100 protein-coding genes, 3 tRNA genes, 1 other RNA gene, 1 pseudogene and 1 riboswitch (2 of these 106 running past the window's edge) are annotated in these 112,457 nt (G+C 64.5%); of the genes and pseudogenes, 59 read left to right on the top strand and 46 right to left on the bottom strand.

All coding sequences use genetic code 11. The features are described 5' to 3' along the window. The 4 genes from pflB to ssrA form a co-directional block, all read right to left on the bottom strand. Nucleotides 1–553 carry the start of a formate C-acetyltransferase gene (gene pflB / locus DVT68_RS01490; RefSeq protein ID WP_114823296.1) on the bottom strand. The gene continues 1,703 nt to the left of window position 1, outside the view, so the window shows 553 of its 2,256 coding nt (coding positions 1–553); its start codon is at nt 551–553; its stop codon lies off the left edge, out of view. Nucleotides 554–967: 414 nt separating this feature from the next. Then, nucleotides 968–1,105: a hypothetical protein gene (locus DVT68_RS20385; RefSeq protein ID WP_158543437.1), complete on the bottom strand. Its 138-nt coding sequence runs from the start codon at nt 1,103–1,105 to the stop codon at nt 968–970. A 3-nt stretch (nt 1,106–1,108) separates the two neighbouring features. Further along, nucleotides 1,109–1,594, bottom strand: a complete 486-nt coding sequence (locus DVT68_RS01485) for a helix-turn-helix domain-containing protein (protein WP_114823295.1) — start codon at nt 1,592–1,594, stop codon at nt 1,109–1,111. Nucleotides 1,595–1,625: 31 nt separating this feature from the next. Further along, nucleotides 1,626–1,978: a transfer-messenger RNA gene (ssrA, locus tag DVT68_RS01480) on the bottom strand. Nucleotides 1,979–2,085: 107 nt separating this feature from the next. Between ssrA and DVT68_RS01475 the strand changes: the two genes are divergently transcribed. Further along, the gene (locus DVT68_RS01475; RefSeq protein ID WP_114823294.1) at nt 2,086–2,598 is read left to right on the top strand and encodes a GNAT family N-acetyltransferase; all 513 of its coding nucleotides are present in this window, start codon (nt 2,086–2,088) and stop codon (nt 2,596–2,598) included. Here DVT68_RS01475 and smpB read toward each other — a convergent pair. Then, nucleotides 2,590–3,078, bottom strand: a complete 489-nt coding sequence (gene smpB, locus DVT68_RS01470) for an SsrA-binding protein SmpB (RefSeq protein ID WP_114823293.1) — start codon at nt 3,076–3,078, stop codon at nt 2,590–2,592. The genes DVT68_RS01475 and smpB overlap by 9 nt on opposite strands. A gap of 80 nt (nt 3,079–3,158) precedes the next feature. On the opposite strand from smpB, the gene DVT68_RS01465 reads away from it, so the two are divergent. Both DVT68_RS01465 and DVT68_RS01460 read left to right on the top strand, forming a co-directional pair. Next, a complete protein-coding gene (locus DVT68_RS01465) occupies nt 3,159–3,590 on the top strand; it encodes a type II toxin-antitoxin system RatA family toxin (RefSeq protein ID WP_114823292.1) in 432 nt (143 codons plus the stop codon). Continuing rightward, entirely contained in the window at nt 3,583–3,864 is a 282-nt protein-coding gene (locus DVT68_RS01460) for an RnfH family protein (protein ID WP_114823291.1), read from the top strand. The genes DVT68_RS01465 and DVT68_RS01460 overlap by 8 nt, the downstream gene beginning before the upstream one ends. Nucleotides 3,865–3,880: 16 nt before the next feature. Here the strand turns inward: DVT68_RS01460 and DVT68_RS01455 are convergent, their stop codons facing one another. Next, complete coding sequence (locus DVT68_RS01455; RefSeq protein ID WP_114823290.1) at nt 3,881–4,339, bottom strand: outer membrane protein assembly factor BamE; 459 nt, start codon at nt 4,337–4,339, stop codon at nt 3,881–3,883. A 76-nt stretch (nt 4,340–4,415) separates the two neighbouring features. On the opposite strand from DVT68_RS01455, the gene fur reads away from it, so the two are divergent. Next, the gene (gene fur, locus DVT68_RS01450; RefSeq protein WP_114823289.1) at nt 4,416–4,832 is read left to right on the top strand and encodes a ferric iron uptake transcriptional regulator; all 417 of its coding nucleotides are present in this window, start codon (nt 4,416–4,418) and stop codon (nt 4,830–4,832) included. 627 nt (nt 4,833–5,459) lie between these two features. Here fur and DVT68_RS01445 read toward each other — a convergent pair. After that, entirely contained in the window at nt 5,460–7,055 is a 1,596-nt protein-coding gene (locus DVT68_RS01445) for an MASE1 domain-containing sensor histidine kinase (RefSeq protein ID WP_114824332.1), read from the bottom strand. A gap of 75 nt (nt 7,056–7,130) precedes the next feature. Between DVT68_RS01445 and DVT68_RS01440 the strand changes: the two genes are divergently transcribed. Beyond that, entirely contained in the window at nt 7,131–7,766 is a 636-nt protein-coding gene (locus DVT68_RS01440; protein ID WP_114823288.1) for a response regulator transcription factor, read from the top strand. A gap of 189 nt (nt 7,767–7,955) precedes the next feature. Here the strand turns inward: DVT68_RS01440 and recN are convergent, their stop codons facing one another. Beyond that, a complete protein-coding gene (gene recN, locus DVT68_RS01435; protein ID WP_114823287.1) occupies nt 7,956–9,626 on the bottom strand; it encodes a DNA repair protein RecN in 1,671 nt (556 codons plus the stop codon). A 182-nt stretch (nt 9,627–9,808) separates the two neighbouring features. Between recN and hrcA the strand changes: the two genes are divergently transcribed. The 6 genes from hrcA (at nt 9,809) to DVT68_RS01405 (ending at nt 17,092) form a co-directional block, all read left to right on the top strand. Beyond that, nucleotides 9,809–10,861, top strand: coding sequence for a heat-inducible transcriptional repressor HrcA (hrcA, locus tag DVT68_RS01430; RefSeq protein ID WP_114823286.1), 1,053 nt, complete (start codon nt 9,809–9,811; stop codon nt 10,859–10,861). Between the two features lie 85 nt (nt 10,862–10,946). Then, the gene (grpE, locus tag DVT68_RS01425) at nt 10,947–11,480 is read left to right on the top strand and encodes a nucleotide exchange factor GrpE (protein ID WP_114823285.1); all 534 of its coding nucleotides are present in this window, start codon (nt 10,947–10,949) and stop codon (nt 11,478–11,480) included. Nucleotides 11,481–11,639: 159 nt separating this feature from the next. After that, on the top strand, nt 11,640–13,568 hold the full coding sequence (dnaK, locus tag DVT68_RS01420; protein WP_114823284.1) for a molecular chaperone DnaK: 1,929 nt from the start codon (nt 11,640–11,642) through the stop codon (nt 13,566–13,568). A 133-nt stretch (nt 13,569–13,701) separates the two neighbouring features. Continuing rightward, entirely contained in the window at nt 13,702–14,826 is a 1,125-nt protein-coding gene (gene dnaJ, locus DVT68_RS01415) for a molecular chaperone DnaJ (protein ID WP_114823283.1), read from the top strand. 121 nt (nt 14,827–14,947) lie between these two features. Next, the gene (dapB, locus tag DVT68_RS01410; protein WP_114823282.1) at nt 14,948–15,751 is read left to right on the top strand and encodes a 4-hydroxy-tetrahydrodipicolinate reductase; all 804 of its coding nucleotides are present in this window, start codon (nt 14,948–14,950) and stop codon (nt 15,749–15,751) included. A 100-nt stretch (nt 15,752–15,851) separates the two neighbouring features. Then, nucleotides 15,852–16,018: riboswitch (yybP-ykoY riboswitch) on the top strand. Nucleotides 16,019–16,084: 66 nt separating this feature from the next. After that, the gene (locus DVT68_RS01405; RefSeq protein ID WP_114823281.1) at nt 16,085–17,092 is read left to right on the top strand and encodes a sodium:calcium antiporter; all 1,008 of its coding nucleotides are present in this window, start codon (nt 16,085–16,087) and stop codon (nt 17,090–17,092) included. A gap of 11 nt (nt 17,093–17,103) precedes the next feature. Here DVT68_RS01405 and DVT68_RS01400 read toward each other — a convergent pair whose 3' ends face one another. Continuing rightward, nucleotides 17,104–17,799 (bottom strand): 2OG-Fe(II) oxygenase, encoded by a 696-nt coding sequence (locus DVT68_RS01400; RefSeq protein ID WP_114823280.1) that lies wholly within the window; start codon nt 17,797–17,799, stop codon nt 17,104–17,106. Between the two features lie 214 nt (nt 17,800–18,013). Here DVT68_RS01400 and carA point away from each other — a divergent pair, with 214 nt between their 5' ends. The 3 genes from carA to greA are packed head-to-tail and all read left to right on the top strand — an operon-like array spanning nt 18,014 to nt 22,846. Next, the gene (gene carA, locus DVT68_RS01395) at nt 18,014–19,150 is read left to right on the top strand and encodes a glutamine-hydrolyzing carbamoyl-phosphate synthase small subunit (protein ID WP_114823279.1); all 1,137 of its coding nucleotides are present in this window, start codon (nt 18,014–18,016) and stop codon (nt 19,148–19,150) included. Then, the gene (gene carB, locus DVT68_RS01390; RefSeq protein WP_114823278.1) at nt 19,143–22,370 is read left to right on the top strand and encodes a carbamoyl-phosphate synthase large subunit; all 3,228 of its coding nucleotides are present in this window, start codon (nt 19,143–19,145) and stop codon (nt 22,368–22,370) included. Before carA ends, carB begins: the two co-directional genes overlap by 8 nt. Beyond that, a complete protein-coding gene (gene greA / locus DVT68_RS01385) occupies nt 22,367–22,846 on the top strand; it encodes a transcription elongation factor GreA (RefSeq protein ID WP_114823277.1) in 480 nt (159 codons plus the stop codon). Before carB ends, greA begins: the two co-directional genes overlap by 4 nt. A 224-nt stretch (nt 22,847–23,070) precedes the next feature. Here the strand turns inward: greA and ykgO are convergent, their stop codons facing one another. The 4 genes from ykgO to DVT68_RS01365 form a co-directional block, all read right to left on the bottom strand. After that, nucleotides 23,071–23,196: a type B 50S ribosomal protein L36 gene (gene ykgO / locus DVT68_RS01380; protein ID WP_010342887.1), complete on the bottom strand. Its 126-nt coding sequence runs from the start codon at nt 23,194–23,196 to the stop codon at nt 23,071–23,073. 126 nt (nt 23,197–23,322) lie between these two features. Further along, complete coding sequence (locus tag DVT68_RS01375; protein WP_114823276.1) at nt 23,323–24,219, bottom strand: LysR family transcriptional regulator; 897 nt, start codon at nt 24,217–24,219, stop codon at nt 23,323–23,325. A 365-nt stretch (nt 24,220–24,584) separates the two neighbouring features. Beyond that, nucleotides 24,585–26,603, bottom strand: coding sequence for an NADPH-dependent 2,4-dienoyl-CoA reductase (locus DVT68_RS01370; RefSeq protein ID WP_114823275.1), 2,019 nt, complete (start codon nt 26,601–26,603; stop codon nt 24,585–24,587). Nucleotides 26,604–26,938: 335 nt separating this feature from the next. Further along, a complete protein-coding gene (locus tag DVT68_RS01365) occupies nt 26,939–27,196 on the bottom strand; it encodes an acyl-CoA-binding protein (RefSeq protein WP_114823274.1) in 258 nt (85 codons plus the stop codon). A 117-nt stretch (nt 27,197–27,313) separates the two neighbouring features. Between DVT68_RS01365 and cmk the strand changes: the two genes are divergently transcribed. The 10 genes from cmk (at nt 27,314) to DVT68_RS01315 (ending at nt 37,463) form a co-directional block, all read left to right on the top strand. Beyond that, nucleotides 27,314–27,997 carry a (d)CMP kinase gene (gene cmk, locus DVT68_RS01360; RefSeq protein ID WP_199535939.1) on the top strand — a complete coding sequence of 228 codons (684 nt, stop codon included), beginning with the start codon at nt 27,314–27,316 and terminating at the stop codon, nt 27,995–27,997. Between the two features lie 167 nt (nt 27,998–28,164). Further along, nucleotides 28,165–29,838, top strand: coding sequence for a 30S ribosomal protein S1 (rpsA, locus tag DVT68_RS01355; protein ID WP_111983471.1), 1,674 nt, complete (start codon nt 28,165–28,167; stop codon nt 29,836–29,838). A gap of 73 nt (nt 29,839–29,911) precedes the next feature. Then, nucleotides 29,912–30,199 carry an integration host factor subunit beta gene (locus tag DVT68_RS01350; protein WP_114823273.1) on the top strand — a complete coding sequence of 96 codons (288 nt, stop codon included), beginning with the start codon at nt 29,912–29,914 and terminating at the stop codon, nt 30,197–30,199. Nucleotides 30,200–30,371: 172 nt separating this feature from the next. Next, nucleotides 30,372–30,641: a LapA family protein gene (locus DVT68_RS01345; RefSeq protein WP_114823272.1), complete on the top strand. Its 270-nt coding sequence runs from the start codon at nt 30,372–30,374 to the stop codon at nt 30,639–30,641. Continuing rightward, nucleotides 30,638–31,813 carry a lipopolysaccharide assembly protein LapB gene (gene lapB, locus DVT68_RS01340; RefSeq protein WP_114823271.1) on the top strand — a complete coding sequence of 392 codons (1,176 nt, stop codon included), beginning with the start codon at nt 30,638–30,640 and terminating at the stop codon, nt 31,811–31,813. Before DVT68_RS01345 ends, lapB begins: the two co-directional genes overlap by 4 nt. A 7-nt stretch (nt 31,814–31,820) precedes the next feature. After that, complete coding sequence (locus tag DVT68_RS01335) at nt 31,821–32,852, top strand: MraY family glycosyltransferase (RefSeq protein ID WP_114823270.1); 1,032 nt, start codon at nt 31,821–31,823, stop codon at nt 32,850–32,852. Beyond that, a complete protein-coding gene (locus DVT68_RS01330) occupies nt 32,839–34,734 on the top strand; it encodes a polysaccharide biosynthesis protein (RefSeq protein ID WP_114823269.1) in 1,896 nt (631 codons plus the stop codon). The genes DVT68_RS01335 and DVT68_RS01330 overlap by 14 nt, the downstream gene beginning before the upstream one ends. Further along, nucleotides 34,735–35,607, top strand: coding sequence for a UTP--glucose-1-phosphate uridylyltransferase GalU (galU, locus tag DVT68_RS01325; RefSeq protein ID WP_114823268.1), 873 nt, complete (start codon nt 34,735–34,737; stop codon nt 35,605–35,607). A 228-nt stretch (nt 35,608–35,835) separates the two neighbouring features. After that, a complete protein-coding gene (locus DVT68_RS01320) occupies nt 35,836–37,125 on the top strand; it encodes an NAD(P)/FAD-dependent oxidoreductase (RefSeq protein WP_114824330.1) in 1,290 nt (429 codons plus the stop codon). Further along, complete coding sequence (locus tag DVT68_RS01315; RefSeq protein ID WP_114823267.1) at nt 37,122–37,463, top strand: tRNA-binding protein; 342 nt, start codon at nt 37,122–37,124, stop codon at nt 37,461–37,463. The genes DVT68_RS01320 and DVT68_RS01315 overlap by 4 nt, the downstream gene beginning before the upstream one ends. On the opposite strand, the gene DVT68_RS01310 is transcribed toward DVT68_RS01315, so the two are convergent. After that, on the bottom strand, nt 37,464–38,744 hold the full coding sequence (locus DVT68_RS01310) for an MFS transporter (RefSeq protein ID WP_114824329.1): 1,281 nt from the start codon (nt 38,742–38,744) through the stop codon (nt 37,464–37,466). It lies immediately after the preceding gene. 72 nt (nt 38,745–38,816) lie between these two features. Here DVT68_RS01310 and DVT68_RS01305 point away from each other — a divergent pair, with 72 nt between their 5' ends. Continuing rightward, a complete protein-coding gene (locus DVT68_RS01305; RefSeq protein ID WP_114823266.1) occupies nt 38,817–39,428 on the top strand; it encodes a TetR/AcrR family transcriptional regulator in 612 nt (203 codons plus the stop codon). A gap of 7 nt (nt 39,429–39,435) precedes the next feature. Here DVT68_RS01305 and DVT68_RS01300 read toward each other — a convergent pair whose 3' ends face one another. Together DVT68_RS01300 and DVT68_RS01295 are read right to left on the bottom strand one after the other, a co-directional pair. Further along, nucleotides 39,436–40,383 (bottom strand): MBL fold metallo-hydrolase, encoded by a 948-nt coding sequence (locus tag DVT68_RS01300; protein WP_114823265.1) that lies wholly within the window; start codon nt 40,381–40,383, stop codon nt 39,436–39,438. A 117-nt stretch (nt 40,384–40,500) separates the two neighbouring features. After that, nucleotides 40,501–41,202, bottom strand: coding sequence for a pirin family protein (locus tag DVT68_RS01295; protein WP_114823264.1), 702 nt, complete (start codon nt 41,200–41,202; stop codon nt 40,501–40,503). A 255-nt stretch (nt 41,203–41,457) separates the two neighbouring features. Between DVT68_RS01295 and DVT68_RS01290 the strand changes: the two genes are divergently transcribed. The 4 genes from DVT68_RS01290 to DVT68_RS01275 all read left to right on the top strand — a co-directional run bounded on the left by DVT68_RS01290 (nt 41,458) and on the right by DVT68_RS01275 (nt 43,293). Continuing rightward, a tRNA-Gly gene (locus tag DVT68_RS01290) sits at nt 41,458–41,533 on the top strand. An 83-nt stretch (nt 41,534–41,616) separates the two neighbouring features. Further along, a tRNA-Cys gene (locus tag DVT68_RS01285) sits at nt 41,617–41,690 on the top strand. A 114-nt stretch (nt 41,691–41,804) separates the two neighbouring features. Then, nucleotides 41,805–41,891 (top strand) — tRNA-Leu (locus tag DVT68_RS01280). 184 nt (nt 41,892–42,075) lie between these two features. Further along, nucleotides 42,076–43,293, top strand: a complete 1,218-nt coding sequence (locus tag DVT68_RS01275; protein ID WP_114823263.1) for a tyrosine-type recombinase/integrase — start codon at nt 42,076–42,078, stop codon at nt 43,291–43,293. A gap of 663 nt (nt 43,294–43,956) precedes the next feature. Here the strand turns inward: DVT68_RS01275 and DVT68_RS20850 are convergent. Continuing rightward, a pseudogene (locus DVT68_RS20850) lies at nt 43,957–44,163 on the bottom strand (surface-adhesin E family protein); the annotation flags it as partial. A gap of 546 nt (nt 44,164–44,709) precedes the next feature. On the opposite strand from DVT68_RS20850, the gene DVT68_RS01270 reads away from it, so the two are divergent. After that, the gene (locus DVT68_RS01270) at nt 44,710–44,919 is read left to right on the top strand and encodes a helix-turn-helix transcriptional regulator (RefSeq protein WP_114823262.1); all 210 of its coding nucleotides are present in this window, start codon (nt 44,710–44,712) and stop codon (nt 44,917–44,919) included. A gap of 329 nt (nt 44,920–45,248) precedes the next feature. Next, nucleotides 45,249–45,674, top strand: coding sequence for a hypothetical protein (locus DVT68_RS01265; RefSeq protein ID WP_147281654.1), 426 nt, complete (start codon nt 45,249–45,251; stop codon nt 45,672–45,674). Nucleotides 45,675–46,307: 633 nt separating this feature from the next. Here DVT68_RS01265 and DVT68_RS01260 read toward each other — a convergent pair. After that, on the bottom strand, nt 46,308–46,709 hold the full coding sequence (locus DVT68_RS01260; RefSeq protein WP_114823260.1) for a hypothetical protein: 402 nt from the start codon (nt 46,707–46,709) through the stop codon (nt 46,308–46,310). On the opposite strand from DVT68_RS01260, the gene DVT68_RS01255 reads away from it, so the two are divergent. Next, nucleotides 46,708–47,928, top strand: coding sequence for an acyltransferase family protein (locus tag DVT68_RS01255; protein WP_114823259.1), 1,221 nt, complete (start codon nt 46,708–46,710; stop codon nt 47,926–47,928). The two genes, DVT68_RS01260 and DVT68_RS01255, sit on opposite strands and share 2 nt — an antisense overlap. On the opposite strand, the gene DVT68_RS01250 is transcribed toward DVT68_RS01255, so the two are convergent. Both DVT68_RS01250 and DVT68_RS01245 read right to left on the bottom strand, forming a co-directional pair. Next, nucleotides 47,925–48,206: a hypothetical protein gene (locus tag DVT68_RS01250; RefSeq protein WP_114823258.1), complete on the bottom strand. Its 282-nt coding sequence runs from the start codon at nt 48,204–48,206 to the stop codon at nt 47,925–47,927. The genes DVT68_RS01255 and DVT68_RS01250 overlap by 4 nt on opposite strands. A 73-nt stretch (nt 48,207–48,279) precedes the next feature. Further along, nucleotides 48,280–49,134: a methyltransferase domain-containing protein gene (locus DVT68_RS01245; RefSeq protein WP_114823257.1), complete on the bottom strand. Its 855-nt coding sequence runs from the start codon at nt 49,132–49,134 to the stop codon at nt 48,280–48,282. Between the two features lie 425 nt (nt 49,135–49,559). Here DVT68_RS01245 and DVT68_RS01240 point away from each other — a divergent pair, with 425 nt between their 5' ends. Continuing rightward, the gene (locus tag DVT68_RS01240; RefSeq protein WP_147281653.1) at nt 49,560–51,749 is read left to right on the top strand and encodes a hypothetical protein; all 2,190 of its coding nucleotides are present in this window, start codon (nt 49,560–49,562) and stop codon (nt 51,747–51,749) included. A gap of 319 nt (nt 51,750–52,068) precedes the next feature. On the opposite strand, the gene DVT68_RS01235 is transcribed toward DVT68_RS01240, so the two are convergent. Then, nucleotides 52,069–54,321, bottom strand: coding sequence for a GtrA family protein (locus DVT68_RS01235; protein WP_158543436.1), 2,253 nt, complete (start codon nt 54,319–54,321; stop codon nt 52,069–52,071). Between the two features lie 572 nt (nt 54,322–54,893). On the opposite strand from DVT68_RS01235, the gene DVT68_RS01230 reads away from it, so the two are divergent. Beyond that, nucleotides 54,894–55,139, top strand: a complete 246-nt coding sequence (locus tag DVT68_RS01230; protein WP_147281652.1) for a hypothetical protein — start codon at nt 54,894–54,896, stop codon at nt 55,137–55,139. Between the two features lie 151 nt (nt 55,140–55,290). After that, the gene (locus DVT68_RS01225) at nt 55,291–55,944 is read left to right on the top strand and encodes a response regulator (RefSeq protein ID WP_114823253.1); all 654 of its coding nucleotides are present in this window, start codon (nt 55,291–55,293) and stop codon (nt 55,942–55,944) included. An 81-nt stretch (nt 55,945–56,025) separates the two neighbouring features. On the opposite strand, the gene DVT68_RS01220 is transcribed toward DVT68_RS01225, so the two are convergent. Continuing rightward, complete coding sequence (locus DVT68_RS01220) at nt 56,026–59,169, bottom strand: Rne/Rng family ribonuclease (RefSeq protein ID WP_114823252.1); 3,144 nt, start codon at nt 59,167–59,169, stop codon at nt 56,026–56,028. 341 nt (nt 59,170–59,510) lie between these two features. On the opposite strand from DVT68_RS01220, the gene DVT68_RS01215 reads away from it, so the two are divergent. Next, the gene (locus DVT68_RS01215) at nt 59,511–60,524 is read left to right on the top strand and encodes an RluA family pseudouridine synthase (RefSeq protein WP_114823251.1); all 1,014 of its coding nucleotides are present in this window, start codon (nt 59,511–59,513) and stop codon (nt 60,522–60,524) included. Here DVT68_RS01215 and DVT68_RS01210 read toward each other — a convergent pair. Next, nucleotides 60,492–62,018, bottom strand: coding sequence for a CPBP family glutamic-type intramembrane protease (locus tag DVT68_RS01210; protein WP_114823250.1), 1,527 nt, complete (start codon nt 62,016–62,018; stop codon nt 60,492–60,494). The genes DVT68_RS01215 and DVT68_RS01210 overlap by 33 nt on opposite strands. Next, on the bottom strand, nt 62,015–62,356 hold the full coding sequence (locus DVT68_RS01205; protein WP_114823249.1) for a 4a-hydroxytetrahydrobiopterin dehydratase: 342 nt from the start codon (nt 62,354–62,356) through the stop codon (nt 62,015–62,017). Before DVT68_RS01205 ends, DVT68_RS01210 begins: the two co-directional genes overlap by 4 nt. A 136-nt stretch (nt 62,357–62,492) precedes the next feature. On the opposite strand from DVT68_RS01205, the gene DVT68_RS01200 reads away from it, so the two are divergent. Next, nucleotides 62,493–63,101: an NfuA family Fe-S biogenesis protein gene (locus tag DVT68_RS01200; RefSeq protein ID WP_114823248.1), complete on the top strand. Its 609-nt coding sequence runs from the start codon at nt 62,493–62,495 to the stop codon at nt 63,099–63,101. A gap of 79 nt (nt 63,102–63,180) precedes the next feature. On the opposite strand, the gene DVT68_RS01195 is transcribed toward DVT68_RS01200, so the two are convergent. After that, a complete protein-coding gene (locus tag DVT68_RS01195) occupies nt 63,181–63,534 on the bottom strand; it encodes a c-type cytochrome (protein ID WP_114823247.1) in 354 nt (117 codons plus the stop codon). An 18-nt stretch (nt 63,535–63,552) separates the two neighbouring features. Next, a complete protein-coding gene (locus DVT68_RS01190; protein ID WP_114824328.1) occupies nt 63,553–63,876 on the bottom strand; it encodes a c-type cytochrome in 324 nt (107 codons plus the stop codon). 179 nt (nt 63,877–64,055) lie between these two features. On the opposite strand from DVT68_RS01190, the gene DVT68_RS01185 reads away from it, so the two are divergent. Next, nucleotides 64,056–65,204, top strand: a complete 1,149-nt coding sequence (locus DVT68_RS01185; protein WP_114823246.1) for a glycoside hydrolase family 18 protein — start codon at nt 64,056–64,058, stop codon at nt 65,202–65,204. Nucleotides 65,205–65,429: 225 nt separating this feature from the next. Here DVT68_RS01185 and DVT68_RS01180 read toward each other — a convergent pair whose 3' ends face one another. The 4 genes from DVT68_RS01180 to DVT68_RS01165 form a co-directional block, all read right to left on the bottom strand. After that, nucleotides 65,430–66,662 (bottom strand): TraB/GumN family protein, encoded by a 1,233-nt coding sequence (locus DVT68_RS01180; RefSeq protein WP_114823245.1) that lies wholly within the window; start codon nt 66,660–66,662, stop codon nt 65,430–65,432. 88 nt (nt 66,663–66,750) lie between these two features. Continuing rightward, the gene (locus DVT68_RS01175; protein WP_114823244.1) at nt 66,751–67,641 is read right to left on the bottom strand and encodes a carbon-nitrogen hydrolase; all 891 of its coding nucleotides are present in this window, start codon (nt 67,639–67,641) and stop codon (nt 66,751–66,753) included. 135 nt (nt 67,642–67,776) lie between these two features. Further along, nucleotides 67,777–68,811 (bottom strand): agmatine deiminase family protein, encoded by a 1,035-nt coding sequence (locus tag DVT68_RS01170; protein WP_114823243.1) that lies wholly within the window; start codon nt 68,809–68,811, stop codon nt 67,777–67,779. A gap of 150 nt (nt 68,812–68,961) precedes the next feature. Continuing rightward, entirely contained in the window at nt 68,962–69,297 is a 336-nt protein-coding gene (locus DVT68_RS01165) for a hypothetical protein (protein ID WP_114824327.1), read from the bottom strand. Nucleotides 69,298–69,514: 217 nt separating this feature from the next. Here DVT68_RS01165 and abc-f point away from each other — a divergent pair, with 217 nt between their 5' ends. Genes abc-f through recJ form a run of 3 tightly spaced genes read left to right on the top strand, consistent with a single transcriptional unit; the run spans nt 69,515 to nt 74,053 of the window. Next, nucleotides 69,515–71,413: a ribosomal protection-like ABC-F family protein gene (gene abc-f, locus DVT68_RS01160; RefSeq protein WP_114823242.1), complete on the top strand. Its 1,899-nt coding sequence runs from the start codon at nt 69,515–69,517 to the stop codon at nt 71,411–71,413. Between the two features lie 7 nt (nt 71,414–71,420). After that, nucleotides 71,421–72,341 (top strand): phosphoglycerate mutase, encoded by a 921-nt coding sequence (locus tag DVT68_RS01155; RefSeq protein ID WP_114823241.1) that lies wholly within the window; start codon nt 71,421–71,423, stop codon nt 72,339–72,341. Next, on the top strand, nt 72,338–74,053 hold the full coding sequence (recJ, locus tag DVT68_RS01150) for a single-stranded-DNA-specific exonuclease RecJ (protein WP_114823240.1): 1,716 nt from the start codon (nt 72,338–72,340) through the stop codon (nt 74,051–74,053). The genes DVT68_RS01155 and recJ overlap by 4 nt, the downstream gene beginning before the upstream one ends. Nucleotides 74,054–74,077: 24 nt before the next feature. Here recJ and DVT68_RS01145 read toward each other — a convergent pair whose 3' ends face one another. After that, nucleotides 74,078–74,923 (bottom strand): hypothetical protein, encoded by an 846-nt coding sequence (locus DVT68_RS01145; protein WP_114823239.1) that lies wholly within the window; start codon nt 74,921–74,923, stop codon nt 74,078–74,080. 234 nt (nt 74,924–75,157) lie between these two features. Between DVT68_RS01145 and DVT68_RS01140 the strand changes: the two genes are divergently transcribed. After that, entirely contained in the window at nt 75,158–76,714 is a 1,557-nt protein-coding gene (locus tag DVT68_RS01140) for a DUF3300 domain-containing protein (protein WP_233523311.1), read from the top strand. 11 nt (nt 76,715–76,725) lie between these two features. Further along, a complete protein-coding gene (locus tag DVT68_RS01135; protein ID WP_114823238.1) occupies nt 76,726–77,631 on the top strand; it encodes a DUF2950 domain-containing protein in 906 nt (301 codons plus the stop codon). Nucleotides 77,632–77,868: 237 nt separating this feature from the next. On the opposite strand, the gene DVT68_RS01130 is transcribed toward DVT68_RS01135, so the two are convergent. The 3 genes from DVT68_RS01130 to DVT68_RS01120 all read right to left on the bottom strand — a co-directional run bounded on the left by DVT68_RS01130 (nt 77,869) and on the right by DVT68_RS01120 (nt 79,732). Beyond that, the gene (locus DVT68_RS01130; RefSeq protein WP_114823237.1) at nt 77,869–78,327 is read right to left on the bottom strand and encodes a glycine zipper domain-containing protein; all 459 of its coding nucleotides are present in this window, start codon (nt 78,325–78,327) and stop codon (nt 77,869–77,871) included. A gap of 74 nt (nt 78,328–78,401) precedes the next feature. Further along, nucleotides 78,402–78,980, bottom strand: a complete 579-nt coding sequence (locus DVT68_RS01125) for a DUF4136 domain-containing protein (RefSeq protein WP_114823236.1) — start codon at nt 78,978–78,980, stop codon at nt 78,402–78,404. Continuing rightward, nucleotides 78,977–79,732: a response regulator gene (locus DVT68_RS01120; RefSeq protein ID WP_114823235.1), complete on the bottom strand. Its 756-nt coding sequence runs from the start codon at nt 79,730–79,732 to the stop codon at nt 78,977–78,979. The genes DVT68_RS01125 and DVT68_RS01120 overlap by 4 nt, the downstream gene beginning before the upstream one ends. Nucleotides 79,733–80,293: 561 nt before the next feature. On the opposite strand from DVT68_RS01120, the gene DVT68_RS01115 reads away from it, so the two are divergent. The 3 genes from DVT68_RS01115 to DVT68_RS01105 all read left to right on the top strand — a co-directional run bounded on the left by DVT68_RS01115 (nt 80,294) and on the right by DVT68_RS01105 (nt 83,074). After that, nucleotides 80,294–81,889, top strand: coding sequence for a sensor histidine kinase (locus tag DVT68_RS01115; RefSeq protein WP_114823234.1), 1,596 nt, complete (start codon nt 80,294–80,296; stop codon nt 81,887–81,889). Then, on the top strand, nt 81,838–82,488 hold the full coding sequence (locus tag DVT68_RS01110) for a response regulator (RefSeq protein ID WP_114823233.1): 651 nt from the start codon (nt 81,838–81,840) through the stop codon (nt 82,486–82,488). Before DVT68_RS01115 ends, DVT68_RS01110 begins: the two co-directional genes overlap by 52 nt. Before the next feature lie 151 nt (nt 82,489–82,639). Beyond that, on the top strand, nt 82,640–83,074 hold the full coding sequence (locus DVT68_RS01105) for a response regulator (RefSeq protein WP_158543435.1): 435 nt from the start codon (nt 82,640–82,642) through the stop codon (nt 83,072–83,074). Here DVT68_RS01105 and ligD read toward each other — a convergent pair. Together ligD and DVT68_RS01095 are read right to left on the bottom strand one after the other, a co-directional pair. After that, nucleotides 83,071–83,967 (bottom strand): non-homologous end-joining DNA ligase, encoded by an 897-nt coding sequence (gene ligD, locus DVT68_RS01100; RefSeq protein WP_114823231.1) that lies wholly within the window; start codon nt 83,965–83,967, stop codon nt 83,071–83,073. The two genes, DVT68_RS01105 and ligD, sit on opposite strands and share 4 nt — an antisense overlap. Nucleotides 83,968–84,052: 85 nt before the next feature. Then, a complete protein-coding gene (locus DVT68_RS01095; protein WP_114823230.1) occupies nt 84,053–84,289 on the bottom strand; it encodes a hypothetical protein in 237 nt (78 codons plus the stop codon). A gap of 684 nt (nt 84,290–84,973) precedes the next feature. Here DVT68_RS01095 and DVT68_RS01085 point away from each other — a divergent pair. Beyond that, a complete protein-coding gene (locus tag DVT68_RS01085; protein WP_114823228.1) occupies nt 84,974–86,650 on the top strand; it encodes an amidohydrolase in 1,677 nt (558 codons plus the stop codon). Nucleotides 86,651–86,696: 46 nt separating this feature from the next. On the opposite strand, the gene DVT68_RS01080 is transcribed toward DVT68_RS01085, so the two are convergent. Further along, nucleotides 86,697–87,281, bottom strand: a complete 585-nt coding sequence (locus DVT68_RS01080; protein ID WP_114823227.1) for an FMN-dependent NADH-azoreductase — start codon at nt 87,279–87,281, stop codon at nt 86,697–86,699. Nucleotides 87,282–87,396: 115 nt separating this feature from the next. On the opposite strand from DVT68_RS01080, the gene DVT68_RS01075 reads away from it, so the two are divergent. The 3 genes from DVT68_RS01075 to DVT68_RS01065 are packed head-to-tail and all read left to right on the top strand — an operon-like array spanning nt 87,397 to nt 90,344. Next, nucleotides 87,397–88,350: a LysR substrate-binding domain-containing protein gene (locus DVT68_RS01075; RefSeq protein WP_114823226.1), complete on the top strand. Its 954-nt coding sequence runs from the start codon at nt 87,397–87,399 to the stop codon at nt 88,348–88,350. 60 nt (nt 88,351–88,410) lie between these two features. Continuing rightward, nucleotides 88,411–89,556 carry a pyridoxal phosphate-dependent aminotransferase gene (locus DVT68_RS01070; RefSeq protein WP_114823225.1) on the top strand — a complete coding sequence of 382 codons (1,146 nt, stop codon included), beginning with the start codon at nt 88,411–88,413 and terminating at the stop codon, nt 89,554–89,556. Next, complete coding sequence (locus DVT68_RS01065) at nt 89,544–90,344, top strand: amidohydrolase (protein WP_114823224.1); 801 nt, start codon at nt 89,544–89,546, stop codon at nt 90,342–90,344. Before DVT68_RS01070 ends, DVT68_RS01065 begins: the two co-directional genes overlap by 13 nt. Nucleotides 90,345–90,567: 223 nt before the next feature. Here the strand turns inward: DVT68_RS01065 and arsC are convergent, their stop codons facing one another. Genes arsC through DVT68_RS01045 form a run of 4 tightly spaced genes read right to left on the bottom strand, consistent with a single transcriptional unit; the run spans nt 90,568 to nt 94,195 of the window. Then, a complete protein-coding gene (gene arsC, locus DVT68_RS01060; protein ID WP_114823223.1) occupies nt 90,568–90,912 on the bottom strand; it encodes an arsenate reductase (glutaredoxin) in 345 nt (114 codons plus the stop codon). Nucleotides 90,913–90,914: 2 nt separating this feature from the next. Continuing rightward, nucleotides 90,915–92,381, bottom strand: coding sequence for a pseudouridine synthase (locus DVT68_RS01055; RefSeq protein WP_114823222.1), 1,467 nt, complete (start codon nt 92,379–92,381; stop codon nt 90,915–90,917). Next, nucleotides 92,378–93,235 (bottom strand): SMC-Scp complex subunit ScpB, encoded by an 858-nt coding sequence (gene scpB / locus DVT68_RS01050; RefSeq protein WP_114823221.1) that lies wholly within the window; start codon nt 93,233–93,235, stop codon nt 92,378–92,380. Before scpB ends, DVT68_RS01055 begins: the two co-directional genes overlap by 4 nt. Nucleotides 93,236–93,286: 51 nt before the next feature. Further along, a complete protein-coding gene (locus tag DVT68_RS01045) occupies nt 93,287–94,195 on the bottom strand; it encodes a segregation and condensation protein A (RefSeq protein ID WP_114823220.1) in 909 nt (302 codons plus the stop codon). A 471-nt stretch (nt 94,196–94,666) separates the two neighbouring features. On the opposite strand from DVT68_RS01045, the gene DVT68_RS01040 reads away from it, so the two are divergent. Both DVT68_RS01040 and DVT68_RS01035 read left to right on the top strand, forming a co-directional pair. Further along, nucleotides 94,667–95,842, top strand: coding sequence for a DNA polymerase IV (locus tag DVT68_RS01040; RefSeq protein WP_114823219.1), 1,176 nt, complete (start codon nt 94,667–94,669; stop codon nt 95,840–95,842). 103 nt (nt 95,843–95,945) lie between these two features. Next, nucleotides 95,946–96,314: a PilZ domain-containing protein gene (locus DVT68_RS01035; protein WP_114823218.1), complete on the top strand. Its 369-nt coding sequence runs from the start codon at nt 95,946–95,948 to the stop codon at nt 96,312–96,314. Between the two features lie 165 nt (nt 96,315–96,479). On the opposite strand, the gene DVT68_RS01030 is transcribed toward DVT68_RS01035, so the two are convergent. Next, nucleotides 96,480–98,162, bottom strand: coding sequence for a long-chain-fatty-acid--CoA ligase (locus DVT68_RS01030; protein WP_114823217.1), 1,683 nt, complete (start codon nt 98,160–98,162; stop codon nt 96,480–96,482). Nucleotides 98,163–98,312: 150 nt separating this feature from the next. Here DVT68_RS01030 and DVT68_RS01025 point away from each other — a divergent pair, with 150 nt between their 5' ends. Then, nucleotides 98,313–98,738 carry a nuclear transport factor 2 family protein gene (locus tag DVT68_RS01025; RefSeq protein ID WP_233523310.1) on the top strand — a complete coding sequence of 142 codons (426 nt, stop codon included), beginning with the start codon at nt 98,313–98,315 and terminating at the stop codon, nt 98,736–98,738. Nucleotides 98,739–98,919: 181 nt separating this feature from the next. Here the strand turns inward: DVT68_RS01025 and acnA are convergent, their stop codons facing one another. Beyond that, nucleotides 98,920–101,670 (bottom strand): aconitate hydratase AcnA, encoded by a 2,751-nt coding sequence (gene acnA, locus DVT68_RS01020; RefSeq protein WP_114823215.1) that lies wholly within the window; start codon nt 101,668–101,670, stop codon nt 98,920–98,922. A gap of 454 nt (nt 101,671–102,124) precedes the next feature. Here acnA and DVT68_RS01015 point away from each other — a divergent pair, with 454 nt between their 5' ends. Further along, complete coding sequence (locus tag DVT68_RS01015; RefSeq protein WP_114823214.1) at nt 102,125–104,716, top strand: bifunctional aconitate hydratase 2/2-methylisocitrate dehydratase; 2,592 nt, start codon at nt 102,125–102,127, stop codon at nt 104,714–104,716. A gap of 221 nt (nt 104,717–104,937) precedes the next feature. Beyond that, the gene (locus DVT68_RS01010) at nt 104,938–105,849 is read left to right on the top strand and encodes a LysR family transcriptional regulator (protein WP_114823213.1); all 912 of its coding nucleotides are present in this window, start codon (nt 104,938–104,940) and stop codon (nt 105,847–105,849) included. Nucleotides 105,850–106,067: 218 nt separating this feature from the next. On the opposite strand, the gene DVT68_RS01005 is transcribed toward DVT68_RS01010, so the two are convergent. Continuing rightward, nucleotides 106,068–106,754, bottom strand: a complete 687-nt coding sequence (locus DVT68_RS01005) for a DUF2461 domain-containing protein (RefSeq protein WP_114823212.1) — start codon at nt 106,752–106,754, stop codon at nt 106,068–106,070. A 7-nt stretch (nt 106,755–106,761) separates the two neighbouring features. Next, a complete protein-coding gene (gene sbcB, locus DVT68_RS01000) occupies nt 106,762–108,210 on the bottom strand; it encodes an exodeoxyribonuclease I (protein WP_114823211.1) in 1,449 nt (482 codons plus the stop codon). Nucleotides 108,211–108,314: 104 nt separating this feature from the next. Here sbcB and orn point away from each other — a divergent pair, with 104 nt between their 5' ends. The 4 genes from orn (at nt 108,315) to DVT68_RS00980 (ending at nt 112,259) form a co-directional block, all read left to right on the top strand. Further along, complete coding sequence (gene orn / locus DVT68_RS00995; protein ID WP_114823210.1) at nt 108,315–108,875, top strand: oligoribonuclease; 561 nt, start codon at nt 108,315–108,317, stop codon at nt 108,873–108,875. Nucleotides 108,876–108,899: 24 nt separating this feature from the next. Further along, nucleotides 108,900–109,808 (top strand): dihydropteroate synthase, encoded by a 909-nt coding sequence (folP, locus tag DVT68_RS00990; protein WP_114823209.1) that lies wholly within the window; start codon nt 108,900–108,902, stop codon nt 109,806–109,808. A 58-nt stretch (nt 109,809–109,866) separates the two neighbouring features. Next, nucleotides 109,867–111,219: a phosphoglucosamine mutase gene (gene glmM, locus DVT68_RS00985; protein ID WP_114823208.1), complete on the top strand. Its 1,353-nt coding sequence runs from the start codon at nt 109,867–109,869 to the stop codon at nt 111,217–111,219. Between the two features lie 104 nt (nt 111,220–111,323). Next, the gene (locus tag DVT68_RS00980) at nt 111,324–112,259 is read left to right on the top strand and encodes an isopenicillin N synthase family dioxygenase (RefSeq protein WP_114823207.1); all 936 of its coding nucleotides are present in this window, start codon (nt 111,324–111,326) and stop codon (nt 112,257–112,259) included. A gap of 89 nt (nt 112,260–112,348) precedes the next feature. Here DVT68_RS00980 and DVT68_RS00975 read toward each other — a convergent pair whose 3' ends face one another. Beyond that, on the bottom strand, nt 112,349–112,457 hold the 3' end of the coding sequence (locus DVT68_RS00975) for an SDR family NAD(P)-dependent oxidoreductase (protein ID WP_114823206.1). The gene runs 707 nt beyond the window's last position; 109 of the gene's 816 nt are visible here — the last part of the coding sequence; its start codon lies off the right edge, out of view; its stop codon occupies nt 112,349–112,351.

The following is a 112,457-nucleotide window of genomic DNA, read 5'->3' as shown; positions in this document are numbered from 1 at the left end:
GGTAGTCGCCGATGATGCGGCCGCGGCCATAGGCGTCCGGCAGACCGGTCACGACGCCGGACGAACGCGCCTTGCGAATATCCGGGGTATAGGCGTCGAACACACCGTCGTTGTGCGTCTTTCGATACTTGGTGAAGATTTCGCCGAGCGCGGGGTCCGGCGTGCGCCCGTACGACTCCAGGCTCGCCGCCACCACGCGCCAACCGCCGAACGGCATGATGGCGCGCTTCAGCGGTTCATCGGTCTGCAGGCCAACGATGATCTCGTTGGCCTTGTCGATGTAACCGGGAGCGTGCGCGAGGATGCCGGAGGGTATCTGCGAGACATCGAGAATGCCCTTGGCGCGTTCTTCCGCGAGCAGTGGTTGCAGCGTCTTCCAGATGCCGCCCGTACGTTCGGTGGCGCCCTGGAGGAAGGCGGCGTCGCCTTCGTAGGGTGTGTAATTGCGTTGAATGAATTCGCGGACATTGACGCGCTCCTGCCAGGAGCCCGGAGCAAAGCCGCGCCAGGCGCCGCTTTTGCGCTCGCCCTGTACGTACGCTGCGGTGGCCATATGAATCCCTTTGGGAATGTGCCTTGAGGGCTCGAAGTCTCCCCGGAGTGGCGCCATGACTGGCGTCTGCGTTGCGCGGCCCGAGATCTGCATCCTTTCAGCCAGCGCACGATTGTTCGGCAGGAAACATGTCCAGATACTGCTGCGCGCCATGCCAGTGGCGATCTCTGGCATTGACCAGACCCGCGGACGCCACTCGCGTACGGGGCCGCGACCGGAGCCGTGCGATCAACGCATTCTCCGGCGACACGCACGCGCGGGCGCGGCTCATCGCCAACTCCCAAAGCTGCGCCAGTGTTCCTAAAGGGGCTGTGAAAGATGGAGCGTGTTGGATCGTCAGCGGCTTGCCGCGGTTACGCCGTAATCATTCTGTAGCCGACCCCTGGATACCCCACTGGCGCTGGCCGGGGGTAATTAGCGGGTGCTGGCTGCCGCTGGCGTGTCGGCTTGCGGCGTCACTCTCGGATGCCTGGATTTCTCAAAGACGGTCAGGACGATTGCCGTGAGAATCAAGGCGCACAGGATACCGATGACGATGATTCGCGTTTTCATGGGTTACTCCGTGGCGTGCGCGGCAAGCTGCTCCAATGCGTACTTCACCAGGTGCGGCGCCGGGCGTGAGGGGTCACCCGACGCGCGGTCAGAGCGTATCGTGCAGGATGTGACGCCGATGGCATTGGCCGCTTGCGCTTGGGTGAGGCCTGTCCGGTCGAAAATCGGGCGCAGGTAGACCGGGTCAGGCTGATGCTTCCTGGTGTCCGGTCCGTGGGATCCCGGTCGCCGCATGCGTTTTCCAGGCAACAGGAGCCGCATGCCAAGCGGCACGCCCTTGCCGTTGATACATCCCTGGCGGACGGGCCTCAGGACCACGGTCGGGGCCAGTCGGCCCGGGGCGCCCTCGCCGACGCGAATCAGGTTCGCACGCCTGATGTCGCCGCCGTGCCAGCCAGCGGCGTTGGATGCTTGTTCCAGCAACGGAAGAGGGCAGGCCTGAAACTGGCCAGACGGCGACCAAGCCGACCACCCAATAAAAAAAGCCATCCAAGCAAATCAATTGCTTGGATGGCTGGATTGGTGGAGGTGGCGGGAGTCGAACCCGCGTCCGAAGGCGTTTGACGCCCGGTACTACATGCTTAGCTCGCCGTTAGATCTCGTCCCGCGACAGCACAGCGTGCAAAGCGCATCGAAGGACCAGCCTGCTTGATTTAACCCTTGCCGACAGGCGGCAGCTTCGGGCGATCTCGTGATAATGACCCTACATCCACGAGCACGAGCACAAGTGGGTTCGGGGCTAGGCCTTAAGCGGCCAGAGCGTAGTTGTCGTCGTTGGCAACTATGAGTTTTGCCGCTGGATTAACGAGGAAAGCTGCCCCCTCGGCATGCACCAAGCCATCTCACTACCCCCGTCGAAGCCATGACACCCCCGGGGAAAACGATTGCTGGCCGTCCAGTATATGTAGGCGGCCGGGCTTCCATCAAGGCGGCATAGCAAGGCTATCGTGTGCGGCGTCAACCACCGGAAGGGAAGGGCCATGATGCGGATTCGTCAGGCTGGGCTGTCCGATGCGGGTGTGCTGACCCAATTGCGCTGTGCATTTCTGGAGCAGGAGCTCCATCAGGAGCTGCCGGCGGGTTTCGCCGACGAGTTGCACGGCTGGATCGAGGAGGCCATCCCGGATGGCCGCCTGCTGTACTGGCTGGCCGAGCTGGATGGCCGGATAGCCGGGTGCGTCGCGGTCCATCCGTACACGCATATGCCGTCCGCTTATTTCCGGCATGGCGTGGGCTGGTATGTGCTCAACATGTACGTGAAGCCGGCCCATCGGCGGCAGGGCGTCGCCAATGCGCTGCTCGCCGCCGTCGGCGCCGCGGCGAGGGAGCAGGAGGTGGACTCCATGACCCTGCATTCCACCTCCGAAGCCCATCGGATGTACGAGCGCTTCGGCTTCGGCACCTCGGTGGATGCCATGAACATGACTTTGCACGAGGACGTGGTGGGGCTCTCCGAAGGCGAGCCCGGACTGCGCTGGGGAAAGTCAGGCTGAGCGGTTGTGGGCGCGCATGGTGCGCTGCTTCTCGCGCTGCCAGTCGCGTTCCTTTTCCGTCTCGCGCTTGTCGTGCGCCTGCTTGCCCTTGGCCAGGCCGATTTCCACCTTCACCTTGTTGCCCTTCCAGTACATCGCCATCGGGATGAGGGTGTAGCCCTTGCGCTCGACCGCGCCGATCAGCGTGTCGATCTCCGCGCGGTGCAGCAGCAGCTTGCGCGTGCGCCGATCGTTGGCCACCACGTGGGTGGAGGCGCTGATCAGCGGCGGAATCGACGTGCCCACCAGCTGGATTTCGTTGGCGATGACCATGGCGTAGCTGTCGCCGAAATTGATGCGGCCGGCGCGCAGCGACTTCACTTCCCAGCCCTGCAGCTCGATGCCGGCCTCGAAGCGCTGGTCGATGTGGTACTCGTGGCGGGCGCGCTTGTTGAGCGCGATGGTGCCGCCTTGCTTGTCTTTGTCCTTAGGCTTGGCCATGTCCGTTAAACTTCGGGCTGTTTGCCCTGATGCGGATCCGGTGCATGGCCGGATCCAGATGATTCCGAAAAGAGGCTGATGTGATCGAGATCCGCCGCAGCGCCCTGGTGCGATATTCACCGGCCCAGATGTTCGACCTGGTCAATGAGGTCGAAGCATACCCAAAGCGTTTCCCCTGGTGTGTTGGCTCGCAGGTCCTCGAGCGTGGCGATGATGTGCTGGTCGCGAGGCTGGATCTCAAGTACGCCGGCTTCCGCCAGAGTTTCACCACCCGCAACACCACGGCGCGTCCGCAACGCCTGCACATGAGCCTGGTCGATGGTCCGTTCCGCAGCCTCGACGGCGTGTGGGACTTCATTGCGCTGGGAGATGCTGGCTGCAAGATCTCTTTCGCGCTGGATTTCGACTATGCCGGCAAGCTGGGTGGCACGGCCTTGAAGCTTGGTTTCCAGGGCCTTGCCGGTCGCATGGTGGACGACTTCTGCCGTGAGGCCGAGCGAGCCTATGGCTGAGCTCGTCAACATCGAGGTCGTCTATGCCGAGGCTTCGCGCCAAGTCGTGCGTCGCGTTGCCGTGCCGGCCGGCAGCACGGTGATGCAGGCGATCGAAGCGTCAGGTCTGGCCCGGGACGTGCCCGGGCTGATCGTCGATCCGTCGCGGCTGGGCATCTTTTCCCGCAAGGCGACGCCGGACCAGGTGGTGGGCGAGGGCGACCGCGTGGAAATCTACCGGCCGCTCACGCTCGATCCGAAGGAAGCACGCCGGCGCCGCGCCCACGAGGGCTGACGCCGGCCAAGGGAACTCAGTGGCCTTCGCTGCCGCCGCTGTTGTCGCCACCCTTGTCGCTACCGCCGCCACCGCCGGCGTTCTTGTCGCCCTTGGTTTCATCGACCGGGTAATTGGCGTGGTACTTCTTCTGGTCATCGACCAGCTTCTGCGCGTCCTCGGCGAAGAAGTCGCCGTCAGTGCGCACGAGCGAGTCGTTGTTGAAGGTCAGGGTCAGGGTGTGAATCTTGATGTCGCCGCCGCGGTGCTGCTGGGTGGAGACGTAGTTCCACTGGTTCTGGGCGAACGGCGAGTCCACCGAGGGCGAGCCGAGCAGCACCAGAACCTGGCGCTTGGTCATGCCGGGCTGCAGCTGATCCACGTTCTTCTTGTCGAGCAGGTTGCCCTGCTGCACGTCGGGGGTATAAATCAGGCGGCAGCTGGCCAGGGAAAGGGCCAACATGGCGAAACCCAGCGTGCGAATCAGCTTATGCATGCGTGTTGCGTCCGGATCGTAAAGGTGTCGGATGATACACTAACGGCCTCGTGCCGCCGTGTGCGTGGAGCTTGTTATGGAACAGGAAACCAAAGAACTGCGCAAAGCCGGGCTGAAGGTCACCCACCCCCGGATGCGGATCTTGCAAATCTTCGAGGACGAGGAGGCTCACCACCTCACCGCCGAAGATGTCTACAAACGGCTGCTGGCCCACCAGGAAGACATCGGCCTGGCCACCGTCTACCGCGTGCTGACCCAGTTCGAGGCCGCCGGCATCGTGGTCAAGCACAACTTCGAAGGCGGCCAGGCCGTCTACGAGCTGGACCGCGGCAAGCATCATGACCACATGATCGATGTGGACAGCGGAAAGGTCATCGAGTTCGTCAGCGAGGAGATCGAGCGTCTCCAGCACGAAATCGCGGCCCGCCATGGCTACGTCATCGAGGACCACAGCCTGGTGCTGTACGTGCGGCCCAAGAAATCCCACAAGTAAATCCGGGCGGGCCCGAAAGCAGCTAGGCCGGTGGCGGTGACGCCATCGGCCTTTGTTTTGGCGGGGATGGTTCGGGCGAGCGCGGGAAAATCGCTGGGTGACTCGCTTTGGTGGCCCAGTCGGGCAGCAAAGCAGGCATTCTGCGCATTGCGCGATAGCTCAGCGTCCACTCGGGTGGCAGCAAGTTGAGACGCGCTACCTCAGAGAGATTTGGAGGGCCCAATGGGAGAACTCAGCCGGTCTCGGAAAGAAGAGGGGCGGTTTCACCCGTCATCCCAGCGAAAGCTGGGATCCAGCGCCTTTACGAAGGTCACAAGCAATGCGGGTGGGTGACGTCGCCAGTGGCGTCATTGGCTCAAAAAGCGCCCATAAAAAAAGCCGCGGGAGGACTCCTGTCCGCCCAGCGGCTGATCCGTTACCGGATGGCTCCAGAGGAAGGCGAGTTGCTCGCTCAACCCGGTTTTGCCACCGATTCCGGCGGAACGGCATCCTGCCGCTCTTCTTGCCCACCGTCCCCACGGTTGGCAAGGCTCACCATCTTGCGATGGTGGCTCCCCCACATCGATGAATCCAGACTAACGAAGCCTTCACACGCCGGGTATCAGAAAATTTCCTATGTAACGGAACTTATACCCGGGCCGGTTCGACGGCGTTCGTGCTGCTGCGCAGCAAAATGCGCAGATGCACGCCCTGCGACTCGGGGCGGACGCGGAAAAGCCCGCCCAGGGAGGTGACCCGGTCGCGCATGCCCTGCATGCCGCGGCCGCCGCGGGGCACCCGTGCCGGCAGGCCTATGCCGTTGTCGCGGATATCCAGCAGGGCCAGCGCTACGCCCTGCCGCTCGCCGATGCGCAGGCGTAGCTGGAAAACGTCTGCGTGGGCGTGCTTGACCGCATTGGTCGCACTTTCCTGAACAAGACGATAGATGACCGTGCGGGTGTCGTCGTCGAGCAGGCGGGGATCACCGTGCAGGTCGGTACGGTAGGCGACCCCGGCGGCGTTGAGCAGGTCGCGGATGGGGCCTTCGTCCAGGGCGCGCAGCAGGCCGAATTCGTCCAGCACCGCTGGGCGCAGGTCGTCCAGCAGCCGGCGCAGGGCGCGACGCATATGACCAAGAATGGCGTTGATCGACACCCCGATGTCATCCATCCCCGCCTGGGTCAGGCGTGACTGGGCCAGTTTCAGGTGGGTCTGGATGGCGGTGAGGTTCTGTCCCAGCTCATCGTGCAGCTCGGCGGCCATGTGGCGCCGTTGGTTTTCCTCGGTCTGCAGGTTGCCGCGCGCGGCGTCCCTCAGCTGGCGGGCGAGGTGATCCAGCCTGCGGTTGACCGCGGCCAGGTAGACGTTCTGCTCAGCCACGCGCTCGCTGCTCCGGCGCAGGGCGTCGGTGGCCGAACCCAGCATCAGCGCGCCAGTGCCGGCCACGGCCAGGAACAGCACGCCGGCCGCGCCCGGGGCGCCATGGCCGGAATAATGGTCGACCAGTGTCATGCCCAGGCTGGAGATCAGCATGGACAGGCTGGCGCCGCGCCAACCATGGCGGAAGGCGAAGAACAGCACCGGGGCCAGCGATAGCACGCGGGCGAACTGCGGCTGCGGCGCCTCGTGCGAGGACAGCACCAGCAGAATCGCCAGCGCGGGCATCAACACCAGCAGGCCGTCCATCAGCAGCCGCCCCAGCGCGCGCCGGTTCAGGCGCGCCCGCACCAGCATGATGAGCAGGGGCACCACCAGCAGCACGCCCACGTAGTTGCCCAGTAGGTCCTGGCCGAGGGCCTGCACCAGCATGCCGGAGCCGGGGCTGGCGTGGATCAGGGCGAGCAGGACCGCGTCGGTGGCGGTGGTCGCCGCGACCGTAAAGGCCGCCGAGAGCAGCAGGCGGGCCACGTCTTCCGGGTCGCGCAGGCCGGCGTGCAGGTTCGCCCGGCGCATCAGCCAGAGGCAGATGGCCACCACGGTCGGTTCCGGCAGGTCGCCCAGCAGGAAGCTCATCCACCCCATCGGCTGGTGGTGGACCAGGGTGATGAGTCCACTGGCGGCGAATTCGGCGCCCAGCAGCCACGGCCACATGCGCCCGGGAGCGAGCAGCAACGCGCCGAAGCGCAGACCGTAGGGAAGCATCCAGTAGGGTTGCTCTGTAGGCCATAGCAGCAGCCAGAGCAGCAGGTAGGCCACGCCAAGAAGTAAGTTCGATCCGGGGATCGCAGAAGATTTCGATGACATGCGGCCGATGTTACCTGTCATGAACAGTGGCTGAGGGGATAGGCGACCACCTTCCGTACTGCTATACATGCAGCCATGTACAGCATTGTCCTGGTCGATGACCATGCCATCGTACGCGAGGGGTTCAAACGACTGATCGAAATGGAGCCGGATCTGGAGGTGGTTGCGGAGTGCCGCAGCGCCGACGATGCGGTCGAAGCGGTCGGTACGCGCAAGCCTGATCTCGTGGCGCTCGATCTCTCGCTGCCGGATGGCAGCGGGCTGCCGTTGATCGAGCACTTGCGCAGCGTGGCCGCCGACAGCCGCATCGTCGTGCTGAGCATGCACGACGGCGAGCCGTACGTTTCCGAGGCTCTGCGCCGGGGCGCCAGTGGCTACGTGACCAAGGGTGTGGCGCCCGAGGAGCTGGTGGCCGGCCTGCGCGCGGTGATGCAGGGCGAGTGCTTCCTCAGCTCCGACCTGCGCAAGCGCCGGGCGGAGCGTCCGAACGAGGCCCGCGACCCGATCAACCGGCTCACCGCCCGCGAGCGCGAGGTGTTCCTGCTGCTGGCGGCCGGTCGCGCGCCCAAGCAGGTCGCCGGCGAGCTGGGCATCGGCCAGAAGACGGTCTACATCCACCGCGCCAGCCTGATGGGCAAGTTGGGCGCCGGTTCGGAACTGGACCTCTACCGCATGGCGGCCGAACGCGGGTTGCTGCCGCGGAAGAACTGATTTCTTCCCTGGCGTCGAATGCTCGCCAGGCCGGCGAAGCCGGTCATTCCCCTCACCGTCATTCCGGCGAAAGCCGGAATCCAGCGACTTTCTTCATAGCCGCACTTAAGGGCAGAGCAAAGACCCTGGATTCCGGCTTTCGCCGGAATGACGGGCAGGGGGCGTTTCGGCCAAATGGCGCGCGTCATTTCAAACCTGCGCCCGCTCCAACATCTGCTTCGCATGCGCCCGGGTTTCGCGGGTGATTTCCACGCCGCCCAGCATGCGCGCCAGCTCGTCGCGACGGCCGTTGGCGTCGAGCGTCTCGATCCGCGTGCGGGTCGACTCGCCGTCACTGGCCTTGCTGACGCGAAGGTGCGCATGGCCCTGAGCGGCGACCTGCGGCAGGTGGGTCACGCACAGCACCTGTCGCTGACCACCCAGGGCGCGCAACTTCTGGCCGACCACTTCGGCCACGGCGCCACCGATGCCGGTGTCAACTTCGTCGAACACCATGGTGCCCACCGTGTCCTTGCCCAGCGTGGCGACCTCGATGGCCAGGCTGATGCGGGCCAGTTCGCCGCCCGATGCGACCTTGCGCAGCGCACGCGGCGGCTGGCCGGGGTTGGCGCTCACCAGCAGCTCGCAGCGCTCGCGACCCTGGACGTCCGGGTCCCCCTCGGCCGTGGCTTCCAGCTCGATCACCAGGCGGCCGCCGCTCATGCCGAGCTCGGCCATCAGCGCGCTCACTTCCTCGCCCAGGCGCTGGCTGGCGGTTTCGCGCGCGTGGCTGAGCTTGCCGGCGACCTCGTCGTAACTCTGCTGGAGGCGCTGGCGCTGCAGGGCCAGTTTTTCCAGGGCGTCGCCGGCGCCCTCCAGTTCGCCGAGCTCATCACGCAGGGTCTGGGCCTTGTCGTGGAGTTCGGTGGTGGCCACGCGATGGCGGCGGGACAGTTCGTGCAGCCTGGTGAGATGGGTGTCCACCTCGGTGAAGCGTTCGGGATCCAGGTCCACGTCGAGGGCGTAGCGACCCAGGCCGTCAGCGGCCTCGGTCAACTGGATCGAGGCGTTGTCGAGCAACTCCAGCAGCGGGGCGAGCTTGTCGTCCAGCGCGGCCAGCTTGGTCATCTCCAGCTGGGCGCGCCCGAGCGCACGTCGCAGCGCAAATTCGCTGTCGCCGTCGAGCAGCTCGACCACGCCGCCGGCGCCCTCGGCGAGGCGGCCGGCATTGGCTAGCCGCTTGTGGCTGGCTTCCAGTTCGGTGAGTTCGGTGGGCGGCAGCGCCCATTTCTCCAGTTCGCCCAGCTCATGGCGCAACAGTTCGATGCGCTGCTCGCGGTCGTCGCCGCCGCTGAGCTTGCGGATGCGCTGGCCCAGTTCGCGCCATTGCTGCGCCAGCTCGCGGACCTGCGCCACCAGCGCCTCGTTGCCAGCGTAGGCGTCCAGCAACTCGAGCTGGTGGGCGCGCGACAGCAGGGCCTGGTGCTCGTGCTGGCCGTGGATCTCCACCAGTAGGGTGGCCAGCTCGCCCAGCTGGCTGGCGTTGGCCGGACGGCCATTGATCCAGGCTCGCGAGCTGCCCTCGGCGCGGATCACCCGTCGCAGCTGGCAGCTGTCTTCCTCGTCCAGCTCCTCCCGGCGCAGCCACTCGCGCGCCTCCGGCAGGTCGGTCAGGTCGAACTCGGCGGTGAGTTCGGCGCGGTCGCTGCCGGCGCGCACCATGCCGCTGTCGGCACGGGCGCCGGCCAGCAACATCAGTGCATCCACCAGCAGGGACTTGCCCGCGCCGGTTTCGCCGCTGACCACGGTAAGACCCGGGCCGAAGGCGATCTCGGCTTCTTCGACGACGGCGAAATGACGAACGTAGAGCGAGGTGAGCATGGGCGAGGGTATGTTGGAGTCGGTGGATTGTAAGCGGCGGGGGATGGGGGACGGATAGAGGGGCTGCGCGATGCACCCCCGGCGCCTTGGCCGAGCGTCACCCGATGCCCCTGGACCCACCCCTTTCTTGCAAACTTTTTCCCGAGACCTTATTTCTTTTACGTCTCACGGATTGCTACAGCATGCCTGCCTCCGAACTCGATGCCCGCGCACGCCGCCTGTTGCGCACATTGATCGCCCAGTACCTCGCCGACGGCGAGCCTGTGGGATCGCGCACGCTTTCGCGTTCGTCAGGGCTGGACGTGAGCCCAGCCACCATCCGCAACATCATGGCGGACCTGGAAGAAGCCGGCCTGGTCGCCTCGCCGCATACCTCGGCCGGTCGCATCCCCACCCCGCGTGGCCTGCGCCTGTTCGTGGACAGCCTGATCGAGCTGCAGCCCTTGCCGCAGGACGAGATGGCGCGCCTGCGCCGCGAGCTGCCGCCGGGGCCGACCACCACCCGCGACCTGCTCGGCAACGCCTCGGCCCTGCTGTCGGCGATGACCCGCTTCGCCGGTGTGGTGACCGTGCCGCGCCAGGTCGACTTCCCGCTGCGGCATATCGATTTTGTCCCGCTGCCCGACGCGCGCGTACTGGTGATCCTGGTGTTCTCGGACAATCAGGTGCAGAACCGCATCGTGCAACTGGCCCGGCCGCTGGACGGCCGAGAGCTGGAGCAGGCGGCCAACTATCTCAACAGCCAGTTCGCCGGCCTGCGTCTGGACGACATCCGCGCCCACCTGCTGCGCGAACTGCGCGAGACCAGCGGCGAGCTCAACCGCCTGATGTCCAGCGCGGTCGAGCTGGCGGCGGCCTCGTTCGCACCGCAGGCCGAGAGCGACGATGTGCTGGTCAGCGGCCAGACCAACCTGATGGGTTATTCGGAGCTGGCCAACCTGGAGCGCTTGCGCGAGCTGTTCGAGGCCTTCCAGAAGAAGAACGAGCTGCTGCAGCTGATGGAGGTCTGCGCCAAGGCCCCCGGCGTGCGGCTGTTCATCGGTGAAGAGTCGGGTTTTGCCGCGCTGGATGGCTGCAGCGTGGTCACCGCCAGCTACGGCGCCCAGGGCCGCGTGCTGGGGGCGGTCGGCGTGATCGGCCCCACCCGCATGGCCTACGAGCGGGTGATCCCGGTAGTGCAGGCCACGGCCGGTTTGCTCAGCGACGCCTTGAATCGCGTCGCGACGACCTTATAACGCGCCCGGGAGGCGGGGTTACCCGCAGGTTTTTGACGGTTGGCGCCAGGTGGCGCCGGCCACGGATAAGGCTTGGAGTTATTCAATGCAAAGCAACGATCCAACGACGCCCGGTGAGGCGCAGGCCTCCGGCGGGCAGGGCGGTTCGGCCCAGGCTGAACTGGAAGCGCTGAAGGCGCGCATCGCCGAGCTGGAAGCCAGCAACGGCGAGCTGCGCGATACCGTGCTGCGCGAGAAGGCGGAAATCGAGAACCAGCGCCGACGCCTGCACCGCGACGTGGAGCAGGCTCGCCGCTTCGCCAACGAGAAGCTGCTCAACGAGCTGCTGCCGGTCTACGACGGTCTGGAAAGCGGCCTTCAGGTGGAAGGCGGTGATGTCGCCAGCATGCGCGAAGGCATCGCGCTCACCCTGAAGTCGCTGCTGAAGGTCGCCGAGAACAATGGCCTGGTGCAGGTCGATCCGGTGGGCCAGCCGCTGGATCCGGAGAAGCACCATGCCGTGAGCATGGTGGATGCGCCGGGCGCGGCACCCAACACGGTGGTCAACGTGCTGCAGAAGGGCTACGTGCTGAACGACCGGCTGTTGCGCCCGGCGTTGGTGGCGGTCGCCAAGGACTAACGCCCTCGACGGCGGACGAGGACGCCTGAACAGCGTCCCCTGCCGGGATCGAAGGCGAGGCATCGGGGGTCTTTGCGGCATTGAGATGCCAGGCGCGGAACCCCATCTGGAAACCAGTTGCGGCCGAGGGGTCGCTTAAAGAATTCGGGAGTAGACAATATGGGCAAGATCATTGGTATCGACCTGGGCACGACCAACTCGTGCGTCGCCGTGATGGACGGCACCACCGCCAAGGTCATCGAGAACTCGGAAGGCGATCGCACCACGCCGTCGATCGTCGCTTTCACCAAGGACAACGAAGTCCTCGTCGGTGCGCCGGCCAAGCGCCAGAGCGTGACCAACCCCAAGAACACCTTCTACGCGGTGAAGCGCCTCATCGGCCGCAAGTTCACCGACGCGGAAGTGCAGAAAGACCTGCACATCGTGCCCTACGGCATCGTTGCCCATGAAAACGGCGACGCCTGGGTGCAGACGGCCGACGGCAAGAAGATGGCTCCGCAGGAGATCTCGGCCAAGGTCCTCATGAAGATGAAGAAGACCGCCGAGGATTATCTCGGCGAGACCGTCACCGAAGCGGTGATCACGGTGCCGGCCTATTTCAACGACAGCCAGCGCCAGGCGACCAAGGACGCCGGCCGCATCGCGGGCCTGGACGTCAAGCGCATCATCAACGAGCCGACCGCGGCCGCGCTGGCCTACGGTCTGGACAAGAAGGGCGGTGACCGCAAGATCGCCGTGTACGACCTCGGCGGCGGCACCTTCGACGTGTCGATCATCGAGATCGCCGAAGTCGACGGCGAGAAGCAGTTCGAAGTGCTGGCCACCAACGGCGACACCTTCCTCGGTGGCGAAGACTTCGACATGCGCGTCATCGACTACCTCGTCGAGGAATTCAAGAAAGACCAGGGCATGGACCTGCGCAAGGATCCGCTGGCGCTGCAGCGTCTGAAGGACGCCGCCGAGCGCGCGAAGATCGAGCTGTCGTCCAGCCACCAGACCGAAGTGAACCTGCCGTACATCACGGCTGACGCCTCCGGTCCGAAGCATCTCAACATCAAGCTGACCCGCGCCAAGCTTGAGGCGCTGGTGGAAGATCTGGTCAAGCGCACCATCGAACCGTGCCGCACCGCGTTGAATGACGCCGGCCTGCGCGTGTCCGACATCAACGAGGTGATCCTCGTCGGTGGCCAGACCCGCATGCCCAAGGTGCAGGAGTCGGTGAAGGACTTCTTCGGCAAGGAACCGCGCAAGGACGTCAACCCGGACGAGGCCGTTGCTGTCGGCGCCGCGATCCAGGGCGGCGTGCTGGGTGGTTCGGTCAAGGACGTGCTGCTGCTCGACGTCACCCCGCTGTCGCTCGGCATCGAGACGATGGGCGGCGTGATGACCAAGCTGATCGAGAAGAACACCACCGTGCCGACCAAGGCCTCGCAGGTGTTCTCCACCGCCGACGACAACCAGACCGCGGTGACCGTGCACGTGCTGCAGGGTGAGCGCGAGCGCGCCAGCGCCAACAAGTCGCTGGGCAAGTTCGACCTGCAGGGCATCGATGCCGCGCCGCGTGGCATGCCGCAGATCGAGGTCACCTTCGACATCGACGCCAACGGCATCCTGCACGTGTCGGCCAAGGACAAGAAGACCGGCAAGGAACAGAAGATCGAGATCAAGGCAGGCTCGGGCCTGTCCGAGGAAGAGATCAACCGCATGGTGGCCGACGCCGAGGCCAACAAGGAAGAAGACAAGAAGTTCCACGAGCTCGTCGGCGCCCGCAACAAGGCCGACCAGCTGGTGCACGCCACCCGCAGCGCGCTCAAGGAGCACGGCGGCAAGGTGCCGGGCGACCAGCTGAGCTCGATCGAGGGCGCCCTCTCGGATCTGGAGAAGGTCAAGGACGGCGACGACAAGGCAGCCATCGAGGCGAAGGTTGAGAAGCTCGAGCAGGTCGCCCAGGCGCTCTACGCCGCCGCTCAGGGCGGCGCCCAGGCGGACGCCGGGGCGCATGCCGGCGCCGGCGCCCACCAGGGCTCGGCCGCCCAGGACGACGTGGTGGACGCCGAGTTCACTGAAGTCAAGGACGACAAGAAGTAAGATACGCGGGTCGGCGCTGCCGATCTGATGCAGCCCGCGCCCGGGACTCGAATCCTAGGCGCGGGCTGTTTGTTAGTTAGACATGGATCGGCCGATTCATGTGGCAAGAGAACGATCCATGTCGGATGCAACAATGAGCAAGCGCGATTACTACGAAGTCCTGGGCGTTGAACGGTCCGTCACCGAGGCGGACCTGAAGAAGTCCTTCCGTCGGCTGGCGATGAAGTACCACCCGGACCGTTGCCCGGACGATCCGCATGCACAGGAGAAGTTCAAGGAGGCCAAGGAGGCCTACGAAGTGCTGTCGGACGCGCAGAAGCGCGCGATGTACGACCAGCATGGCCACGCCGCGTTCGAGCACGGCATGGGCGGTCGCGGTGGCGCCGGGTTCGGCGACATGGGCGACATCTTCGGCGACATCTTTGGTGACATTTTCGGCATGGGCGGCGGCCGCGGGCGTCAGCGCCGTGGCTCTGACCTGCGCTACATCATGGAGCTCGATCTCGAGGAAGCCGTGTTCGGCGTCGAGAAGAAGATCGAGATTCCCACCCAGGTCAATTGTCACCACTGCAATGGCAGCGGCTCCGATGACGGCAAGACGGTGACCTGCAAGACCTGCCACGGCCATGGCCGCGTGCGCATGCAGAACGGCATCTTCTCCATCCAGCAGGCCTGCCCGCATTGCGGTGGCAGCGGCCAGACCATCGAGAAGCCCTGCAAGGAGTGCGATGGCGAGGGCCTGCTGCAGGAAACGCGCACGCTGTCGGTGAACATTCCCGCCGGCGTGGACAATGGGGATCGCATCCGCCTCGCGGGGCAGGGTGAAGCCGGTCCGCAAGGCGCGGAAGCGGGTGATCTCTACGTGGAAGTGCGCGTGCGCGAGCACGCCATCTTCCAGCGCGACGGCAACGACCTGCATTGCGAGCTGCCGATCCGCTTCTCGCAGGCGGCCCTGGGCGCCGAGCTGTCCGTGCCGACGCTGGAAGGCGAGGTGCCGATCAATATCCCGCCGGAAACCCAGACGGGCCAGCTGTTCCGCCTGCGCGGCCGCGGCGTGAAGTCGGTGCGCAGCAGCCGCACCGGCGACCTGATCTGCCGTGTCGTGGTTGAAACGCCGGTGCGCCTGACCAAGCAGCAGCGCGAACTGTTCGAGCAGTTGGAAGCCACTTTCGCGGGCGGCGAGGCCGAGAAGCACACGCCGCGCGCCAAGACCTGGGTCGACGGCGTCAAGCAGTTCTGGTCGCGGGTCACGTCGTAATTCCCTGCGCCGGCGCGTTTCGCCGTCGGTGTTTTCGCGAGCAAGGTCCATATACGCCCGTCGCGGCGGGCGCTAGCATCGCGTCTCCGTGCCCGCTGCTCTTTCGGAAGGAGTCCTTTGCATGAGCCAGCCCGTTCGCCTCGCCATCAATGGCGCCACCGGCCGCATGGGCCAGGCCTTGCTGGCCCTGGAAAAGAAAGATCCCCGTTTCGTGCTCGCCGCCGCGGTGACTTCGCCCGGCTCACGAGAGCTCGGCCAGCCGGTTCACCAGGGTGACGAGGCCCCGCTCTACAGCCACGGCTGGCCCGAGGAGGAAACCATCGACGTGGTGGTGGATTTCAGTGGGCCGGCCGGACTGGCCGAAGCGCTCACCTATTGCGAATCTCGCGGCGTTGCGTTGGTCACCGGCACCACCGGCCTGGACGCCACCTTCGCACAGCGACTCAATGCCTCCGCGCAACGGATTGCCCTGTTGCGCGCCGCCAACTTCAGCCTGGGCGTCGCGGTGCTCACGCGCCTGCTGCGGCAGGCCGCCGCCGCGCTTCCGGGTTGGGACCTGGACATCGTCGAGGCCCATCACAACCGCAAGGAAGACGCGCCGTCCGGCACCGCGCTGGCGCTTGGCGAAGCCGCCGCCGCGGCGCGCAACACCACGCTGCGCGAGAGCGCGGTCTATGCGCGGCAGGGCCGGACCGGCGCCCGCGAGCACGGCACGATTGGCTTTGCGGTGGTGCGCGGGGGAGACATCGTCGGCGAGCACGAGGCCTTGTTGATGGGGCAGGGCGAGCGGCTGGAGCTGGTGCATCGCGCCACCGACCGCTCGATCTTCGCGCGCGGCGCGCTGGAGGCCGCGTACTGGCTGAGTGGCCGCGCCCCGGGCGACTACGACCTCGACGCCATGTTGGCTGACCGCACCTCGCACTAAGGCCGCCGATGGCCGGACCATCGCGCCGAACGCCCGGGGCGATGGGGTTGCGCGGCAGCCGTCTTCACTTGTCCGACGGAAGGGCGCTCGCTAAAATTCGCGCATTGTCATTGGGGAGTAGCCATCCTCACCCCACCGCCCGTCGATCCGACCGGCGATATCTGAGGAATCCACGTCAACAGACTTGAGGCTTGCGCCTCATGGCGTGGATGGCCCAGGGCGCTTTCGGCGCCCGTGGCCCGGCGAGACCTTTGGCCGCGACGCGCTCACCTTTGCCGGGCGAGCTCGCGTCGTCGAGCCAATGGTTTCTGCTCGCCCGGCCATGGATGAAACATGCTCATCGCGTTGCTGTTCCTGCTATCGGCTGGCGCCATCTATGTCGCCTGCGAATATTTCGTCAACGGCGTGGAGTGGTTCGGGCAGAAGCTCAACCTGGGCGCCACGGCGACGGGCACGGTCCTGGCCGCATTCGGAACGGCCCTGCCGGAGAGCGCGGTCACCTTCGTTGCGGTGATCCTCGGGCGCACGCCGGAACAGCGGGACATCGGTGTCGGCGCGGCGCTCGGCGGCCCGCTGGCGTTGGCGACCATTGCCTATGCCGTGGTCGGCCTGGCGCTGTGGATGAACCGCCGCCGCCTGCAGCGGGCCGATCACGTGGTGCGCGTCGAACATGGGCGCCTCGCACGCGACCAGTCCTGGTTTCTTGCGATCTTCGTGGTGAAGTGCGGCCTCGGTCTGGTGGCGTTTGCCTTCAAGCCCTGGCTCGGCGTGCTGTTCCTCGTTGCCTATGCGCTCTACGTATGGGGCGAGCTCAAGCGTGTCGACACCGCGCCCGAGGATGAGGTGCTCGAGCCGCTGAAACTGCGTCCCGGCGCAGCCGATCCCTCGTTGGGATGGGTGCTCCTGCAGACGATCTTGGCGCTGGCAGTGATTGCCTTTGCCTCACACGTCTTCGTGAAACAGATCGAAGCGATCGGCATCGCGCTGCAGTTGTCACCGCACCTGGTGGCGCTGGTGCTGAGCCCTGTGGCGACCGAGCTGCCGGAAACGATGAATGCGCTGATCTGGGTGCGCCAGGGCAAGGAACGGCTGGCGCTGGCCAACATTTCGGGGGCCATGATGATCCAGGCGACCATCCCCAGTTCTCTGGCCATTTTCGCCACGCCCTGGCTGTTCGATGCGCCGCTGATGGTGGCCGGCGTGCTGACCGGTGTGGCGGTGATCTACCTTTGGTGGATGTTCCAGCGCGGTCGGGTGGACGCGCGCTGGATCGCCCCAGTGGGCCTGCTGTACGGCGTGTTCGCCGCGTACATCGCCTGGTATTACATGGTCCGGGCCTGAGTCGCGCCGACTTAGTCCCGGTGCGCGGCGTTGCGGTCGCGGCCTGCGCCCAGCTTGCGGTCCAGCGAACCGAACAGCTTCTTGAAAGCACGCGAGAATTTGCCGCGCTTCGTCTTGCGCAGCTTTTCCTTCTCGCTGGTGAGCCAGGCGACCTGGATCACGCGGCGCTCGCCCTCATAGGGCAGATGGCCGTGGAACGAATTGTCGCAGCGCTTGAACACCGCGAATTCCCCGTACAGCGGCTTGAGTTCCGGCGCGACCATGTTGTCGATGTTGTCGATGCTGCCGAGGAAACGCAGGCAGCCGTCGCTGGTGTCCGGCCACAGGTTGTTGAGATAGAGCAGGGCCGTGGCCACCTTGGAGCGGCTGTCGGTATGGATGGTCCCGTGGCGCTTGTTCAGTGAACGGCACAGCGTGATCAGGGTGGGGTACTGCCCCAGGTTGGTGATGCCCAGGCGCGTGCCGATGGCGCTGGCGAAGTCGGCCGAGCTCAATCGCTGCACCAGGGCGTTGATCGAGGGGCCGCAGTCCGTGGCGTCGTACGGGAAGAAGCCGGCGCTGGCATAGCGGGGGAAATCCCGTTCCAGGTCCGCGCGCGCCTCGTCCGGCAGCTGCCCATGTGCGATCAGGAAGGGGAAAGGCTCACTCCGCACGTCCGTATCGGGTCGGTCCAGGCGAGTGGGATCGAGCAGCGCGGCTGAGTTCATGAATGTCCTTTCAGCAACTAGGCGAGGCTAGTGTAGCGCCCGCCGCTGCTGGCGTTAGGCCTTTTTGGGGAGCGGATATTCAGCTGTTTCGGGTGGACAGCAAGGGGCCTTGCACCTATCATTGCCACCCGCCCAGAAACGTTCCTCGACCAAGGTCCACAAGCTGCTTTCGCAGCGGCTTGCGGACTTTGCTGCACCTAAAGGCGGCCCTCCCATGCCTATTTCTGCTCTGCTTGCCCTCGAAGACGGCAGCGTATTCCACGGCCACGCCGTGGGTGCGACTGGTGAAACCGTCGGCGAGGTGGTTTTCAACACCGCCATGACCGGCTACCAGGAGATCCTCACCGATCCCTCGTACGCCAAACAGATCGTTACCCTTACTTATCCGCACATCGGCAACACCGGCGTGAACGTCGAGGACGAAGAGTCCGCGTCCGTCCACGCGGCCGGCCTGATCGTGCGCGACGTGCCGCGTCGCCCCAGTAACTGGCGCAGCACCGAAAGCCTGCCCGATTACCTCAAGCGCCACGGCATCGTGGCCATTGCCGGCATCGATACCCGTCGCCTGACGCGCATCCTGCGCGACAAGGGCGCGCTCAACGGCTGCATCGTCGCCGGCGAGTCCATCGACGCCGACGCCGCGCTCGCCAAGGCGCGCGCCTTCCCCGGCCTCAACGGCATGGACCTGGCCAAGGAAGTGAGCGTCGGCGAGTCGTACCAGTGGAAAGAGGGCGTCTACGACCTCGACAACACGCGGTTCAACCAGCCGGCCAAGCGCTTCAAGGTCGTGGCCTATGACTTCGGCGTGAAGTACAACATCCTGCGCCTGCTGGCCGAGCAGGGCTGCGACATCACCGTCGTGCCCGCGCAGACGCGGGCCGCCGACGTGCTGGCGATGAAGCCCGATGGCGTGTTCCTCTCCAACGGCCCCGGCGATCCGGCGGCCTGCGATTACGCGGTCGCTGCGACGCGCGAATTCCTCGACGCGAAGATCCCGCTGTTCGGCATCTGCCTGGGCCACCAGATCATGGGCCTGGCGCTCGGCGCCAAGACGCTGAAGATGAAGTTCGGCCACCACGGCGCGAACCATCCGGTGAAGGATCTGGACGACGGCCGCGTGCTGATCACGTCGCAGAACCACGGCTTCGCGGTGGACCCGGCCACGCTGCCGGCCAACGTGCGCGTCACCCACTCCTCGCTGTTCGATGGCTCGCTGCAGGGCTTCGCGCTCACCGACCGTCCGGCGTTCTGCTTCCAGGGTCATCCGGAAGCGAGCCCGGGGCCGCACGACATCGGCTACCTGTTTGATCGTTTTGCCGCACTGATGCAGGAGGCCCGCACGAATGGCTAAGCGCACCGATATCAAGAGCATCCTCATCATCGGCGCCGGCCCGATCGTCATCGGTCAGGCCTGCGAGTTCGACTACTCCGGCGCCCAGGCCTGCAAGGCGCTGAAGGAAGAGGGTTACCGCGTCATCCTGGTGAACTCCAACCCCGCCACGATCATGACCGATCCGGAGACGGCCGATGCCGTCTACATCGAGCCGATCAACTGGCAGACGGTGGAGCGCATCATCGCCAAGGAGCGCCCGGACGCCGTGCTGCCCACCATGGGCGGTCAGACCGGCCTCAACTGCGCGCTCGACCTCGCCGACCACGGCGTGCTCGAGAAGTACAACGTCGAGCTGATCGGCGCCTCGCGCGAAGCCATCCGCATGGCCGAGGACCGCGAGCTGTTCCGCGTGGCCATGGCCGAGATCGGCCTGGAGTGCCCGAAGGCGGAAGTCGTGCGTACTTTCGAACAGGCGCTCGTCACTCAGGCGAAGGTGGGCTATCCGACCATCATCCGTCCGAGCTTCACGCTCGGCGGTTCCGGCGGCGGCATCGCCTACAACCGCGAAGAGTTCGAAGAAATCGTCAAGCGCGGCCTCGAGCTCTCGCCAGTGGGCGAGGTGCTGGTCGAGGAATCCGTGCTCGGCTGGAAGGAATTCGAGATGGAAGTGGTCCGCGACAAGGCGGACAACTGCATCATCGTGTGCTCGATCGAAAACCTCGATCCGATGGGCGTGCACACTGGCGACTCGATCACCGTCGCGCCGGCGCAGACGCTCACCGACAAGGAATACCAGCGCCTGCGCGATGCCTCCATCGCGGTGCTGCGCAAGATCGGCGTGGACACCGGCGGCTCCAACGTGCAGTTCGGCATCAACGCCGAGAACGGCCGCGTGGTCGTCATCGAGATGAATCCGCGCGTGTCGCGTTCCTCGGCGCTGGCCTCCAAGGCCACCGGCTTCCCGATCGCCAAGATCGCCGCCAAGCTGGCCGTGGGCTACACGCTCGATGAGCTGAAGAACGACATCACCGGTGGCCTGACCCCCGCGTCGTTCGAGCCGACCATCGACTACGTGGTCACCAAGATCCCGCGCTTCGCGTTCGAGAAGTTCCCGTCGGCTGACGCGCGCCTCACCACGCAGATGAAGTCGGTGGGCGAGGTGATGGCGATGGGCCGCACCTTCCACGAGTCGCTGCAGAAGGCGCTGCGTGGCCTGGAAATCGGCAAGACCGGTCTCAACCCCACGGGCCTGGACCTCACTTCCGACGAATGCGTCAACGCGCTCAAGCGCGAGCTGCGCGAGCCGCGTCCGGATCGCGTGTTCCATCTCGCCGATGCCTTCCGCGCTGGCCTGACCCTGGACGAGGTGTACAGCCTCAGCCGCGTCGACCCCTGGTTCCTGGCGGCCTTTGAAGACATCGTGCTGACCGAGAAGGAAGTGCAGGCGCAGGGCGTGACCGCGCTCGATGCAGCGCGCATGCGCGAGCTCAAGCGCATGGGCTTCTCCGATGCGCGCCTGGCCGAACTGCTGGACACCAACGAAGCCGCCATGCGCCACTTGCGTCGTACGCTGGGCGTGCGCCCGGTGTACAAGCGCGTGGACTCCTGCGCGGCCGAGTTCGCCACCACCACGGCCTACATGTACTCGACCTACGAGGAAGAGTGCGAAGCCAACCCGACCGACCGCGAGAAGATCATCGTGCTCGGCGGCGGTCCGAACCGCATTGGCCAGGGCATCGAGTTCGACTACTGCTGCGTGCACGCGGCGCTCGCCCTGCGCGAGGATGGTTTCGAGACCATCATGGTCAACTGCAACCCGGAAACCGTATCGACCGACTACGACACCTCCGATCGCCTGTACTTCGAGCCGCTGACGCTGGAAGACGTGCTGGAGATCATCGATCTCGAGAAGCCCAAGGGCGTGATCGTGCAGTACGGTGGCCAGACGCCGCTGAAGCTGGCCCGTGCGCTTGAAGCTGCCGGCGCGCCGGTAATTGGCACCTCGCCGGATTCGATCGACCTCGCCGAGGACCGCGAGCGCTTCCAGCAGATGATCGAGAAGATCGGCCTGAAGCAGCCGCCGAACCGCACGGCGCGTACGCCCGAAGAGGCGCTGGCGTCGGCGCGAGAGATCGGCTATCCGCTGGTGGTGCGCCCGAGTTACGTGCTCGGTGGCCGTGCGATGGAAATCGTCTACGGCGACGCCGACCTCTCGCGCTACATCCGCGAGGCGGTGCAGGTGTCGAACGATTCGCCGGTGCTGCTGGACCGCTTCCTCGACCACGCGGTCGAGGTGGACGTGGACATCATCGCCGACGCCGAAGGCAACGTGCTGGTCGGCGGCATCATGGAGCATATCGAGGAAGCCGGCGTCCATTCGGGCGACTCCTCCTGCTCGCTGCCGCCGTACTCGCTCACTGCTGAAGTGCAGGATGAGATGCGACGCCAGGTGACGGCGATGGCGAAGGAGCTGAAGGTCATCGGCCTGATGAACACCCAGTTCGCCATCCAGGGCGACACCGTGTTCATCCTCGAAGTGAACCCCCGCGCTTCGCGCACGGTGCCGTTCGTGTCCAAGGCCACCGGCGTGCCGCTGGCCAAGATCGCGGCGCGCGCCATGGCCGGCCGTTCGCTCAAGGCGCAGGGCGCGACCACGGAAGTGATCCCCGAGTACTACTCGGTGAAGGAAGCGATCTTCCCGTTCCTGAAGTTCCAGAACGTGGACCCGATCCTCGGCCCCGAAATGCGCTCCACCGGCGAGGTGATGGGCGTGGGCCGCAGCTTCGGCGCCGCCTTCGCCCGTGGCCACGACGCCGCCGGCATCAAGACGCCGCCGAAGGGCAAGGTGTTCGTGTCGGTGCGTGATGCCGACAAGGATCGCCTGCTGCCGGTCGCGCGCGAAGTGCTGGAAAAGGGTTTCAGCCTGGTCGCCACCGAAGGCACGGCCAAGTACCTGGCCGAGCACGGCGTGACCTGCGAGCGCATCAACAAGGTGATCGAAGGCCGCCCGCACATCGTCGACCTGATCAAGAACGGCGAAATTGTGTACATCGTCAACACGACTGAGGGCAAGCAGGCGATCGCCGACTCGTTCTCGATCCGACGTGAAGCCCTGCAGCAGCGCGTCACGTACTCCACCACGGTGGCGGGCGCCCGTGCGCTGGTGCATTCGCTGGACTACCACGGTGACGGCCAGGTGCACAGCCTGCAGGAACTGCACAAGGAACTGAAGGCATGAGTCGTGCGCCCATTACCAAGGCTGGTTCGGAGCGTCTGCGCAGTGAACTGGAAAGGCTGAAGTCCAGCGACCGGCCGAACATCATCGCGGCCATCGCCGAGGCGCGTGCGCACGGCGATCTCAAGGAGAACGCGGAGTACCACGCCGCGCGCGAACAGCAGAGCTTCATCGAGGGGCGTATCGCCGCCCTGGAGGGGCTGCTGTCCACGGCGGAGGTGATCGACGTGAGCCGCCTCGGCGCGGGCAACCGCGTGGTGTTTGGCGCGACGGTGGATTTGGAAGACGAGGACAGCGGCGAAGCCGTGACTTACCAGATCGTGGGTGACCTTGAAGCCGACATCAAGCTGCGCCTGATTGCCGTGTCCTCGCCGATTGCGCGTGCGCTGATCGGCAAGAGCGAAGGTGACAGCTTCGAGTTCACCGCACCGAACGGCGTGAAGCACTACGAGATCACGGGTGTGCGTTACGTCGCGTAAGCGCATTCCGCTTGATGTATGAAAAGGAAAAGGGCCGCGCAAGCGGCCCTTTTTTCGTTACGCATGTAGGAGCGCACCCAGTGCACGACCGCAGAACATCGCCGTCACGGCGCCGTCAGGTGATCGCGCACTGGGTGCGCTCCTACAAAAAATCCTGTACTTCGCACCCAACAAAAAAGGGCCGCTCGCGCGGCCCTTTTTCGTCGACTCATCGCAGCTAGGAATTAGCGCTGACGAGCCTTGAAACGCGGGTTGCTCTTGCAGATCACGAACACCTTGCCGCGACGACGCACAACCTTGCAGTCACGGTGCCGCGCCTTGGCGGACTTCAAAGAGGAAAGCACCTTCACGGCCAGCTCCTGAAACTAACGAAAGAGAAAAGACAAGACGTCAACTATAAACAGTTTGTTGACTTCGTACAAGTCCTTGGATCGCTTGCGCAAATGCCTGTTCATGCCGCCGTGAGATGCGGAGGATCACTCCGGCTCGGTCATGGCGCTCAGGAAGCGGCGCACCACCGGGTTGGGGTCATCGAGGCGGCTGGCCAGAGCGAGCAGCATGTAGGCGTCGGGGTCCTCCAGCTTCAGGTACTTCACGCCAGGCAGGTTCACGGACCGCATGGATGCCGGAACCAGCGCCAGGCCCATTCCGGCAGCAACCAGCACCAGCAGGCCATTGATCTGCTGGGCGTGCTGGCGGATCAGCGGGTGGAAATTGGCCTTGGCCGCGATCTGGGCCAGGCGGTCGTACAGGGTGGCCGCCAGTTCACGCGGCTGCACCACGAAGGCTTCCATCGCCACTTCGCGCAGCCAGATGCTGTCGCGGTCCGTCAGGGGGTGGTTGGCGGGCAGGGCGAGCAGCAGGGGTTCGCGGTCGATCACGTCCAGACGCAGGTTGCGGGCCATCCCTGGATGCTCCGGCTCGTCGCGCACGAAGCCGACGTCCAACTCGCCCGAGAGGAGGGCGGCGTACTGCTGCTCGGTGTACATCTCGCTGAGAATCAGCCGCACCTGCGGCGCAAAGCTGCGGTAGCGAAGCAGGGTTTGAGGCAGCGCAGGGTGAAAGGTCACCGACACGGTGTAGGCGAGGCGCAGCTTGCCGCTGAACCCGGTGGCGGCGTCTGCCATCTGGGCGCGGGCTTCCTCGGCCTTGTCGAGGATGTGGCGGGCCTGTTCGAGGAACAGCCGTCCCGGCTCGGTCAGGGAGACGTTGCGCTTGTTGCGCTCGAGCAGGCGCACCCCAAGGTCGTTCTCAAGTGCCTGGATCTGCTGGGAAAGCGGTGGCTGAGAGATGTAGAGCCGCTGGGCAGCGCGGGTGAAGCTGAGCTCCTCGGCGACCGTTACAAAGTAACGAAGCTGACGGAAGTCGAACATGGGAGGACTTTAATATGGATTTCGAATAAGTATGGGACAAAATATATATTTGTTTCTATAACCCCCCGGTCATATTATTCCTTCCGTCCCGCCACCGTCCCCTCCCCCCAGGTGGCGGCGACCCTCGCCCCGCTGCGACGCTACCCCCGCGATATCTGGTCTTCCTCCCCCCTGACCCATATCGACGCGTCGCCCAGCGGGGCGCTTTCTTTTCCGCACAACGCCCGGCCCTTGGCCGGGCGTTGTCGTTTCATAACAGCTAATTAGCAGACGTAGTTAACGTAAAAGCGCACCGTGTGTGCGATCGGGCTCAGTGGCGCTGTGTTGCCCGCCCGATCGCGCACAGGGTGCGCTCCTGCAGAGGGTCAGAGCGTCGCAGCCAGGCGCGTGCCCTGATCGATGGCCCGCTTGGCGTCGAGCTCCGCGGCCACGTCGGCGCCGCCAATCACGTGGGTTTTCACGCCGGCGGCGAGCAGCGCGTCGGCGAGGCCGCGATTCGGCTCCTGGCCGGCGCAGATGATCACATTGTCGACCGGCAGCACCTGCGGCTGGCCGTCCACCGTGATGTGCAGGCCACTGTCGTCGAAGCGCTCGTAGGTGACGCCGCCGAGCATGCTCACGCTCTTCGCCTTGAGCGTGGCGCGGTGCACCCAGCCCGTGGTCTTGTTCAGGCGGGCGCCGGGACGCCCCTCACTGCGTTGCAGGAGCCACACCTGCCGCGATGGCGCCTCGGGCTTGGCCGGGGCCAGACCGCCGCGGGCGTTGAGCTGCATGTCCACGCCCCATTCGCGGGTCCAGCGGGTGACGTCCAGACTGGGTGAGGGCTGATGTTCGACCAGGAACTCCGCCACATCGAAGCCGATGCCGCCAGCGCCGATGATCGCCACCTTGGAGCCGACCGGCCTGTTGTGGGCAAGCACGTCCAGATAGCTCAGCACGCGCGGATCGTCGCTGCCAGGGAAGCTCACCGCGCGTGGCGTAATGCCGGTGGCGACCACCACTTCGTCGTAGCCTGCCGTCGCCAACGTTGCCGCGTCCGCGCGCCGGCCGAGTTGCAGGTCGACGCCGGTGTCGTCCAGGCGATGGCGGAAGTAGCGCAGCGTTTCGTGGAACTCTTCCTTGCCCGGAATGCGTTTGGCGTAGTTGAACTGCCCGCCGATCTCCGTTGATTGATCGATCAGGGTCACTGCGTGTCCACGCTCGGCGAGCGTGCTTGCGCAGGCCAGGCCGGCGGGGCCTGCGCCAACCACGGCCAGTCGTTTGCGCGCGGTCGTGGCCACGATCGGCAGTTCGGTTTCATGGCAGGCGCGCGGGTTGAGCAGGCAGCTGGCGCGCCGGTTCTGGAATACGTGATCGAGGCAGGCCTGGTTGCAGGCGATGCAGGTGTTGATGCGCTCGCTGCGGCCCGCCTTGGCCTTGCTTGGCCATTCGGGGTCGGCCAGCAGTGGTCGCGCCATCGACACCATGTCGGCCTCGCCATCGGCGAGGATGCGTTCGGCCACCTCGGGCATGTTGATCCGGTTTGTGGTGATCAGCGGGATCGCCACCTCGCCCTTGAGCTTCCTGGTGACCCACGCGAAACCCGCGCGCGGCACGCTGGTGACGATGGTGGGTACGCGCGCCTCGTGCCAACCGATGCCGGTGTTGATGATGCTGGCGCCGGCCGCCTCTATGGCTTTCGCCAGAGTCACGATCTCCGGCCAATCCTGGCTGTTGTCCACCAGATCGAGCATCGACAGGCGGTAAATGATGATGAAGTTGCGGCCCACCGCCTCGCGCGTGCGGCGCACGATTTCCACCGGGAAACGCGTGCGCTGCTCGGCGCTGCCGCCCCAGGCGTCGGTGCGCTGGTTGGTGCGGGCGGCTAGGAACTGGTTGATCAGGTAGCCCTCCGATCCCATCACCTCGACGCCGTCGTAGCCCGCGTCCTGCGCCAGCTTCGCGCAGCGCACGAAGTCGCGGATCGTGCGCTCGACGCCGCGCGACGACAGCGCGCGTGGGGTAAACGGAGTGATCGGCGACTTCAGCCGGGAAGGCGCCACCGACAGCGGGTGATAGCCATAGCGACCGGCATGCAGGATCTGCATGCACAGCTTGCCGCCCTCCGCTTGTACCGCGTGGGTCAGCTTGCGGTGGCGAGCCACGTGCCAGGGCATGGTCAGCCGGCCACCGAAGGGTTTGAGCCACCCCTCGATGCTGGGCGCGATGCCACCGGTGACCATCAACCCCACGCCGCCGCGGGCGCGCTCTGCGAAATACGCCGCCAACTTGTCGTAGTCGCTGGCCTTGTCCTCCAGGCCCGTATGCATCGAGCCCATCAGGATGCGGTTGGGCAGCGTGGTGTGCCCGAGGTCGAGCGGGGAGAACAGGCGCGGAAAGTTCATACGGTCCGTCGATGAAGTTCAAACGATCGTATGAATGTGCCTGCTGGAGGCGTTTGAAAGCAAGGGGCGGCGGTTAGGAGGGCGTAGCCCGTCTTGATGTCATCCGGGTGAACCCTGGAAAGAGGGCGTGATCCCGTCGCGCGAGAAGTGCCCGAAACGCCCGCCGGGCGACCCCGGAAGGAGGCGGGCGCCGCAAGTCATCGACGACTTTCCTTGCTCGCTACAGGCGAAAGACACTGGATCCCGGCCTTCGCCGGGATGACAAACAGGTAGATTTTGGTTCCGTCCGTGTTCGGGCCATCAAGGCCAGCGAACCTGGGAGGCCGGGAGCAATCTCAGCTCAACAGCTCTTGCACGAGGTCGATGTAGCGGCGCATCGCCTCATCTCCGGAAAGACCGCGAAGCTTTGCCCAGGCCTCGTACTTGGCCGTGCCCACGAAGTCGAAAAAGCCCGGCTGGTCGCCCCGCACGTCGCCTTCCGACCCCTGCTTGTACAAGGCATAAAGCTTGAGCAGGGTGTCGTTGTCCGGCCGGTGCCCAAGTCGCTGGATGTCTTCGGCGGCTTGTTCGAATTCGTGGCGCAGATCGGTCATGGTGTGGACGGGCATGGTTCTGACGGACTTGAGGAAGGGCAACTGGACAACCCGCGTTCCGTGCGAGGACCAACGCGATAGCATATGCGTTTTCTTTCGCCGCCGTCAGGAGTCCCCATGAGTCCCACCGCCACGTCCGCCCCCGTGCTCACCATCGACGGGCCGTCCGGATCGGGCAAGGGCACCATCAGTAGGCGCGTCGCCGAGACGCTGGGCTGGCGGCTGCTCGATTCGGGGGCGCTATACCGGGCGGTGGGTTACGCGGCCGGCGCCGAGGGGTTGGACCTGTCCGACGTCGAGGCAGTGACACGGTGCGCGCAGGAGACCCGGATCCGCTTCCACGCGGCCGTCGATGGCAGCGATACCCGGGTGGTGGTCAACGGTCATGACGCCACCGACGAGTTGCGTACCGAAACAGCCGGTGCGGCGGCGTCCGCCATCGCCTCGATTCCCTCGGTGCGTCAGGCACTTGTCGACATGCAGCTGGCCTTCCGCAAGGCCCCGGGGCTGGTCGCAGACGGCCGTGACATGGGGACGGTGATCTTCCCTGACGCACCGTTCAAGGTATTCCTGACCGCAAGCGCGGCCGAACGTGCGAAAAGACGCTATAAGCAGTTGAAGGAAAAGGGTCTGAGCGTTACACTTGCCACCCTACAGCGCGAGATCGAAGCGCGTGACGCCCGCGATGCCTCGCGGACGGTTGCGCCGCTCAAGCCGGCCGTGGATGCGGTTTTCATCGACACCACCGGTATGGGCATCGAAGACGTCGTGGCGAAAGTATTGGCTGTCGTGCGGTCCTGAAGGGGCTGCCGACGGCTTTTGGTGCCCCTGCCTTGGCGGGGGATATTGGTCAACGGTGCCAAGGGAGCGATCCCACGACACCCATAACCGGTGGGCCGACCGTCCGTGCGCCGTTCATACCAGGTGCGCACAAGGACCTAAGGCCTTTTCTCATTTCTGGAATCAACATGACTGAAAGTTTTGCCGAACTGTTTGAACAGAGCCAACAGGCTATCTCCAAGCTGAAGCCGGGCGCGATCGTCACGGGTATCGTTGTGGAAATCCGCAACGACGTCGTCGTGATCAACGCTGGCCTGAAGAGCGAAGGCATCGTCCCGATCGAGCAGTTCAAGGACGAGGGCGGTGAGCTGGAAGTGCAGGTAGGCGACGAGGTGAAGGTTGCCCTCGACGCCCTGGAAGACGGTTTCGGCGAGACCAAGCTCTCCCGTGAGAAGGCCAAGCGTTCCATGGTGTGGGACGACCTCGAGGCGGCCTTCGACAAGGAAGAGACCATCACCGGCAAGATTTCCGGCAAGGTCAAGGGCGGCTTCACCGTCGACATCAAGGACGTCCGCGCATTCCTGCCGGGCTCGCTGGTCGACGTCCGTCCGGTCCGCGATCCGGTCTACCTGGAAGGCAAGGACCTCGAGTTCAAGATCATCAAGCTCGACCGCAAGCGCAACAACGTTGTGGTCAGCCGCCGCGCCGTCGTCGAGACCGAGTTCTCCGAGGAGCGCGAGAAGCTGCTTGAGCGCCTGACCGAAGGCGCGGTGGTCAAGGGCACGGTCAAGAACCTCACCGACTACGGCGCGTTCGTGGACCTGGGCGGTATCGACGGCCTGCTGCACATCACCGACATGGCGTGGAAGCGCGTGCGTCATCCGTCCGAAGTCGTCAACGTCGGCGACGAGCTGGACGTCCGCGTGCTGAAGTACGACCGCGAGCGCAACCGCGTGTCGCTGGGCCTCAAGCAGCTGGGTGACGATCCGTGGGTCGCCATCGCCCGCCGCTACCCGGTCGGCAGCCGCCTGTTCGGCAAGGTCTCCAACGTCACCGATTACGGCTGCTTCGTCGAGATCGAGCCGGGCGTGGAAGGCCTGGTCCACGTGTCCGAGATGGACTGGACCAACAAGAACGTCAACCCGGCCAAGGTCGTGCAGGTTGGTGACGAGACCGAAGTGATGGTGCTGGACGTGGATGAAGAGCGTCGCCGCATCTCGCTGGGTATCAAGCAGACCCGCTCGAACCCGTGGGAAGCCTTCGCCGCCATGCACAAGAAGGGCGACAAGGTGTCCGGTCAGATCAAGTCGATCACCGACTTCGGCATCTTCATCGGCCTGGACGGCGGTATCGACGGCCTGGTCCACCTGTCCGACATCTCCTGGCAGGCTTCCGGCGAAGACCTCGTGCGCAACTTCAAGAAGGGCGACGAGATCGAGGCCGTGGTGCTGGCCGTGGATCCGGAGCGCGAGCGCATCTCCCTCGGCATCAAGCAGATGGAGCAGGATCCGTTTGGTCAGTTCATGGCCACCAACCCGCGCGGCACCATCGTCAATGGCACCGTGAAGGAAGTGGACGCCAAGGGCGCCGTGATCGACCTGGGCGAGGGCGTCGAGGGTTACCTGCGCGCCAACGACATCGCCAAGGAGCGCATCGACGACGCCACCCAGCACTTGAAGGTGGGCGACAAGGTCGAAGCCAAGTTCACTGGCATGGACCGTAAGGGCCGTCAGCTGCAGCTGTCGATCCGCGCGAAGGACGAAGAAGAACTGCACGACGCCATGGCCGAGTACTCGAACGCCTCCGGCGGCACGACGAAGCTCGGTGCGCTGCTCAAGGAGCAGCTCAACAAGGCTGACTAAGCTGTAGTAGAAGGAAGGGCAGGGCGGCCACGTGGCCGCCCTGCTTGGTTCACGTCACGGACATTGGGGACCCATGACCAAATCCGAATTGATCGAGGCGCTGGCACGGCGTCAGACCCATCTTGCGTTCCAGGATGTGGAGCTGGCCGTCAAGAGCGTGATCGAACAGATGAGCCACGCCCTGTCCAATGGCGAGCGCATCGAGGTCCGCGGTTTCGGCAGCTTCGCGCTGCACTACCGCCCGCCGCGTATGGGCCGCAATCCCAAGACGGGCGAAGCAGTGGCGCTGCCGGGCAAGCATGTCCCGCACTTCAAGCCGGGCAAGGAACTGCGCGAACGCGTCAACCTGCTGGTGGACTGACCTCCCGGTCAGGGATGTCACCACATGATCTTGCGAAGGCAGGCGGCGATGAGCCGTTCCTGCCTTCTTTTTTGCACGTATGAAGGACCCGGGCAGACGGCCGCCACATTTTCTGAACGGAGGGGCCGGCCAGCGCCTGTGACGACCAACGTGTATCGGTTAAAGTCGCCGCATGCGACTGATCGTGACGCTGATCCTTCTCCTTTTCATTGCCGCCGGCATCGCGCTGGGGGCGCTCAATGCTGACTTGGTCGGTTATGACCTGGGATTTGCCCGACTTGAGCTGCCCAAGGGGGCGGCCTTGTTGCTGGCGTTGGTGATTGGTTGGCTACTGGGCGGCTTGACCGCCTGGCTGGGCGTCAGTACGCGCCATCGGCGCCAGCGCCGCCAGGTCGCCGCGGAGGCGCGAGGCAAGGCCAAGACGTCCGCGGCTGGTGCATGAGCGCGCTTCAGTACGTCCTCATCCTGCTGGTACCCGCAGCGTTCGCGAGTGGTTGGTGGACTGCCCGCAAGGCCGGCGTGCGGCGATCGGGCGCCCAGGTCAGCGAGCTGTCCTCCGACTACTTCCGCGGCCTGAACTACCTGCTGAATGAAGAGCAGGACAAGGCCATTGAGGTGTTCCTCAAGCTGGCCGAATACAACCGGGACACGGTGGAAACGCACTTAGCGTTAGGCAACCTGTTTCGTCGGAGGGGTGAGGTGGATCGGGCCATCCGCTTGCATCAGCATCTGGTTTCGCGGCCGGGTCTCTCGGACGCCATGAAGACCGTTGCCCTGCTTGAGCTGGGCGAGGACTACATGCGCGCCGGCCTGCTGGACCGCGCCGAAACGCTGTTCTCCGATCTGGTGGCGATGGATGCGCATGCACCGTCGGCGCTGCGCCACCTGATTGCGATCTACCAGCATGAGCGCGACTGGCACAAGGCGATCGAGCACGCGCGTCGGCTGGAGGCGATGACCGGCGAGGACGAGGCCGGCATGATCGCGCAGTTCTATTGCGAGTTGGCCGAGCAGTCGCGCCAGCATGGCGCCCGCCAGGAAGCGCGCGAATACCTGCGCCAGGCCTTTGCCTGCCAGGCCGATTGCGTACGCGCCTTCATGCTGACCGGCCGCCTGTATGCCGAGGAAGGCCAGCATGCCGAAGCTGCCCGCGCCTACGAGCAAGCCGTGGAAGCAGACATCGCCTTCGTGCCGGAAATCCTGCCGCCGCTGCTCAACAGCTATGCGCGGTCGCAGCAGATGGAGCACGCCGAACACTTCCTTCGCGACATCCTCGATCGCTACCACGGCATCTCGCCGGTGCTGGCGCTGACGCGCCTGTATCAGCAGCGCGACGGTGAGCGCACCGCCATCGAGTTCCTCACTTCGCAGCTGCGCCAGCGCCCCTCGGTGCGCGGCCTGATGGCGCTGATCGACGCCACCATGGACAAGATCGAAGGCGAGGCGCGCGAGAACTTCCTGATCCTTCGCGACCTGACCAAGAAGTTGCTCGAGGGGCAGGCGATGTACCGCTGCAGCCGCTGCGGTTTCGGCGCCAAGGCGCACCACTGGCAATGCCCCAGCTGCAAGAGCTGGAGCACGATTCGCCCGATCCATGGCGTGGCCAACGAATGAGGCACGGATGAGTCCTGCTTGGCTGGCGTTAGGGATGGTGCTGGCTTCGTGGTTGGTTGCCGTGGCCGTGGTGCGAGGTGCGATCGGCTACGCCCATCAGCGCGGCATGATGGACCTGCCAGGGCAGCGGCGTTCGCACACCATTCCCACTCCCCGTGGCGGCGGCATCGGCATCGTCGTGGCGGTGCTGCTCACGCTGCCGGCCAGCCTGTGCATGCTGCCGCAGCCGTGGCCGCTGGCGGTCGCCGCGGCGGTCGCGGTAGCCACGGTGCTGGTCGCTGCGGTCGGTTGGTGGGACGACCATCGTTCCCTGCCGGTGCTGCCTCGCCTGGGTATTCAGTTGCTGTCGGCGACCCTGTTTGCGGTTGCCCTCACTGTCACCGGCATGGCCTGGTGGTGGCTGCCGCTGCTGGTGCTGGCAGGCGCCTGGAGCATCAACCTGCACAACTTCATGGACGGCATCGATGGCCTGCTGGCGCAGCAGGTGATGTTCGTCGGCGCCGGGCTGGGCCTGCTGGCCTGGGTCGTCGCCCAGCCCGCGCTGGCTGCCGCCGGTATCTGCCTTGCCGCAGCGGCCGCGGGTTTCTGGCTGTACAACCGGCCGCGAGCACGCATCTTCATGGGCGACGTGGGCAGCGGCGCCATGGGGCTGCTGCTGTTCGTGCTTACCGCCCTGTTGTGGCGGGTGGATTGGCGCCTGTTGTGGCCGGCGCTGATCCTCAGTTCATCTTTTGTAGCAGACGCCAGTCTTACCCTCCTTGGGCGAATGGCCGGTGGTCGTCGTTGGTACACTGCGCACCGCGAACACCTATACCAGTGGTTGGTTCGCAGTGGTTTCACGCACGCAACCGGGGGAGCGTGCTATCTGGTCTGGAATCTGTTGGTGGCAGCCCCGTTGGCTGCGCTCGCATGGACCAGGCCGGCATGGTCGATACCGTTGTTCTTCGGTACCTACCTGATAGCGACCGCCGTATGGATACTGATGAAGCGCCGTTGCATCTGGCGCGTAAAGCACAAGGGCCGTCATGTCGCTTCGTAAATTGATCGGTGTCATCCATCCGCGCACGGCCGTGGTATTGCACGACCTGTCGATGGCGGCGCTGGCCTGGTGGGTGGCCAAGGCCTTGCGTTACGCCTTGATCGACAATGCCTCGATCAACTTCCACACCCTGGAATTCCCGCTGGTGCTGCTGGTGCAGGGCGCGGTGCTCAGCTGGACCGGCCTCTACAAGGGCGTGTGGCGTTTCGCCAGCCTGCCGGACCTTTGGAACATCCTTCGCGCAGCGGTGCTTGGCGCACTGGCCATCGCCGCGGCCCTGATGCTCTACAACCGCCTGGAGGACGTGCCACGTTCGGTGCTGCTGCTGTACCCCGTGGTGCTGGCCGTACTGCTCGGCGCGCCACGCCTGGCCTACCGTTTCTGGAAGGACAGCCGGCTGGACCTGTTCCAGGCCAAGCCGATGCAGCGCGTCTTGATCGTCGGCGCCGACCGCGCTGGCGAGGCACTATCGCGAGATCTGAATCGCGACAATGGCTACACCGTGGTGGGCTTTGTCGACGACAAGGAGAGCCTGCGCGGCGCCAGCATCAATGGGCGTCCCGTGATTGGCCGCATCGAGCAGATCCCTGAGCTGTCCCGCGAAGTGGCCGCGCAGATGCTGCTGATCGCCATGCCCGGCGCCTCCACCCAGGAGATGCGCCGCGTGGTGGAGCTGTGCGACCAGAGCGGTCTGCCTTACCGCACCGTGCCGAAGCTCGAGGACGTGGTTTCCGGCCGCGCCCAGTTCAACGAGATCAAGGAAGTGGCGATCGAAGACCTGCTCGGTCGCGACACGGTGGAACTGGACTGGACGGCTATTCGTGTGACCCTCACCGGGCGCCGCGTGCTGGTCACCGGTGGCGGTGGTTCGATCGGCTCGGAGCTGTGCCGCCAGGTGGCGCGCCTGGGCGCGCAGGCGCTGTGCGTGGTCGACAATTGCGAGTTCAATCTGTATCGGATTTCCCAGGAGCTGCGCGCGGAGTATCCGGAGCTGATCTACGAGGCCATCCTCGCCGACTGCGGCGACCCGGCGGCGATGCGCAAGCTGTTCGGCGAGTACAAACCGCAGGTGGTGTTCCACGCCGCCGCCTACAAGCACGTGCCGATGCTGCAAGGGCAACTGCGGGCTGCCTTCCGCAACAATGTGCTGGCCACGCGCAACGTCGCGGACCTGGCCGATCGCCATGGGGTGGAGGGCTTCGTGCTCATCTCCACCGACAAGGCGGTCAACCCCACCAGCGTGATGGGCGCCTGCAAGCGCATCGCTGAGATCTGGTGCCAGAACCTCAACGAGCGTTCGAGCACGCACTTCATCACGGTGCGGTTCGGCAACGTGCTCGATTCGGCTGGCTCGGTGGTGCCTTTGTTCCGCCAGCAGATCCGCAACGGCGGCCCGGTGACCATCACGCACCCGGAAATCTCCCGTTACTTCATGACCATTCCCGAGGCTTGCCAGCTGATCCTGCAGGCTGCGAGCATCGGCAGGGGCGGCGAGATTTTCGCGCTGGACATGGGTGAGCCGGTGAAGATCCGCGACTTGGCCGAGCAGATGATCCGCCTGGCCGGACGCAAGCCGGGCACCGAGATTCCCATCGTGTACACCGGCTTGCGCCCCGGCGAAAAGTTGTTCGAAGAGCTGTTCCACCCGCTGGAGAACTACATCGAAACGACGCACGCGAAGATCTTCCTCGCGCAGTATCGTCCGGTGAAGTGGGATCAGCTTAATGCGCAGTTGGCAAAAGCGGCGGACGCCGTGGTCGCCTATGACGAGGATGCGTTGCGGCAGTGCGTGTCCCATCTGTTGCCCTCGTTCCGTTGGACCGAGACGCCGCAGCCGGGCAACGTGGTGGCGTTGCGCCGCAGTGAATCAGGAGAGAAGTAAGTGAGCAAGCCGTTGCGCAAAGTGGTATTCCCCGTGGCCGGCCTGGGCACGCGCTTTCTGCCGGCCACCAAGGTGGTCGCCAAGGAGATGCTGCCGGTGCTGGATCGTCCGTTGATTCAGTACGCCGTCGACGAGGCGGTGGACGCGGGCGCCGACACGCTGGTGTTCGTGACCAACCGTTACAAGCACGCCATCGCCGACTATTTCGACAAGGCCTACGAGCTGGAAGCCAAGCTGCACGAAAAGGGCAAGGACGAGCTCCTGGCACTGGTGCAGGGCACTCTGCCCAAGCATGTGCGCGCGATCTTCGTGACGCAGCCCGAGGCGCTGGGCTTGGGCCATGCAGTACTGTGCGCCAAGCCGGTGGTGGGCGACGAGCCGTTCGGTGTGGTGCTGCCGGACGACCTGATCTGGAACCAGGGCAAGGGCGCCTTGCGCCAGATGGCCGAGCTGGGTCAGGTGCAGGACGCCGGCGTGATCGCCGTGGAGGAAGTGCCGCAGAACGAGACCGACAAGTACGGCATCGTGGACGCGACTCCGGTCGACGATCGCAGCGCGCGGATCCGCCACATGGTGGAGAAGCCCAAGCCGGCCGATGCGCCCTCCAACCTTGCCGTGGTGGGCCGCTACGTGCTGCCCGGCCGCATCTTCGAACTGCTGGAGAAGACCACGCCGGGCGCCGGTGGCGAAATCCAGCTGACCGACGCCATCGAAGCTTTGCTCAAGGAGCAGGGCAAGGTGCTGGCGTACCGCTTCGAGGGCACCCGCTTCGACTGCGGCAACAAGGCTGGCCTGGTGCGCGCCACCATGCACATGGCCATGCAAGACCCCAAGCTCGCGCCGGTGGTGCGCGAGTTCGTCACGGCGCTCTGACGTCGTGCGTGGTCACCGGCCCTTGAGGGCCGGTGAGCATTGCCCGCTAACAAAGGCCGCTACGCCAGCCAGCATCCGGCGCCATGCCCGAGCTGACGGCCCGCCAGGAATCGGGTGGCCTCCAAGTCGCGCAAGGGTGACGGGCGTGACGTCCCGGCAGCAGACACCATCTGGAAAATGACTTAGCGTTGCAGGTTCCTGTTGCTGATCACGGGCCTGTGCTGCGCCATGCGTCCACCGAACCACAGCTCCTATTACCGCGCCACGGCCACGCCTTATGCGCCGTACGCGCCGCTGCAGGAGCGCATCCACGCCAAGGTCGCCATCATCGGTGGCGGCTTCGCCGGACTGAACACAGCCTTGGGGCTGGCCGAGCGGGGCGTTCGTGATGTCGTCTTGCTGGAAAAGGAACAGATCGGCTTTGGCGCCTCCGGTCGCAATGGCGGCTTCGTGTTTGGCGGCTATTCGCTGGGTGAGCAGTCGTTGCTCGACCAGCGTGGCGAGGCCAACGCACGCACGTTGTTCGGCTACACCACTGATGCGGTGGAGCGTATTCGCCACCGGGCATCGCGTTACGCCATCCCCTGCGATGTCGTCGACGAGGGCGTGATCTGGGCCAACTGGTTCCGTGACCCGGCCGTGCTGCGCCAACGGCAGGAGCTGTTGTCGAGCCGGTATGGCGTGTCCTGGGAGTGGATGCCGCGGGATCAGCTACGCGAACGCATTCACACCACGCGCTATTACGACGGCTTGTACGAACGCAATGCGCTGCACCTGCACCCGCTCAACTTCGCCATCGGCCTGGCGGGCGCTGCCGCTGAACAGGGCGTACGGATCCATGAGAACACCGACGCGTGGCAGCTACGCCGCGATGGCGCGCAATGGCGCGTGGAAACCGCGCAGGGCGCGGTCACTGCGGAACAGGTGGTGCTGGCCTGCGGCGGTTACCTGGCGGGACTGCGCCGTCAGGTGGATCGGGCGATCCTGCCCATCGCGACCTACGTCATGGTCACCGAGCCTCTCGGCGACCGCCTGGTCGACTGCCTGGAAACGCGCTCGGCGGTGTATGACTCGCGCTTTGCGTTCGATTACTACCGGCCGCTGTCGGACACCCGCCTGCTGTGGGGTGGCCGCATCTCGGTGCGCAATCGCTCTCCCGCAGCGGTGCAGCGCGTACTCATGCAAGACCTGATGAAGGTGTTTCCCCAGCTCAAGGGCGTGCGCGTGGATTACGCCTGGTCTGGCCTGATGAGCTACGCACGCCACCAAATGCCGCAGATCGGCAGCAGCGGCGACGGCCTGTGGTGGGCACAGGCGTTTGGCGGACACGGCCTGGCGCCAACCTGCGCCGCGGGTGAGTTGTTGGCGTCTGCGCTGGCCGAAGGGGACGATCGCTGGAAGCAGTTTGCCGACTACGGCCTGAGCCGCACCTGGCGGCCGTTCGGCTACCTCGGCGCGCAGTCGAGCTACTGGTGGCAGCAGGGCAAGGACTGGTTCAAGACGAGGTTGGAAGGATGAGCGAGAGCAGCGAGATCAGCTGGGCCGATTTCGAGAAGGTGTTGATCGTGGCGGGCACGGTGACGCGGGTGGAGGCGTTTCCCGAAGCACGCAAGCCGGCCTGGAAGGTGTGGGCGGACTTCGGTCCCTACGGCGAGAAGAAGACCAGCGCACAGGTCGTTCACTTGTACAGCGCGGAGGATCTGCTCGGGCGCCAGATTGTCGGCGTGATCAACTTTCCGGAGAAGCAGATCGGGCCGTTCCGCTCGCAGTTCCTGCTCACCGGGTTCCCGACGGAAGAGGGCGTCGTGCTCACCGCCATCGAGCGCCGGGTGCCGAACGGTACGCGGCTGGCCTGATCACGCGGTGGCGAGCGCCGGCTGCGATGGCGTGCGCGTGTGGCGGCGGATCATCAAGGCCAGCGCGCCGGCGATCAGCCCGCTGGCGCCAGCCACGACAAACGGCTGCAGATAGCTGCCACCCTGCGTACGTAGCGCGCCGGCCATGAAGGCCGCGCTTGCGGCGCCGATCTGGTGACCTGCCGCCACCCAGCCGAACACCACGGGGGCATCGCGATCTCCGAATGCCTCCGCCGCCAGCCGCAGCGTGGGCGGCACGGTCGCAATCCAGTCCAGCCCGTAGAACACCCCGAACAGGGACAAGCTGGCAAATGAGAAATCTGAGTAGGGCAGCCAGATGAGCGAGAGTCCGCGCAGGCTGTAGTAGACGAACAAGAGCTTGCGCGGATCGTAGCGGTCGGTCAGCCATCCCGACAGCGTGGTGCCCACCAGATCGAACGCGCCCATCATCGCCAGCAGGCTGGCGGCGCGCACCTCGGGAATGCCGTGATCGCCGCACATCGCGATGAAGTGGGTGCCGATCAGGCCATTGGTGGTGAAGCCGCAGATGAAGAACGTGGCGAACAGGAACCAGAACGTGCGCTGCCGGCTGGCGGTCGCAAGCGTGCCCAGCGCAATGGCGATGAGGTTGCGCCGTGGCGCGTCGATGGCCACGTCCTCGGTGGCGCCGTAGGGACGCAGCCCGATGTCGGCCGGGCGCTCGGGCAACAACCACCAGACGAGCGGTATGAGAACCGCGCATGCCGTGGCCACGGTCCACACCACCGGTCGCCAGCCGCCGTGCTCGGCGATGGCGGCCAGCGCCGGAAGGAAAGCCAGCGTTCCCGTGGCAGTGCTGGCGGTCAGAAGGCCCATCATCAGGCCACGGTGAGCGACGAACCAGCGGTTGACCACTGTCGCCCCCAGCACGATCGCCACGCAGCCCGAGCCTATCCCCGAGAACACCCCCCAACTGAGCATCAGTTGCCAGGGCTGGGTCATCCACGCGCTGGAGGCGATCGAGGCGGCCATGAGGGCCAGCGCCCCGATCAGCGTGCGTCGGATGCCTACGGCTTGCATCAGCGCAGCGGCGAACGGACCGACCATGCCGTACAGGAAGATGCCAAGCGCGGCGGACAACGAGATGGTGTCGCGGCTCCAGCCGAACGCCTTGCCCAGCGGGAGGATCAGCACGCCTGGCGCGGCGCGCACGCCGGCGGCGGCGAGCAGCGCGAGGAAGATCACGCCGGCAACGACAAAGGCGTACTTCTGGCCGAATGGGCGGGTGCGCGATATAGTCATGTTACCGATCGGTACGGTTGGCGGGCTGATCATACGTACCGATCGGTAACATCGTCAACTGCCAATCTCGACATGCCGAGCAAACGCCCATCGCCGTCTCCCGCGCCCGACGCCACCGAGGACAAGCCCCGGGCGGCCGAGCGTATCCGCCGTACTGCGCGCGAGCTGTTCTACCGCGAGGGCATTCGCGCGATCGGCGTGGAGGAAATCGTCAGCCAGGCAGGGGTGACCAAACCCAGTCTCTACCGCAGCTACGCGTCGAAGGACGAATTGGCGGCGGAGTACCTGCGCGACTACGAAGCGGCGTTCTGGGAGGTGTTCGAGGCTGGCGCGCAGGTTCATCCCGGCGATGCGCGCGCACAGCTGATGGCCTACTTCGAAGGCTTGGCCCAGCGCGCCACCCAGTCCGGCTATCGCGGCTGCGGCCTGACCAATGCGGTGGTCGAGTATCCAGGTGACGAGCATCCTGCGCGCCGGGTGGCGCTCACGCACAAGCGCAAGCTGCGAGCGCGTCTGGTGGACCTGTCGGCTGCGATGGGAGCGAGGCAACCTGCGCAACTCGCTGACGGTTTGTTGCTGCTGCTCGAAGGCGCCTACGCCTCGGGCCAACTCTTCGGGCGCGGTGGCCCGGCTGCATCGCTGGTCACCGTGGCCGAACAGCTCATCGACGCCTCCCTGCGCTGAGCCGGCTTCAGGACGCGCGCTTGCGCGCGCCGTCCAGCCACACGCCCAACCCTTGCGCGTTGAGTTCGATATCCATGCCCAGCAGCGCCAGCGACTCTGAATCGCTTCCTTGCCAACCATGCGCGCGGGCGCGCGAGGCATAGAGCTCGGTGAGGGAGCGCTTCATCGATTCATGGCGCGCGTCGCGGTCGTCATGCGCCTGATCGGCTGATTGCGCGATCGCCACCATGGCGTCGATCTGCACGTGCAAGTCGCCGGCGAGGCGCTCGACCTCGGTCACGTGGTCGAAGTGGGTCACATAAATCGCGGTGGGCTTCAGGGCCACAAGGCGGTCGATCGAGGCATGCAGCGCGGCCGGATCGAACTGCACGGGCGACGTGGTCGGCAGGATGAAGGCGCCCTGCGCCGTGTCGAACTCGCGATAGGAGAGGCCGAAGGTATCGCCGGTAAAGCACACCTGCGCGCGTGCGTCGTAAATGCTCATGTGGTGGCGCGCGTGTCCCGGCGTGTCGATGCAACGCAATGGCCGTCCAGCCAGATCCACCACATGGCCGTCTGCCGCTTCGATCACACGTTCGGCCGGAATCGGGCGCAATCGGCCATAGGTGCTTTCCATCACGGCCTCGCCATACACGGCCGATGCGCCCGCCCACAGCTGGCTGGGATCGATCATGTGGCGCGCGCCGCGTGGGTGCACGACGAGGCGCGCGTTCGGCAACTGCGCGATCAATTCACCAGCGCCACCGGCGTGGTCCAGATGCACATGCGTGAGGATCAGCCAGTCGACATCGGCCGGTGACAGTCCAGCGTCGCGAAGCGCGTCGAGCATGCGAGGCGCGGCGAAATTCGTGCCGCAGTCGATGAACGCGCCGCGACCCTGTTCAACCAGCAGGTAGGCCGCGTCAAAGCGTGGCCGCACGAATCCCGTATCGATGGTGTGGATGCCGTGACTCATCGCCCAACCTGTGCCGGATGCATTCGTTGAGGTTAGCAAGGCGCTCGTTAAGGGGCATCCCCACCTTGGTCGAGTGCCGAGCGATCGTGCGCTGCTCGACACTCATGGCGACATTGCTCAGGGCGAGGCGTCGACCAGCACGAGCTCGGCATCCTCGAGCGCCGTCACGCTGATGCTGGACTCATTGCGGATGGCCGCGCCGTCGCGTTCGTCCAGGGTCATGCCGTTTACCGCCACCTTTCCCTTGGACGGCACCAGGTAGGCGAAGCGATGCTCACCGAAGCTGTACTCGGCCGTCTCACCCTTCTTCAGGGTGGCGCCAAGGACGCGTGCATCGGTGCGCAGCGGCAGCGCATCGGTGTCGTCCTTGAACCCGCTGGCCAGCGCCACAAAGCGGCCAGAACGGTCGCCCACCGGAAACGGCTTGGTGCCCCAGGACGGCGGGTTGCCCTGCTGGTTGGGGATGATCCAGATCTGGAAGATGCGCGTCGTGCCCGGCTCGAGGTTGTACTCCGCGTGCGTGATGCCGGTGCCCGCGCTCATCACCTGCACATCGCCCGCGACCGTGCGGCCCTTGTTGCCCAGGTTGTCCTGGTGGGTGATGGCTCCCTCACGGACGTACGTAATGATCTCCATGTCACCGTGGGGATGCGGCGGAAAGCCCGTCTGGGACGCAATGGTGTCGTCGTTCCACACGCGCAGGGCGCCCCAACCCATGCGCGCGCCGTCGTAGTAGTTGGCGAATGAGAAATGATGCTTGGCATCGAGCCAGCCGTGGTTGGCGCCGCCAAGCGAATCGAAGGGTCGACGTTCGATCATGCTGCTCTCCTGGAAAGTGACTGGACGCCAAGATGAGGCCGGCGCACTGGTGGCGCCAGTCGTCGCACCGCGAACGGATTGTTGCCGTAGGCTTACCTTGCGAGGGTTCGCCGGGGCCTGCGACGGCCGCGTGAACCCTGCCGGTCTGAGACCGGTGAAGGCGCGGCCATCGGCATCGGCGCATCCGACAGGTGAAAAATTTCGTCCCGGGCTCTTCACAAATCCTGATGTTCTGTTACTATTTCTGACTCCGATGCGGGAATAGCTCAGTTGGTAGAGCACGACCTTGCCAAGGTCGGGGTCGCGAGTTCGAGTCTCGTTTCCCGCTCCAGTTTCCAGCAAAACCTCGGTACCCCGGGGTTTTGTTTTTTCAGCGGATCGCAGCTGCATTTAGGGTTACGATCTTCGCGCAATGGCCTGGTGGCAGAGTGGTCATGCAGCGGCCTGCAAAGCCGTGTACGCCGGTTCGATTCCGACCCAGGCCTCCATTGCGCAAATTAAAACGACCCGCCGCTGGCGGGTTTTTTTTATGGAGGCGCCTGGAGCCTGCGCGCAAGGGGCAGGGTGGCGTGCGTGCTAGCATGCAGAACCTTCCGCAATGCGCCCGGATGGCGAAACTGGTAGACGCAAGGGACTTAAAATCCCTCAGCCGCAAGGCTATGCGGGTTCGATCCCCGCTCCGGGCACCATATGGGCATCCCGCCCCCTCGCAAGGCCTCCCCTCCGTACAACGCAAAGCCCCTAATTCAGGGTATTTCGGGCGATCCTTCGTCTCGTGACGTCCCGCGACGACCCAAGGCAGCGCATCAAACATGTGAGTAACTTTGGGAGTAACATATGCCCACGGTCTAACACGCCAGGGGAGTTACTCACATGCTCACCGATGCCAAACTTCGGGCCTTGAAGCCGCGTGCTGCGCTCTATCGAGTGGCGGACAGTGACGGTCTAGCCGTCGAAGTGCCCGTGTCTGGAGCCCTCCGCTGGCGCTACCGCTATCGCTTCGCAGGGAAGGCTAAGATGCTCAGTCTTGGCACGTATCCAACAGTCACCTTGGCCCAAGCACGCCTTCGTCGTGATGCGGCGCGTGCGCAGCTGGCGCAAGGCATCGATCCGAGCGCTCACAAGCAGGCAGCCAAAGAGTCTCAGGTAAGAGCGCAAATGCCTGTGCGGACCTTCCGGCAAGTTGCCAATGTCTGGCTGAGCCGCCAGCACGTTGCGGAGGTCACCGCGAATAAGGCTCGGTGGATTTTCGATAGATTCCTGTTTCCCGACCTGGGCGAGCGCCCCGTCAATGACATTGGTTCCCGGGAGCTACTGGATACCCTCCGCAAGACGGAAGAAAGGGGACTGCTGGACTCCGCTAATCGGGCGAAGATCAAGGCGGGTCAGGTCTTTCGATTCGCCATGCTTGAGGGCTGGGCCGAAGGTGACCCGACCGCGAGCCTGCGGGGAGCCCTGAAGACCCCCAAGGTCAAACACAATGCCGCCATCGTGGACCCGTTGAAGGTTGGCGAGCTGCTTCGGGCTATCGAGGGATTCTCGGGCCAGTTCGTCACCCTGTGTGCCCTGAAGCTGGCCCCGCTGGTGTTTGTGCGGCCTGGTGAGCTTAGGCAAGCCCAATGGTCAGAGTTCGACCTGGAAGGGGCTATTTGGCGCATACCAGCCACCCGCATGAAGATGAAGGCGGCTCACCTCGTGCCCCTGTCGGAGCAGGCAGTGGCCATCCTGAGCGAACTACATGCCATGACGGGGCAGGGTGATTTCGTATTCCCTGGGCTACGTTCGGCTAGCCGTCCCATGTCGGAGAACACTGTCAACGCCGCCTTGCGTCGCCTGGGCTACAGCAGCGATGAGATGACCGGCCACGGCTTCCGCAGTCTGGCAGCAACCCGGCTCAACGAGATGGGTTGGAACGCAGACGCCATCGAGCGCCAGCTTGCTCACGCGGAATCAAACAAGGTCCGGGAGGCATACACCCATGCCGCGCAGTATCTGGATGAGCGCAAGCGGATGATGCAGGCGTGGGCAGACTATCTGGACGGACTGAGATCAGGGGCGAAAGTCATCGCCATCCATCGCAAGGAAGCCTAGTTGCGTGATGCAGCGGGGGACTGGGAATCGGGTTCGTGGGCGCACTTCGGCACCGTACCGAGAGCAATTCCGGCGCTGAACGCCCTGTTGGTGTTGGCCGGCGGACTCGTGCTCTGCCGTAGGCTGATGCCGTGCATGCGTATTGGAAAAGGAGGGTATGATGAAAAGGTCGATCTTTCCACTCTTTGTCGGATCCCTGTTGCTCTGTGCTAGCGCGACGGCTGCTCCATTTTGCGCAGTCTTTGCTACCGGAAAGCAGTGCTATTACTACACCTATGAAGCCTGTCTCCAAGCAGTAGGGGCGCAGGGGGCTTGCGTTCCAAACCAAGAGCAGTCGTCTGTTTCGGGCAATGCACCATTCTGTGTCGTTGGTTCAGCCGGCACGCAGTGCTTCTATTACGACGCGCAGTCCTGTCGCCAGGCCGCGTCCGCTTCGGGTGGAATGTGCGCCGTTAATCAAAATGGTGGATAGGCTCGACGTTGGATTCGGGGCGTCGGAGCGAATGTGCTGGCGCTGGTTGACGCCCGCAGCATTGGGACGGCCTCAGGGAAGCTGAAGGTTGGGGCGTGAGTAACGAAGGCTGTAGAGCGATTGAGACGCCAAAAGATCGAGCTCACGAAGGAGAGGTGGCCTGTGGAGCTCTCTATCGCCAAGCCCCCGGCTTAGCTCAGGTGTGTGCAGGCATATATCCGCATTTGCTCGGCGACTGTTCCGGGACTGCGCGGCAAGTTCAAATGCAATTTAGTCGACTTCCGAAGTAGCTTCCCCGATGCTTGCGGCCCTGTGTAGTACAAGATGCTATCGATCACCGCATCATCGACATAGCAATGGTAAGTGATATGAAACACCATTGATTGCACACTATCGCCGTTTGGATACGTACGGCCATCCGAATGCCGGGCACCTTCCCCGGCTGGCGCGGCAGTCTAGATGGCCAGATCTCATCAGATTCTTCCCATACTGTCCCCTGCCGTCGCATGCTTTGCTACGTGGCTGCCAATGCGGCAAAACCACTTTACATCGCAAAGCACCGGTATCAGCATTCGCGCTGTGGGACACCTTGGGGCGCAATTGGCGACTTCGGGTGTCCTTCTATCGTGCGGGATCGCCGATAGAGGTAACCCCTGCCTAGTAGGAAATACCTGGGCACGAAGCGTGGCGGCTCGTAACTGGGGTTGCAATGACATTGGCAACGCGAGCGGGGCTGTAACTCCGATCTAAGTAACATTCGTCTTTGGGTCACTGGGAGGTTGACTCATTGGCGGCTCCGCAAGCTTGCCCTCGCCAAGAGAGCAACGGACCAACATGACCTCCCACAATTTGGCTTCTTCACCGCTTGCGAGCGGAAATCGTGCCGACCTGCACGATCGATTGGTTTTGTCTCAAGAATTCTCATTTCGCGATGGAGATGAGCAATGACCCGGCCCTCCGACTTCCGTTTTGTTCGTCTTGCAGAAGTCTGTCGCACTGCAGGGCTGTCACGTTCGCAGATTTATCGGCTAGAGGCTGCTGGGCAGTTTCCCAAGCGCGTGAAGCTTGGGCAGTCCGCGTCGGCCTGGATCGAATCTGAAGTTCTCCAATGGTGTGCTGATCGCATCGCTGCCTCCCGCGAGGTGGCGGCATGAGCACGCTCAAACTGACTGGCTGCCGCTGTCAGTGCTGCGCCTGCGGTGAGTACTTCGGAAACGTCGTGGTCTTCGACCGCCACAGGGTAGGGCAACACGGCATTGACCGCCGTTGTCTGTCCCGGCTGGAGATGTCGGCTCTTGGGTGGGTTCAGAACAACCGAGGGTTCTGGATCAGAAGGGCTCTGGAAGGTGGTCCCGCTGAGCTAGACGCTGGCTCGAATCGTGCCCCCGCTACCACCCTACAGGGGGCATGAGCGATGGCCTCAACTCTTCAGCGGGCCAAGGGCCGGAAGGAGACCGGGACATTCCTCCCGGTTCCTACTGACGTGCTCAAGAGTCCGAACTTCCTCGGTCTGTCGACCAAAGCGAAGGCGCTCATTCTAGATCTAGGAGCCCGATTCACCGGCTTCAACAACGGTGATCTTGCTGCCCCCTGGTCGTGGATGCAGGAGCGAGGCTGGCGCTCGAAGGACACTCTGCACAGAGCGATCAAGGAACTGCTGCATGCAGGCATGATCGAGCAAACCCGGCAAGGTGGTCTGCATGGACCCAGCCTCTATGCCTTCACCTGGCGGCCAGTTGACGAGTGCAAAGCGCATCCGGAGATCGCGCCTACCAAAGTTGCCTCCGGCAAATGGAGGCAGTCGGCTGAGATCATCCAGGTAGATGCAAAAACGCAATCGCCACCCCGCTCATCGGGCAAGTCTGCCCCGATAGTTGGGCAAGACCAGCTTAAGAGGGTCGCAAAATGAGCCTCTACCGCCCCGATAATCGGGTAAGTCTACCCCGCTCATTGGGCACCTCTAAGATATATACCAAGGGGTGTTCTCTTGGCTCTCGCTCTTCTGCTCCTGGAAGTGCTCTTTTCCTGCCTCGGCACCTCGGCGGCCATTTTGCCTGTATGGGTGACCCGCAATGAGCCGCCATCACGCACTGCCGGTAGAGGTAACCGCTGCGCTGACTGCTGCTGACCGCAAGCCCGGTTGGAACAACCGCCCACGCGAGGTGAAGCACTTCCGCTTGGGTTCCTGCCAGCTCTATGTCGTCCCATACCGTTGCTGGGCGTATCGTCGCCAAGAACTGCTGGCGGCGGAATGGCACCGAACGCGGGAGCAGGGTTGACCCGTGGGCGACGGTGGGCAGACCGTTGACCAGTGGCACTTGGTTGACCAAGCAGCCCGCGTCTAGAGGCTGCGGGCGTGGGTCACGCGTGATCGCATAGTGCGATGGAGTGCCATCCGGGCAGGGCGCAGGTCCGAATTTTTGGACATAGTAAAAGGCGACAGTCGGCCCGCCAGCTCGCCCTTTGTGAATTTTCTGACGCTATAAAAAGGAACGTAAGCGTCAGTCCCTCCGGACACCGCCTAATTAAATATCGAGAAAAATCAGGCCAAGTGAGCTTGTAGGTCGTCTAAAACAGAGGTAAGTAGGCGAAGATGTTTAGCATCTCTAAACAAGTGATGGGCATCCAACCTACGGTTGGCCTTCCGCAGAGAACGGTGGATAACGGGCGTAGCCATCTCTCTCTCACCGGGGGAGAGGCGGATTGACGGCTCTGAAGGCGGATGAGCAAGAATTTTACGGGTCTCCAGGCTGCTGACCTCGAAGCTGCTTACCTGTGACGAAATGCCGGACGGATACCAGATGACCCGCCACGCGCCGCCCTCGTGGATGACGGTGGCGAAGTGGCCAGTCGTGATGGGCTCGACCAGACGCGCGAGGTAGTGGTTGACCAGGACGCCACCCACGCTGATCTGCTCCCACTCGATGACGATGTGATCACTCATGCCGCCAGTGTACGGCGGCGGTGTCTCAGGGAATGACAAGCAGCAGGCACAAGAAGGGTATCAAAACGGTAATATCGCCACCTCAGCCACGGGCTCGACAGCCGCGCCAACAGGGATCAGGGGAATGCAAGGAACCATTCAGCCGTACTCGTACAAGTCTGTTCAGACCCTGCGAGCTGTAGCCGCCATGTCCGTAGCCCTCATGCATATCCTGTTTTTCTACGGCGACTCGATGAAGTACATCGGCGGTCCTGACCCGTGGATGTTCCACTTCTTCAACTTCAAGGGCTTCGGCGGCGTCGGTATACAGATCTTCTTCGTCATCAGCGGCTTCATCATGGCGTACCTCAATGCCATCGCGGAGACGCGTACCTTCGGCGCCTTCATGGGCCGGCGCCTCACCCGCATCGTTCCGCTCTATTGGGTGTGCACCCTGGTCTGGTCATGCATTCTGGCCGACCCGTCGTTCTACGGCGCCAGGAAGATCATCGAATCGCTGCTCTTCATTCCCAACCCAGACAACACCGCCGTGCTCGGCCCAGGCTGGTCGCTGAACTTCGAGATGATGTTCTACGCCCTTTTCGCCTTCGTCATGCTGGTTATGCGGCGCTCGGCGATCTGGATCGGCGTGGCCTTCCTGGTGATGCACATCATAGGCGAGATCACCGGGTTCTTCGTGTTCAGGCTTTTCAGCGATGCGGTGGTGACCAACTTCCTCGCCGGCATCGCCATCTTCCATATCCACCGATTGGATTGGGTCAAAAAGGAGGCCACGGCCATCTTCGTGGCCGGCGTAGCTCTTCTCCTGTCCTCCATCTACTGGCACATGCCTGACGCCTCGTTCGGAGCCAGGCAGTTCGTGCCGTGGGGTATCCCTAGCATGCTGATTGTGCTGGGGGCGGTGTCCATGGACGTCGCGAACAAGCACATGTGGCTATTCAGGAATCGGATGATGCTTGCCCTCGGCAATGCTTCCTATGCCCTGTACCTGGTGCACTCCATGTGCTTCATCGGCATCAGCATGCTGCTCCTGTACACGCTGGCCATCCAGAAGTACGTCGGTCCCGATGGCGCATGCCTGATCTATCTGGTGGTCTGCTGTGTGGTGGGGTTGGTCGTGCACCACCTGGTCGAGAAGCCGCTCAACAAGCTCGTGCGAAAGGTCACCGCAGCCATATCGGCCAAGGTGTCGCCTTCTGCGCAACCTGTGGCCGCTTAAGACAGCGCCTTGTCGCAGTGGTCCTTCTGGAACCAGTTGAGGATCTTGCACAACACGCAGCCCCAGCGGCGCCCTGCATTCCTTGCGCGCGCCGCACGGGCTGAAATGGTCGTGTTCTCTTTCCCGTTCGCGCTGACGTTGCCGAGTTCATCCACCTGGTAGGCGATCGTCCAGGCCTTAGTGGTATCGACGAACGCGAACCAGAGGTAGACCCCCAGCGCGTACAGGAAGCCGAACAGCAGGACCGGAAGCAGCGCGATCAGGGCAAGGTTCTTCATGGTCAGCCACGGTTGTCCGTGGGGTGGCTTGAACGTGTGCCGACTTCATCGTCCGCTCATTGCATGATGGCATTCATGCGGGGCGCAAATAAACAATTGTCTGGAATCCATCCTGAAGCATGGCGTCCGTGCCGACTACCGACCACTGTGGCCACATCCGCTCCATATACTCAAGTGAGATCGAGGCGTCACCGTACACGGGTTGACCATCAATCGAGATTTTTCCATCGCTGCTGAAGGCATACCCGGCCATTTGATGCCGCTGTTGAAGTTCGGCCGCATCGACTTTGCGTGGTCGTACTTCGTTATGAAAGTCCCAGTAGCTTCGTGGTCGGACTGTAATGGCCATCAGTCCGTCGTGGGCAATGTATCTTCGGCAAGCGCTCATTGCTGCATGGGCAGCTTGTTCCGAGAGATGCGTGAAGACAGAGAAGGCATATATGAGATCAAACTTGACCTCAGGGAACGGGAGTGCCGTTGGCAGGTACTCTGATTGTTCAATGGTTCCGAGAAGGGCCGCTTCCTTGCACAAGGCAATAGATTTGTCCCAAGGGTCGCACCCGTAAATTTTGTCCGGAGCAGTGAACTTGTACATCAGGCGAATGAGCCGACCCCAACCACAGCCGTAGTCGAGAATCCGCGTGTCATCAATGGAACGACCTGTGTAACGAAAGAAGTTGGATTCCAGATTGCGAACGAATGCGCAGCTCTGCATAAGCAGAGGGTAGCCCGAAGACCCTGTCCAAGCTTCCTGAACGTCGGAACTAGCCATGGCCGGAAGGTGCGCGCGTACTTCCGGATATTCCGGAGGTACGTAGTGAAGGGCGTCGCCAACTACATCTATGGGAAGTGAGCGAAGCGTCGCAAACAAGGTCTCTCTGGATTGGGCCGAGGCTTGCAACTTGGCGTAGATTTGGTCGCGATCCATATGGCCTCTATGAAGTGCAGATATCGGTGGTTATCTTGCTGCAGACTAACCAGCACCCTGGTCGAGCTAACCGATCGCGGTCGTGTGGCCCAAGACTGCCGAATAAATATCAAGAATTTCAGGCAATTCTCGTCGATCGAGTTTCTAATGTAGAGGGAAAGAGAAAAGGCGGGGGCTGACCGGCATCACTAAAGTGGTGATGGACAGCCACGGAACGGCGGGGCCGGGTACTGCGAACAATGGGTAACAATGACTCGTTGAAGGCTTCGATAGCCGCGGCTGCCCCATACGAATCGTTGGCGAGTGGGCCGAGGCGATAGCTTGATTCGCATTTTTGAGGGATGGTGCGGGGATCCCTGGCTAAACAAATCTAGCATCTGGATCAATCTGCTCAGGTCAGCGAGCCGGACACGAGTGCAACGAAATTGAATACAACAAACCGCACCTTTCTCGCTCTGATCGCGCTGACGATTGGGGTTTTCGTTTTCGGCCAAGGCACGTTCTCGGCCCCCATCCCACTCGTTGGGGCAACTGGTTGGCAGGAATCCGGTAAGTTCCCCCCGGTTGAGGGCAAACCCGAGAGTCTTCAAGTTCCCGATGCCATGTCGGGTAATCCTTCCTTTCGTATGTTCCGGACGTGGACGTCTGCCGGCCCATTGAAGGGAAAGATCACGAGCCCCCCGTTCGTGCCAACGCCTTACATGGCTTTTCCATTTCAGCGTGGTGGCCTAAGAGGCAATCCAAACACGGACCTTCTGTATCTGAAGTGCCTCAAATCCGGAAACACCTACCTGATCAGCAGTGCGCAGACTTTTGACGAATGGAACGTTGCCTATCGTCACGTTCCGCGGTCCTTTTGCTCTGGGGATGTCATCCTGGTCGGCACGTCCAATGCCGCCAGTGCAGAGTCGTATCTCGGTGTGGCGACGCCCTTCAAAGTGTCTCGCGCCACTTTTCTTGCCCACACGGACATCGGCGCAAGGGCGGCGGTCCTTATTCTGGCGTGGACTGCGTTTGTATTGATTGGGCTTGCGTCTGCGATCCTGCTGTCGCTACACAGTCTTGACGCGCTGCCCAGTGCCATTATCGGCATTGGCGTCAGCGGAGTGATCGTCTTTGCCACCGGCCTCCTGAATTTTCACCTTTCATCCTATGCTGCCATTACGTTGGTGGCCATTTCAGCTCTCACGTTGCTCTCAAATCGGCGTAGGCGGATATGGAGCGAACTTCGCATGCCGATGCTTTTATGGCTCGCGATCGGCATGGTCGCCTTTCTGTTCGTCGCTGGCATTGACAACGGAGGCGGTCGATGGGCCGCAAACGCAATGTTCTCTCCGTTGAGCTGGTCAGTCGATAACCAGAATCCAGTGCTATTTGCCTACCGCTTCGCGCATGCCACGAAGGGCGAAGCGCTTGTTGCTGGGCCGTGGTACTTCGACGACCGTACGCCGTTGCTTACGGTTCTCATGATTGTCCCGCAGACGCTTTTCATAGAGCCATTGTCGAGGCTGGTGGGTACCGATTTTATCTATACGGCAGACAGCGCCATTGGCGTACTGCTACTCGCCCTGTGGGCGCCGGTGCTTCTGTGGTTCTCATTCCGGGCCAAAGTGCGTCACCGGATGCTGTTCATCGCGATCGTGGCGATCTCGCCATTTATGTTGTTCAACACTGTCTACACTTGGGGAAAAATGCTTGGCGCCGCCTACATACTGCTTGCCGTGGGCCTCACTTTGTTGCCCGAGCGCCGCAACCTCGGCTTGATCCCGACAGCACTGGTGCTGTGTTATCTCTCGCATTCGGGTAACGCGATTGCGGGAGCGGCATTTCTTATTGTATTTGCCAATGCGCTTCGATGGGGTGATGTAAAAACGCTTACCTACGGAGCATTCGTGGCGCTCGTCGTCATGGCGCCCTGGGTGTACTGGATAAAGGTTGTTCAGCCATTCGGAAATGCTTTGGTGAGATATCAGCTTGCAAACGATACCGGCTTCGATCATCGATCCAGCTCCATACTTGCCAGCGTTTTGCAGTGCTGGAAAGGCCTTGGTCTTGAAGAATGGCTGGCGATGAAACTGCATTCATTCCATATGCTTGTCGATGTGCCGCTATCGATAGGGTTTGGTGGGGCTTTAGATAACCGAACGTCCAGTTTTGCGGAAAATCAGCGTGCGGGCGATTTTGTCGTACTTGCCAGAACCATTGGCATTGCCTCGGTCGGAGCGATTCTGGCCATTTTTCGCGGCTCGGCTTTCCAGAAGAAGTTGATCCTCTGTGGTGTCGTGGGGGTTGTTTCCATGACCCTCCTCATTGTCCGGCATGGCTACGTCCCTCATCAGGCGTACGGTTCAATCGTCCTTATCGCGGCGGCTGGAGCCATGTATCTGGCGGATCAACACTCCAGGATTCCGACGATCCTTTTCGGTACTTGGCTGGCGTACTTCGCTGCAGTATGGATCGTAAGTCCGATTGTCAACGCAGACCATCTTCATTTCGGGGCACTCATCATGGCGGTGCTTTGGTTGTGTGGCGCGGTAATAATTGTTGCGTCTAGTTCTCGTGCCCTTCCGGCGTGGCGCTCGGCTGGCTTGGATATCCAAAATAGGGCCGGGTAGACAAGGGGTTAGTCGCACTGACTGTCCCGGTGGTGTTGGGTGGCAGCGAAGAGGGCGCATTGGGAATAATAGATAGCAGGGGCGGGCGGATGCTTCCACTCAGCTTGACTGGAAATAAAGCGATTCAAAGGTGTGCCATTACGATCGTTGCCGCGAAGGCGAAGTTGGTCACCGGAGTTTGGTGACCGAAGTGTCGCTCTGAAACGCAGCAAGACGGTCGGAACGGACTCTAGTCGCGTGGGAATGCGCATCACGGCTAGGTTGTGTGTGGAACGGCTAGACAAGCAAAGATGATGAGCCATCCCTAGCTCTGCTGAAGTTAGCCGCCTCCATCGTGGCATCGCTCAAATACCGCAATCTCCAATCTCGGATCGAGCAACCACCCCGAAATGGGGTAACTGGCGAGCTTGACCTCACCGCCCTGATGGGGTCGCACACAGGTGCCGAGAGCATTAGTGCGGTGATCTAGCCCAATCACGTAACTCGCCGTCGGCATGGAAAATCTGCCCGGACCATAAAATTGTTGGTTGTAGCGATTCCTTACCTCCGTATTGGTTACATATAGATTCCATCCGGTAACCGCAAACCCGCCCTCAATATCTGCCGGTGTAACGTGCTTTCGCTCCATGAGATCCGAAATGGCACTCCACCTTGTGCGATTCCAAGCCAGGTAGTCATGTGTTCCGCCCACGGCAACTACACCATAAATCATGAGGATCGAGAGGGACACTGTACGACTCAGCAACACCTGCCTTGCGTTACTTTGCGAATATTCATTAGATAAAAGTAAACCGCCCGCCGCGGTCAGAAGAATTCCAAACATCGGTACCAGTGGAATCACATACCTATCAAATACATTGAACAGGGCAAAAGGAATCAATGTACTTATGAGCGCCACGAGCGAGAATGCCGCACTTCGAACATAAGAATTTTCTTTGGGGTCGGGTCGCAATAATGCGACGGTCGCTCCGGCCGAAAGGAGGCCAAAGGTAACCGTGACAATTAAAGCAAATATCGAGTTCCAAGCGAAATCGGGTAGCCACGATGCCGGGTTGATTCGCGGGTAAATCAGGCCGCAGTTTGCCCCCATATCGCAGGGCCCAAGCACCATCGTCGAATATAGATTATTTCCTAGGAATCGGAGGCAATTGTCGTTGATGCTAAGGGAAACAAGAAACGTCACGGCTAGGAGAGTTATCGGACCGAGCGTTTTCCTCATGGATCTTTCGCGCGCGGTCTTTAAACAACGTACGCAAACGGCCGACGAGATTACGATAGTTAATGGGAGTAGGGAGACGCTCAGATAGACGAATACGATGTATATCTTCACAAGCATCTGGTGCACGAATTCTGTGTACCCTAGCTTGGATACATAAAAAGACATCTGCCGCTGTTTGGCATCAGCGAGCGGCAACTCGATACCAAGCTTGATGATAAAGAGATTGTATGCCGTCAAAAGAATCTGTACCCCGGCCGCTGGCCAGAAAGCACGTACAAGATTTTGCCAGGAAAGCTTGGTCCTCCACAGAACAACCAACCCATACGCAAGTGCTATCGGCAGGGTGATTTGGCGAATTAAGCTGGCGGCACCAAGGAAAAGGAACCCGATCAGTTCATCCCTGCATGCTCTGGTCGCGAATGCCCTGGCAAAAAACAGGCAGGCAAACGTCGCCAGCACCGAGTACGGAACATCCGTCATGAAGTTGAATGAGTTCTGAAAGTAGATGGGGTTCAGCATCAAAGCTGCTGCTCCGTACGCAGCCCAATCCCTGCGCCCGGCCACCTGCTTCAGTAAAAAGTACAGCCCGATAATGCCAAAGCCGCCCATCACAATGGTCGATACGCGAAGTGCGGAAAAGCTAAAGCCTGTCGGCAGACAGAAGAGTGCGCCAAGAAGCGCCTGAAAATAGAATGTGGCTGTTGTCCAGCCATCCATATAGACACGATGTTGCTCAAGCAGCACCTGAACACTGCGTGCGTAGGACCAATCGTCATTCAGGGCAAAATTGCCTAGTGGATGAACAACAGAAGCGAGAATGGTCCAGGTGCAGACTAGTGCTGCGGCAACAAGCAGATCTACATTTAATGGCCGCTTGGTCGGCTTCAACAAATCACTTGAGTCTGGTGTCTTGGCGAAATTCGAGAACGTAAAATTCTTATGTAGAAAGAAGCTGGTGATCGCCAATGTCGACAAAGCAAAGGCATGAGCTAGTGTTTCGTTCAATTGCAGCGGCAGATGAGTAACCGCACTGAAAAGTCTGGAAAGCACATTGCTTAGTACCAAGGTCTGTATCAAGCCGATGATGTTCACCACAAAGAAGCGGGCTAATTGAATGTGGCTAGCCCTGCCTTGTGCACTGAATACAAATATCCTATTGAACACAAACGCCAATAGCGTGCTAAAGACATACGCTAATGCAACGGATGGGTTGTAAGCCATGGAGCGGCTCAGTTCAATTCTCAGAAGAATATTGACAATCGCCGAGGCTCCGCTTGCTGTCAGGAATCGAAGATATCGAGAAGTGAGCAGCTCGGCGCGCAAGAGGCTGGACACTTTCGAGTGAATCAACATCACTGTTATCCCTGTGCTGTAATCAAAAACTGGCGCGCGATTGTGCGAATTCAAATCGGAAGGGCGCCGCTGTTGGTTGAAGCCTCGTGTGCGGCTTGAAGGGTACGATAGCCCATTGGGGGCGCGACCAGACAGGGAGGTTCTTGACGTAGTTGATGCCACTTGTGGAGCACGGAGAGCTTGTGCTGACGGCGTCGCTGATGACGGACTGATAGGGAGTGGACGGGGCGTGTTTGGCTTCATCGGGCTCTTTGGCGGCTCGATCGTTCGGCCAAAGCGGGGGGCGAAGGAACAAGCCGCTGGATTCTTAACGCAACCACGTGTGGAAACGGGGTAGAACTACTGCACGCTTTGTGTATGGTGTTTCATTTCTGGGCCATGAGTTGATTGGGGCCCCTTTGGGATAGGCGACCGAGCTACAACTGGGTACGGGCCAATGTGGTGAGTAACTTTGGGAGTAACTTTTGACCCGACCCTCCGGAGCTAGTAATTTTCCTCGGGTTTCGATCCCCGCTCCGGCACCACGGAACGACAAGGCGTGCGAGCGCACTTGCAGCATCCGGGGGGCAGTCATGAGTGCGATGAAATTCCTGGGACCTTATGCCGACCGCGTCGCGGCTGAATTGGCCGAGGGTTACGTGGTGGGCACGTGTGTCGGCGACTGTGTGATCGAGCACGGAACCATGATCCGTGGCGTGATCAGGCGTACCGGCGAACAGCAGTGGTCGGATGGCGATGGCCACGACCTGACCGTGATGGTGGAGGACTTCGATCTCGATGAGGCGGGCCTGCGTAACTGGGCAACCGCTGTCGAGTAATTGACTGCCCGCGATTACGGAGAGGCCGTGTAGGGCAATGGCGGATGCTTCAGTAGGCCTGCGTGGATGATGCAGTTCTGGCCTGTTGAAGCTGCTTGCATTAAGCCATACCGAGGCCTATGTTCGCTCAATAAACCCAAGGAGGGCGGCAGTGATCAAGGTGGTTCTGATTGACGATCACGAGCTGGTGCGTACGGGATTCAGGATGATCCTGCAGCAGCAGCCAGACATACAGATCAGCGGCGAGGCAGGCACGGCCGAGGAGGGGTTGCGGCTCATCCGTTCACGTGCACCGGACATCGCCCTGGTCGACGTGCACATGCCGGGTATGAGCGGCATCGAGCTGACCGAACGCGTCGCGCGTTCAAAGCTCCCCACACACATCATCATCGTCACCGTGGTGGATGACGCGCGGTTTCCGAAGCGCCTTCTCGACGCGGGAGCGCTGGGGTATCTCACCAAGGGTTGTACCGCCGAGGAGTTGCTGGAGGCGGTGCGGCACGTCGCGCTGGGTCGTCGTTATCTGGCGCCTGCGGTGGCGCAACAGCTGGCGCTTGCCACGCTGGATGGTGAAGGTTCGCCGTTCGACGCACTGTCCAGCCGAGAGCTCGAAGTGGCCATGATGCTGGTGCGCGGCAAGCCGCTCACCATGATCGGCGAGCAGCTGAACCTGAGTCCCAAAACCGTTTCCACCTACAAGCAGCGCCTGATGGAGAAGCTGCAGGTGGATCACGTGATCAGCCTGGCGCACCTGATGACGATTCACGGCCTGCTGGATACACACAACAACCAAGTGGGTAATTAGGGACTGCAAACCTCGCCTTGACGTTGCACAAAAAAGCCGGACTTTCGTCCGGCTTTTTTGTGCCTGAAGGAGGCACGGCGATCAGCCGTGGGAAGCATCCTTCTTCTGCGTTTCGGCGGCTTCTTCGTCGCTCGATTCGTTGATCGCCGGTTCGCTCGCCGGATGGTGGCTGAGCGGAGCCTGGGCGAGCAGGTCGCCCTGCTTGGGCGCTACCGCGGGCGCGGGCTCGACGGCAGGCGCCGATTCCAGGACTTCGTCCTTGGCAACCTCAGGCGACGCCAACGGGGCGGTCGCCTCGATGTGAGCGACGGTTTCCAGCGGAGCGCGGAAATCCACCGTGGTCGCGGCAGGTTCGACCGGCGCCGGCTCTGCCACAGTGGCGGCAACCGCTGGCGCGTGGGTCGTCGACGCTTCCACGTCGGTGGTCAGCACTGCCGCAACGACGGGTTCCGATGCATCGGTGGCATGCGCCGCCACCGGGGCGATGGGGGCCACTGGTGCGTCCATCTCCACGGAGTGGGTTTCGATCTTCACCACTTCTGCGCTGGCCTCGGTCTCGCCCTCGGGCTTGTCCGGGATCGGCGGCAGCGTCGGCAGGTTGAAGGAGCTCGGGGCCACGGCGCTAAGCACGGGCTCGTCGATTGGTTCCAGATGCACCTTCGGCTCGACCGGGGTCTCCATGGCCGAGGCGCCGGACACGGGGGGCAGTGCCTCGACCGCCGCGACCACGGCGGCCGCGGCTGTCACGACCGGGGCGGCAGCAGTCGTCGGCGCGCTTGCCGGCGTCTGGTGTTCAGCGGACGACGCGGCGAGTTCTTCGCTGCGATCCTCATCGTCGAGATCGTCGCCCTCGGCGCCTTCCGGCAACTGGCCGCCGACCTGGGCGACGTCCTCGTGGCGGCGACGGCGACGGCCACCACGGCGACCGCGGCGGCGACGCGACTGGCCACCCTCGGCTTCCGGGCTGGACTCGGCTGCGGCCTCGGCATTCGCTGCGGCCTCGTTCACGACCGGGACAATGGCTGCTGCGTCCTTGGCGGCTTCGGCAAGCGGCGCAGCGACGGGGCGTTCTGCACCCTGGGCTGCCTGGGCCTGAGCCTGAGCCGGCTGCTGCGGCTGTGGCTGAGCTTGCTGCTGGGCCTGTCTCGGCTGGCGCTGCTGCTCCTGGCGCGGCTGCTTGCGTGACTGCTCATTCTGGGTCTGTGCGGCTTCAGCCTTGGACGGCTGCTGACGCGCTTCCTGCGGCTTGCCGGCCTGCGCCTGCTGCTGGCGCTGCGGCTGCTCGTTGCGCGCCTGCTGGCGGTTGCCCTTGGCCTGCTGCTGGCCCTTCTGGCCCTGGCCCTGCGCCTGTTCACGGCGCTGCTGGGGCTGCTGGCGGCTGCCCTGGGCCTGCGAGCCCTGGGCCGGTCGGCCACGCTCGTCGCGGCGGTTGCCGCGGGCGTTGGCCTGGGCCGGTTCGGGCGCCGCGACCGGCGCCGGAGTGGCCGGGGCCGAGGTGCCGCGGAACCAACCGAACAAGCGGGAGATCACGCCGCCGGTGGGCGCAGGAGCCGCAGCCGGCGAACGCGCGGGCTGGGTCGGCGCGACGGCTGCCGGGGCGCTGGCGGTTTCTTCGCGAACCGGGGCGGGCGTGGACGGCACGATGCCGCTGACGGCCGGCTGTTCGCTGCTGCCCAGGGCCTGGCCCATCTTCGCCACCGGCGAGGCCTCGACCGCGGTGAGGCGCTCGTAGCTGGGCTTGCTGTGCTCGCCCATTTCCGATTCGCGGATGCGCTGGATTTCGATGTGAGGCGTTTCGAGCTTGTCGTCGGCCACGATCATGACGTGGACCTTGTTGCGCAGCTCGATCTCGACCACGCTGGCGCGCTTTTCATTGAGCATGAAGTTGGCCACGCTCGGCGGGGCCTGCACCAGCACCTGGCCGGTGTTGTCCTTCATCGCGTGCTCTTCGATCAGGCGCAGCGTCGACAGGGCCAGCGACTCCACGCCGCGGACATGGCCGTGGCCTTCGCAGCGCGGGCAGACGATCTGGGTCGCTTCGCCGAGGCTGGGGCGCAGGCGCTGGCGCGACATCTCAAGCAGGCCAAAACGGCTGATGCGGCCGATCTGCACGCGGGCGCGGTCGAGCTTCAGCGCGTCCTTGAGACGCTCCTCCACTTCGCGCTGGTGCTTGGGGCTGTCCATGTCGATGAAGTCGATCACGATCAGGCCGCCGGCGTCGCGGATGCGCAACTGGCGGGCGATCTCGACGGCGGCCTCGAGGTTGGTGTTGAACGCCGTTTCCTCGATGTCGCTGCCCTTGGTCGCCTTCGACGAGTTGATGTCGATGGCAGTCAGGGCTTCGGTCTGGTCGATCACGATCGAGCCGCCGGAGGGCAGGCGGACCTGGCGGTCGAACGCGCTCTCGATCTGCGTCTCGATCTGGTAGCGCGAGAACAGCGGGGTGTCGTCGCGGTACAGCTTGAGCTTGCGCAGGGCATTGGGCATGACCTGCTGCATGAACTCGCGCGCATCGTTATAGAGCGACTCCTCGTCGATGAGGATCTCGCCAATGTCGTTGCGCAGGTAGTCGCGCAGTGCGCGGATGAACAGCTTCGACTCCTGATAGATCAGGAACGGCGCCTTCTGCGCCTGGGCGGCGCCGGAGATGGCCTTCCACAGCTGCAGCAGGTAATCGAGATCCCACTGCAGTTCCTCGGCGTCGCGGCCAAGGCCGGCGGTGCGCACGATCAGGCCGACGTCGTCAGGCACGGTGAGATGATCGAGCGCTTCCTTCAGCGCCTGACGATCTTCACCCTCGATGCGACGCGAGACGCCACCCGCCTTCGGGTTGTTAGGCATCAGCACCATGTAGCGGCCGGCGAGGCTGATGAAGGAGGTCAGTGCGGCGCCCTTGTTGCCGCGCTCTTCCTTTTCCACCTGCACGACGACTTCGTGACCTTCCTTGATGAGGTCGCGAATGTTGGCCTTGTTCGGATCCAGGCCCGGCGTGAAGTACTCGCGGGCAATTTCCTTCAGCGGCAGGAAGCCGTGGCGTTCGGCGCCGTAATCGACGAAACAGGCTTCAAGGGAGGGTTCAACGCGAGTGATGCGGCCCTTGTAGATATTGGCCTTTTTCTGTTCGCGAGAAGGGATTTCGATGTCGAGATCGTAAAGGGTTTGGCCGTCGACAATGGCCACACGCAACTCTTCACGCTGAGTTGCGTTGATCAACATACGTTTCATTGTAATTTTTCCTCGGCTTGCCGCGCGTCGCGTGCCGCGGTGGCGCCGTCGTTTCGGCGGCCTGCCGGGGATCGCGCCGCTGCGGTTAAGCGGCAACATGTCGGCATCGTTTCCGGTGCCGGGATGATTCGTGGCAATGCGCCCGCCGCCCCGGAACCTCTTGGAACCGGACAACGACCACCCGAACCGTTACGATGAAAGGGAGCAGCAACCGGCTGCCAGAAAAGGCGACCGGCGCTATCCTCGCCGACGTCACGAGCGGGTTTCCCGACTCCATCCGAACTTCGGCAGGGCGGGACGAAAGCGCCGGCCGAGTATCCTATTTCGTCAGGTTTTTTTCAATGCAGACGGCAACTTCCCCTGACGCACCTCACGGCGTGCGTCAAGTTGAGATCGGACCCGAGCGCGACGGGCAGCGCATCGACAATGCGCTCATGACCCTGCTCAAGGGCGTACCAAAGAGCATGATTTACCGGCTCTTGCGCACCGGGCAGGTGCGCGTGAACGGCAAGCGCGCGAAGCCCGATACGCGTCTCGCTGCGGGCGATACGCTGCGTATTCCGCCCGTGCGTACCGCGGAGAAGGAGGTGCAGAAAGGTCCGGCGCCCGGTCTCGTCTCAGCCATCACTGATTCGATCATCTTCGAGGACAAGCATTTCCTGGCCATCGACAAGCCGGCCGGCATCGCCAGCCACGGTGGCAGCGGGGTGAGCCATGGCGCGATTGAACTGCTGCGTGCTGCGCGCCCTAACGAGCACCTGGAACTGGTCCATCGCCTGGACCGTGACACCAGTGGCGTGCTGGTGTTTGCCAAGACCCGTGCCGGCCTGACCGGACTGCAGGCAGCGATCCGCGAGGGCACGGTGACCAAGCAGTACCTGTGCCTGATGGTCGGCCACCCGCGCAAGGCCAAGTTCAGCGTCAACGCTCCGCTGCAGAAATCGGTGCTCCAGGGCGGAGAACGCATGGTAAGAGTGTCCGATAACGGCAAGCCGTCACTCACTTTTTTCCAGGAAATGGAGCAGTACCCCAGCGCCCGCCTGATGCAGGCCACGCTGGGCACCGGCCGTACCCATCAGATCCGCGTACATGCGGCCCATGTCGAGCACCCGCTGGCCGGTGATCCGAAGTACGGCGACAAGGAGATGAACAAGAAATTCAAGGACCTGGGGCTCAACCGGATGTTCCTGCACGCCTCCCACATGAGCTTTGAGCTCGACGGGCGCGCCTACAGCTTCTCTGCACCCTTGCCAGATGACTTGAAGGATTTCCTGGATGTCCTTGCTGTAAAAGGAAAAAGGATTCGGCGCCTGCAGGAGCACCTACAGGAAAAAGCGCGCACTGACCTGAAGTGAGCGGAGAAGGTGGCCGGTCAGCGCGCTCTCCACCAGGAGGGCGCAGAGGGCGTGGGCCACGGCGATCGGCAGCAGCCGTGGGGCCTTGAGGAAGCGCCAGGCCCACCATAGCTCGGCCACCAGGCACAGCTGCATCAGCGAACCGTTGGGCGTGTGCAGCAGGCCGAACAGGGTGGCCGTGACCAGCACGATGGCCGGCCGGGGCAGGCCGGTATGCTGGAGCCGACCCATCACAATGGCCAGCATGGCCCACTGTTGCAGCAGCGCCCAGCCGAAATAGGCGGCTACATGCAGCAGTGGCAGCGCCGTGAGGCCGTGGCCGTCCAGCAGCACCAGCGTGATGGCGACCGGCAGCGGCACGAACGCCCATAACCAGTCCGACCACCCGCGCGCCACCCAGCGCCAGGCCACCGGGCGCCGCTTCCATTCACTCCATCCGGCATACACCAGAGCCGAGGTGAAGGCGACGATGCCCGGGATCGATGGTGTCTCGCTCCAGCGCAGACCGGCGATCAGCCATAACGGCCCGGCGGCGATGGCGGCCACCTCCACCCAGGGGTGGCGGACCTCGCGCGTCTGTCGCCGGAGGAGCCAGCCCAGCCAGGCGAGGTAGATGGCAACCACCGGCCAGTCCAGCCAGGGAGGCATGCTGCTGCCCGCCACCGGCTGCAACGAAAGGCCGAAAGGCAGGATCAGCGCCGCCGGCCAGCGTTGCCGGGCCTGATCGCGCCAGTTGAGCATCGCTTCGGCCGAGGCGTCTTCGGGCAGTCGCACAACCGGCGTGCCGGACTGGGCGGCCGCAGGGCTGGCGCCGTCGAGACTGGCGTCGGGGCCCAGGCGGATGTCGGCGACATCCTTCCCGATGTCTGCTGCTCGCGAAGCGGCGCCCGGAGCCAGCAGCGCCACCTGGTCGATCAGCAGCGAGTCACCCGGCGGAAGCTGGGGCCGAAGGCGCCACATATAGGTGACCACCTGCGGAGGCGGACAAGGCGCGCCGTTCGGCGTGCGCCATGTCAGCGAGCGGACATCGACCAGCGGTTCGCTGTCACCGGCGGCGATGCGCACGGCGTCGGCGGCGAGGCAGGCCGTACTGGTCTCACTGCGCTGGTAGGTGAGGCCGAGCGTGCCTGCGCCAGAGCTGTGCAGATGAAGCCGGATCAATGGCCAGTGCCCCAGGTCGATCGGGCTGGCCAGCGGCAGGCCGAGTTCGAACGGTGCGCCGTCGAGGCTGGTCAAGCGCAGCCCATCGCGGTCGATGGCCAGGTTGACCGGGCCGAATGCCCGGCCTGCGACCAGGTCGCTGGCGTGGTGCAGGGTCCAACGCCACAACGGCTGATCGTCGCGCAAGGCGGCATAGGTGCGATGCGCGTCGCTGGCGAGCCGGGTCCGCGTGACCCAGGCGGATATCGCGGCCATCGCCCAGAACAGCACGACCACCGCCAGCAGGAAGCCGGCAGTGGCTGCGAAGTGAGGCCTGGCGCGTGATGTGCTCAACGGTGGAGCAGAGCCTCGACACGCGCGGCGCAAATGAAGTCATTGAGCGACAAGCCGCCGACGTCGTGGGTCGACCACAGCACCTGGCAGTGGCCATAGCCCGCTTCGAGGTCGGGATGGTGGTCTTCCTGGTTCGCCATGAAGCCCACCGCGTTGATGAAGCCCAGCGTGTGATGGAAATCAGCGAACTTGAAATTCTTGACGATGGCCTTGCCGCCTGACGCGACCTGCCAGCCGGGCAAGCCGGCGAGCAGTTCATCCACCTTGGCCGTGTCGAGCGCGTGTTCCTTGCCCTTGCGGGGCGTGCAGTGCTGGCTGGCGAGAGGGTTGATGCTCATGGCGGATGTCCCATGCAAAGAAAGGTGCGAAGGGTCAGAGCTTGGCACGTAAAAGTCAAAAGCGAGCAGTCATGACGAAATAGGACTAAAATGGTGCTGTTTCGCCCGGTAAGGCTCGGGTATCGCTGGAGTTGACATGATCGAGATTTCAGAACGCGCGCAGCAACACTTCCTGCGCCTGCTCTCCCAGCAGGGCACGGAGGGACTGGGGATCCACCTGCGCGTGACGTCGCCGGGCACCGCGGCGGCCAACTGCGAGCTGGAGTTCGTCGAATCCGACGAATTGACCGGCCAGGAATGGACGGTCGTCTGCGAGGGCTTCGAGTTCCACGTGGAAGGCAACAGCGCCCCATGGCTGGAAGGCGCCAGCATCGACTACGAGCCCAACGCCACCGGCGGCCAGCTCAATATCCGCGCGCCGCGCATCAAGGGCGAAATCCCGGGGCAGGATGCCGGCATCATCGAGCGCGTGCGTTATGTGCTGGAGTCGGAGATCAATCCGAAGATCGCCTCCCACGGCGGACGCGTGACCCTGCTGGAGGTGGATGCCGAGGGCGTGGTGGTGCTGCAGTTCGGCGGCGGCTGCCACGGTTGCGCCTCGGTGGATGTCACGCTCAAGCACGGCGTGGAGAAGACGCTGCGCGAGCGAGTGCCGGAAATCACCGCGGTGAGAGACGCCACCGACCACAGCGGTGGCAGCAACCCTTACTACCGCAAGAAGGAAGGTCAGTCGGCGCTCGGCTGAACCAGGGTCACCTCCCGCACAAAAAGAGAAGGCCCGCATCAAGCGGGCCTTCGTCGTTCTCCATGAGGCGGCGGAGGGCTTACTTGTCGCCCTGGATATGGCCCTGGAGCGTGTCGAGCTTGGTCGGCAGGCTGGAGAAGTAGGCCGCGACATCCTCGATGTCCTGCTCCGACAGCGTGGCGACAAAGCCCTTCATGATCGGGTTGCTGCGCTGGCCGGTCTTGTACTCGTGCAGGGCCTGCTGGATGTACAGGTTGTACTGCCCCGCCAGGCGCGGGTACTGCGGGTCGACGGAGTTGCCGTCGGCGCCGTGGCAAGCGAAGCAGGTGGCGGCCTTCTGCTTGCCGTTTTCAAGGTTGCCGGTGGCGAGCAGCTGGGTCGAAGCGAACGCCAGCACGGCGCCGAATGAAAGCAGGGTGAGCGCACGTTTCATGCGGTTGGGATCCTTGGCTTACTTGGCGAGGCTGGAGAGATAGGCGGCGATATCGTCGATGTCCTTGTCGGACAGGCTCTGCGCCTGCGCCGTCATGGTCGGGTGGTTGCGCTCGCCACTCCGGTATTCATGCAGCGCGTTGATGATGTACTGCTGGTTCTGGCCAGCGATGCGCGGCACCGGATAGTTCGGATAGGCATTGGCGTAGCCCGGGACACCGTGGCAGCCGTTGCAGGTGTAGATCAATTTTCGTCCAGCGGCCTTGTCTCCCTCTGCATGCACGCTGGCAGTGGCGAAGAGAGCTGCGGCCACGGTCAGGCCAAGCAGTTGCAGTCGAGTCATCAGGATCGTCCCCACGATTCCGCTGATACATGTGAATGTCTCGAGAGTATAGTCGTTGCTTTCACGGCGCGACAACATGTCGCAAGCCACTGATTCTCATCAATGCACTATGCAGGATGGGGCGATCGCGCTGTCGCAGGGGAGTGCGGCGGCGGATGTGACATCACAGGGGAAATGGCATGAAAGAAGGGCTGAAGCGCGCCTGCGTGGCGTTGTGGTGGCGCGTCGGAATCGCCTGTGTGCTCGCTCTGGTCGTGGCCCAGCCCTGCGCCGCTTCACCTGCGGCAGATTACCGCATCGTCGGCTATGTGCTTGACGCGTCGCCCCTGCCGCCGATCAGCGCCAACAAGCTTGACGTGATCAACTACGCCTTCGCCCGGGTCGAGCCGACCGGCGAGGTGGTGTTTCCCAGCCCTATCGCCGACCGCACGCTCGCGAGCCTGGTGGCGACGCGCAAGGAGAACCCCGCGCTGAAGATCGTCGTGTCCATTGGCGGCTGGGGCGCCGATTACTTCTCGGACGTGGCGCTGACGGAGGCCACGCGCAAGCGCATGGCCGACAGCGTGGCCGACCTGCTGGTAAAGCATGATGTCGACGGCATCGACATCGACTGGGAATATCCCACGCTCCCGGGTGCTGGCATCCATCATCGGCCGGAAGACAAGCGCAATTTCAGCCTGCTGCTGGAGGCCTTGCGTGCACGGCTGGATCAGCTTGGCGCCGCGCACGGCGGGCGACACTACCTGCTGACGATCGCCGCGGCGGACAGCGAGTTCGTCGAAGGCATCGAGCTGGCGCGCGTGTCGCGTTCGCTCGACTGGTTCAACCTGATGACTTACGACTTCCATCAGAGCCTGACGCCAACGACGGGCCACCATGCGGGCCTGCATTTGTCGGCGCCGGCGCCGGCGGACGACCGCGCCGGCGACAAGGCGGTGGCCCAGTTCGAGGCGGCCGGCGTGCCGGCGAAGAAGCTCATGCTCGGCGCGGCGTTTTACGGGCGCGCGTTTACCGGTGTCGATCCCGCCCATGACGGATTGCAGCAGAAGTACGCGAAGTACGTGGGCGATCCGTCGTGGCGCGAGCTGGTGGCGAACTACATCGACAAGAATGGCTACGTGCGGCACTGGGATGCGCAGGCACAGGCGCCGTTCCTGTGGAATGGGAAGACGCGCACGTTCGTGAGCTATGAAGACCCGCAATCGCTGCGCGCCAAGGCCGCCTTCATCAAGTCCAGGGGGCTGGGCGGCGTGATGTATTGGGAGCAGGGTCTCGACCGTAACGAGGAGTTGCTCGGGGTGCTTGATCAGGCGTTGCGTTCGCCCTGACTCGGAGTCATTCACGCGCCGCGTTGGAACGCAAAAGTCACTGGATCCCGGCTTTCGCCGGGATGACGTTGAGGGTTTGCCCGCCTTCAGATGACGGTAAGGATTCGATCGCTTTTGCTCGTCATCCCAGCGCAGGCTGGACGGAGCGCGAAGCGCGCAGAACGCCCGTAGGGCGGCCCCGAAGGGGCGAGCGCAGCGAGTCATCCAGCGACTTTCGTCAGACCGTCAGAACAAGCTTCTGAAGATATGAATGCCGGCGGTGTACTCGCCGATGATGGTGCCGAAACTCACCAGGAAGAAATTCAGCAGCGTGCGCGCGACGCGGTTCTTCCACCAGCCGCTCCAGTGGCCGATGTCGTCGCGCAGGGACTCGAAGTCGGCCACGCGGGGGCGGCGCACCCAGGCTTCCACCATCGCGCTGATGCCACCTGAGGGAATGCCGGGGCGGAAAGGCTTGATCGGCGCCGCGATGAAAGCCGCCAGGATGCTCAGCGGGTGCGCGCCGGCGATCATCGCGCCCAGCACGGAGAAGCCGCCGGTGTAGAGCACCCAGTCACGCAGCGCCGCCGTGCCCAACGACGTATCGCGATGGAAGGCGAAGCCGATGGCGACGAACACGGCCAGCACCAGGCCGATGGCCAGCCACTTGGGCCAACTTGCCTTCGGTGGCGCGGCGGCGAGGACCTCTGCTTCCGCCGACGGGTCGCCTTTCTGGGTGCGCAGTTGTTCGCACAGGCCCTTGAGGTGGCCGGCCCCGATCACCACGAGCACGCGCTTGCCTTCGCCGAAGCCTGCCAGCGCCGCCTGCTCGCGCAGTCGCGCGGCCATGTAGGCATCGCGCTCGGCGATCAGGCTGCGATAGAGCGGCGCGGAATTGGTGGCGAATTCGCTGAAGGCGCTTTCCAGCATGTCGCCCTGCTTGAGCTTCTCGATCTCGGTCTCTTCGATCTGCTCGCGCTCGAACACGCTGGCGACCAGTCCGCCCAACAAGCCGAAGCGTTGCCAGAAGCCCACGTTGTGCCAGGCGCGGCGCAAGGTGGTGCCCACTTCGCGATCGACCAGCCACAGCGGCAGGCCGCGCTGTTCGGCGCCATCCATGCCGGCCTTCATCTCGGCGCCCGGCTGGATGCCGTATTGCTCGGCCAGGCGCTTCTGGAACGAGGAGAGCACCAGGCTCGCGGCGACCATGCCGGCCTTGCCCTGGCGGATCACCTGGAACAGGTCCATCTGCTTGAAGGCATCCGGATCGCGCATGCCCTGGGCACGGCTTTCGCACAGCTCCACCGCAACGGCATCGAAGTGTTCATGCCCCAGCAGAGCCGTCACCGCATCCACGCTGGTGCGTGAGACATGCGCCGTGCCCAGCACCACGTACTCCACGCCGTCGCGCGTGACGCGCTCGATCGGCTGGTCGTGCAGCACGTTCGGAAGGGAGTCGGCGAGGTCGGTCAGGCTCATGCGTACGGTCGCTCAGGCGTCTGGATCACTGCATGGGGATGGCCGGGGCAGGGGGCAAGCCTGACCGCCGGCATGGGCGACGGGGTGTTCAGTCGCGGAAGCGCTTAAGCAGGTCCTGGTAAGCGTCGATGCGACGGTCACGCAGGAACGGCCAGATGCGACGCACGTGCTCGCTGCGCGCCATGTCCACCTCGACCACCAGCAGTTCACGCTGGTCAGTACCAGCCTGGGCCAGGAACTCGCCCTGCGGACCGGCCACGAAGCTGGTGCCCCAGAACTGGATGCCGTTGCCCACGCCCGCCTTGTCGGCCTCGAGACCGGTGCGATTGCACGACAGCAGCGGCAGGCCGTTGGCGACGGCATGGCCGCGCTGCACGGTGACCCATGCCTCGCGCTGGCGATCCTTCTCGGACTGTTCGTCCTTGGGATCCCAGCCGATCGCGGTGGGGTACAGCAGCAGGTCGGCGCCTGCCAGCGCCATCAGGCGCGCCGCTTCCGGGTACCACTGGTCCCAGCACACCAGCACGCCCAGGCGGCCCACCGAGGTGTCGATCGGGTCGAAGCCCAGGTCGCCCGGCGTGAAGTAGAACTTCTCGTAGAACGCCGGATCGTCGGGGATATGCATCTTGCGGTATTTGCCCGCGATCGCCGCGGAGCGGTCAAATACCACCGCGGTGTTGTGGTACAGGCCAGTGGCCCGTTTCTCAAACAGCGATGCGACCACCACCAGCTTCAGTTCCTCGGCGAGCTTGCCGATGCGCGCGGTGCTGTGGCCGGGAATGGTCTCGGCCAGGTCGAACTCGTCCACCGACTCGTGCTGGCAGAAATACGGGCCGTTGTGCAGCTCCTGCAGCAGCACCAGCTCGACGCCCTTGCTCGCCGCCTCGCGCAGGCCGGCCTCGATGGCGTCCAGATTGGCGTCGCGGCTGCCGTGATCGGTTTCCTGCAACAGGGCGACTTTGAGGGACTTGCGGGTCATCGGCGTGGTTCTCGCGTGGGGCTGCCGGTGCGGGCGGGCCGCCAAGTCTAACGGATAGGGCCAGGCCACCCGCGGTGGGCGGCCCGGCCATGGCCCGATATAGGGGGTGGTGCGCCAATATCCAGCGCGACGGTATCAGACAATCCCGGCGGGGAGCTGCATGGTGATGCAGTGCAGGCTGCCGTTCTGCCAGATAAGCGGGCGGCACGGCACCTGCACAATCTCCCGGCCCGGGTGCGCCAGGCCGATGATGCGCGCGGCCTCGTCGTCAGCCACGTCGCCATAGGCGGGCACGAGCACCGCGCCGTTGACGATCAGGTAGTTCGCGTAGGACGCGGCCAGACGACGGCCTTCGTCGATGATGGGCCGGGCCCAGGGCAGGGGGTGGAGCTGATACGGACGTCCATCCGGCGTGCGCAGCGCGGCCAGTTCGTCGCCCATGCGCCTGAGCTCGTCGTGATGCGGGTCCTGAGTGTCGTCGCAGGCCTGGAACACGATGCGGTCGCCCGGCGCGAAGCGCGCCAGCGTGTCGATGTGGGCGTCGGTGTCGTCACCTTCCAGATAGCCGTAATCCAGCCACAGCACGCGGCGGGCGTGCAGGCTGTCGGCGAGGATCGCGCTCATCTCCTCACGCGACTGCTCGGGGTGGCGCTGGGTCAGGCAACGCCAGGTGGTCAGCACGGTGCCGACGCCATCGCTTTCGATGCCGCCGCCCTCGAGCGCCCAGTCGATGCGCTTGTGCGCCGCCTTGCCGAACACGCCTTCGTCGACCAGACCGGCGATCAGGGCGTCGTCCTGCTCGGCGCCGAACTTGCCGCCCCAGCCGGTGAAGCGGAAATCGGTGAGCTGGAAGCCGCCACCGTCGGCCGTCAGCGTGATCGGACCCGAGTCTCGCAGCCAGGTGTCGTCATACGGCAGTTCGACGAAGCGCACCTTGGACAGATCCACGCCTTCACCGGTCAGCAAGGACTGCACGCGCAGGCGCAGCTCGTGGCCGGATACCACGATGACGAGCGGCTGGAAGCGGGTGACCGCGGCGGCGAGCGCCACATAGGTCGTCTCCACCTCGGCCAGGCGGTCGGCCCAGTCGGTGCCGGCATGCGGCCAGGCGATCAGGACGGCCGATTGCGGCTCCCATTCGGCCGGTAGGCGCAGGCGGTGCTCAGTCATCGCGAGGGTCTCATGCAAACCAGGAAAGCGGCCGCTTGCCGGGAGGCAAGGCCGCATGGGGTGGCGCAGTGTAGTCGATGTGGCGCGGGGGCGTCGGCAACACCGGCGCGGCCCGCGTCGCCACGGGCCGCGCCAGCGCAGGTGGGTCAATTAATTGACCGCAGCCGGATTGGTGTTGTTGCCCGCCGGCGTATTGAGCACGGAATGGATCACGTGGCTCTTTTCGAAATAGACGATGAAGTTGGAGTAGTCCCAGCGATTGATCACCGGTTGCCGGGCGCTGCCGCCGCCGCGGGGTGTCAGCTTGCGCTGCGGGGCGCCAAACTGCTTCTCGACCTGGTCCATGCTCATGCCGCGAGTGGGCAGGTTCATGCCCTGTTCCTGCTGCACGCGTTGGACGAGCACCTCTTCGGCATGCGCGGGTGCGGTTGCACAGGCGGCCGCCAGCAGCACGACCATCGACAGGCTGATGCCAAACTTGTTGATACCGTACGTATTCACGGGTCCCCTCTCCGCGCAAGGCGTTGCCGCGCCGTTGTAGCAGAACTATGGCGGCCGTTCCACGTGATTCTGCGGCTAGTGCGATGGGGTGGGCATTAAGGAAGCTCAGATCAACCCATCCCTGGCGGGGCGATCGACACGGGCGGCGGCTATCATGGGCGGCTGCGGGCGGCAGGACGCCCGGTCCGGATAAGCTTGCCCCATGATCTCCTTTCGTCGTTTTGCCCTACGCCGCGGCAGCCGTTTGCTGCTCTCCGATATCGACCTGGTGATCCAGAGTGGCTGGCGGCTCGGCGTGGTCGGCCGCAATGGCTGCGGCAAGTCCAGCCTGTTCGCCGCCCTGCAGGGCACGGTCGAGCCCGATGCCGGCGACCTGGACCTGCCGGCCAGGCTGCGCATGGCCTCGGTGGCGCAGGAGACGCCGGCACTGCCCGACCCGGCCATTGAATACGTGATGGGCGGCGACGAGGAACTGGCCACAGCCCTGCGCGACGAGTTCGACGCCCAGGCGCGTGGCGATACCGAGGCCATGGCCAAGGCGCACCACCGCATCGAAGAGCTGCATGGCTACGACGCGCGTGCCCGCGCCGGTCGCCTCCTGCATGGCCTGGGCTTTTCGCCGGAGACTCACGAGACGCCGGTCAAGGAATTTTCCGGCGGTTGGCGCGTGCGCCTGAACCTGGCGCGGGCGCTGATGGCCCCGTCGGAACTGCTGCTGCTCGACGAGCCGACCAACCATCTCGATCTGGACGCCGTGCTGTGGCTGGAAGAATGGCTGCGCCGCTACCAGGGCACGCTGCTGGTGATCTCGCACGATCGCGAGTTCCTCGATGGCGTGATCACCCACACGCTGCACCTCAATGACGGTCGCGCCAAGCTCTATACCGGCAACTACAGCGCCTTCGAGCGCCAGCGCGCCGAGCAGTTGCGCCAGCAGCAGATCGCGCACGAGCGCGAGCAGGCCGAGCGGGCGCACCTGCAATCTTTCGTCGATCGCTTCAAGGCCAAGGCCAGCAAGGCCAAGCAGGCGCAGTCGCGCGTCAAGCGCCTGGAGAAGCTGGCCGGCACCGAGGCGGTGCGCGTGGAGCGGCCGTTCCACTTCAACTTCGCCGTGCCGGACCGACTGCCCGATTCGATGTTGCAGCTGGAAGAGGTCGAAGCGGGTTACCCCGGTGAAGCAGGCGAGCCGCCGGCGTCGATCCTGCGCAACGTGCGTTTTCGCCTCGAAGCGGGCGAGCGCATCGGCCTGCTGGGCCCGAACGGCGCCGGTAAATCCACTCTGGTGAAGACGCTGGTGGGTGAGCTCACGCCGCTGGGTGGCGAACGCAAGGCCCACAAGGATCTGAAGATCGGCTACTTCGCCCAGCACACGGTAGAGAGCCTGCGTGAGGGGTACTCGCCGTTCGATCATCTGCAGGACAAGGCGCCGGGCGTGGGCGCGCAGCCGTTGCGTGACTTCCTCGGCACCTGGAATTTCGCCGGCGATCGGGCATTTGAATCGGTCGATGGCTTTTCCGGCGGCGAACGTGCGCGCCTGGCGCTAGCGCTGATCGCCTGGGACAAGCCGAACCTGCTGCTGCTCGACGAGCCCACCAACCACCTGGACCTGGACATGCGCGAGGCGCTGGCGGACGCGCTGGCCGAGTTTGACGGCGCGCTGGTGCTGGTCTCGCATGACCGCCACCTGCTGGGCATGGTGTGCGACAGCTTCTGGCGCGTGGCCGATGGCGACGCCGAACCGTTCGATGGCGACCTTGAGGACTATGCCGCCTGGCTGCGCAGTCGCGGATCCGCCAACAAGAAAAACCGTAAGGCCGAGGCGAAGGCGCCGGTCGAGTCGCCTGAGGAGCGTCGCCGCCGCGCCGCCGACCAGCGCGACAACGAAAAGGCGGCTCGCCTGCGCGTGAAGAAGATCGAGACGCGCGTCGCCACCATCGAGGGCGAACTCACCACGCTCGAGGCAAAGCTCGCCGATCCGGCAACCTACAACGGTCCCACCGCCGAAATGATGCGGCTTGGACAGCGCCAGACCGAGCTGCGCAAGGAGAAGGAGACGCTCGAGGTCGAGTGGCTCGAACTCTACGAAAAGCTGGAGGCGTGAGGCAGGCATGACACAGCCGAGCGTCTCGCCGTTGGAGTTGTGGTTGCCGGACCTGCGACGCTTCGATCCAGCGCATCCGTTGCTCGCGCTGCTGCGCAGGGCCGATCCGCTTCCCGCGGGCCCCAGAGGCTACCTGGCCGGACTGGTTGGGCATTTCGACGTGGCGGGCGATCTGCCGGCCGGCGCGTTGACGCGCGAACTGATCGTCGGTGATGCAGGAACGGGCCATTGGCTGTGCGCCGACCCGGCGTGGGTGCAGCCCGATCTCAATGGCGCGCGCCTGCTGGCATGCGGACAGCTGCAGCTCGATCTGGAAGAGGCGCTGGCGTTGGCCGAGCCGCTGCGGGCAGTGTTCGACGACGCCGGCATGACGCTGGAAGTGTCCTCGCCTGATCGCTGGCATGTGCGTGTGCCTGACGACGTCTCTTTCCCTGCGTTTGCGGCGCCCGAGCAGGCGCTCGGCGAGGACCTGTACGAGCACCTCCCGGAAGGCCCTGATGGGCGCCGCTGGCGAGTGCTGATGAACGAAGTGCAGGTGCTGTTGCACCAGCATCCTCTCAATGCCGAGCGGCGCGAACGTGGCCTGCCGCCGATCAACAGCCTGTGGCTGTGGGGTGGCGGACGTTTGCCAGAGACGGTGGGCTCCCGCCTGGGCGGCGCGATCGGCGACGACTTGCTGCTGCGCGCGCTGGCTCAGCGTGCCGGCCTGTCGATGACGCCGCGCTCTGTCGCTGCGGTCGAGGCGGCGACGCGCGGTTGGCTGGTGGACTTGCAGGACCTTCCCGCCGACGAGGTGGCCGGACAGTGGTGGCCGAGCATCCAGGTGCTGGCGCAGAAGCAGCCGCTGCTGCTGAGCTTCTCCAGCGGCGAGCGCTGGCTGCACCGTCCGTGGCATCGACTGCGCCTGTGGCGCCGGGGTGGTCGATGAAGACGGTGACCTTGCGTCGCCGACAGGCGCAGGGTGTCCCTGACGGCTGGGATAATTCGGTGCATCCCGTCCTGCAACAGGTGTACGCCGCGCGTGGCGTGTTGTCGCCTGCGCAGGCGGAATACCGCTTGGCGCGCATGCTCTCGCCGCAGCAGCTTGGCGGCGTGCAGGATGCCGTTGCGCTGCTGATCGAGGCGATTCGAGACGATTGGCGCATCGTGATTGCGGGCGACTATGACTGCGATGGCGCCACCGGCACCGCGGTCGCGGTGCGTGGCTTGCGCATGCTTGGCGCGCGACAGGTGGACTACGTCGTGCCGAACCGCTTCGTTCACGGTTATGGCCTGAGTCCGGCGCTGGTCGAGTCACTCCATCCGTGTCCGCAACTGGTGGTGACCGTGGACAACGGCGTGGCCAGTATCGCCGGCGTGGCGGCGGCGCGCGAGCGCGGCATGCGCGTGATCGTCACCGATCATCACTTGCCCGGCGAACAGCTACCCGCGGCGGACGCCATGGTCAATCCAAACCTTGTTGGCGATGGCTTCCCCAGCAAGGCGATGGCCGGCGTCGGCGTCATGTTCTATCTGCTGCTGGCCTTGCGTGCCGCCTTGCGCGCGCAAGGCGCCTTCGCCGCCGGTAGCGAACCCGATCTTTCGACGCTGCTCGATCTGGTGGCGGTCGGCACCGTGGCCGACCTGGTGCCGCTGGACTACAACAACCGCGTGATGGTGGAAGCCGGCCTGCGCCGGCTGCGCGCAGGGCAGGGCTGCGCAGGCCTCGGCGCCCTGGTGGAGTCGAGCCAGCGCAGCGCGAGCACGCTCTGCGCGAGTGATCTCGGTTACGCGATCGGCCCGCGCCTCAACGCTGCCGGTCGTCTCGAGGACATGCGCATCGGCGTCGAATGCCTGCTCACCGACGACGCGGCGCAGGCGCGCCGGTACGCCGATCTGCTCGGCTCGATCAACAAGGAGCGTCGAGAGCTGCAGGACACCATGGTGGCCGAGGCGGAAGTGATGGTGTCGCGCGCCGCCGATATCGATGCGGTCGGCGTGGCGCTGTTCGAACCGACCTGGCATGCCGGCGTAGTGGGGCTGGTGGCATCGAAGCTGAAGGAGCGGCTGCATCGGCCTGTCATCGCGTTTGCGCCTGCGAGCGAAGACGCGCCTGACGAACTGCGCGGCTCGGCGCGCTCCATCAGCGGTTTCCACATCCGCGATGCGCTGGCGATGATCGATGCGCACCACCCCGGCCTGATCATCCGTTTCGGTGGCCACGCCATGGCCGCCGGCTTGAGTCTGCGCACCACCGACTATGCGCGCTTTGCCGAGGCCTTTGATGGAATCGCGCGCGAATGGCTGCACGACGACCAGTTGCAGGCCGTGCAGCTCACCGATGGTGAGTTGCCGCCCGGCGCCGCGACGCTGGAACTGGCGAGGCAGTTGCGCGCCGCCGGGCCCTGGGGGCAGGCCTTCCCCGAGCCGGTGTTCGACAATCTGTTCGACTGCGCCAGCTGGCGCGTGATGGGCGAACGGCATCTGCGCCTGAGCCTGCGGGATCCCCGCGACGGTTCGGTGCACGATGCGGTGATGTTCAACGCCTACGACGGTACGCCGCCGCCAGTGCAGTTCCGCGCGGTGTACGAACTGGTCATCAATGACTGGCAGGGACGAGAGAGTCCGCGTCTCCTGCTTCGTCATCTCGCTCCGGCGTGATGTCGGAGCGTCGGACGGCCTCGATCAGAAGTTCCAGTTGACGCTGAAGGTCGGGCCGCTGAGCTGGAGGCTCTTCAGGAATCTGCTGCCGCTCTGGTTGTAGCCCACGTCGCGGTAGTTGAGCCCGATATCGCCCCAGTTGAAGGCGTAGCCGACGCCGAACCTGACCTGGTAGGTCGTGTTGGAAGTGCCTGCGCCGAGGTCAAGGTAGTACGGAAGGAACCAACGCTGGTTTTCAAACGGTGTCCAGCGACCGCGTATGCCGATGATGCCGTCGGTAGCGTTGGTCGAGTTGCGCAGGCTGCCGGTCCTGTCGATGTTCAGGTTGCCGGCGTTGCCGTTCACCGTGAGGTTCCAGTCAAGATTGCCCTTGATCCACAGGTAGCGCATACCGAACACCAGGTCGATATAGCCCTGATTGGAGTGCGCCATGGAGTAGAGGCCAGCCAGGTTGATCATGCCGCCCTTCAGGTCCCAGCTCGTGTCGAGGTTGGCGCCCGCCCCGAAGCGTTCTCCACCGATCTGGCTGAAGCGCCCCTTTTCGTTGGTGAAGTTCACCCAGTCGATGTCGCCGTAAAAGCCCCAGTTGTCCTTGCGCACGGAGCCGTCGAGCATGAAGGCGCCACTGAGGTTGGAGAAGATGTTGCCAGTGGACTTTTGCTGGACCTGGCCACCGTTGTTGGGTAGTTGATAGCGCGTTTCCGCGCTGATGCCGGGAAGCCAGATGTAGGGCTCGATGCTGTAGTGCCAGTTGCCGTCCCAGAGGTCCGGTTGCTCTGCCTTCGCCGTCGGCGCTGAGAAAGCGGCTGCCAGCGCGATGGCAAGCGAGACGCGGGAGACCTTCGACTGCAGAAAGGCTGCACGGCGCATGACGATAACTCCCCGAATGGCTGATGGGCCTATGGTGGAACGATTCGAGGAGATGACACAGCGCACTATTACCTAATCGCCCATCCGTATTTCTACGGAGACCAATGACTGTGGGCTGAAGCGACCCGAGCTCTAGGTAGATTTACGTAGTACTGCTACCGCATAAATGCAGTGGTCAAGCTGGCCCGCGAAGAGTCAAGCTGATGCAAGCGATGGCGGCATGGGAGTGGCACCATGAAGACGACGATGCCTCACGGATTCCAGCGAACCTGCCTTTGGTGCGTTCTGCTGCTGCCTTTGGCGCCGCTGGGCGCAGCGCATGCACAGGTCAGCCCGGCAAAGGCCAGTCCGGCGCCGGCTAGTCCGGTGCAAGCCCAGGGCCAAGCACAAGGCCAACCACAAGGCCAGGCTCCGGCCCAGAGCCAGAAAATCTACAGCAATCAACAGCTCGACCAGATGATGGCCCCGGTGGCTCTCTACCCTGATGCGCTGCTGTCGCAGATCCTGATGGCGGCCACGTATCCGAGCGACGTCGCCGAGGCGGCCGCATGGTCGGCCGCCAATCCCAAGGCGCAGGGCGACGATGCGGTCAAGCAGGTCAACACCAAGCCGTGGGATCCGAGCGTGCAATCGCTGGTGGCCTTCCCGCAGGTGCTGGCGCAGATGAAAGCGCATCCCGATTGGGTGCAGAACGCGGGTGATGCCTTCCTGGCCCAGCCGGACGATGTGATGGCGTCGATCCAGCGGTTGCGTGGGCAGGCGAAGGCGTCGGGCAACCTCAAATCCAACGAGCAGATGAAGGTGTCGGAAGGTCCGGCGCCAGCGGGCGCGACGTCGGAGGGCACGACGATCATCCAGATCGAACCGGCGAATCCGGAGGTCGTCTACGTGCCGCAGTACAACCCCACGGTCGTGTACGGCTCATGGCCTTACCCGGCGTATCCGCCGACGTATTGGCCGCCGCCGTATGGTTACTACTATCCGGGGCAGGCGCTGGCCGCGGGCTTGGCGTTCGGTGTGGGCATCGCCGTCACCGGCGCGTTGTGGGGCGGATTCGGCTGGGGCCATGGCGACGTCAACATCAACACCAATCGCTACAACAGCGTCAACAACGTCAACAACCGGATGTCCGGCAACGGCAACCAGCGCTGGAATCACAACCCGGACAACCGACGCGGCACTCCATATCGCGATTCGGGCAGTCGCCAGCGCTATGACCAGGGTCTGGGCGGCGCCCAGGGGCGCGAAGGCTTCCGTGGGCGGGACCAGGCGGCAGACAGGAGTCGCCAGAATGCACTGAACAGCTTCGACCGCAGTACCGGAGGCGGCGCGTCCGATGCGGCGCGGCGCGGGGCAGGCCCGGGGGGCGATCGGGGTGGTCTTGGTGATCGCGGCGGTGTCGGCGATCGCGGCGGTGTTGGCGATCGTGGTGGAGTCGGCGATCGCGGCGGTGCTGGTAATCGTGGTGGTGTTGGCGATCGTGGCGGTGTCGGTGATCGAGGTGGTGTCGCTGGCGGGAATCGCGGCGGCGTTGGCGATCGTGGTGGCGTCGGTGGCGGAAACCGCGGGAACTATGGCGGCGGCAACGTGGGCGGGGGCGGACCACGCAACAACGCCTTTGGCGGCATGAATTCGGCCGGTTCGTCCCGCTCGCAGATGAATCGCGGACAGGCGAGCCAGCGCTCGATGTCGCAGTCGCGTGGTGGCAGCCGCGGTGGTGGTGGTGGCGGTCGACAAATGTCGCGCCCATCGCCGAGCCGAGGCGGTGGTGGTGGCGGACGTCGTCGATAAGGAGCCTGATCATGAATCGCACTCCAAACTCTTTGCGCCTGGCCGCTGCGTTGATGCTGTGGACATCGGGCGTCGCTCTCGCCGCCGCCGTGGCGGAACAGACCAACTTTCCCTCGGCTGATGCGGCGGCCACCGCTTTCGTGCAGGCAGTGCGCAGCGGCGACAAGGAGGGGCTCGCCAAGGTGCTTGGCGGCAACTGGCGGGACTACGTCCCCGAGGGCGACGTCGATCGCGAGGATGTGGATCTGTTCCTCAAGCGCTATGACGCCAGCCATCGCATCGACGCAGGGCAAGGCGTAGCGCACCTCGAGGTGGGCTCGGAGAACTGGGAATTGCCGCTGCCCATCGTGCAGGGAACGGCCGGGTGGCATTTCGACCTCAAGAAGGGCGCCGAAGAGGTGCGCGTCCGGCGCATTGGCGCCAACGAGCTGTCTGCCCAGCAGGCGATGCTGGCCTACTACGACGCGCAGCGCGAATACGCCACGGAAGACCGTGACGGCGACCATGTGCTGCAGTACGCGCAGAAGCTCAGGAGCAGCCCCGGCAAGCATGATGGCCTTTATTGGCCGGTCACCGGCAACGAGGAACAGAGCCCGCTGGGCGAACGCTTTGCCGACGTGCCTCCGCCACCGGCGGGACAGGGCTTCCACGGCTATCGCTATCGCATCCTGACCGCGCAAGGTCCTTCCGCGCCAGGTGGCGCGTACAACTACGTCGTGGGCGGTCGTATGACGAGCGGATTTGCGCTGGTCGCCTGGCCTGCCGAGTACGGCGAAACGGGCGTCATGAGCTTCATGGTGAGCCATGATGGCGAGGTCTTCGAGAAGGACCTCGGCAAGAACGGCCAGGCCATCGCGCAAGCCATGAAGTCCTTCGATCCCGACAGCAGCTGGGAAGAGGTCAAGCCGGGCGAGTGACGATAGGTGCGGCGTCGCGGCTGTCTCTGAAGCGCTCCGCCGGGGCTTCCGCTATCTGATCGCGCGGGCGCTGGGCCTGTATGCGGGTCTTGACTGGGCATGGAGCGCCGGCGATCACGCCTACTACATCCAGGTCGGCAGCGCCTGGCGCTGACCCTGGTCCACTCGTCAACGAGGAACAGTCGATCATCGGGTCACCGTGCGTGGGTGACCCGATGACGCAAGCGCCGACGATGGTCAGTTGACGGTGTATCCCTTGCCCTTCATGCAGGCGCCATAGGCCTGCGCGTAAGAGGCGGAGTTCTGATCCTGCGTGGCTGCCGACGCGGCATTCTGCTCGCGCCGCTGCTGGCGCGCCCGCACGCCACCGGCGACCACGCCGGCCGCGGCGCCGACGGTGGCGCCGTGCCCGGCGTCATTGTTGGCGACGCCGCCCACGACAGCGCCTGCCGCCGCGCCGCGCGCGGCTCCGCTAAGGCGCTGCCCGCCGCCCACGGCGGGGCCGGTTTGCTGTGGGGGCGGCGCCTGCGTCGGTGCATTGCTCTGCGCCCACGACATGCACGCGTTCTTGTCCGATTCCTGCTGGTTCGCATTCTGGCCGTTGGCGGGGTAGGCCGCGGGCATCTGCTGGGCGGTGGCGGTGGCGGCCATCAGGCAGCTGGCGAGGGCAATGCTGCGGGTCATCGACGTTTTCATGTGGGCGCTCCATGAGTAGTGAAAGAGACCGGGCGGTCCGCGCGAAGATCACCCGCGCGCGGGCGGACGCAGGATCAGCGGATCACGCCATCGCTCTTGAGCTTGGGGATGAGCGTGCTGGCAAGCTGCTGCACAGCCTTCGGGATGTTGCTGGTGCCGATGCTTTGGGTGGTCACGGTCCAGATGACCTTTTGCGTACGCGCGTCCCACACGGTGGTTTCCAGTGTCACTTCGTCGTACTGGTTGACGTCCGGCGTGCTCGCCCAGGCGCCGCCATACCAGCCATAGAAGCCGCCCCAGCCGGGACCGCTCGGCGTGACGGTGGTCTTCTGCTCGATGCGCTGCACGCGCGTGGCGAGGATGGCGTCGGCGCCGCTGGACTTGATCACATCCCCAAGCTTGGCCGATGCGCCGCCGGAAGGAATCTGCGTGTAACTCTGTACCGCCCTCACGCCAGCCGCTTCCAGCTGCTGGGTAAAGGTGTCCTCGAAGATGCGGCGAGTGGTGTCGCTCTTGGTAATGCCAAGCACGAGCACGTTGGAGGCCGGCGGGCCAGGCCAGTTCGGATCCTTCCACTGGTTGCTGATGCTGAAAGTGGAGCAGGCGGCAAGCACCAGCGGCAGGACCAGCATGGCGTATCGCTGCAGCTTCATGGCTGTGTTCTCCTGGGTGGAATCGTCGGGACCGGCGGTGTCTTGGGCTCGGCGCCGGGGAGGATCTCGCCTACCTGTTCCCCCGCCACGGCCTCGTAAGGGGCCAGCGGGATCAGGCCGAGTCGCTCGGCTTCGCGAATCAGCGCGACGCCACTATGAACGCCAAGCAGTTCGAGCAACGCCTGCCGGTGGCTCTCCACCGTGCGCACTGAAATGCCAAGCTCCAGCGCGATCTCGCTGGTACGCCGGCCCCTGGCCATGCACTCGATGACGTCGCGCTGGCGTCGCGTGAGCCGGTGCACCGCTTCGGGCGCCTGCAGCAGCGAGGCCATCAGGTTGGGGCTGATGAACTGATTGCCCGATGTCACTTCGGCAATCGCCGTGAACAGCTCCTCACTCGGCGACTGCTTGAGCACGTAACCGTTGGCGCCGGCGCGCATGGCCTCGCGCACGATCAATGGTTCTGCGTGCGTGGACAACACCACCACGGGGATCGCGCTGCCCTGGCGGCGCAGTCGCCGCAGCGCCTGCAGCGCACTGAACGGGGGCATGGCGATATCCGTGATGACAAGGTCGACCTCGTCGCCCAGTACGGCCTGCATGAGCGCCTCGCCGTCGTGCACCAGCCGCACCGATTCCATCCGTTTGGCCAGCAGGCCCGCCAAGCCCTCGGCCACGCAGCGATGCTCGTCGGCCAGCAGCACCCTGAATCGTTGCGCGCGCTTGCCGCGGGTGGGCGCCGTGTTCTTCATGCGTCAGGGGCGCCCGCCAGCCGCCTTCGTAAGGGGAGTCCATGCGACTTCGCTCATTGCGTTCACCTCCGGTGTGCCTGGCAAGGTCGGTTCAGTCAGACCGTCTCCGGGGGCTTCGCCAGGCGAGCGACGCCGGCAAAAGCGCTCCGATCCAGCCCGGATGGCGCCGGGCAGCGCGCGGCGCACGGCGCTGCAGGCACGGTTCCGGAGAACGGTTGACCAGCTCACAGCTTGGTCTCTTCCGGCGCGGCTGATAAGCGAACTTTCACTCAACTTTGCTCAGTAAATTTACCGAGCACGCAGGACTGGCATGGGCAGTCCGGCGCCGGGCCCGGACGGTGGCGGCGATGCCGCGGCGCGGGGCGTGTCCTGATGCTCCTGCGACGGCGCAAGAGCCCTTAAGTAGTCGTCGGTAAAACTACGCAAATCATCACGAGGCGATGACGTTCGTCGTGGAGAAATGCGAGATGGCGATGGGGCGCCACGACGCGGTGAGATCACAGGGAGCGGGTCTCGCGTCGGCGCCAGGGGTGAGGTGACCGAATGCATGGAGCATGGGGCATGACGAGCATTGAGGCGCCTGCTGTTGGGAGCCTGCCATATCTGGTTCGTGGCGCCGGCATGTTTGTCGCTGCGCTGGTTGCCCAGTGGGTTTCGCTGCTGATGTGGAATCACCCGGGCGACGCCCTGATGATCTGGCTGTCAGGGCCCCTTCTGCTGGGTGTGCTGCTGAGCGAACCCGCGAAATTCCGCTGGGTCTACGGCGCCGCATGGCTGCTCGGCCTGGTGGCGCTGACGGCGGTGGTCGGTCTTCCACTCGCCGGCATGTTGCCTGCGTTCCTGTGCGCCTTGTTGCTGGTCAACCTGGCCGCGCACGTCCTGTCCCGCTTTCGGCAGGAGGAGTCCATCGATGACTTCCTCCGCCTCTTGGGTTATCTGGTGATCGCCGTGGTGCTGCTGCCGCTGGCCTCGGCGCTGCTGGTGACAGCTATCGCCAGCCGCCTGCCGATGCCCTCCTGGTTGGGCAGCAGCGGCTGGTGGCATGTCGCGCTGGCCGATTCGCTGGGCTACGTGCTGGTGTCCCCGGCCATCGTCAGCCTCGCCAATCCCGGCTCAACGCTGCGGCGCGACGCCTTGCCCAGTTGGGACATGTTGCTCGCCACGATCGGTGGCCTGGTGCTGCTCTGGCTGGTCTGGCGCGAACTGGGTGGCTACGCCACCGCGCGCCCGTTGCTGTTGTTGGCCCCCGTGCCGCTCGCCATCTTCGTGGCGCTGCGTGCGCAGATCCCGGGCACTTGCGTGGTCAACCTCCTGATGGGAGCGATCGCGATTCAGCTGAGCCTCGAAGGCGAGGGGCCGTTCGCGCAATCGGATTCCGAACTCACCGCCGTCAGCGTGCAACTGTGGATGCTTGGCATCGCCGTGGCGACCCTGTTCCTGGCGGCACTGGTGGAACAGCGACGGGCCACGCAGCGCGCCCTATCGATGCGCAGCACTGAAGTGCGCGAACTGGCCGGCCGCCTGATCGTGGCGCAGGAGCAGGAGCGCGCCCGCATTGCGCGTGACCTTCACGACGACATCAACCAGCGGCTGGCCGTAGCGTCCATCCGACTCAGTGCGCTGCGCCGCAAGGTGGATGAGAGCAACCGACAGGACGTGAGCCAACTGCAGAGCGACCTGATCGCACTTTCCGAAGACGTGCGCCATCTTTCACATGATCTTCATCCGAGCATGCTTGCCCAGACTGGCTTGACCGCGGCGCTGGCTGGGCTGTGCCAGGCGCAACGTCACCGCAGTGGGCCGGCCATCGATTTGAAAGTGTCGCCACAGGCGAAGGATCTTTCCGAGGAAGTGTCGCTATGCCTGTATCGCGTGACCCAGGAGGCGCTGGGCAATGCGGTCAGGCACGCGGACGCGCAGCACGTGGAGATTGCACTGCAGATCGAGGACGACCGCGTGGATCTCACCGTGGCCGACGACGGCAAGGGATTTGTTACCGAGGGAGACGGCCGCAAGGGACTGGGTTTGATGAGCATTGATGAGCGCACGAAGCTCCTGGGGGGGAGTTATCGGCTGAATTCGACTCTGGGGAAAGGAACTGAGCTATGCATCTGCATTCCGTTAGGACCATCCAGGCCACTGCACGGCCAAGCCTGATCATCGCTGACGACCACCGCATGGTGGCCGAAGGCGTGCAACACATCCTGGACGAGAGCTTCCAGCTGCTGGAGATCGTCGCCGACGGCGACGCCCTGGTCGACGCCGTGCGTCGGTTGCATCCGGATCTGGTGGTGGCCGATATCAACATGCCTCGCTGCAACGGCATGGATGCGCTCAAGCGGATACGCGAAGCGGGCATCGATACTTGTTTCGTGTTCCTCACCATGCACATGGAGCCGGCGCTGGCCGTGGCCGCGCTTCGCGCAGGCGCCAGCGGATACATCCTCAAGAGCTCGGCTGGCGAGGATCTGCGCCACGCCGCGCAGCAGGTGCTGGCCGGCGGCACCTATGTGACGCCGGCGCTGGGCGCGCGTTACATCAGCGCGCAGCTGACCGACGCGCGCAATCTCACCAGCAAGCAGTTGCAGGTATTGCGTCTCGTGGGCGAGGGGCTGCGCTCCAAGCAGATCGCCATGCAACTGGGCCTGTCCGTGCGCACCGTCGAGGCGCACAAATACACCATGATGCAGGTGCTGGGCGTGCACTCGACGCTGGAACTGGTGCGACGGGCCGAGGAACTGGGCTTGCTGTTCTGAGTCGCGGTCGTGCAGAGACGACTTCCTTGAAGCGTGATGGGGTCGGACTGGGTAATTTTACTTAGCCCGACTTCGGTTCTCTTTCGGTGGCGCAAGTCTTCGCGATCAGACATGCTGCACTTCGGCAGCCATGCGCTCATCGGAGATCAGCGTGACGCGAGCCACCATCGTGCTGGCCGAGGATCACCCTCCCGTCGCCGAGCAGATTCGTGATCTGCTGGGAGAGGAGTTTGACGTGCTCGCGGTGGTCGGGCACGGCGAGGCGCTGGTGAAGGCGGCCCGACGTTTGCGCCCTGATGCGGTGGTGACTGACATCAGCATGCCGGGGATGGATGGCATGCAGGCGGCGCGGGAACTGAAGAGCGAACAGCCTGGCCTGCCGCTGGTCTTCATCACCGTGCATGACGACCCGCTACTGGCCCGCGCGGCCCTGTCCATCGGCGAGGGTTACGTGCTGAAGGCCTCCGCCGGCGAGGAACTGGTCGACGCGCTCAAGGCCGTGCTTGACCATCGCTACTTCGTGTCGCCCGCGCTGGGCAGGGTGGAGAGTCTGGTCGGGCGCTCTGGCTCATCACCGGCTGTCTAAGGCGCTGCATTGTCATCGTTCCAGACGTTCTTGCGCAGTGCTTGCTGAAGTGACGCGAAACCCTCCCACGGGTCGCTACGCAGCCTGGTCACGCGACGGCGCGCGGCGACGATACCGAACATGGCGCCATGCTCGCACTTGCCCAGCTCCTGCCAGCGCAAAGGCATCGCCACCGGAGCGCCGGCGCGTGCGCGCAGCGAATAGGACGCCACACTGGTGGCGCCGCGACTGTTGCGCAGATAGTCGATGAAGATCCGGCCCGTGCGTTCGCGCTTGGTCGCCTTGGCGACGAACGACTGTGGTTGCTCCGCGGCCAGTCGTTGTGCGAAGCCGCGCGAAAATCCCATTGCTTCCTCCCACGAGCAGCCCGAGTGCAGCGGCGCCAGCACATGCAGACCCTTGCCGCCCGTGGTGCGCACGAAGCTGCGCAAGCCAACGTCCGCTAGGCGCCCGCGCACATGGCGCGCTGCCTCGGTCACCTCACTCCAGGCGAGCTCCGGGGCTGGATCGAGGTCGAACACCAGGTAATCCACCTCTTCGAGGGATCTCTCCCGCGCGGCCCAGGGATGAAACTCGATCGTGCCGAACTGCACCAACTCAATGATGGCCGACGCGTTCCGCGGGCACAGATAGTCGGCCAGTGCGCCGCTCTCCTCACGCAGACGAACGCTTCCGACGTGCTTCAGTCCAGGCATGGGATGTTTCTGGAAGAAGCCTTCCTTGCCGATGCCCTCGGGGTAGCGTTTGACCGAGGTGGGACGTCCGGCGACGCCGGGGAGGAATCGGCTCATCACGGCGTCGTAGTAAGCGACCACGTCCCCCTTGGTGATGCCCAGGTCGGGAAACACCAGGCGATCCGGGTGCGTGATGGGAACGCGTGCGGGTGGGTGCATATGCGCATTCCTTGGATGGTTCGGGCGAAGCGCCTGGCCCGCGCTACAAGTGGGGCGCGAAGCCTTGGACCAGTATCAACCGATGTCAGGCATGGCGCGATGCGTGCAGCGTGCGCAATCGCTCCTGCAGGGAGGGTGGCAGTGTGACGCGGAGGTCCAGCATCCTGCGATCGGTTTCGCGTATCTGCATCTCGCCGACGGCGTGACGCCGCAACTGTGCGCGCAGCAACTCGTTCTCCTGTTCAAGCAACCGATAGAGCGCGAGCAGGTCGTCGAAAGCATCCTGCAAGTGCGCCTGGAACTCTTCGCTGTCGTGAGACATGGCGCATGTCTCCGTGTTGGGGACATCCAACTTGCAGACTTCCCGATTAATCAAGAGTGATGCGCGGGCTCGGGACAAGGCTTAGTTCAGGCTTGGCTTGCGCGCGGTTCATCGATGCCAAGCAACCGTGTATCAGGGGTGAAACAACAGTGGCTGGCAGGAGAAATGCAAGCTTCCCCACAGGCAATGTAGTCACTTTCCTACGAGATGCGCGGTGATGGGCCGATAGGTTCATCGTGAGAAAAAGTGCACTCTTCTTCGGTCCGATAGGACGGCGTGATGGCATCTGTCCTCACACGATCAAGCGGTAGCAAGACTCTCCACTTTCGACAGGGTTGCACCATGGTCACCTATTCACTGAAGCAGTCCGCTGACGGATTGTGGTGTGTATGTCGTTTGGGATTTTCGCTGTTCAGTGACTTGCGGCTCGGCGCGGCCATCACGTTGGCTCGCGAAGTCGCACGGGATGAGCATCTTCGCTCGGGACGCCCGGTGTGCGTGGAAATGCCGGGCATGGAGTCGTCCATCCGCCTTGCGCAGTACGCGCGCCCTCCGATGGCGCTGGACCAGGCGGCCTGACCACGGTGAGGCGGTGCGCTCCCGCCGGGGGCTGTGCCGCAGGCCTCCTTGTGCGCGAGCGCCAGGCTAGGCAAAGTCGGCGGACATTCCTGCCTGGATCCGCCCATGCGTCTTTCGCTCCGCCGTTCCGCCCTCGCGCTGCTGGTTCTGGCGTCGCTGCCTTTGCAGGCGACGACGCTGCTGCTCAACGCGCATATCCACACGATGGATCCCGCGCAGCCGGAGGCCACTGCGCTGGCGTGGAAGGACGATGGGCGCCTGCTGGCGGTAGGTAACGCCGCCGACCTGACAAAGCGCTATCCCGATGCCGCCACGGTGGATGCTGGCGGGGCCACGGTGGTCCCGGGCCTGATCGACGCCCATGGCCACATGCTCGGCTTGGGCATGACGCACCTGCAGGTCGACCTGGTCGGCGCCAATTCCAAGGCAGAGGTGCTGGCGCGGCTCAAGGCCGGGGCGGCGCGCCTGCCGAAAGGGGCGTGGCTGGTGGGCCGGGGCTGGGACCAGAACCGCTGGGAGGGCAAGCAATTTCCCACGGCCGCGGATCTTGATGCGGCGTTTCCCGATCAGCCGGTGTACCTCGAGCGCGTTGACGGCCACGCCATCTGGGTCAATACCGCCGCGATGAAGCATGCCACCAAGCCGTTGGACGGCAATTGGCAGCCCGATGGCGGGCGCATCGTGCGCGCCGGCAAGAAGGCCACGGGCGTGTTGGTCGATGGCGCCGTCGAACTTGTGGCCGCGGCGATGCCGCCGCTCACCCATGAGCAAACCCGCGAGGCCTACAAGGCTGCGTTCGCAGACGCCGTCGCCGCTGGACTCACCGGTGTGCATGACCCGGGCGTGAGCCTGGACGACTTCAAGGTTCTGCAGGAGCTGGCTGCGGCGGGCGAAGTCCCGCTGCGCCTGTATGAGATGGCCGACGGCAACCACGCCGCGCTGGACTGGTTGTGCTCGCAGGGCGGGCACTGGGCCGACGCCGGCGGCAGGCTGCAGATGCGTACCGTGAAGCTGTACATGGACGGCGCGTTGGGCAGCCGTGGCGCCGCCTTGCTGGCCGACTACAACGATGACCATGGCAATCGGGGCATCCTGGTGACGGCGCCCGACGCTTATCGCACGGCGGTCGAAAAGGCCCATGGCTGCCATGTGCAGGTGGCCACGCATGCCATCGGCGACCGCGGCAACCGCATGGTTCTTGACACCTACCAGGCCGTGCTCGGTGATGGCGCGTCGAGCGATCACCGCTGGCGCGTCGAGCATGCGCAGATCGTGGCGCTCGACGACATTCCGCGCTTCGCCTCGCTGCACCTGATTGCCTCCATGCAGCCGACCCACGCGACCTCGGACATGCCGTGGGCCGAGCAACGCCTCGGAGCGGAGCGCCTCAAGGGGGCGTACGCCTGGCAGCGCTTCATCCACGAGCATGTGCCGCTGGCGTTTGGTTCGGATTTCCCCGTGGAGCACGTCAATCCGATGCTTGGCCTGTATGCCGCCGTGACCCGGCAGGACCTCAACGGGCAGCCGCCCGGTGGCTGGCTGCCTGATCAGCGGGTCAGTCGCCTGCAGGCCCTGGCCGGCTTCACCCGCGGCGCGGCGTATGCCGCCTTCATGGAGAACGAGGTGGGCATGCTCAAGCCAGGCATGCGCGCCGACTTCGTGTTGCTGGATGGCGATCCGATGACTGCGCCGGCCCGCCAGATCGCCGACCTCAAACCGCTCAGCACCTGGGTGGATGGCAAGGCGGTGTATCGCGCAGAAAAAAACAACGCCGCGCCCTGAGGCGCGGCGTTCATCACCCTCTCCCTCTGGGGAGAGGGTAGGTGGCTCAGGCAGCCTTGCGGGTCACGACGCCGATCGAGGCGTGCGCCGACTTCACCGACTCGGCCTTGTTGTCCTCGCTGATCGCCACGCCCTCGGCGCGAACGAATTCGATGTCGGTGACGCCAAGGAAGCCGAACACGGCGCGCAGGTAGGTTTCCTGGAAGTCCATCGGGGCCGCGGCGCTGCCTTCGCTGTAGATGCCGCCACGAGCGGAAGCAATGATCACGCGCTTGCCGCCGGCCAGACCCTCGGGGCCATTCGCCGTGTAGCGGAACGACTTGCCGGCCACGGCGACACGGTCGATCCACGCCTTGAGCTGGCTGGGAACGCCGAAGTTGTACATCGGGGCGCCAATGACCACCACATCGGCAGCCAGGAATTCCTCAAGCATCTGGCTGCCCAGCACGGCGGCGGGATCGCTGGCGTCAGCCACCGGGGTCCAGTGCGGAATCGGGTTGGCAACCAGATCGTGGTAGATCACTTCGGTTGCCGGCGCATTCTTGGTGAATTCGCGCACGATGGCGGCAGTCAGGCCACGCGAGACAGAGTGGCTACCCAGGGCGCTGGCGTCGAGATGAAGCAGTTTCATGGTATTTCCTCAGGTAACGGGCCGGACCTGCCGGCGACGTGACTAAGGTATTCTTCGGACAATCCCGTGATAAGTCGGGTAAAATCGGACGTATTGTTCAGATAAGGAAACGGCGATGACGGTGTTGGATGGCGCCCTGCAGGATCTGAATGACCTGTACTTCTTCGCCTCGGTGGTCGAGCACGGCGGCTTCTCGTCGGCTGGGCGCGCCCTGGGCATTCCCAAGTCCCGCCTGAGCAAGCGCATCGCGCAGTTGGAGGAGCGACTCGGGGTGCGGCTGCTGCAACGAACCACCCGACGTTTCGTGGTCACCGAGGTGGGCGAGCGCTTTTACGGCCATTGCCGCGCCGTGCTGGAAGAGGCGAGGGCGGCGCAGGAGGCGGTCGAGGAAGTGCGCTCGGAGCCGCGTGGCGTCGTGCGGGTCAGCTGCCCGGTGTCGCTGGTGCAGACCGTGGTGGGGCATATCCTGCCGGACTTCCTGCAGCAGCATCCGAAGATGCAGGTGCGCCTGCAGGCGACCGACCGCCGCGTGGACCTCATCGGCGAAGGCTTCGACGTGGCGATCCGCGTGCGCAGCAAGCTCGACACCGACGCCACCCTGGTCATGCGCACCTTCGGTCAGTCGCGTGTGTTGCTGGTGGCCAGCCCCGACCTGCTCAAGCGCCATGGCCAGCCAAAGGAGCCAGCCGATCTTTCCAGCCTGCCGGCGCTGAGCCAGCAGGAGCACGAGGGCGCGCAGAGTTGGGAGCTTCTCGACGCGCAGGGCGAGCGTGTCATCGTGGATATCCAGCCACGCCTGATCTGTGGTGATTTCGCGGCCCTGCTGCAAAGCTGCAAGCAGGGCATCGGCGTGGCGCTGCTGCCTGAATTCGTCTGTGGTCCGGGCATCGCACGCGGCGAACTGGCCGTGGTGTTGCCTGAGTGGAGCGTGCCGCAGGGCACGATGCACTTCGTCTACCCAAGTCGCCGCGGCCTGCTTCCCGGCGTGCGCGCCTTCGTGGATTTCCTGGCGGAAAAGCTGCCGGACACCGTGCGCGAAAAGCACGCCGAGTGCAGCAGGTACGTCTGACCAAACCCCTTCATCCGCAGCGTGTTAGCATCCATGTTTAGCCATCCAGACATCCGGAATATGCAGATCCAGACCAAGCTGCCCAAAGTCGGCACCACCATCTTCAGCGTCATGAGCCAGTCGGCGCTTGAACACAAGGCCGTCAATCTGGGGCAGGGCTTTCCGGATTTCGAGCCGCCCGAAGCATTGCGCGACGCCGTGGCGCGCGCAATGGCCGAGGGGCGCAACCAATACGCGCCCGGCATCGGCCTGCCGACGCTGCGCGAGCAGATCGCGCTCAAGACCGAGCGCCTGTATGGCCACAAGGTGAGCGCTGACAGCGAAGTCACGGTGACCTCCGGCGGCACCGAGGCGCTGTTCTCCGCGATTGCCGCGGTGGTGCGTGCGGGCGAGGAAGTGATCGTGTTCGATCCGGCCTATGACAGCTACGAGCCTGCCATCGAGTTGCAGGGCTCCCGGGCCGTGCATATCCCGCTGCAGGCGCCGACCTTCGCCGTTGATTGGCAGCGCGTGCGCGATGCGATCACCCCGAAGACGCGCATGATCCTGATCAACAGCCCGCACAACCCGACGGGCGCCGTGCTGTCGTCGGCCGATCTCGAAGAGCTGGCGGCCATCGTGCGCGACACCGAGATCGTCGTGTTGTCCGATGAGGTGTACGAGCACATCGTGTACGACGGCGCACAGCACGAGAGCGTGCTGCGCCATCCGGAGCTGGCCGCGCGCAGCATCGTGGTGTCCTCGTTCGGCAAGACTTACCACTGCACCGGCTGGAAGGTGGGTTACGCCGTGGCGCCGAAGGCGCTGTCCGCGGAATTCCGCAAGGTGCATCAGTACCTCACGTTCTGCACCTTCCATCCCGCGCAGGTGGCGTTCGCCGAATTCCTCGCCAGCTCGCCCGAGCATTACCTGGAGCTGCCGGCGTTCTACCAGGCCAAGCGCGACTACTTCCGCTCGCTGATCAAACCCTCGCGCTTCAAGCTGCTCGACGTGCCGGGCGGTTACTTCCAGTTGGTGGATTACTCCGCGATCAGCAACAAGGACGATGTGTCCTTCTGCGAGTGGATGGTCAAGGAGGGCGGCGTGGCCGCCATTCCTCTTACGCCGTTTTACGAGCAAGCGCCGGGCACGCACCTGTTGCGCCTGTGCTTCGCCAAGAGCGACGCCACCATGGAGGCTGCTGCGGAGCGTCTATGCAAACTCTGAGGATCACCCTGGTCCAGGGCGCCACGCGCTGGCACGACGCGCCGGCCAACCGCGACTACTACGGTGAGCTGGTGCGACGCGCCGCCGGGCAGACTGACCTGGTGGTGTTGCCGGAGACCTTCCTGTCGGGGTTCAGCAACGACACGCATGCCAGCGCCGAGTCCATGGATGGCGAAGGCGTGGCCTGGATGCGCGCGCTCGCCGAAGAGGTGGGCGCGGTGCTGTGCGGCAGTCTCGCCATCCGCGAAGGCGACACGGTTTACAACCGCCTGATCTGGGCGCGCCCCGATGGCAGCTATGCGCAGTACGACAAGCGCCATCTGTTCCGCATGGCGGGCGAGCACACCCGCTACGGCGGCGGCAACGAGCGGCTGATCGTGGAACTGAAGGGTTGGCGCATCCTGCCCCAGGTCTGCTACGACCTGCGTTTCCCGGTATGGCTGCGCAACGGCCGTCGTGAATCGGCGGTCGCCGGCATGGACTATGACCTCGCCGTGTTCGTCGCCAATTGGCCGGCGCCGCGACGCCAGCCGTGGCGCACGCTGCTGCGAGCACGCGCGATCGAGAACCTCAGTTACGTGGTGGGACTCAATCGCGTCGGCGTGGACGGCAATGATCATCCCTATGCCGGCGACAGCGCGGTGCTGGATCCGGTCGGCGAACCGCTGGTGGAACTGGGGCCTCAGGAACAGGTGGTGACGGTCACCATCGATCCTGCGCCGCTGCTCGCGCATCGCGAGCGTTTCCCGGCGTGGATGGACGCGGACAGGTTCACCTTGGACGTGTAGTTACGGCGCGACTTGAGTCGCTGGATCCCGGCCTACGCCGGGATGACGAACACGGCGTGCCCGGAGTAATTCGAGGGCGGGGATTCCATAGGCTCGTCATTCCTGCGAACGCAGGAATCCAGCGCCTTCCGGGCCGGGTCGGCACATGGTCGTTGCTGTTGTAAAGCGCTTCCAGCCTGCGCCGGGATGTTGAGCGCAACGGCCGCGCTTTCGAACGCAGCCGTTACAGGATCGACAGCACCGCCTCGGGTGGACGGCCAATCGCCGCCTTGCCGTTGGCCACCACGATCGGCCGCTCGATCAATCGCGGATGGGCGGCCATTGCAGCGATCAGCGTCGTGTCGTCGAGCGACGGATCATCGAGGCCGAGGTCGACGTACTCGGCTTCACCCTTGCGCATCAACTCGCGCGGCGTCATGCCCAGCATGTCCAGCAGCCGGGTCAGTTCGTCGGCGCTGGGCGGCGTGTCGAGGTAGTTGATCACCTCGCACGCCTCGCCACGCGACTGCAGGAGATCCAGCGTGGCGCGGGACTTTGTGCAGCGGTTGTTGTGATAGATGCGGACCACAATCAACGGTTGCCGTGGCGATTGCCGCCGCGGTTGCCGCCTTGCGGGCGGTTGCCGCCACCACCATGCGGGCGATTACCGCCGCCGTGGCCTTGCGGACGATTGCCGCCACGGCTCTGCGGACGCCCGCCTTGGCCGCCCTGACCACCACCCTGACCACCCTGGCTGCCGGGGCGACCCTGCTTGCCACGATTGCCGCCCGCGCTGCCGCCGCCGAAGCCGCCGTAAGGAGCGCTGCTGCGACCTTCGGCGCCACCACGAGCACCGAACGGCTTGCCGCCACCACGACGGTTGCCCGCGCCGGCTGCGCCGCCGCGACCACCGCCGCCTGCGCCACCCTCGCGGCTTTCGCCGGCAAACCAGGTGCGCACCGACGGCAGTTCCTGGCCGGGAGCCACGCCGCGCTTGTTCTTGCGCTGCATGCCGCCTGCCTGACGCTCGGGGCGCGCGACGTTGCCGTTCACTTCCTTGCCCGGCTTGCGGCGCTGCTGCTTGCCGCGCGCCGGTTCCTCGCGAATGCGGTCATAGGCGCGCAGCTCACGGGCTTCGTCGTGGTAGCCGCCGCTCCAGCCGCCGGTCGCGCCGCGCTCGGGGCGATACTCGGTGACGTTGCGTGGCGCACGGCGCTGATGCAGCACCGGGCTCAGGGTCAGCACTGGCTGCGGTGCGCCAAGGCCGGTGGTCTTGCGAAGCTCCTTCACCGATTCCTCGCCGAGCGTTTCGCAGTCGCCGCGGCGCAGGTTGCGCGGCAGTTCCACGCTGCCGTAGCGGATGCGCTTGAGGCGGCTGACCAGGAAACCCTGCGAATCCCACAGGCGGCGCACTTCGCGGTTGCGACCCTCGCGGATCACCACACGGAACCAGCTGTGGCTGCCGCCGCGGCTGATCACCGCGATCTCGTCGAAGCGGGCAGGGCCGTCTTCCAGCTCCACGCCAGCCTTGAGCTTTTCGATCACCTCGTCGGGCACTTCGCCATGCACGCGGCACAGGTACTCGCGCTCGAGGCCGCTCTTGGGGTGCATCAGCGCGTTGGCGAGTTCGCCATCGGTGGTGAGCAGCAGCAGGCCGGTGGTGTTGATATCGAGACGACCCACGGCGACCCAGCGGGCGCCCTTCAGGCGCGGCAGCTGTTCGAACACGGTGGGGCGGCCTTCGGGATCTTCGCGCGTGGTCACCACGCCTTCGGGCTTGTGGTAGACCAGCACTTCGGTTTCGTCGCGGTTGTCGGTGGCGACGATGAACTGCTTGCCGTCCAGCACGACGCGGTCACCCGCGTGCACGCTGGCGCCGATGGTGGCGGGCGAGCCATTGAGCTCCACCTCGCCGGCCTGGATGCGCTGCTCGAGCATGCGACGCGAGCCCAGGCCCGCGTTGGCCAGCACCTTGTGCAGGCGTTCTTCCAGGGCGGGGGTGCTCTCGTCGCGCGGCGCGCGCTTAAGGGTCAAAACGGATTTCTGGGGCGCAGTCATGCGCGGTACTCCTCGGTGTCTTGCGTGGCGTCGCCATGGTCGGCGTCCGCGTGGGTCGCTGCCTCGTCGGCAGTGTCATTCGGGGCATCGGCGTGCGGTGCATCGCCGGGTTCGGCGCCGGCGACTTCCATCGCCTGCGGTTGTTCTTCGTCAGGTGCTTCGGCGACGGGAGCCTCTTCGGCTGCCTCGTCGACTGTTTCCCCGATGATCGCGGCGGTTTCTTCGCCGGCCACCACCAGGGTCTCGTTGTCTTCGTCCGGATCGATCGGCAGGTCACGCGCCACGCGAACGGGCAGCGGTTCCGGCGCGATGCTCATCTGCGGATCCTCCATGTCGCGGATCTCCGACAGTGGCGGCAGCTCGTCCAGCGACTTGAGGTTGAAGTAGTCCAGAAAGGCTCGCGTGGTGCCGAACAGGGCCGGTTTGCCCGGCACGTCGCGATAGCCGACCACGCGGATCCACTCGCGCTCCTCCATCGTCTTGATGATGTTGGAGGACACCACCACGCCGCGGATCTGCTCGATCTCCGGCCGGGTGATCGGCTGGCGATAGGCGATCAACGCCAGGGTTTCCAGCAGCGCGCGCGAATAGCGGCTGGGCTTCTCGGTCCACATCCGCGAGATCCACGGATGTACATCCTGCTTGACCTGGTAGCGGAAGCCGGAGGCCACTTCGCGCAGTTCCACGCCACGGCCGGTGCAGTCCTCGGCGAGGGACTCCAGGGCCTTGGCGACTTCCTCGCGGCCGATCTCGTCCTCCTCACCGAACAGTTCCAGCAGTTGAGGAATGGTCATCGGCTGGGTGGACGCCAGCAGAGCCGCCTCGATGATGGGTTTGAGTTGGTCGATCTGCATGGCCTCAGCGCGGATGCGGATTCATCAATGGGTGACAGCGCGACGTGCCGCCTACTCGGCGGCAGCCGCCGGTTCGTCGGCGATCGGCTCTTCGGCGTCCTCTTCGGCACGCCCGGCCTTCGCCCTTACATAGATCGGCCCGAGGGGTTCCTCCTGCACGATCTCCACCAGCATTTCCTTGGCCAGCTCCAGCATGGCCAGGAAGGTCACCACGACGCCCAGCCGTCCTTCGCTCGGGTCGAACAAGGTCTCGAAGCGCTCGAAGCGCAGGTCGCCGAGCCTGCCGAGCAGTTCGCCCATGCGCTGGCGGACGCTCAGGGCCTCGCGCTTGATGGCGTGATGCCCGAACAGCTCGGCGCGGTGCAGCACGTCCTTCAGCGCCAGCAACAACTCCTTGAGATCAAGTGGCGGAGGCAGCTTGATCACCGTGCGCTCGCCCGTGTCGGCATGGGCGGGCGCCATGTCGCGCTCCATGCGGGGCAGGGCGTCGATGTCCTCGGCCGCACGCTTGAAGCGCTCGTACTCCTGCAGTCGCCGCACCAGTTCGGCGCGAGGATCCTCCTCCAGGCCTTCCTCCGCGGGCGGTCGCGGCAGCAGCAGCCGCGACTTGATCTCGCCGAGGATGGCGGCCATCAGCAGGTACTCCGCCGCCAGCTCCAGGCGCATCACATCGCGCATCATCTCGATGTAATCCATGTACTGCCGGGTGATCTCGGCGACAGGGATGTCCAGGATGTCCAGGTTTTGCCGGCGGATCAGGTACAGCAGCAGATCGAGCGGTCCTTCAAACGCCTCCAGGATGACCTCGAGCGCATCCGGCGGGATGTACAGGTCCTGCGGCATCTGCAACATCGGTTCGCCGCGCACGATGGCCAGCGGCATTTCCTGCTGTTGAGGTACCGACGCAAACGCGTCCTGCGGCGCGGCGACCGCCTGAGGCTCGACTGGCTCAGTGCTCATCAATACATGTCGTTGGGCCGTCCACGACGGCTTGCGTTGCTTTCAACACGTTAGGAAACGTTCCGTCCCACCGCACTCGTTCGACGAATGTCCCCGCCCGGACCGCGGCCCAAGGCTGGCGATCCATTGAAGCCGACTTGCGCGATGCCTAGCCGGTGCGCCTTGCGTCACCGTCGCGGGGAAGCTTGATGAAAGCGCACCAATGGCGTTTCGATCAGGCTGGCCGCGAGCGACCCTTGAGCGTCTTCGGCGGGCTGCGGGCCACGACAAAGGCGCAAGCCACAAGGTGACGAAACCTGCGTCACAGGGCTCTTCAATCGGTCGGCTGAGTGCATCGGGATGGGTGCCGTAGCGGTCGATCCTGGCCGATCGTGCGGCGCACCCTTATGACCCACGCGTGACCAAGATTAGCCGCTGAAAGGCGGCAAGTCCAGTACGCTGGAAACCCGGTTCAGCGGCACAATAGCGGGGATGCCGCCCGACGAACGCTCGATCATCCATGTCGACATGGACGCCTTCTACGCGTCCGTGGAACAGCTCGATCATCCCGAGCTGCGCGGCATGCCGGTGATCGTGGGTGGGCTCGGGCCGCGTGGCGTGGTATCCACCTGCAGCTACGAGGCGCGCCCCTTCGGCGTGCGATCGGCCATGCCCACCGCACAGGCGCGCCGCCTGTGCCCGGACGGGGTGTACCTGTGGCCACGCATGGCCCGCTACGAGGAATTCTCGGTCCGCGTCTTCGAGGTATTCCACGAGGTGACCCCGCTGGTTGAGGGGCTGTCGCTGGACGAAGCGTTCCTCGATGTCACCGCCAGCCTGCGCCTGCTGGGTTCGGTCGAGGCGATCGCGCAACGCATCAAGCATGCGATTGGCGAGCGCACCGGACTAGTGGCTTCGGTGGGCATGGGGCCCAACAAGTTGCTGGCGAAACTGGCCAGCGAGTTGTCCAAGCCGGACGGCTTTCGTCGCATCACGGCCGAGCGCGCCCAGCGCGAACTCGCGCCGCTTCCGGTGGGGCGGCTGTGGACAGTGGGCAAAGTCACCGAGCAGGCGCTGCACCGTTTGGGCATTCGCACCATCGGTGAATTGGCAGCATGTGACACAGCGCGTCTTGCGGGTGCGCTAGGGCGTCAGGCTGGCGCGATGCAGGCGCTGGCGCGGGGCGAAGATGATCGTTGCGTTGAAGCTGAACAAGCTGAACAATCGATCGGCGCCGAGCACACCTTCGATACGGACCTGGCCGAGTTGAGCCTGGCCGAGTCGTGGTTGCTGCGGCATTGCGAGCGTATTGCCGCGCGGGCGCGCGAACGGGGACTGAGCGGGCGCACGGTGACCGTGAAGCTGCGCGAGCCACCCTTCGTCACGCATACCCGCCAGGCCCAGTTGTGCTCGCCAAGCGCGTCGGTTCGCGACATTCATGAAGTGGCACGAGGATTGCTTGAAACGTGGTGGCGAGCGCAGCGACACCCGCGCCTGCGCCTGCTGGGAGTCAGCCTCTCGGGGTTTGCCGAGCGACGCCAGCAGGACTTGTTCGACCCGGCGCCGACAGCGCGCCTGCCGGACGAGGTGCAGGACCGGATCAATGCGAAGTTCGGCTCGGGAAGCCTGGTGCGCGCAGGTGTTCTGCGTACTCACCGGCAGGATTGAAGTTGGACGGAAGCACTCCAGATCGGCGGTATCGGTATATGGTGGTGCTTTCAGGAAGAAGTGGTCGGCGCACACGCGCCCGGCAAGGGGAGATGGAGGCAGGATGAGCAGAGCGGAAGACAATGCCAGGAACGGCTCCGATCCGGAGCAGTTGCGTCCTGCGCGCATGCGGATCGAGACCACGGTGCTCATGAGCCGCGGCGACGAGTCGCATCCCACCGAGCTGGTGGATATTTCCGCCACCGGGGTGCTGCTGCGCCGCCCCCTGGGATGGCACGGCGAGCAGGGCCAGAGCTGGATCCTGGACATGATCTTCGGCCATGACCTGCACATCCACCTGGAGGCCCAGGTCGCGCGCATTTCCGATCGTCACCTGGGTTTCGCCTATACGCGCATCCCTGAGGACAAGCAGGTGCCGCTGTGGAACCTGCTGGGTGGCTACGCCGATATCCTGGAGCTGTGGCACGACTGAAGGACAGGAGTGAGTTGAGACGAAGTGAGGAGTGAGAGGTCGCACTCCCTCAAGGTGTCTCAGCCCCATCCATGAAAAAGCCCGGCTCAAGCCGGGCTTTTTATTGCGCCTAGAAGCGAGACTCATTCCTCTCGTTTCTCACGACGCTCAATTCACTCCTCGCCCTTACCCCGCGGCGACCTTCTTCTCGTCGCGCAGCTCGCGGCGCAGGATCTTGCCCACGTTGCTCTTGGGCAGGGCGTCGCGGAACTCGATGATCTTGGGGCGCTTGTAGCCGGTGAGGTTGTCGTGGCAGAACTGCTTGAGTTCCTCCACGGTGAGGTTCGGATCCTTGCGGACGACGAACAGCTTCACCACTTCGCCGGAGTGCTCGTCGGGCACGCCGACTGCGGCCACTTCGGCCACGCCTGGGTGCTGCATCACCACGTCCTCGACTTCGTTCGGATAGACGTTGAAGCCGGACACCAGGATCATGTCCTTCTTGCGGTCGACGATGAAGAAGTAACCCTTCTCGTCCATGCGGGCCACGTCGCCGGTGTGCAGCCAGCCACTGGGCTCCAGCACCTTCGCCGTCTCGTCGGGGCGCTGCCAGTAGCCCTTCATCACCTGCGGGCCGCGCACCATCAGCTCACCCACTTCGCCCTGCGGCAACGGCTGGCCTTCTTCGGACCAGATCGCCACGTCGGTGGAGGGAATCGGCAGGCCGATCGAGCCGTTGTAGTCCTTGAGGTCCAGCGGGTTGATGCAGGCTGCCGGTGAGGTCTCGGTGAGGCCATAGGCTTCGACCAGGGTGCAGCCGGTCACTTTCTTCCAGCGCTCGGCGACCACGCGCTGCACGGCCATGCCACCGCCCAGGCTCAGGTGCAGGCGCGAGAAGTCGAGTTCCGCGAAACCGGGCGTGTTGAGCAGGCCGTTGAACAGCGTGTTGACGCCGGTGAGCGCCGTGAAATTCGATTCCTTGAGCTCCTTGACGAAGCCAGGCATGTCGCGAGGATTGGTGATCAGCCAGTTCAGGCCGCCCAGGCGGATGAAGACCAGCCCGTTCGCGGTCAGCGAGAAGATGTGGTACAGCGGCAGCGCCGTGATGACCACCTCTTCGCCCGGCTTGGCGTTCGTGCCCACCCAGGCGCCAGCCTGCATCATGTTGGCGATCATGTTGCCGTGCGAAAGCATGGCGCCCTTCGCCACGCCCGTGGTGCCGCCGGTGTACTGCAGGAAGGCGATGTCTTCGTGGCCCAACTGCACCTTCGGCAGCGGGTGGGACGCGCCCTGGGACAGCGCGTCGTTGAAGCGGACCGCCTGCGGAAGGTGGTAGGCAGGCACCATCTTCTTGACGTGCTTGAGCGCGAAGTTGATCAGCACGCCCTTGGCGCCCAGCAGGTCGCCGATGCCGGTGGTGATGATGTGCTTGACGCCGGTCTCTTCCACCACCTGTTGCAAGGTGGCGGCGAAATTGTCGAGCACCACGATGGCCTTGGCGCCGGCGTCCTCCAGTTGGTGCCTGAGTTCGCGCGCGGTGTACATCGGGTTGGTGTTGACCACCACCAGGCCGGCGCGCAGCGCGCCGAACAGGGCGATCGGGTACTGCAGAACATTGGGCATCATGATCGCGATGCGATCGCCCTTGGTCAGCTTGAGCACGCCGGTGAGGTAACCAGCGAACTGGCGGCTCAGCTCATCGACCTGGCCATAACTGAGCGTCTTGCCGAAGTTGGCGAACGCGGGGCGCTGGCGGAAACGCTCGAAGGCTTCTTCCACGACCGCGGCCACCGAGGCGTACTGGCTGGTGTCGATCTGCGCGGGAACGCCTTCCGGGTAATGGGCCAGCCACGGACGCTCATTTGTCATGTTGGATCCAACGCTCCTCTGTGTGACGGCCCGTAGTCCAAGCATGGCACGGGTGCGGCAAAATGACGACGCGGCATTGGAGCATACGCCTGCGTATTGCGGCAAGCCGCGCCGCAACGAATTTCCGGGACGCCGATGAATCAAAAACGAGTGCTGTTTCCGCTGCTTGGAATGCTGATGATGGCGGGCCTGGCGGGGTGCCACCGGCCGCCCGACGAAAGTCTGGTGAGGCAAGGCATCGCGGTGGCCGAGCGGGCCGCCGAACACGCCGATGCGTCGTCGCTGGGCGAGGTGATCAGCGAGGATTTCGACGGCAACGATGGCGGCGCCGACCGGCGACAGTTGCTGGGTCTGCTGCGAGCCGCGGCATTTCGTGGCGACGCCATCCACGCGCTGACGGGGCCGCTGGAAGTCGAACAGCGCGGAGATCGTTATGTGGCGCGCTTCACGGTGACGTTGACCAGCGGCGGCAAGCTGCTGCCGGAGCAGATGGGTGTGTACCGGGTCGAAACGGCGTGGCGGAAGGAGGGGCGCGCGTGGCGATGTTATTCAGCGACGTGGACGTCGGCAGGTTGAGTTCCCCCGGCTGGTGGTGCTGACCGCCTGTTGCAGGAGGGCGCCCAATGCGAGATCCACCGTGGAAGCGGTGGTGCCAATGCGTCCTGTCGCGCACAGCGTGTGCTCCTGCTGGGGGAGCTGCGCCTGCAAAAGAAAACGCCGCCGGATGGCGGCGTCTTCTCAACAGCACAACTTCGACTCAGGCCGCCTTCTTCCCGGCCAGTTGGCGCAGCACGTATTGCAGGATGCCGCCATGGCGGAAGAACTCGCGTTCCTTCGGAGTGAGCAGCAGCACCTTCACGGTGAAGTCCCGCTTCTTGCCATCTTCGCCGGTGGCGGTGACCTTGGCGGTCTTCGACTCGCCGCCGTCCAGGCCGGTGATGTCGAAAGTCTCCTTGCCGGTGAGGCCCAGTGACTGCGCGTTCTGACCGTCCTGGAACTGCAGGGGCAGCACGCCCATGCCGACCAGGTTGGAGCGATGGATGCGCTCGAAGCTCTCGGCGATCACCGCCTTCACTCCCAGCAGCAGGGTGCCCTTGGCGGCCCAGTCGCGCGAGGAGCCGGTGCCGTATTCCTTGCCTGCCAGCACCACCAGCGGGGTCTTGTCCGCCTTGTACTTCATCGCCGCGTCGTAGATCGCCATCTGCTCGCCCGACGGCACATGCAGCGTGTAGCCGCCCTCGACGCCGTTGAGCATCAGGTTCTTGATGCGGATGTTGGCGAAGGTGCCGCGCACCATCACGTCGTCATTGCCGCGCCGCGAGCCGTAGGAGTTGAAGTCCTTCGGGTCCACGCCCTTGGAGATAAGGAAGCGGCCCGCCGGGCTGTCCTTCTTGATCGAGCCGGCCGGCGAGATGTGGTCCGTGGTGATGGAGTCGCCGAACAGACCCAACACGCGCGCGCCGTGGACGTCCTCGATGCTGCCGGGCTCCTTGCTCATGCCCTCGAAGTACGGCGGATTCTTGATATAGGTGGAGTCGTCCCACTTGTAGACGGCGCCATCCGGCGAGGCGATGGTGTTCCAGCGGTTGTCGCCCTTGAACACGTCCGCATAGTTCTTTTCGAACATCTGCGGATTGATCGCGCCGGCAATGGTGTCGGAGATCTCCTTGTTGCTCGGCCAGATGTCCTTCAGATACACCGGCTTGCCGTCGCTGCCCGTGCCCAGCGGGTGCTGGGTGAGGTCGATGTCCAGCGTGCCGGCCAGCGCGTAGGCGACCACCAGCGGCGGCGAGGCGAGGTAGTTCATCTTCACTTCCGGATGCACGCGGCCCTCGAAGTTGCGGTTGCCCGACAGCACCGAGGCCACGGCGAGATCGCCCTCGGCGATGCCCCTGCTGATCTCATGAGGCAGCGGGCCGGAATTGCCGATGCAGGTGGTGCAGCCGTAGCCGACGATGAAGAAGCCGACCTTTTCCAGTTCCTTCAACAGGCCGGTCTTCTCCAGGTAGTCGCTGACCACCTTGGAGCCGGGGCCGATCGAGGTCTTCACCCACGGCTGCGCCTTCAAGCCCTTGGCCGCGGCCTTCTTGGCCAGCAGGCCAGCGCCCAGCATCACTGCGGGGTTGGAGGTGTTGGTGCAGGAGGTGATCGCAGCGATCACCACGGCGCCGTCGCCGAGTTTGAACGACTCGCCGTCCTTGACCACGCGCACGCCGGTGTCGGTGATGTCGTTGGCAGGGTTGCCGATCGCCGCCGTACCGCCTTCCGCGATGAAGTTGGACGTGTCGGCGCTGCGGGGCTTGCGGCTGGCGGTGAGCGGGCCGACCGCATCCTGGAAGCTCTTTTGTACGCCTTCGAGCAGCACGCGGTCCTGCGGACGCTTGGGGCCGGCCAGCGACGGTTTCACGTCGGCCAGGTTGAGTTCGAGCGTGGTGGTGAAGCGCGGTTCCACCGCGTTGGCGTCATGCCACAGGCCCTGCGCCTTGGCGTAACTCTCCACGAGGGTGATCTGCGCCTCGTCGCGACCGGACAGGCGCAGGTAGTTCAGCGCTTCCTGGTCGATCGGGAAGATGCCGCAGGTGGCGCCGTATTCCGGGGCCATGTTGGCGATGGTGGCGCGGTCGGCCAGCGGCAGGTGCTTGAGGCCGTCGCCAAAGAATTCGACGAACTTGCCCACCACTCCGAGCTTGCGCAGCATCTGGGTGACGGTGAGCACCAGGTCGGTGGCGGTGACGCCTTCCGAGAGCTTGCCCGTGAGCTTGAAGCCCACCACCTGCGGGATGAGCATGGACGAGGGCTGGCCCAGCATGGCGGCCTCGGCCTCGATGCCGCCCACGCCCCAGCCCAGCACGCCGATGCCGTTGATCATGGTGGTGTGGGAGTCGGTGCCGAACACGGTGTCCGGATAGGCCCACGGCTTGCCGTCCTTGCTGGCGGTGAACACCACGCGGGCGAGGTGCTCAAGGTTCACCTGATGCACGATGCCGGTGCGCGGCGGCACCACCTTGAAGTTGTCGAACGCCTTCTGGCCCCAGCGCAGGAACGCATAGCGCTCCTGGTTGCGCTGGAATTCGATCTCCACGTTCTTCTCCAGCGCCTGCTCGGAGCCGTACACGTCCACCTGCACCGAGTGGTCGATCACCAGTTCGGCCGGCGCCAACGGGTTGATCTGCTTGGCGTCGCCACCCAGCTTGACCACCGCATCGCGCATCGCGGCCAGATCCACCACACAGGGCACGCCGGTGAAGTCCTGCAGCACCACGCGGGCAGGCATGAAGGCAATCTCGGTGTCGGGCTCGGCCTTGGCGTCCCACTTGGCCACCGCCTCGATTTCCTTGGCGGTGACGTTGACGCCGTCCTCGTGGCGCAACAGGTTTTCCAGCAGGATCTTCAGCGAAAAGGGCAGGGTCTTGAGGTCGAAGCGTTGGCCGAGCTTGGTCAGGCTGGCGATCTGATACGGACTGCCGTTGACGGTAAGGGTGTCGCGGGTGGCGAATGAATCCAGCATGGGGCTAACTCCTGTCGCTTGAGTCTGGCAATGCGCGGGGGCGCAACTTCGGGATCCTAAGGCACGGGACGTGAGGGGAATTGCAAAGGCCTGGCGGGCTTCGCCGGGCCGAACGGCTCGGGCCTTGCGGGTCTTCCGGCCTCCCGATGGGGTGGGGTCTGCACTCCAGTTTGGGACAACTGCCGGGCGGTGCAAGAGACCCGTTTGGGGATTGCGCCACAAGCTCATTGCAAGATTTCGAACGCTGCCGGAAGCGTTGTCTTGCGTTGCGGCATTCAGTATGCGACTGGCAAAATAAGTGGGTGTCATGCCGCCTCCAGGCGGCCTGGCGACAAGGTTTCACGCCTTGTCGAGCGCCGGTAGCGGCCACGCGGAACCTCCCTCGGGCGACCTCCGCCGCGGTGGTGCAAACCACCGCTCGCTGCCCCTTATGTTGTTCACCGGACGAGATCTCATGCTTAACGCCTACCGCCAACACGTTGCCGAGCGCGCCGCGCTGGGTATCCCGCCGCTGCCGCTGTCGGCCCAGCAGACCGCCGACCTGATCGAACTGCTGAAGAACCCGCCTGCCGGCGAGGAAGCCTTCCTGGTCGATCTCATCACCAACCGCGTGCCGGCCGGTGTGGACGATGCAGCCAAGGTCAAGGCCTCGTACCTGGCGGCCGTGGCGTTCGGCACGGAGAAGAGCGCGCTGATCTCGCGCGAGAAGGCCACCGAACTGCTGGGCACCATGCTGGGCGGCTACAACATCCATCCGCTGATCGAGCTGCTCGACGACGCGCAGATCGGCGTCGTGGCCGCCAATGCGCTCAAGCACACCCTGCTGATGTTCGACTCCTTCCATGACGTGAAGGAGAAGGCGGACAAGGGCAACGCCAACGCCAAGGCCGTGCTGCAGAGCTGGGCCGATGCCGAGTGGTTCACCAGCAAGCCGGAAGTGCCGGAGAGCCTGACCATCACCGTGTTCAAGGTGCCGGGCGAGACCAACACCGATGACCTTTCGCCGGCGCCCGACGCCACCACGCGCCCGGACATCCCGCTGCACGCGCTGGCGATGTTGAAGAACAAGCGCGACGGCGCCCCGTTCCTGCCGGAAGAAGACGGCAAGCGCGGCCCGATCCAGCTGATCCAGGATCTCACCAAGCAGGGCCATCTGGTTGCCTACGTGGGCGACGTGGTCGGCACCGGCTCCAGCCGCAAGTCCGCCACCAACTCGGTGCTGTGGTTCACCGGCGAAGACATCCCGTTCATCCCGAACAAGCGCTTCGGCGGCGTGTGCCTGGGCAGCAAGATCGCCCCGATCTTCTACAACACGATGGAAGACGCCGGCGCGCTGCCGATCGAACTCGACGTCTCGCAGATGGAAATGGGCGACGTGGTCGAACTGCGTCCGTATGACGGCAAGGCGCTGAAGAATGGCGAAGTGATCGCCGAGTTCCAGGTGAAGTCCGAGGTGCTGTTCGACGAAGTGCGCGCCGGTGGCCGCATTCCGCTGATCATCGGCCGTGGCCTCACCGCCAAGGCGCGCGAAGCGCTGGGCCTGCCGGTCTCCACCCTGTTCCGCCTGCCGCAGCAGCCGGCCGATACCGGCAAGGGCTACACGCTGGCGCAGAAGATGGTCGGTCGCGCTGTCGGCCTGCCGGAAGGCCAGGGCGTGCGCCCGGGCACCTACTGCGAGCCGAAGATGACCTCGGTGGGTTCGCAGGACACCACCGGTCCGATGACCCGCGACGAGCTGAAGGACCTGGCCTGCCTGGGCTTCTCGGCTGACCTTGTCATGCAGTCGTTCTGCCACACCGCCGCGTACCCGAAGCCGGTCGACGTGAAGACCCACCACACGCTGCCGGAATTCATCAGCACGCGTGGCGGCATCTCGCTGCGTCCGGGCGATGGCGTGATCCACAGCTGGCTCAACCGCATGCTGCTGCCCGACACTGTCGGCACCGGCGGCGACAGCCACACCCGCTTCCCGATCGGCATTTCGTTCCCGGCCGGTTCCGGCCTGGTGGCCTTCGCGGCCGCCACCGGCGTCATGCCGCTGGACATGCCGGAATCCGTGCTGGTGCGCTTCAAGGGCGAGCTGCAGCCGGGCGTCACCCTGCGTGACCTGGTCAACGCGATCCCGCTGTACGCGATCAAGAGCGGCCTGCTCACGGTCGCCAAGCAGGGCAAGAAGAACATCTTCTCGGGCCGCATCCTCGAAATCGAAGGTCTGCCCAACCTGAAGGTGGAGCAGGCGTTCGAGCTGTCCGACGCCTCGGCCGAGCGTTCGGCCGCCGGTTGCACGGTGCACCTCGACAAGGCGCCGATCATCGAATACATCAACAGCAACATCACGCTGCTGAAGTACATGATCGCGCAGGGCTACAAGGATCCGCGCAGCCTGCAGCGCCGCATCAAGGCCATGGAAGCCTGGCTCGCCAACCCGCAGCTGCTGGAGCGCGATGCCGACGCCGAATACGCCGCCGTCATCGAGATCGACCTGGCCGACGTGCATGAGCCGATCGTGGCCTGCCCGAACGATCCGGACGACGTGAAGACGCTCAGCGACGTGGCCGGCGCCACCATCGATGAGGTGTTCATCGGTTCGTGCATGACGAATATTGGTCACTTCCGCGCCGCTTCGAAGCTGCTGGAAGGCAAGCGCGACATCCCGACCAAGCTGTGGGTAGCTCCGCCGACCAAGATGGACCAGCAGCAGCTGACCGAGGAAGGCCACTACGGCGTGCTCGGCACCGCCGGCGCCCGCATGGAAATGCCGGGTTGCTCGCTGTGCATGGGCAACCAGGCGCAGGTGCGCGAGGGCGCCACGGTGTTCTCGACCTCCACCCGCAACTTCCCCAACCGACTGGGCAAGAACTCCAACGTGTACCTGGGTTCGGCCGAGCTGGCCGCGATCTGCTCGCGTCTGGGCAAGATCCCGACCAAGGCGGAGTACATGACCGACATCGGCGTGATCAACGCCAATGGCGAGAAGATCTACAAGTACATGAACTTCGACCAGATCGCCGACTACCAGGACGTGGCCAACACGGTCACTGCCTGAGGGCGGGAAGTGAGTTGAGAGGAGTGAGAAGTGAGAGGGGCACTCTCTCGCTTTGAACCTCAGGAAAAGCCCGGCCTTGCGCCGGGCTTTTCCGTTTCTACGGTCCCGATCCGACTGTGCACCAGTTCTGGCCGGCTCTTCTCTCACTACTCACTTCTCTAAACTCACTCCTGCTCGTTTATGCTTTCGCCCCGTAACCAGCCAGGGCCCCTCGCCAGCGCATGATCTCCAGCCATCTCTCGGTAGTCTCGTTGCGTGACCTGATGCTGGTGCAGGCGGTCCATCGCCATGGCAGCTTCAACAGCGCCGCGCGGGCGATGCACATCAGCCCTTCGGGCCTGTCGCACCAGGTGCAGAAGGTCGAGCAGGCGCTGGGCGCGCCCTTGTTCGAGCGGGGAGGCCGACGGGTCGTGCCGACGGCGGGTGGGCAGCGGCTGCTGGAGCAGATCGACGCCGTGCTGGCCGCCGCCGAACATCTGCAGCAGGTGGCGCGCGCCGGGGAGGTTCCCTTTGGCGGCGAATTGCGCTTGGGCGTGCCGGCTTCGCTCGGCCCCTACCTGTTGCCCCATCTGATCACGCCGTTCCCTCAGCACTTTCCCGGCACGCGCCTGAGCCTGTCGGAGGGCAAGCCGCGCGGCCTGCTGCGCCGGCTCAACGAAGGCGAGCTGGACGCCGTGCTCGCCCCGCGCGTGACTCCTGTCAGCGGCATCGCCATGCGCCCGCTGTTCTTCGAGCCATGGGAAGTCATGTTCCGCGCGGACCACGCGTTAGCCAGCAAGCGCAGCGTGGATCTCGAGCAACTGGAGGCGAGCGACGCGACCCTGATGACCGAGAGCCATTGCGAGGACGTGTTGGGCGGCGGCCATGTGCAGGATGTGAGCCTCGAAAGCCTGGCTGCATTGGTCGAATTGCGAGGTGGCTATGCGCTGGTGCCGGCGCTCGCGCATGACCGCCTCGCCTCGATGCCTAACATCGTGCTGGCCAAGCTCAAGGGTCAGGAACTGGGACGCGAGATTGCGCTGTACTGGCGCGACGCCACGCCGTGGCACGAGGACGTTCAGAACTTCGCGGGGCTGCTGCGCAAGTTGGCGAAGCAGCGGCCGGGGCTGCGGTTGATTGATGAAGGCGCCTAGCTCTGGCCCCTCTCCCTTCGGGAGAGGGGGGGCGGACCTAGCCCAACGTTCGGCGCCTCGCTCCGAACGCACCCTCTTCCGGCTGCCGCCACCTTCTCCCGGAGGGAGAAGGGTTTGCACCTGAAGGCCCGGGCTTCAACCCCTCGCCCTCCGGGAGAGGGGCTGGGGAGAGGGTGCGAATCTTGTGCAAACGTCCAAACTTCGCGTAACTCCAACGATCAAAAATCCAACTCCTGCGAAGCACACAGGTAATCAATCATCGGCGCCACGCGCTTGTAGGTTTCCACCAGCCAGGGCAGCAACTCGGCCGAACAGGCCAGTTTCTCGTCGAAGTTTTCACCACAGGCGAAGTCCTTGCGCTTGAGGTCATCGATCAGCTCGTGGTCCGGATCGAAGCCGCGTGGCGGGCGCACCAGCGATTCGCCCCAGAATTCGAAGTGATCGCGGAACGTCTTGCTGCGCGTCGCGCGCTTCCATGCCTCGGGATTGTCCGCCAGGAACGCGCGGATGCGTTTGAGCGCGTCGGACTCCGGATGCCACATGCCACCGCCGGCGAAGCACTCGCCCGGCTGGATGTGCACATAGAACGACGGCGCATGGACCTCGTTTCGCCGCTCGTGGAAGAAGCGTGCGCCCTGCCAGGGTTTGTATGGTTGCTTGTCGTTGGAGTAGCGCGTATCGCGATAGATGCGGAATAGCGAACCGCCGTTCTTGCGCGGATCGGCCCGGTAGTGCGGGCTGATCTTGGCGAGCGGCGCCTGCAGATCGGTGATCAGCGCGAGGAAGGGATCGCGCACGTCGCGCTCGTAGTCGACCTTGTGCGCCTGGAACCATTCGCGGTTGTTGTTCTTGGCCAGGGCGCGCAGGAAGCGGAAGGTGGCAGGCGTGAAATAGGCGTTTGGCATGGCGGACTCAGACGGAAAGTGGCGTGGACTCGGCGGCCAACTGTTCACCCCATAGCTGCAACTGGTCGAGCAGGGCGAGCTTGTCTTGCCGCGCCGGGTCGGCGCGCAGTTCGGCGATGCGGGTGAAGTACTCGTCGAGCGTGAGGCCGGTCAGGGGCGAATGCTTGTGCAGGCGTTCATGGCGAAAGCGGGCCCAGCGGGCCTGTTCCTCGGCGTTGAGCAATTCGGGCCAGTTGCGCGCACGGTAGCGGAACAGCAGCTCGGGGTAGCGGGCGTCGCGGAAGGGAAAATCCCTGTTGCCGAGCTGTCCGGGCGGCGTGCCGCGCACCTCGGCCAGCAGGCGCTTGTCCGCGTCGGGAAGGAAGCCGCCGTACAGCGCGAGCTCCGGGTCCTCCGCCGGCGGCAGGTCGGCCGCGCGCTGGAAGACACGACGCAGCTTGCCGGCCAGGCCATCGGCCGATGCCAGCAGGTCGCGATGCGCCTGCACGCGGTCCAGGTCGATCTGCAGGCGCTCGAGGTCCACGCCTTTGAGAACCGACAGCGGCGCCAGAGCCGGCGCACGATTGGCGCGCACCGTGCGCAGCGGAATGCGTTCGACGCCCTCGGGCAGGTCGGCGCGCGCGGTGAATACGCGATCGGCGATCTCCTCCTCGTCCAGCGCGAGCAGGTTCGACGGGTCGACGGAGAGGTCGTAGACGATCACTTCGGCCGGCCGCGTGGGATGGGCCGCCAACGGCGCGATCACGGCCAGGCAGTGGCGGCTGGAGGGATAGCGCGATGACACGTGCACCAGCGGCGTCATCGTAGCCACGTCCAGCAGTTCGAACACGCGCTGCTTGCGGCGCAGCCCCAGGTACCAGTCCCACAGCCGTGGCTGGCGCACGCGGATCAACCGCGCCAGGCCGATCAAGGCATGCACGTCCGACAGCGCATCGTGCGCTCGCTCCTGCTCGAGGTGGTTGGCTGCCGCCAGGTGCTCGAGCTTGAAGCTGGGCGCGCCATCCTCGCGCGTTGGCCACGCGATGCCTTCAGGTCGCAGCGCCTGGCACATGCGCACGAGATCAATCAGGTCCCAGCGTGAATTGCCGTTTTCCCACTCGCGCCCATACGGCTCGAACATGTTGCGGTAGAGCAACTGGCGGGTCACCTCGTCATCGAAGCGCAGCGAGTTGTAGCCCACGCCGCAGGTGCCCGGCTGGGCCAGTTGCTCGTGCACGCGGGCGGCGAAGTCGGCTTCGATCACCCCCTCGCTCTCGGCCTGCTGCGGGGTGATCCCGGTAATCAGGCAGGCTTCCGGGTGTGGCGGCATCTCGCGGGGCGGCTTGCCGAAGAACATCACCGGCTCGCCGACGATCTCCAGCTCGAGGTCGGTGCGGATGCCGGCAAACTGCACGGGCCGGTCCCGCCAAGGGTCTGCGCCGAAGGTCTCGTAGTCATGCCAGAAAAAGGTCTGCATGAGGGGATCATCGCATGCCCTTCGCGTGCGCTTCACCCGGGCCGCGCCGGAAAATCGGCTAGGGTCCGGAACGCTGCTGCTAGACTTCGCGTCCAGGAGGGCGCATGAGCCAAGCGAACGAAGACAATCTGATCTGGATCGATCTGGAAATGACCGGGCTCGATACGGATGCCGACTCCATCCTCGAGATCGCCACCATCGTCACCGACAAGGATCTCCGCATCCTCGCCGAAGGACCGGTGTTCGCGATCCGCCACCCGCTGGAGCGGCTGGAGAGCATGGATGCCTGGAACCGCAACCAGCACCGTCGTTCCGGGTTGTGGGACCAGGTGGTGGCCTCGGCCGACGACCATGAGGCGGCCGAGCAGGCCACGCTCGATTTCCTCAAGCATTGGGTGCCGATGGGCAAGTCGCCGATGTGCGGCAACTCGATCTGCCAGGACCGACGCTTCCTGCATCGCCAGATGCCGCGGCTGGAGCGCTATTTCCATTACCGCAACCTTGACGTGTCCACCCTCAAGGAGCTGGCCCGACGCTGGGCGCCGGCGATCGGCAAGGGCTTCGCGAAGGAGTCCGCGCACACGGCGCTGTCGGACATCCGCGACTCCATCGACGAGTTGCGCTACTACCGCCAGTTCATGGGGCCGCTGGGCGGCGAGCCCTGACCTTTCGGACCCTCGGGAGTCACCATGTCCCTTGATCTGTTCGCTCCCGTGCTCGATTGCGCTGGTCGCCCCTTGCGGCTGGACCGACCGCGCGTGGTGGGCATCCTCAACGTCACCCCCGATTCCTTCTCCGATGGCGGCAGCTACGCCAGCCTCGAGGACGCCGTGGCGCATGGCCTGCGCATGGTGGAAGAGGGCGCGGACATGATCGACGTCGGCGGCGAATCCACGCGCCCTGGCGCCGCGGAGGTGCCACTGGAGGAAGAGCTGCGTCGCGTGGCGCCGGTGCTCGAGCAACTGGCCGCGCGCACCAGCGTGCCGCTGGCGGTGGACACATCCAAGCCGGAGGTGATGCGCGCCGCCGTGGCCGCCGGCGCCGGCATGATCAATGACGTGTACGCCTTGCGGCGCGACGGCGCGTTGGATGCCGTCGCCGAGCTGGGCGTGCCGGTGTGCCTGATGCACATGCTGGGCGAGCCGCGCAGCATGCAGGACGATCCGCACTACGACGATGTGGTCGGCGATGTACACCGTTTTCTCACCGATCGTCTGTTCGCCTGCGAGCTGGCCGGCATCGATCGGCGCAAGGTGATGGTCGATCCTGGCTTCGGCTTCGGCAAGACGCTGGAGCACAACCTGGCCCTGCTGCGCGCGCTGGATCGTTTCGCCAACCTCGGCAGCGGCGTGTACGTGGGGATGTCACGCAAATCGATGATCGGCGCCATGACGGGTCGTCAGCAGCCGGCGGAACGCGCGGCCGGTTCGGTCGCCGCGGCGCTGATTGCCGTGCAGCGTGGCGCCCGCATGGTGCGCGTGCACGATGTAGCGGCCACGGTCGACGCGTTGGCGGTGTGGCACGCCGTGCAGGCCGGCGACACGCCGGTGCGCCGCGACAGCAAGCCGCCGGCCCCGCGATGGCCCGACGACGAATGAACCGAATCAGGACAGCACGATCAGACGCCGGCACGGCCGACGCCTTCAGGAGCAGGTAATGACGCAACGCAAGTATTTTGGAACCGATGGCATTCGCGGACTGGTCGGCCAGTGGCCGATCAGCGCGGACTTCATGTTGCGCCTGGGCCGCGCCGTGGGCGTGGTGTTGGCGCAGCGTGGCCATCCTCGTCCAAAGGTGCTGATCGGCAAGGACACGCGCGTTTCCGGCTATATGTTCGAGTCGGCGTTGGAGGCTGGCCTGGTTGCGGCCGGCGCCGACGTGGCGCTGCTCGGCCCGATGCCCACGCCCGGCGTGGCCTTCCTCACGCGATCGCTGCGTGCGGATGCGGGCATCGTAATCAGCGCCTCGCACAACCCGCATCACGACAACGGCATCAAGTTTTTCTCCGCCAACGGCGAGAAGCTGTCCGACGAGATCGAGCTGGCCATCGAGCAGGAACTGGACCTCGAATTCACCACCGTGCCGTCGGAGCAGCTGGGCAAGGCGATCCGCATTGCTGACGCGGTGACGCGCTATGCCGAATTCTGCAAATCCACCGTCGCCGAGGACTTCAGCCTGCGCGGCATGAAGGTCGTGCTGGACTGCGCCAACGGCGCGACCTACCAGGTTGCGCCCAAGGTGTTCTCCGAGCTGGGCGCGCAGGTCACGACCATCGGCGACAAGCCCGATGGTTTCAACATCAACCGCGAGGTGGGCTCCACCCATCCGGAGGCGCTGCAGCGCGCGGTGGTGGAGCAGGGCGCCGACCTGGGCGTCGCCTTCGATGGCGACGGCGATCGCGTGCAACTGGTGGATCGCCACGGCAAGCTCGCCGATGGTGACGACATCCTCTACGTGCTGGCCCATGCATGGCATGCGCAGGGGCTGCTGCATGGCCCGGTGGTCGGCACGCTGATGAGCAACTACGGCCTGCAGCTGGCGCTGGGCAAGCTGGACGTGTCGCTGATCCGCGCCAATGTGGGCGACCGCTACGTGCTTCAGCAGCTCAAGCAGCACCAGGGCAACCTCGGCGGCGAGACCTCCGGCCACATTCTGTGCCTGGACCGCGCCACCACCGGCGACGGCATCGTGTCCGCGCTGGCGGTGCTGGAGTCGCTGGTGCACGCCGGCCAGGATCTGGCCCAGGCGCGCGCAGGCCTGCACAAGATGCCGCAGGTGATGATCAACGTGCGCGCGCCGGGTGCGCGCGAGGCCTTGCAGCATGAGGACGTGCGAGAGGCCTTGGCGCGCGCCGAGCAGGTGCTGGCCGGGCGAGGCCGGGTCGTGCTGCGCGCATCGGGCACCGAGCCGCTGGTGCGCGTCACCATCGAGGCGGCCGACGAGGGTGAAGTGCGCCAGTTGGCCGAACAGCTTGCTGGTGTCGTAAAATCATCCGCTGAACGTTCGTGAGCCTGTAAGCAGTTCGAACCCAGGTCGCCAAGGATTGGCCCGACGTGCCCCGCCCCTGCGGTGGCGGAAACACAAGTGGACCGCGCACAACCTGTGGACAAGCCATGAAGAAAGTTCCCACCCTCGACATCCGTCGATACGAGACCGACCGTGCCGCATTCGTGGCCGAGCTCGGCGCCGCCTATCAGGAATTCGGTTTCTGCTGCATCAGCGGCCACGGCATTCCCCGTGAGCTGATCGACGGCGCCTACGATGCCTTCCAGCGCTTCTTCGCGCTGCCGACCGACACCAAGATGCACTACCACTTGGCCGGCAGCGGCGGTGCGCGCGGCTACACGCCGTACAAGGTGGAGACGGCCAAGGACAGCAAGCACGCCGACCTCAAGGAGTTCTGGCACGTAGGCCGCGAGATCCCGCGCGATTCGAAGTTCGCCGACGTGATGCCGCCAAACCTGTGGCCGGTCGAGGTGGATACCTTCAAGGAGAACGGCTACGGCCTGTTCGAGGCGCTCGACCAGCTCGGTTCGCGCGTGTTGCGCGTGCTGGCCCTGCACATCGGCCTGCCGGAGCGCTTCTTCGACGACAAGATCGACCAGGGCAATTCCATCCTGCGCCCGATCCACTATCCGCCGATCACCGAGGCAAACGTCCCCAATGTGCGCGCCGGCGCGCACGAGGACATCAACTTCATTACGCTGCTGGTTGGCGCAAGCGCCGAGGGCCTGGAAGTGCTCACTCGCGAAGGCGAGTGGCTGCCCATCACCACCGAGGGCGACGCCATCGTGGTGAATATCGGCGACATGCTGCAGCGCCTGACCAACCACGTGTATCCGTCCACCACCCATCGCGTGGTGAACCCACCGAATGACAACGCCCGCAAGCCGCGCTACTCGGTGCCGTACTTCCTGCATCCGAACCCGGACGTGGTGCTCGATCCGCTGCCGCAGACCATCACGGCCGAAAACCCGAGCCGCTACGACACCAGCATCACCTCGCATGAGTACCTGATGCAGCGCCTGCGTGAGATCAAGTTGATCTGATGCAATCTGCGCCCTCTCCCCTTGGGGGAGAGGGCCGGGCACTGCCACCTTTACGGTGGGCTCGCCATTTCGCTTCTGCGGGCGAGTCGTTACACCGCCTCGCCCAAATCCCGATACCGCTTTGACTCCCGCCCCGACAGCCAAAGCGCCAGTCGGTCAGGCAGCAGCTTCACCAGAGCCTTGATGAAGCGGTTTACA

The sequence above is a fragment of the Dyella solisilvae genome, assembly GCF_003351225.1.
GTDB lineage: Bacteria > Pseudomonadota > Gammaproteobacteria > Xanthomonadales > Rhodanobacteraceae > Dyella > Dyella solisilvae.
This window is presented reverse-complemented; position numbering and strand designations above follow the sequence as displayed.

What these genes read in the sequence shown, in the direction of transcription:
- DVT68_RS20385 (WP_158543437.1), bottom strand. Translation starts at nt 1,105, where the DNA reads ATGAAAACGCGAATCATCGTCATCGGTATCCTGTGCGCCTTGATTCTC.
- DVT68_RS01485 (WP_114823295.1), bottom strand. Translation starts at nt 1,594, where the DNA reads ATGGCTTTTTTTATTGGGTGGTCGGCTTGGTCGCCGTCTGGCCAGTTT.
- DVT68_RS01475 (WP_114823294.1), top strand. Translation starts at nt 2,086, where the DNA reads ATGATGCGGATTCGTCAGGCTGGGCTGTCCGATGCGGGTGTGCTGACC.
- smpB (WP_114823293.1), bottom strand. Translation starts at nt 3,078, where the DNA reads ATGGCCAAGCCTAAGGACAAAGACAAGCAAGGCGGCACCATCGCGCTC.
- DVT68_RS01460 (WP_114823291.1), top strand. Translation starts at nt 3,583, where the DNA reads ATGGCTGAGCTCGTCAACATCGAGGTCGTCTATGCCGAGGCTTCGCGC.
- DVT68_RS01455 (WP_114823290.1), bottom strand. Translation starts at nt 4,339, where the DNA reads ATGCATAAGCTGATTCGCACGCTGGGTTTCGCCATGTTGGCCCTTTCC.
- fur (WP_114823289.1), top strand. Translation starts at nt 4,416, where the DNA reads ATGGAACAGGAAACCAAAGAACTGCGCAAAGCCGGGCTGAAGGTCACC.
- DVT68_RS01445 (WP_114824332.1), bottom strand. Translation starts at nt 7,055, where the DNA reads ATGTCATCGAAATCTTCTGCGATCCCCGGATCGAACTTACTTCTTGGC.
- DVT68_RS01440 (WP_114823288.1), top strand. Translation starts at nt 7,131, where the DNA reads ATGTACAGCATTGTCCTGGTCGATGACCATGCCATCGTACGCGAGGGG.
- recN (WP_114823287.1), bottom strand. Translation starts at nt 9,626, where the DNA reads ATGCTCACCTCGCTCTACGTTCGTCATTTCGCCGTCGTCGAAGAAGCC.
- hrcA (WP_114823286.1), top strand. Translation starts at nt 9,809, where the DNA reads ATGCCTGCCTCCGAACTCGATGCCCGCGCACGCCGCCTGTTGCGCACA.
- grpE (WP_114823285.1), top strand. Translation starts at nt 10,947, where the DNA reads ATGCAAAGCAACGATCCAACGACGCCCGGTGAGGCGCAGGCCTCCGGC.
- dnaK (WP_114823284.1), top strand. Translation starts at nt 11,640, where the DNA reads ATGGGCAAGATCATTGGTATCGACCTGGGCACGACCAACTCGTGCGTC.
- dnaJ (WP_114823283.1), top strand. Translation starts at nt 13,702, where the DNA reads ATGAGCAAGCGCGATTACTACGAAGTCCTGGGCGTTGAACGGTCCGTC.
- dapB (WP_114823282.1), top strand. Translation starts at nt 14,948, where the DNA reads ATGAGCCAGCCCGTTCGCCTCGCCATCAATGGCGCCACCGGCCGCATG.
- DVT68_RS01405 (WP_114823281.1), top strand. Translation starts at nt 16,085, where the DNA reads ATGCTCATCGCGTTGCTGTTCCTGCTATCGGCTGGCGCCATCTATGTC.
- DVT68_RS01400 (WP_114823280.1), bottom strand. Translation starts at nt 17,799, where the DNA reads ATGAACTCAGCCGCGCTGCTCGATCCCACTCGCCTGGACCGACCCGAT.
- carA (WP_114823279.1), top strand. Translation starts at nt 18,014, where the DNA reads ATGCCTATTTCTGCTCTGCTTGCCCTCGAAGACGGCAGCGTATTCCAC.
- carB (WP_114823278.1), top strand. Translation starts at nt 19,143, where the DNA reads ATGGCTAAGCGCACCGATATCAAGAGCATCCTCATCATCGGCGCCGGC.
- greA (WP_114823277.1), top strand. Translation starts at nt 22,367, where the DNA reads ATGAGTCGTGCGCCCATTACCAAGGCTGGTTCGGAGCGTCTGCGCAGT.
- DVT68_RS01375 (WP_114823276.1), bottom strand. Translation starts at nt 24,219, where the DNA reads ATGTTCGACTTCCGTCAGCTTCGTTACTTTGTAACGGTCGCCGAGGAG.
- DVT68_RS01370 (WP_114823275.1), bottom strand. Translation starts at nt 26,603, where the DNA reads ATGAACTTTCCGCGCCTGTTCTCCCCGCTCGACCTCGGGCACACCACG.
- DVT68_RS01365 (WP_114823274.1), bottom strand. Translation starts at nt 27,196, where the DNA reads ATGACCGATCTGCGCCACGAATTCGAACAAGCCGCCGAAGACATCCAG.
- cmk (WP_199535939.1), top strand. Translation starts at nt 27,314, where the DNA reads ATGAGTCCCACCGCCACGTCCGCCCCCGTGCTCACCATCGACGGGCCG.
- rpsA (WP_111983471.1), top strand. Translation starts at nt 28,165, where the DNA reads ATGACTGAAAGTTTTGCCGAACTGTTTGAACAGAGCCAACAGGCTATC.
- DVT68_RS01350 (WP_114823273.1), top strand. Translation starts at nt 29,912, where the DNA reads ATGACCAAATCCGAATTGATCGAGGCGCTGGCACGGCGTCAGACCCAT.
- DVT68_RS01345 (WP_114823272.1), top strand. Translation starts at nt 30,372, where the DNA reads ATGCGACTGATCGTGACGCTGATCCTTCTCCTTTTCATTGCCGCCGGC.
- lapB (WP_114823271.1), top strand. Translation starts at nt 30,638, where the DNA reads ATGAGCGCGCTTCAGTACGTCCTCATCCTGCTGGTACCCGCAGCGTTC.
- DVT68_RS01335 (WP_114823270.1), top strand. Translation starts at nt 31,821, where the DNA reads ATGAGTCCTGCTTGGCTGGCGTTAGGGATGGTGCTGGCTTCGTGGTTG.
- DVT68_RS01330 (WP_114823269.1), top strand. Translation starts at nt 32,839, where the DNA reads ATGTCGCTTCGTAAATTGATCGGTGTCATCCATCCGCGCACGGCCGTG.
- DVT68_RS01320 (WP_114824330.1), top strand. Translation starts at nt 35,836, where the DNA reads ATGCGTCCACCGAACCACAGCTCCTATTACCGCGCCACGGCCACGCCT.
- DVT68_RS01315 (WP_114823267.1), top strand. Translation starts at nt 37,122, where the DNA reads ATGAGCGAGAGCAGCGAGATCAGCTGGGCCGATTTCGAGAAGGTGTTG.
- DVT68_RS01310 (WP_114824329.1), bottom strand. Translation starts at nt 38,744, where the DNA reads ATGACTATATCGCGCACCCGCCCATTCGGCCAGAAGTACGCCTTTGTC.
- DVT68_RS01305 (WP_114823266.1), top strand. Translation starts at nt 38,817, where the DNA reads ATGCCGAGCAAACGCCCATCGCCGTCTCCCGCGCCCGACGCCACCGAG.
- DVT68_RS01300 (WP_114823265.1), bottom strand. Translation starts at nt 40,383, where the DNA reads ATGAGTCACGGCATCCACACCATCGATACGGGATTCGTGCGGCCACGC.
- DVT68_RS01295 (WP_114823264.1), bottom strand. Translation starts at nt 41,202, where the DNA reads ATGATCGAACGTCGACCCTTCGATTCGCTTGGCGGCGCCAACCACGGC.
- DVT68_RS01275 (WP_114823263.1), top strand. Translation starts at nt 42,076, where the DNA reads ATGCTCACCGATGCCAAACTTCGGGCCTTGAAGCCGCGTGCTGCGCTC.
- DVT68_RS01270 (WP_114823262.1), top strand. Translation starts at nt 44,710, where the DNA reads ATGACCCGGCCCTCCGACTTCCGTTTTGTTCGTCTTGCAGAAGTCTGT.
- DVT68_RS01255 (WP_114823259.1), top strand. Translation starts at nt 46,708, where the DNA reads ATGCCGCCAGTGTACGGCGGCGGTGTCTCAGGGAATGACAAGCAGCAG.
- DVT68_RS01260 (WP_114823260.1), bottom strand. Translation starts at nt 46,709, where the DNA reads ATGAGTGATCACATCGTCATCGAGTGGGAGCAGATCAGCGTGGGTGGC.
- DVT68_RS01250 (WP_114823258.1), bottom strand. Translation starts at nt 48,206, where the DNA reads ATGAAGAACCTTGCCCTGATCGCGCTGCTTCCGGTCCTGCTGTTCGGC.
- DVT68_RS01245 (WP_114823257.1), bottom strand. Translation starts at nt 49,134, where the DNA reads ATGGATCGCGACCAAATCTACGCCAAGTTGCAAGCCTCGGCCCAATCC.
- DVT68_RS01235 (WP_158543436.1), bottom strand. Translation starts at nt 54,321, where the DNA reads ATGTTGATTCACTCGAAAGTGTCCAGCCTCTTGCGCGCCGAGCTGCTC.
- DVT68_RS01230 (WP_147281652.1), top strand. Translation starts at nt 54,894, where the DNA reads ATGAGTGCGATGAAATTCCTGGGACCTTATGCCGACCGCGTCGCGGCT.
- DVT68_RS01220 (WP_114823252.1), bottom strand. Translation starts at nt 59,169, where the DNA reads ATGAAACGTATGTTGATCAACGCAACTCAGCGTGAAGAGTTGCGTGTG.
- DVT68_RS01215 (WP_114823251.1), top strand. Translation starts at nt 59,511, where the DNA reads ATGCAGACGGCAACTTCCCCTGACGCACCTCACGGCGTGCGTCAAGTT.
- DVT68_RS01205 (WP_114823249.1), bottom strand. Translation starts at nt 62,356, where the DNA reads ATGAGCATCAACCCTCTCGCCAGCCAGCACTGCACGCCCCGCAAGGGC.
- DVT68_RS01200 (WP_114823248.1), top strand. Translation starts at nt 62,493, where the DNA reads ATGATCGAGATTTCAGAACGCGCGCAGCAACACTTCCTGCGCCTGCTC.
- DVT68_RS01195 (WP_114823247.1), bottom strand. Translation starts at nt 63,534, where the DNA reads ATGAAACGTGCGCTCACCCTGCTTTCATTCGGCGCCGTGCTGGCGTTC.
- DVT68_RS01190 (WP_114824328.1), bottom strand. Translation starts at nt 63,876, where the DNA reads ATGACTCGACTGCAACTGCTTGGCCTGACCGTGGCCGCAGCTCTCTTC.
- DVT68_RS01185 (WP_114823246.1), top strand. Translation starts at nt 64,056, where the DNA reads ATGAAAGAAGGGCTGAAGCGCGCCTGCGTGGCGTTGTGGTGGCGCGTC.
- DVT68_RS01180 (WP_114823245.1), bottom strand. Translation starts at nt 66,662, where the DNA reads ATGAGCCTGACCGACCTCGCCGACTCCCTTCCGAACGTGCTGCACGAC.
- DVT68_RS01175 (WP_114823244.1), bottom strand. Translation starts at nt 67,641, where the DNA reads ATGACCCGCAAGTCCCTCAAAGTCGCCCTGTTGCAGGAAACCGATCAC.
- DVT68_RS01170 (WP_114823243.1), bottom strand. Translation starts at nt 68,811, where the DNA reads ATGACTGAGCACCGCCTGCGCCTACCGGCCGAATGGGAGCCGCAATCG.
- abc-f (WP_114823242.1), top strand. Translation starts at nt 69,515, where the DNA reads ATGATCTCCTTTCGTCGTTTTGCCCTACGCCGCGGCAGCCGTTTGCTG.
- DVT68_RS01155 (WP_114823241.1), top strand. Translation starts at nt 71,421, where the DNA reads ATGACACAGCCGAGCGTCTCGCCGTTGGAGTTGTGGTTGCCGGACCTG.
- recJ (WP_114823240.1), top strand. Translation starts at nt 72,338, where the DNA reads ATGAAGACGGTGACCTTGCGTCGCCGACAGGCGCAGGGTGTCCCTGAC.
- DVT68_RS01145 (WP_114823239.1), bottom strand. Translation starts at nt 74,923, where the DNA reads ATGCGCCGTGCAGCCTTTCTGCAGTCGAAGGTCTCCCGCGTCTCGCTT.
- DVT68_RS01140 (WP_233523311.1), top strand. Translation starts at nt 75,158, where the DNA reads ATGAAGACGACGATGCCTCACGGATTCCAGCGAACCTGCCTTTGGTGC.
- DVT68_RS01135 (WP_114823238.1), top strand. Translation starts at nt 76,726, where the DNA reads ATGAATCGCACTCCAAACTCTTTGCGCCTGGCCGCTGCGTTGATGCTG.
- DVT68_RS01130 (WP_114823237.1), bottom strand. Translation starts at nt 78,327, where the DNA reads ATGAAAACGTCGATGACCCGCAGCATTGCCCTCGCCAGCTGCCTGATG.
- DVT68_RS01125 (WP_114823236.1), bottom strand. Translation starts at nt 78,980, where the DNA reads ATGAAGCTGCAGCGATACGCCATGCTGGTCCTGCCGCTGGTGCTTGCC.
- DVT68_RS01120 (WP_114823235.1), bottom strand. Translation starts at nt 79,732, where the DNA reads ATGAAGAACACGGCGCCCACCCGCGGCAAGCGCGCGCAACGATTCAGG.
- DVT68_RS01115 (WP_114823234.1), top strand. Translation starts at nt 80,294, where the DNA reads ATGACGAGCATTGAGGCGCCTGCTGTTGGGAGCCTGCCATATCTGGTT.
- DVT68_RS01110 (WP_114823233.1), top strand. Translation starts at nt 81,838, where the DNA reads ATGCATCTGCATTCCGTTAGGACCATCCAGGCCACTGCACGGCCAAGC.
- ligD (WP_114823231.1), bottom strand. Translation starts at nt 83,967, where the DNA reads ATGCACCCACCCGCACGCGTTCCCATCACGCACCCGGATCGCCTGGTG.
- DVT68_RS01095 (WP_114823230.1), bottom strand. Translation starts at nt 84,289, where the DNA reads ATGTCTCACGACAGCGAAGAGTTCCAGGCGCACTTGCAGGATGCTTTC.
- DVT68_RS01085 (WP_114823228.1), top strand. Translation starts at nt 84,974, where the DNA reads ATGCGTCTTTCGCTCCGCCGTTCCGCCCTCGCGCTGCTGGTTCTGGCG.
- DVT68_RS01080 (WP_114823227.1), bottom strand. Translation starts at nt 87,281, where the DNA reads ATGAAACTGCTTCATCTCGACGCCAGCGCCCTGGGTAGCCACTCTGTC.
- DVT68_RS01075 (WP_114823226.1), top strand. Translation starts at nt 87,397, where the DNA reads ATGACGGTGTTGGATGGCGCCCTGCAGGATCTGAATGACCTGTACTTC.
- DVT68_RS01070 (WP_114823225.1), top strand. Translation starts at nt 88,411, where the DNA reads ATGCAGATCCAGACCAAGCTGCCCAAAGTCGGCACCACCATCTTCAGC.
- DVT68_RS01065 (WP_114823224.1), top strand. Translation starts at nt 89,544, where the DNA reads ATGCAAACTCTGAGGATCACCCTGGTCCAGGGCGCCACGCGCTGGCAC.
- DVT68_RS01055 (WP_114823222.1), bottom strand. Translation starts at nt 92,381, where the DNA reads ATGACTGCGCCCCAGAAATCCGTTTTGACCCTTAAGCGCGCGCCGCGC.
- scpB (WP_114823221.1), bottom strand. Translation starts at nt 93,235, where the DNA reads ATGCAGATCGACCAACTCAAACCCATCATCGAGGCGGCTCTGCTGGCG.
- DVT68_RS01045 (WP_114823220.1), bottom strand. Translation starts at nt 94,195, where the DNA reads ATGAGCACTGAGCCAGTCGAGCCTCAGGCGGTCGCCGCGCCGCAGGAC.
- DVT68_RS01040 (WP_114823219.1), top strand. Translation starts at nt 94,667, where the DNA reads ATGCCGCCCGACGAACGCTCGATCATCCATGTCGACATGGACGCCTTC.
- DVT68_RS01035 (WP_114823218.1), top strand. Translation starts at nt 95,946, where the DNA reads ATGAGCAGAGCGGAAGACAATGCCAGGAACGGCTCCGATCCGGAGCAG.
- DVT68_RS01030 (WP_114823217.1), bottom strand. Translation starts at nt 98,162, where the DNA reads ATGACAAATGAGCGTCCGTGGCTGGCCCATTACCCGGAAGGCGTTCCC.
- acnA (WP_114823215.1), bottom strand. Translation starts at nt 101,670, where the DNA reads ATGCTGGATTCATTCGCCACCCGCGACACCCTTACCGTCAACGGCAGT.
- DVT68_RS01015 (WP_114823214.1), top strand. Translation starts at nt 102,125, where the DNA reads ATGCTTAACGCCTACCGCCAACACGTTGCCGAGCGCGCCGCGCTGGGT.
- DVT68_RS01010 (WP_114823213.1), top strand. Translation starts at nt 104,938, where the DNA reads ATGATCTCCAGCCATCTCTCGGTAGTCTCGTTGCGTGACCTGATGCTG.
- DVT68_RS01005 (WP_114823212.1), bottom strand. Translation starts at nt 106,754, where the DNA reads ATGCCAAACGCCTATTTCACGCCTGCCACCTTCCGCTTCCTGCGCGCC.
- sbcB (WP_114823211.1), bottom strand. Translation starts at nt 108,210, where the DNA reads ATGCAGACCTTTTTCTGGCATGACTACGAGACCTTCGGCGCAGACCCT.
- orn (WP_114823210.1), top strand. Translation starts at nt 108,315, where the DNA reads ATGAGCCAAGCGAACGAAGACAATCTGATCTGGATCGATCTGGAAATG.
- folP (WP_114823209.1), top strand. Translation starts at nt 108,900, where the DNA reads ATGTCCCTTGATCTGTTCGCTCCCGTGCTCGATTGCGCTGGTCGCCCC.
- glmM (WP_114823208.1), top strand. Translation starts at nt 109,867, where the DNA reads ATGACGCAACGCAAGTATTTTGGAACCGATGGCATTCGCGGACTGGTC.
- DVT68_RS00980 (WP_114823207.1), top strand. Translation starts at nt 111,324, where the DNA reads ATGAAGAAAGTTCCCACCCTCGACATCCGTCGATACGAGACCGACCGT.